This is a genomic window from Nocardioides sp. (genome assembly GCF_036267815.1).
GTDB lineage: Bacteria > Actinomycetota > Actinomycetes > Propionibacteriales > Nocardioidaceae > Nocardioides.
Genome location: NZ_DATAVI010000039.1, coordinates 170,714 through 267,881, shown reverse-complemented (window position 1 = coordinate 267,881; position 97,168 = coordinate 170,714). Strand labels below are relative to the sequence as shown.

At 69.9% G+C, this 97,168-nt stretch carries 89 protein-coding genes, 1 tRNA gene and 1 pseudogene (1 of these 91 only partly in view); 61 read left to right on the top strand and 30 right to left on the bottom strand.

Annotation, left to right across the window (positions count from 1 at the left end; all coding sequences use genetic code 11):
* Both treS and VHW64_RS08960 read right to left on the bottom strand, forming a co-directional pair.
* Positions 1 to 1,412 (bottom strand): maltose alpha-D-glucosyltransferase (gene treS, locus VHW64_RS08965; protein WP_329650181.1); only part of this gene is annotated, 1,412 nt, incomplete at its 3' end.
* Positions 1,409 to 3,400 (bottom strand): alpha-1,4-glucan--maltose-1-phosphate maltosyltransferase, encoded by a 1,992-nt coding sequence (locus VHW64_RS08960; protein ID WP_329650180.1) that lies wholly within the window; start codon positions 3,398 to 3,400, stop codon positions 1,409 to 1,411. The genes treS and VHW64_RS08960, both read right to left, overlap by 4 nt.
* Positions 3,401 to 4,058: 658 nt before the next feature.
* Between VHW64_RS08960 and glgP the strand changes: the two genes are divergently transcribed.
* Positions 4,059 to 6,638 (top strand): alpha-glucan family phosphorylase, encoded by a 2,580-nt coding sequence (glgP, locus tag VHW64_RS08955; RefSeq protein WP_329650179.1) that lies wholly within the window; start codon positions 4,059 to 4,061, stop codon positions 6,636 to 6,638.
* Positions 6,639 to 6,870: 232 nt separating this feature from the next.
* Here glgP and glgX read toward each other — a convergent pair whose 3' ends face one another.
* Positions 6,871 to 9,036 (bottom strand): glycogen debranching protein GlgX, encoded by a 2,166-nt coding sequence (gene glgX / locus VHW64_RS08950; RefSeq protein ID WP_414690471.1) that lies wholly within the window; start codon positions 9,034 to 9,036, stop codon positions 6,871 to 6,873.
* 91 nt (positions 9,037 to 9,127) lie between these two features.
* On the opposite strand from glgX, the gene VHW64_RS08945 reads away from it, so the two are divergent.
* The 14 genes from VHW64_RS08945 (at position 9,128) to VHW64_RS08885 (ending at position 18,566) form a co-directional block, all read left to right on the top strand.
* Positions 9,128 to 9,907, top strand: coding sequence for an enoyl-CoA hydratase/isomerase family protein (locus VHW64_RS08945; protein ID WP_329650177.1), 780 nt, complete (start codon positions 9,128 to 9,130; stop codon positions 9,905 to 9,907).
* A gap of 83 nt (positions 9,908 to 9,990) precedes the next feature.
* Positions 9,991 to 10,413, top strand: a complete 423-nt coding sequence (locus VHW64_RS08940; protein WP_329650176.1) for a hypothetical protein — start codon at positions 9,991 to 9,993, stop codon at positions 10,411 to 10,413.
* Positions 10,414 to 10,635: 222 nt separating this feature from the next.
* The gene (locus VHW64_RS08935; protein ID WP_329650175.1) at positions 10,636 to 11,469 is read left to right on the top strand and encodes an Ig-like domain repeat protein; all 834 of its coding nucleotides are present in this window, start codon (positions 10,636 to 10,638) and stop codon (positions 11,467 to 11,469) included.
* A gap of 277 nt (positions 11,470 to 11,746) precedes the next feature.
* Positions 11,747 to 12,550, top strand: a complete 804-nt coding sequence (locus VHW64_RS08930) for an electron transfer flavoprotein subunit beta/FixA family protein (protein ID WP_329650174.1) — start codon at positions 11,747 to 11,749, stop codon at positions 12,548 to 12,550.
* 16 nt (positions 12,551 to 12,566) lie between these two features.
* The gene (locus VHW64_RS08925; RefSeq protein WP_329650173.1) at positions 12,567 to 13,538 is read left to right on the top strand and encodes an electron transfer flavoprotein subunit alpha/FixB family protein; all 972 of its coding nucleotides are present in this window, start codon (positions 12,567 to 12,569) and stop codon (positions 13,536 to 13,538) included.
* A 72-nt stretch (positions 13,539 to 13,610) separates the two neighbouring features.
* Complete coding sequence (locus tag VHW64_RS08920; protein WP_329650172.1) at positions 13,611 to 13,997, top strand: hypothetical protein; 387 nt, start codon at positions 13,611 to 13,613, stop codon at positions 13,995 to 13,997.
* Positions 13,998 to 14,241: 244 nt separating this feature from the next.
* Entirely contained in the window at positions 14,242 to 14,394 is a 153-nt protein-coding gene (locus VHW64_RS08915; RefSeq protein ID WP_329650171.1) for a hypothetical protein, read from the top strand.
* A 44-nt stretch (positions 14,395 to 14,438) separates the two neighbouring features.
* Positions 14,439 to 15,683, top strand: a complete 1,245-nt coding sequence (locus VHW64_RS08910) for a glutamate-5-semialdehyde dehydrogenase (protein ID WP_329650170.1) — start codon at positions 14,439 to 14,441, stop codon at positions 15,681 to 15,683.
* A 165-nt stretch (positions 15,684 to 15,848) separates the two neighbouring features.
* Positions 15,849 to 16,493, top strand: coding sequence for a nicotinate-nucleotide adenylyltransferase (nadD, locus tag VHW64_RS08905; RefSeq protein ID WP_329650169.1), 645 nt, complete (start codon positions 15,849 to 15,851; stop codon positions 16,491 to 16,493).
* Positions 16,490 to 16,870 (top strand): ribosome silencing factor, encoded by a 381-nt coding sequence (rsfS, locus tag VHW64_RS08900; RefSeq protein ID WP_329650168.1) that lies wholly within the window; start codon positions 16,490 to 16,492, stop codon positions 16,868 to 16,870. Before nadD ends, rsfS begins: the two co-directional genes overlap by 4 nt.
* On the top strand, positions 16,863 to 17,558 hold the full coding sequence (locus VHW64_RS08895) for a histidine phosphatase family protein (RefSeq protein WP_329650193.1): 696 nt from the start codon (positions 16,863 to 16,865) through the stop codon (positions 17,556 to 17,558). The genes rsfS and VHW64_RS08895 overlap by 8 nt, the downstream gene beginning before the upstream one ends.
* Positions 17,559 to 17,594: 36 nt before the next feature.
* A tRNA-Ala gene (locus VHW64_RS08890) sits at positions 17,595 to 17,667 on the top strand.
* Between the two features lie 157 nt (positions 17,668 to 17,824).
* Positions 17,825 to 18,082: a helix-turn-helix transcriptional regulator gene (locus tag VHW64_RS20295; protein ID WP_414690469.1), complete on the top strand. Its 258-nt coding sequence runs from the start codon at positions 17,825 to 17,827 to the stop codon at positions 18,080 to 18,082.
* Positions 18,069 to 18,566, top strand: a complete 498-nt coding sequence (locus tag VHW64_RS08885; protein ID WP_329650167.1) for a hypothetical protein — start codon at positions 18,069 to 18,071, stop codon at positions 18,564 to 18,566. Before VHW64_RS20295 ends, VHW64_RS08885 begins: the two co-directional genes overlap by 14 nt.
* A 184-nt stretch (positions 18,567 to 18,750) precedes the next feature.
* Here VHW64_RS08885 and VHW64_RS08880 read toward each other — a convergent pair whose 3' ends face one another.
* Positions 18,751 to 19,995, bottom strand: coding sequence for an FAD-binding protein (locus tag VHW64_RS08880; protein WP_329650166.1), 1,245 nt, complete (start codon positions 19,993 to 19,995; stop codon positions 18,751 to 18,753).
* 179 nt (positions 19,996 to 20,174) lie between these two features.
* Between VHW64_RS08880 and araB the strand changes: the two genes are divergently transcribed.
* The 9 genes from araB to VHW64_RS08835 all read left to right on the top strand — a co-directional run bounded on the left by araB (position 20,175) and on the right by VHW64_RS08835 (position 29,341).
* Positions 20,175 to 21,869, top strand: a complete 1,695-nt coding sequence (gene araB / locus VHW64_RS08875; protein ID WP_329650165.1) for a ribulokinase — start codon at positions 20,175 to 20,177, stop codon at positions 21,867 to 21,869.
* Positions 21,866 to 22,543: an L-ribulose-5-phosphate 4-epimerase gene (locus tag VHW64_RS08870; protein ID WP_329650164.1), complete on the top strand. Its 678-nt coding sequence runs from the start codon at positions 21,866 to 21,868 to the stop codon at positions 22,541 to 22,543. Before araB ends, VHW64_RS08870 begins: the two co-directional genes overlap by 4 nt.
* Before the next feature lie 64 nt (positions 22,544 to 22,607).
* Positions 22,608 to 24,110, top strand: a complete 1,503-nt coding sequence (araA, locus tag VHW64_RS08865; RefSeq protein ID WP_329650163.1) for an L-arabinose isomerase — start codon at positions 22,608 to 22,610, stop codon at positions 24,108 to 24,110.
* A gap of 141 nt (positions 24,111 to 24,251) precedes the next feature.
* The gene (locus VHW64_RS08860) at positions 24,252 to 25,367 is read left to right on the top strand and encodes a sugar ABC transporter substrate-binding protein (RefSeq protein ID WP_329650162.1); all 1,116 of its coding nucleotides are present in this window, start codon (positions 24,252 to 24,254) and stop codon (positions 25,365 to 25,367) included.
* Between the two features lie 98 nt (positions 25,368 to 25,465).
* Positions 25,466 to 26,497: an ABC transporter permease gene (locus tag VHW64_RS08855; protein WP_329650161.1), complete on the top strand. Its 1,032-nt coding sequence runs from the start codon at positions 25,466 to 25,468 to the stop codon at positions 26,495 to 26,497.
* On the top strand, positions 26,490 to 27,284 hold the full coding sequence (locus VHW64_RS08850) for an ATP-binding cassette domain-containing protein (protein WP_329650160.1): 795 nt from the start codon (positions 26,490 to 26,492) through the stop codon (positions 27,282 to 27,284). Before VHW64_RS08855 ends, VHW64_RS08850 begins: the two co-directional genes overlap by 8 nt.
* Before the next feature lie 10 nt (positions 27,285 to 27,294).
* Complete coding sequence (locus VHW64_RS08845) at positions 27,295 to 28,311, top strand: LacI family DNA-binding transcriptional regulator (protein ID WP_329650159.1); 1,017 nt, start codon at positions 27,295 to 27,297, stop codon at positions 28,309 to 28,311.
* Positions 28,312 to 28,409: 98 nt separating this feature from the next.
* Positions 28,410 to 28,634 carry a hypothetical protein gene (locus VHW64_RS08840; protein WP_329650158.1) on the top strand — a complete coding sequence of 75 codons (225 nt, stop codon included), beginning with the start codon at positions 28,410 to 28,412 and terminating at the stop codon, positions 28,632 to 28,634.
* Positions 28,635 to 28,735: 101 nt separating this feature from the next.
* The gene (locus tag VHW64_RS08835; RefSeq protein WP_329650157.1) at positions 28,736 to 29,341 is read left to right on the top strand and encodes a hypothetical protein; all 606 of its coding nucleotides are present in this window, start codon (positions 28,736 to 28,738) and stop codon (positions 29,339 to 29,341) included.
* A gap of 23 nt (positions 29,342 to 29,364) precedes the next feature.
* Here VHW64_RS08835 and VHW64_RS08830 read toward each other — a convergent pair whose 3' ends face one another.
* From VHW64_RS08830 to VHW64_RS08775, 13 genes and pseudogenes are all read right to left on the bottom strand, one after another.
* A complete protein-coding gene (locus tag VHW64_RS08830) occupies positions 29,365 to 30,285 on the bottom strand; it encodes a fumarylacetoacetate hydrolase family protein (protein ID WP_329650156.1) in 921 nt (306 codons plus the stop codon).
* A 59-nt stretch (positions 30,286 to 30,344) separates the two neighbouring features.
* Positions 30,345 to 31,331 carry an MBL fold metallo-hydrolase gene (locus tag VHW64_RS08825; RefSeq protein WP_329650155.1) on the bottom strand — a complete coding sequence of 329 codons (987 nt, stop codon included), beginning with the start codon at positions 31,329 to 31,331 and terminating at the stop codon, positions 30,345 to 30,347.
* A 93-nt stretch (positions 31,332 to 31,424) separates the two neighbouring features.
* Positions 31,425 to 32,438: a PDR/VanB family oxidoreductase gene (locus tag VHW64_RS08820; protein ID WP_329650154.1), complete on the bottom strand. Its 1,014-nt coding sequence runs from the start codon at positions 32,436 to 32,438 to the stop codon at positions 31,425 to 31,427.
* Positions 32,435 to 33,595, bottom strand: a complete 1,161-nt coding sequence (locus tag VHW64_RS08815; protein ID WP_329650153.1) for an aromatic ring-hydroxylating dioxygenase subunit alpha — start codon at positions 33,593 to 33,595, stop codon at positions 32,435 to 32,437. The genes VHW64_RS08820 and VHW64_RS08815 overlap by 4 nt, the downstream gene beginning before the upstream one ends.
* Positions 33,596 to 33,643: 48 nt before the next feature.
* A complete protein-coding gene (locus tag VHW64_RS08810) occupies positions 33,644 to 34,204 on the bottom strand; it encodes an IclR family transcriptional regulator (RefSeq protein ID WP_329650152.1) in 561 nt (186 codons plus the stop codon).
* A 42-nt stretch (positions 34,205 to 34,246) separates the two neighbouring features.
* A pseudogene (locus tag VHW64_RS20290) lies at positions 34,247 to 34,417 on the bottom strand (helix-turn-helix domain-containing protein); the annotation flags it as partial.
* Complete coding sequence (locus tag VHW64_RS08805; RefSeq protein WP_329650151.1) at positions 34,414 to 36,114, bottom strand: MFS transporter; 1,701 nt, start codon at positions 36,112 to 36,114, stop codon at positions 34,414 to 34,416. The gene VHW64_RS08805 and the pseudogene VHW64_RS20290, both read right to left, overlap by 4 nt.
* A 63-nt stretch (positions 36,115 to 36,177) precedes the next feature.
* Complete coding sequence (locus VHW64_RS08800; RefSeq protein ID WP_329650150.1) at positions 36,178 to 36,666, bottom strand: MarR family winged helix-turn-helix transcriptional regulator; 489 nt, start codon at positions 36,664 to 36,666, stop codon at positions 36,178 to 36,180.
* Between the two features lie 41 nt (positions 36,667 to 36,707).
* Positions 36,708 to 37,574 (bottom strand): amidohydrolase family protein, encoded by an 867-nt coding sequence (locus VHW64_RS08795; protein WP_329650192.1) that lies wholly within the window; start codon positions 37,572 to 37,574, stop codon positions 36,708 to 36,710.
* A gap of 17 nt (positions 37,575 to 37,591) precedes the next feature.
* On the bottom strand, positions 37,592 to 39,094 hold the full coding sequence (locus tag VHW64_RS08790) for a long-chain fatty acid--CoA ligase (RefSeq protein ID WP_329650149.1): 1,503 nt from the start codon (positions 39,092 to 39,094) through the stop codon (positions 37,592 to 37,594).
* Complete coding sequence (locus VHW64_RS08785) at positions 39,091 to 40,056, bottom strand: 3-hydroxyacyl-CoA dehydrogenase NAD-binding domain-containing protein (protein WP_329650148.1); 966 nt, start codon at positions 40,054 to 40,056, stop codon at positions 39,091 to 39,093. Before VHW64_RS08785 ends, VHW64_RS08790 begins: the two co-directional genes overlap by 4 nt.
* Positions 40,053 to 42,044, bottom strand: coding sequence for an acetoacetate--CoA ligase (locus VHW64_RS08780; protein WP_329650147.1), 1,992 nt, complete (start codon positions 42,042 to 42,044; stop codon positions 40,053 to 40,055). The genes VHW64_RS08785 and VHW64_RS08780 overlap by 4 nt, the downstream gene beginning before the upstream one ends.
* Positions 42,041 to 42,817 (bottom strand): crotonase/enoyl-CoA hydratase family protein, encoded by a 777-nt coding sequence (locus VHW64_RS08775; protein ID WP_329650191.1) that lies wholly within the window; start codon positions 42,815 to 42,817, stop codon positions 42,041 to 42,043. Before VHW64_RS08775 ends, VHW64_RS08780 begins: the two co-directional genes overlap by 4 nt.
* A gap of 242 nt (positions 42,818 to 43,059) precedes the next feature.
* Between VHW64_RS08775 and VHW64_RS08770 the strand changes: the two genes are divergently transcribed.
* From VHW64_RS08770 to VHW64_RS08730, 9 genes are all read left to right on the top strand, one after another.
* A complete protein-coding gene (locus tag VHW64_RS08770) occupies positions 43,060 to 43,773 on the top strand; it encodes an IclR family transcriptional regulator (protein ID WP_329650146.1) in 714 nt (237 codons plus the stop codon).
* A 63-nt stretch (positions 43,774 to 43,836) separates the two neighbouring features.
* Positions 43,837 to 45,009: a 4-hydroxybenzoate 3-monooxygenase gene (locus tag VHW64_RS08765; protein ID WP_329650145.1), complete on the top strand. Its 1,173-nt coding sequence runs from the start codon at positions 43,837 to 43,839 to the stop codon at positions 45,007 to 45,009.
* A gap of 74 nt (positions 45,010 to 45,083) precedes the next feature.
* Positions 45,084 to 45,878, top strand: a complete 795-nt coding sequence (gene pcaH, locus VHW64_RS08760; protein WP_329650144.1) for a protocatechuate 3,4-dioxygenase subunit beta — start codon at positions 45,084 to 45,086, stop codon at positions 45,876 to 45,878.
* Positions 45,875 to 46,417: a protocatechuate 3,4-dioxygenase subunit alpha gene (gene pcaG / locus VHW64_RS08755; protein WP_329650143.1), complete on the top strand. Its 543-nt coding sequence runs from the start codon at positions 45,875 to 45,877 to the stop codon at positions 46,415 to 46,417. The genes pcaH and pcaG overlap by 4 nt, the downstream gene beginning before the upstream one ends.
* A 2-nt stretch (positions 46,418 to 46,419) precedes the next feature.
* Complete coding sequence (locus VHW64_RS08750; protein ID WP_329650142.1) at positions 46,420 to 47,628, top strand: lyase family protein; 1,209 nt, start codon at positions 46,420 to 46,422, stop codon at positions 47,626 to 47,628.
* A complete protein-coding gene (locus VHW64_RS08745) occupies positions 47,625 to 48,803 on the top strand; it encodes an alpha/beta fold hydrolase (protein ID WP_329650141.1) in 1,179 nt (392 codons plus the stop codon). The genes VHW64_RS08750 and VHW64_RS08745 overlap by 4 nt, the downstream gene beginning before the upstream one ends.
* 16 nt (positions 48,804 to 48,819) lie before the next feature.
* Entirely contained in the window at positions 48,820 to 50,004 is a 1,185-nt protein-coding gene (locus tag VHW64_RS08740) for a thiolase family protein (protein WP_329650140.1), read from the top strand.
* Positions 50,001 to 50,660 (top strand): 3-oxoacid CoA-transferase subunit A, encoded by a 660-nt coding sequence (locus VHW64_RS08735; protein ID WP_329650139.1) that lies wholly within the window; start codon positions 50,001 to 50,003, stop codon positions 50,658 to 50,660. The genes VHW64_RS08740 and VHW64_RS08735 overlap by 4 nt, the downstream gene beginning before the upstream one ends.
* On the top strand, positions 50,657 to 51,289 hold the full coding sequence (locus VHW64_RS08730; protein ID WP_329650138.1) for a 3-oxoacid CoA-transferase subunit B: 633 nt from the start codon (positions 50,657 to 50,659) through the stop codon (positions 51,287 to 51,289). The genes VHW64_RS08735 and VHW64_RS08730 overlap by 4 nt, the downstream gene beginning before the upstream one ends.
* A 216-nt stretch (positions 51,290 to 51,505) precedes the next feature.
* Here the strand turns inward: VHW64_RS08730 and VHW64_RS08725 are convergent, their stop codons facing one another.
* Positions 51,506 to 52,507 carry an SIS domain-containing protein gene (locus VHW64_RS08725; protein WP_329650137.1) on the bottom strand — a complete coding sequence of 334 codons (1,002 nt, stop codon included), beginning with the start codon at positions 52,505 to 52,507 and terminating at the stop codon, positions 51,506 to 51,508.
* A gap of 151 nt (positions 52,508 to 52,658) precedes the next feature.
* Here VHW64_RS08725 and VHW64_RS08720 point away from each other — a divergent pair, with 151 nt between their 5' ends.
* From VHW64_RS08720 to VHW64_RS08665, 12 genes are all read left to right on the top strand, one after another.
* Positions 52,659 to 54,014 (top strand): glutamate-1-semialdehyde 2,1-aminomutase, encoded by a 1,356-nt coding sequence (locus tag VHW64_RS08720; protein WP_329650136.1) that lies wholly within the window; start codon positions 52,659 to 52,661, stop codon positions 54,012 to 54,014.
* 43 nt (positions 54,015 to 54,057) lie between these two features.
* On the top strand, positions 54,058 to 54,954 hold the full coding sequence (locus VHW64_RS08715; RefSeq protein ID WP_329650135.1) for a GntR family transcriptional regulator: 897 nt from the start codon (positions 54,058 to 54,060) through the stop codon (positions 54,952 to 54,954).
* Complete coding sequence (locus tag VHW64_RS08710; RefSeq protein WP_329650134.1) at positions 54,951 to 56,447, top strand: xylulokinase; 1,497 nt, start codon at positions 54,951 to 54,953, stop codon at positions 56,445 to 56,447. Before VHW64_RS08715 ends, VHW64_RS08710 begins: the two co-directional genes overlap by 4 nt.
* A gap of 95 nt (positions 56,448 to 56,542) precedes the next feature.
* Positions 56,543 to 58,195 (top strand): ABC transporter substrate-binding protein, encoded by a 1,653-nt coding sequence (locus tag VHW64_RS08705; protein ID WP_329650133.1) that lies wholly within the window; start codon positions 56,543 to 56,545, stop codon positions 58,193 to 58,195.
* A 35-nt stretch (positions 58,196 to 58,230) separates the two neighbouring features.
* Positions 58,231 to 59,199: an ABC transporter permease gene (locus VHW64_RS08700; RefSeq protein WP_329650132.1), complete on the top strand. Its 969-nt coding sequence runs from the start codon at positions 58,231 to 58,233 to the stop codon at positions 59,197 to 59,199.
* Positions 59,196 to 60,119 carry an ABC transporter permease gene (locus VHW64_RS08695; RefSeq protein WP_329650131.1) on the top strand — a complete coding sequence of 308 codons (924 nt, stop codon included), beginning with the start codon at positions 59,196 to 59,198 and terminating at the stop codon, positions 60,117 to 60,119. Before VHW64_RS08700 ends, VHW64_RS08695 begins: the two co-directional genes overlap by 4 nt.
* Positions 60,116 to 61,093, top strand: coding sequence for an ABC transporter ATP-binding protein (locus VHW64_RS08690; RefSeq protein WP_329650130.1), 978 nt, complete (start codon positions 60,116 to 60,118; stop codon positions 61,091 to 61,093). Before VHW64_RS08695 ends, VHW64_RS08690 begins: the two co-directional genes overlap by 4 nt.
* The gene (locus tag VHW64_RS08685; protein WP_329650129.1) at positions 61,090 to 62,094 is read left to right on the top strand and encodes an ABC transporter ATP-binding protein; all 1,005 of its coding nucleotides are present in this window, start codon (positions 61,090 to 61,092) and stop codon (positions 62,092 to 62,094) included. Before VHW64_RS08690 ends, VHW64_RS08685 begins: the two co-directional genes overlap by 4 nt.
* Positions 62,091 to 63,242, top strand: coding sequence for a M20/M25/M40 family metallo-hydrolase (locus tag VHW64_RS08680; RefSeq protein WP_329650128.1), 1,152 nt, complete (start codon positions 62,091 to 62,093; stop codon positions 63,240 to 63,242). The genes VHW64_RS08685 and VHW64_RS08680 overlap by 4 nt, the downstream gene beginning before the upstream one ends.
* 54 nt (positions 63,243 to 63,296) lie before the next feature.
* Positions 63,297 to 64,580, top strand: coding sequence for a diaminopimelate decarboxylase (gene lysA, locus VHW64_RS08675; RefSeq protein WP_329650127.1), 1,284 nt, complete (start codon positions 63,297 to 63,299; stop codon positions 64,578 to 64,580).
* Positions 64,581 to 66,293, top strand: a complete 1,713-nt coding sequence (locus VHW64_RS08670) for a serine hydrolase domain-containing protein (RefSeq protein ID WP_329650126.1) — start codon at positions 64,581 to 64,583, stop codon at positions 66,291 to 66,293.
* A gap of 835 nt (positions 66,294 to 67,128) precedes the next feature.
* Positions 67,129 to 67,749, top strand: coding sequence for a GAF and ANTAR domain-containing protein (locus tag VHW64_RS08665; RefSeq protein WP_329650125.1), 621 nt, complete (start codon positions 67,129 to 67,131; stop codon positions 67,747 to 67,749).
* Positions 67,750 to 68,285: 536 nt separating this feature from the next.
* Here the strand turns inward: VHW64_RS08665 and VHW64_RS08660 are convergent.
* Positions 68,286 to 68,990, bottom strand: a complete 705-nt coding sequence (locus tag VHW64_RS08660) for a GAF and ANTAR domain-containing protein (RefSeq protein WP_329650124.1) — start codon at positions 68,988 to 68,990, stop codon at positions 68,286 to 68,288.
* Positions 68,991 to 69,716: 726 nt separating this feature from the next.
* Here VHW64_RS08660 and VHW64_RS08655 point away from each other — a divergent pair.
* The gene (locus VHW64_RS08655) at positions 69,717 to 71,675 is read left to right on the top strand and encodes an aconitate hydratase (RefSeq protein WP_329650123.1); all 1,959 of its coding nucleotides are present in this window, start codon (positions 69,717 to 69,719) and stop codon (positions 71,673 to 71,675) included.
* 399 nt (positions 71,676 to 72,074) lie between these two features.
* On the opposite strand, the gene VHW64_RS08650 is transcribed toward VHW64_RS08655, so the two are convergent.
* Positions 72,075 to 73,583, bottom strand: coding sequence for an MFS transporter (locus VHW64_RS08650; RefSeq protein WP_329650122.1), 1,509 nt, complete (start codon positions 73,581 to 73,583; stop codon positions 72,075 to 72,077).
* 1,521 nt (positions 73,584 to 75,104) lie between these two features.
* Between VHW64_RS08650 and VHW64_RS08645 the strand changes: the two genes are divergently transcribed.
* Positions 75,105 to 75,761: a DUF6766 family protein gene (locus VHW64_RS08645; RefSeq protein ID WP_329650121.1), complete on the top strand. Its 657-nt coding sequence runs from the start codon at positions 75,105 to 75,107 to the stop codon at positions 75,759 to 75,761.
* Positions 75,762 to 76,588: 827 nt separating this feature from the next.
* Here VHW64_RS08645 and VHW64_RS08640 read toward each other — a convergent pair.
* Both VHW64_RS08640 and VHW64_RS08635 read right to left on the bottom strand, forming a co-directional pair.
* Entirely contained in the window at positions 76,589 to 77,200 is a 612-nt protein-coding gene (locus tag VHW64_RS08640; protein ID WP_329650120.1) for a hypothetical protein, read from the bottom strand.
* A gap of 231 nt (positions 77,201 to 77,431) precedes the next feature.
* Positions 77,432 to 78,379 carry an aminoglycoside phosphotransferase family protein gene (locus tag VHW64_RS08635; RefSeq protein WP_329650119.1) on the bottom strand — a complete coding sequence of 316 codons (948 nt, stop codon included), beginning with the start codon at positions 78,377 to 78,379 and terminating at the stop codon, positions 77,432 to 77,434.
* Between the two features lie 496 nt (positions 78,380 to 78,875).
* Here VHW64_RS08635 and VHW64_RS08630 point away from each other — a divergent pair, with 496 nt between their 5' ends.
* The 7 genes from VHW64_RS08630 (at position 78,876) to VHW64_RS08600 (ending at position 83,343) form a co-directional block, all read left to right on the top strand.
* The gene (locus VHW64_RS08630) at positions 78,876 to 79,862 is read left to right on the top strand and encodes a hypothetical protein (protein ID WP_329650118.1); all 987 of its coding nucleotides are present in this window, start codon (positions 78,876 to 78,878) and stop codon (positions 79,860 to 79,862) included.
* 76 nt (positions 79,863 to 79,938) lie between these two features.
* A complete protein-coding gene (locus tag VHW64_RS08625) occupies positions 79,939 to 80,808 on the top strand; it encodes a cation diffusion facilitator family transporter (RefSeq protein WP_329650190.1) in 870 nt (289 codons plus the stop codon).
* A gap of 31 nt (positions 80,809 to 80,839) precedes the next feature.
* Complete coding sequence (locus VHW64_RS08620) at positions 80,840 to 81,181, top strand: metalloregulator ArsR/SmtB family transcription factor (protein ID WP_329650117.1); 342 nt, start codon at positions 80,840 to 80,842, stop codon at positions 81,179 to 81,181.
* Positions 81,178 to 81,660: an SRPBCC domain-containing protein gene (locus VHW64_RS08615; protein WP_329650116.1), complete on the top strand. Its 483-nt coding sequence runs from the start codon at positions 81,178 to 81,180 to the stop codon at positions 81,658 to 81,660. The genes VHW64_RS08620 and VHW64_RS08615 overlap by 4 nt, the downstream gene beginning before the upstream one ends.
* Positions 81,661 to 81,816: 156 nt before the next feature.
* Positions 81,817 to 82,311: an Lrp/AsnC family transcriptional regulator gene (locus tag VHW64_RS08610; protein WP_329650115.1), complete on the top strand. Its 495-nt coding sequence runs from the start codon at positions 81,817 to 81,819 to the stop codon at positions 82,309 to 82,311.
* 11 nt (positions 82,312 to 82,322) lie between these two features.
* A complete protein-coding gene (locus VHW64_RS08605; protein WP_329650189.1) occupies positions 82,323 to 83,120 on the top strand; it encodes a hypothetical protein in 798 nt (265 codons plus the stop codon).
* Positions 83,121 to 83,124: 4 nt separating this feature from the next.
* Positions 83,125 to 83,343 (top strand): hypothetical protein, encoded by a 219-nt coding sequence (locus VHW64_RS08600; RefSeq protein ID WP_329650114.1) that lies wholly within the window; start codon positions 83,125 to 83,127, stop codon positions 83,341 to 83,343.
* A gap of 36 nt (positions 83,344 to 83,379) precedes the next feature.
* On the opposite strand, the gene VHW64_RS08595 is transcribed toward VHW64_RS08600, so the two are convergent.
* Positions 83,380 to 83,736, bottom strand: a complete 357-nt coding sequence (locus VHW64_RS08595) for a hypothetical protein (protein WP_329650113.1) — start codon at positions 83,734 to 83,736, stop codon at positions 83,380 to 83,382.
* Positions 83,737 to 83,788: 52 nt separating this feature from the next.
* On the opposite strand from VHW64_RS08595, the gene VHW64_RS08590 reads away from it, so the two are divergent.
* Positions 83,789 to 83,938, top strand: coding sequence for a hypothetical protein (locus tag VHW64_RS08590; protein WP_329650112.1), 150 nt, complete (start codon positions 83,789 to 83,791; stop codon positions 83,936 to 83,938).
* Positions 83,939 to 83,973: 35 nt separating this feature from the next.
* On the opposite strand, the gene VHW64_RS08585 is transcribed toward VHW64_RS08590, so the two are convergent.
* Entirely contained in the window at positions 83,974 to 84,735 is a 762-nt protein-coding gene (locus VHW64_RS08585; RefSeq protein WP_329650111.1) for a glucose 1-dehydrogenase, read from the bottom strand.
* A 146-nt stretch (positions 84,736 to 84,881) separates the two neighbouring features.
* Here VHW64_RS08585 and VHW64_RS08580 point away from each other — a divergent pair, with 146 nt between their 5' ends.
* Positions 84,882 to 86,576: a sodium:solute symporter family protein gene (locus VHW64_RS08580; RefSeq protein ID WP_329650110.1), complete on the top strand. Its 1,695-nt coding sequence runs from the start codon at positions 84,882 to 84,884 to the stop codon at positions 86,574 to 86,576.
* 12 nt (positions 86,577 to 86,588) lie between these two features.
* Entirely contained in the window at positions 86,589 to 86,891 is a 303-nt protein-coding gene (locus VHW64_RS08575) for a hypothetical protein (protein WP_329650109.1), read from the top strand.
* Positions 86,892 to 87,265: 374 nt separating this feature from the next.
* On the opposite strand, the gene VHW64_RS08570 is transcribed toward VHW64_RS08575, so the two are convergent.
* Complete coding sequence (locus VHW64_RS08570; RefSeq protein ID WP_329650108.1) at positions 87,266 to 88,057, bottom strand: hypothetical protein; 792 nt, start codon at positions 88,055 to 88,057, stop codon at positions 87,266 to 87,268.
* 364 nt (positions 88,058 to 88,421) lie between these two features.
* Here VHW64_RS08570 and VHW64_RS08565 point away from each other — a divergent pair, with 364 nt between their 5' ends.
* The 3 genes from VHW64_RS08565 to VHW64_RS08555 all read left to right on the top strand — a co-directional run bounded on the left by VHW64_RS08565 (position 88,422) and on the right by VHW64_RS08555 (position 92,888).
* Positions 88,422 to 89,306, top strand: a complete 885-nt coding sequence (locus VHW64_RS08565; RefSeq protein ID WP_329650107.1) for a DegV family protein — start codon at positions 88,422 to 88,424, stop codon at positions 89,304 to 89,306.
* Between the two features lie 186 nt (positions 89,307 to 89,492).
* Positions 89,493 to 90,560 carry a ComEA family DNA-binding protein gene (locus tag VHW64_RS08560; protein ID WP_329650106.1) on the top strand — a complete coding sequence of 356 codons (1,068 nt, stop codon included), beginning with the start codon at positions 89,493 to 89,495 and terminating at the stop codon, positions 90,558 to 90,560.
* A complete protein-coding gene (locus tag VHW64_RS08555) occupies positions 90,561 to 92,888 on the top strand; it encodes a ComEC/Rec2 family competence protein (protein WP_329650105.1) in 2,328 nt (775 codons plus the stop codon).
* A gap of 129 nt (positions 92,889 to 93,017) precedes the next feature.
* On the opposite strand, the gene VHW64_RS08550 is transcribed toward VHW64_RS08555, so the two are convergent.
* Both VHW64_RS08550 and VHW64_RS08545 read right to left on the bottom strand, forming a co-directional pair.
* Entirely contained in the window at positions 93,018 to 94,322 is a 1,305-nt protein-coding gene (locus VHW64_RS08550) for an NAD(P)/FAD-dependent oxidoreductase (protein WP_329650188.1), read from the bottom strand.
* Between the two features lie 3 nt (positions 94,323 to 94,325).
* Positions 94,326 to 94,535 carry a hypothetical protein gene (locus VHW64_RS08545; protein ID WP_329650104.1) on the bottom strand — a complete coding sequence of 70 codons (210 nt, stop codon included), beginning with the start codon at positions 94,533 to 94,535 and terminating at the stop codon, positions 94,326 to 94,328.
* A gap of 112 nt (positions 94,536 to 94,647) precedes the next feature.
* Here VHW64_RS08545 and holA point away from each other — a divergent pair, with 112 nt between their 5' ends.
* Positions 94,648 to 95,631 (top strand): DNA polymerase III subunit delta, encoded by a 984-nt coding sequence (gene holA, locus VHW64_RS08540; protein WP_329650103.1) that lies wholly within the window; start codon positions 94,648 to 94,650, stop codon positions 95,629 to 95,631.
* Positions 95,632 to 95,699: 68 nt separating this feature from the next.
* Here holA and rpsT read toward each other — a convergent pair whose 3' ends face one another.
* The 3 genes from rpsT to VHW64_RS08525 form a co-directional block, all read right to left on the bottom strand.
* The gene (rpsT, locus tag VHW64_RS08535; RefSeq protein WP_329650102.1) at positions 95,700 to 95,960 is read right to left on the bottom strand and encodes a 30S ribosomal protein S20; all 261 of its coding nucleotides are present in this window, start codon (positions 95,958 to 95,960) and stop codon (positions 95,700 to 95,702) included.
* A gap of 152 nt (positions 95,961 to 96,112) precedes the next feature.
* Positions 96,113 to 97,075: a hypothetical protein gene (locus tag VHW64_RS08530; protein ID WP_329650101.1), complete on the bottom strand. Its 963-nt coding sequence runs from the start codon at positions 97,073 to 97,075 to the stop codon at positions 96,113 to 96,115.
* Positions 97,072 to 97,168, bottom strand: partial view of a phosphotransferase gene (locus VHW64_RS08525; protein WP_329650100.1) — the 3' portion only. 845 nt of this gene lie beyond the right edge of the window; the window shows 97 of its 942 coding nt (coding positions 846-942); its start codon lies off the right edge, out of view; it ends in the stop codon at positions 97,072 to 97,074. The genes VHW64_RS08530 and VHW64_RS08525 overlap by 4 nt, the downstream gene beginning before the upstream one ends.

Genomic DNA, 97,168 nt, shown 5'->3' with positions numbered 1-97,168 from the left:
ATGCGCTTCATCCAGTGCAACTGCGAGCTGGGGTCGCGCATTTGCGCTTCCACGTTGACCGACTGGTAGCCGTACACCGGATCCATGAGCGGGGGCAGGTAGAGCTGGGCGAAGTCGGCCTGGCTGAAGCCGGCGTCGCGGTCCGGGGACCACTGCATCGGGGTGCGCACCCCGTCGCGGTCACCGAGGTAGATGTTGTCGCCCATGCCGATCTCGTCGCCGTAGTAGAGAACCGGCGACCCCGGGAAGCTGAACAGCATGGCGTGGAGCAGCTCGGCCACCCGGCGGTCATTGTCCACCAGCGGCGCCAGGCGTCGACTGATCCCGATGTTGCTCTTCATCCGGGGGTCCTTGGCGTACTCCTCCCACATGTAGTCGCGTTCCTCAGCGGTGACCATCTCCAGGGTCAGCTCGTCGTGGTTGCGCAGGAAGATGCCCCACTGGCACCCGTCGGGGATGGCCGGGGTCCGGGACAGGATCTCCGTGAGCGGGTGGCGCTGCTCGCGGCGGACGGCCATGAAGATGCGCGGCATCACCGGGAAGTGGAAGCACATGTGGCACTCGTCGCCGTCGCCGGCGTACTCACCGGTCTCCGGGTCGCGCTTGCCGCCGAAGTAGTCGACGACGTCGGCGGGCCACTGGTTGGCCTCGGCGAGGATCACCCGACCCGGGTAGTTCTCGTCGACGAACCTGCGCACCTTGCGGAGCATCTCGTGGGTCTCGGGGAGGTTCTCGCCGTTGGTGCCCGGGCGCTCGTAGAGGTAGGGCACCGCATCGAGCCGGAACCCGTCCAGACCCATCTCCAGCCAGAAGGACATCGCCTCGAGCATGGCCTCGTGCACCTTCGGGTTGTCGAAGTTCAGGTCCGGCTGGTGGGAGAAGAACCGGTGCCAGAAGTACTGCTGGCGAACGGGGTCCCAGGTCCAGTTCGACGGCTCGGTGTCGACGAAGATGATGCGCGCCTCGTCGTAGAGCTCGTCGGTGTCGGACCAGACGTAGAAGTCGCCGAAGGGCCCGTCCGGGTCGCTGCGCGAGGCCTGGAACCACGGGTGGGCGTCACTGGTGTGGTTCATGACGAAGTCGATGATCACCCGGATGCCGCGCTCGTGCGCCGCGGCGACGAAGTCGCGGAAGTCGTCGACGGTCCCGCACTCGGGGAGGATCGAGGTGTAGTCGGCCACGTCGTACCCGCCGTCGCGCAGCGGGGAGGTGAAGAACGGCGGCACCCACAGGCAGTCGACGCCCAGCCAGTGCAGGTAGTCGAGCTTCTCGACCAGCCCGCGGAAGTCACCGGTCCCGTCGGCGTTGGAGTCGCGGAAGGAGCGGACCAGCACCTCGTAGAAGACGGCCGTCTTGAACCAGTCGGGCGTCTCGGGGGTCACGGGAGCCTCGGCGCCCACGTCGGCGCTCACGAGGTCCTCCGCACGGTCAGGAGATGGGCGGGCTCGACGTAGGGGTCGAGTCGGACGTAGTTGTGCTGGCCCCAGTGCCAGTCCTGGCCGGTGACCTCGTCGTGGACCGCGAGGCTGTCGTGCCAGTCGAGCCCGAGCGCCGGCAGGTCGAGGTGGACCATCGTCTCGCGCGCGGCGTGCGGGTCGAGGTTGACCACGACGATCACCAGGTCCTCGACAGCCTCGTCGCCGCTCGTCTCGACACTGCTCTTGCTGAAGCAGAGGACGTTCTCGTCGTCGCTGGAGTGGACGACGAGATGACGCAGCTGCTGAAGCGCGGGATGGTCGCGTCGTGCCTTGTTGAGCATCGTGAGGTACGGCGCGAGCGTGCGCTCCTCCTTCGCGGCGGCGGCCCAGTCGCGCACCCGGATCTGGTACTTCTCGGAGTCGAGGTACTCCTCGCTGCCGGGTCGCACGGCGACGTGCTCGTACAGCTCGTAGCCGGCGTACACGCCCCAGCTCGGCGAGCCGGTGGCGGCCAGCAGCGCGCGGATCTTGAACGCCGGCGGCCCGCCGTACTGAAGGAACGCGTGCAGGATGTCGGGGGTGTTGACGAAGAAGTTCGGCCGCACCAGGTGGTCGGTCTGCGACGACACCTCGCGGAGGTAGTCCTCCAGCTCCCACTTGGCGGTGCGCCAGGTGAAGTAGGTGTAGCTCTGCTGGAAGCCGACTGCGCCGAGCCCCGACATCATGGCCGGCCGGGTGAAGGCCTCCGCGAGGAAGAGCACGTCGGGGTCGGTGCGGCGCACCTCGCGCAGCAGCCACTCCCAGAACGCCACCGGCTTGGTGTGGGGGTTGTCGACCCGGAAGATGCGGACCCCGTGCGACATCCAGAGCCGGACGACGCGCAGCACCTCCTTGCAGATGCCCTTCGGGTCGTTGTCGAAGTTGACGGGGTAGATGTCCTGGTACTTCTTCGGCGGGTTCTCGGCGTAGGCGATCGTCCCGTCGGCCTGCGTGGTGAACCACTCGGGATGCCGGGTCACCCAGGGGTGGTCCGGCGCGCACTGGAGGGCGAGGTCGAGGGCGACCTCGAGCCCCAGCGACTCGGCGCGGGCGACGAAGGCGTCGAAGTCCTCGAAGGTGCCGAGAGCTGGATGGATCGCGTCGTGCCCGCCGTCCTTGCTGCCGATGGCCCACGGCGACCCGGGGTCGTCGGGACCGGGGTCGAGGGTGTTGTTCGGGCCCTTGCGGTTGACCTCGCCGATGGGGTGGACGGGCGGGAGGTAGATCACGTCGAAGCCCATCGCCGCGACGTAGTCGAGGCGCTCCGCGGCCGTGCGCAGGGTGCCGCTGACCGTCGTGCCCGACTTCTCGTCGTACGTCGCGCCCTCCGACCGCGGGAAGAACTCATACCAGCTCCCGAACAGCGCCCGGGGTCGGTCGGCGTAGAGCGGGTAGGGGCCCTCGACCGTCGCGAGCCGGCGGACCGGGTGCGCGGCGAGCAGCGCGGCGAGCTCGGGCGACTGGAGGGCGGCCAGCCTCGCCTCGACCGGGCGGTCGGTGTCGCGAGCGGCGGAGGCGGCGCCGGCCACCACCTCGGTCTCGCGGGCGTCGAGGTCGCCGCCGCCGGCGACCTCGTCGAGCAGCAGCGCCCCCTCGGTGAACATCAGCTCCACGTCCACACCGGCCGGGATCTTCAGGCCCGCGGCGTGCTCCCAGGTGGCGAGGGGATCGGACCACGCGTGCACCTCGAAGGCCCACGCGCCCTCGACGTCGGGCGTCACCCACGCGGTGTAGCGGTCGGGGACGTCGGTCACCGTCATGCGCAGCGGGGCCCGCCGGCTCCCGTCGGGAGCGACCAGCACGACCTCGGCCCCGAGCTTGTCGTGGCCCTCGCGGAAGACGGTCGCCGAGACCGGCAGAGACTCCCCGGCGGTGGCCTTGGCGGGCAGGCGTCCGAGGTCGACGACGGGCGCGACGTCCATGACGGGGATACGTCCGACCATGCCGGCCACCCTTCCGAATCGGCACCCACCGTGCAAGACGGCGAGTCCGCCGAGGGTGGCACCGCGAGCGACGTACCCAGCGGTGCTGGGGCTACTCGGGGGCGAGTAGGCGTGGATCGACACGCTGCCGGGGTCGCGGCCGGCCATCCGGTGGGTGTGGTCGGGACCGAGGCGGTTTGAGCGTCCGGCCGGGCCGTCGGTGCGGATGCTGCTCCGCTCGATCGCCACGTTGTGCTCGGTGACGCAGCCCTCGCCGACGGCGACCGCTCCCGAGGAGATGTCGTGGTCGTGCCAGCCCGTGTCGTGTGCCGGGGTCCGACACGGGACACGTCGACGTGGGAGTCGCGGTGCAGCGAGACGTCGTGGCGGGATCGGCGTGCCGGTCAGCCACGCTCGCCCGGGCGCGGAACGGCGCGGGCGGGGGCCGCACGCCGGCGTACCACGCGTCCAGCGGCGTCGGCGCAGCTCATCGAGGAATGCTGGTGGCCAGAGGTGCTGGTGCACGTCGACGGAGCCTGGGGAAGCGGTCACGGTCAACATTACTAAGTCGGCTGAAGTACTTGACTGAGATAGTCGACTCACCCAACTCTGGGGAACTTGCCGCGCCGTCGTGGGCGATCGCTTGGAACGATCCAAGGAAGTCGGCTAACGTCGGCGGGTGCGCGCCATCCGTCGGTTCACCGTCCGCCCGGTCCTCCCTCCGGCCCTCTCGGCTCTGTCCGACCTCGCCGGCAACCTGCGGTGGTCGTGGCACCCGCCGACCCAGGACGTCTTCACCGAGGTCGACGCGGAGGTCTGGGAGGCGACCAAGCACGACCCGGTGCGGATGCTGGGCGCCGTGGACGCCGAGCGGCTCGAGCAGCTCGCCGGCGACCAGGGCTTCCTCGACCGCCTCGGCGCGGCCAAGGCCGACCTCGACGCCTATCTGGGCGGGGAGCGGTGGTACGCCCGGCGGGCCGGCGACGACGCACCCACGCGGATCGCCTACTTCTCACCCGAGTTCGGGATCACCGCGGTGCTGCCGCAGTACTCCGGTGGCCTCGGCATCCTGGCCGGAGACCACCTCAAGGCCGCCAGCGACCTCGGTGTGCCGCTGGTCGGCGTCGGCCTGCTCTACCACGCCGGCTACTTCAAGCAGTCGCTCTCGCGCGAGGGCTGGCAGCTGGAGACCTACCCGGTGCTCGACCCCGACGAGCTGCCGATCACCCTGCTGCGCGACCAGGACGGCGTGCGCGCGACGGTCTCGGTGGCGCTGCCCGGCGGCGTGGACCTGCTGGCCAAGATCTGGGTGGCCCAGGTCGGGCGGGTGCCGCTGCTGCTCCTCGACTCCGACGTCGAGGGCAACCCCGACCACTACCGTGACGTCACCGACCGGCTCTACGGCGGCTCGTCGGAGCATCGCCTGCGCCAGGAGATCCTGCTCGGCATCGGCGGGGTCCGGGCGCTCCGCGTCCACGCGCAGCTCACCGGGGCGCCCGAGCCGGAGGTCTACCACACCAACGAGGGCCATGCCGGCTTCCTCGGCCTGGAGCGCATCCGCGAGCTCACCGTCGAGGAGGGGGGCCCGAAGCTCGACTTCGCCACCGCCCTGGAGGTCTCCCGCGCCTCGACCGTCTTCACGACGCACACGCCGGTCCCGGCGGGCATCGACCGCTTCTCCCGGGAGCTGGTCGAGCAGTACTTCGGGACGGCGGGTCCCCTCGCCGGCGTGCCTCTCGACCGGATCCTCGCGCTCGGCGCGGAGGACTATGCCGGGGGCGACCCGACCGTGTTCAACATGGCCGTGATGGGCTTCCGCCTCGCGCAGCGGGCCAACGGCGTTTCGCAGCTGCACGGGCACGTGAGCCGGGAGATGTTCCACGGTCTGTGGCCGGCCTTCGACGAGGCGGAGGTTCCGATCACCTCGATCACCAACGGCGTCCACGCGCCGACCTGGGTGGGTCGCGAGGTCTTCGACCTCGCCGAGCGGCACGGCGCGAACGGCGACTCCGACGCCGTCGACTCGTTCTGGGAGGCGGTCGACCGCACGCCGTCCGCCGACATCTGGGCGGTCAAGCGCCAGCTCCGCGAGCATCTCGTGCTCGACGCACGCCAGCGGCTGCTCAAGTCGTGCCTCAAGCGCGGCTACCCCAAGGCCGAGTGCGCGTGGGTGGACGAGGCTCTCGACCCCGACGTCCTCACGATCGGCTTCGCGCGCCGGGTGCCGTCGTACAAGCGACTGACGCTGATGCTGCGTGACCCCGAGCGGCTCCGCCGTCTGCTGCTGCACCCCGAGCGGCCGGTCCAGCTGATCATCGCCGGCAAGTCCCACCCCGCCGACGACGGCGGCAAGCGCCTGATCCAGGAGCTGGTGCGCTTCGCGGACGACCCCGAGGTCCGCCACCGCATCGTGTTCCTGCCCAACTACGACATCGCCATGGCCCAGCCGCTCTACCCCGGCTGCGACGTCTGGCTCAACAACCCGCTGCGCCCCTACGAGGCGTGCGGGACCTCCGGCATGAAGGCCGCCCTCAACGGTGGTCTCAACCTGTCGATTCTCGACGGCTGGTGGGATGAGTGGTACGACGGCTCGAACGGCTGGGCGATCCCGTCGGCCGACGGCGTCGACGACGTCGAGCGCCGTGACGACCTCGAGGCATCCGCCCTCTACGACCTGATCGAGCGCGACATCGCGCCGCGCTTCTACGACGTCGACCACGACGGCGTCCCAGGCCGCTGGATCGAGATGGTCCGGCACACCTTGAAGTCGCTGGGCCCGAAGGTGCTCGCGACCCGCATGGTGCGCGACTACGTCCGCCAGCTCTACACCCCGTCAGCGGTCACCGGCCGTGCGCTGAACTCCGACTACAAGGGCGCCACCGAGCTCGCCGCCTGGAAGAAGGAGGTGCGCGCAGGCTGGGCCGACGTCCGGGTCGAGCACGTCGAGAGCCACGGCGTGGGCGACAACCCCGAGGTCGGCTCGGTGCTGACCGTGCGCGCGTTCGTCGCGCTGGGGTCACTCACGCCCGACGACGTCGCGGTCGAGGTGCTGCACGGCGTCATCGACGGCGAGGACGACCTGGTCGACACCACCGTCACCGCCCTCGTGCTCGCCGACACCTACGACGGCGGGCGCTACCGCTTCGACGGCGAGGTCCAGCTCAGGCGCGGCGGTGCCTTCGGCTACACCGTGCGGATCGTCCCCCGCCACAGCGTCCTCGCGACCGTCTCCGAGATGGGCCTGGTCGCGGTCCCCTAACCGCGAGGTGGGAGGAGTGGCACGCCACTCCTCCCACCTCGCGGTTAGGGGTGCTCGAGGCGCAGCACGAGCACGGCGCGCTCAGCGTGGGGGTTTCGGGGTCCGGGGGGGCCGCTGGCGTGGCAAGGTCGCGGGCCGCCACCAGCGCGGCGTACCCCTCGGCTCGTGCCTGCGACACCGTCACCCCTCCAAGAACGTCCGGAGCGAGGCGAACGCTGCACCGAGGGCGGGCTCAGACCTCGCGGACGACCACCACGGTCCGGCCGTCCAAGGTCATGGACTCGCCGGGGGACACGGTGGTTCCCACCGGGTGGTCCGGGCACGTCGAGACCACGACCTCACCCTCGCGCACCCAGGTGTCGGAGGGCATCGTCACCTTGACCGCGTCGGCCTCGGCGTTGAGCCAGATCAGGAACGAGCTGTCCCACTGCTGCTCACCGCGCGGCCCGGGGGAGCGCAGCGGGTCGCCGGTGACCAGCATGCCGACCACCGCGAGCTCGTTGTCGGCCCAGTCGTCGCCGGTCATCTCGCGGCCCTCGGGATGCACCCAGGCCAGGTCCTTCCGGCCGTCCACGATGGTCGGCCGTCCCTCGAACCAGTGGCGCTGCCGGAGCGCCGGGTGCTCGCGGCGCAGGCGCAGGGCGGCCTTGGTGATCTCGTAGACGTCGAGCCAGGCGTCGTCCGAGCGCCAGTCGACCCAGGAGACGTCGTTGTCCTGCACGTAGGGGTTGTTGTTGCCCCGCTGGGTGCGACCGCGCTCGTCGCCGGCGGTGAGCATCGGGACGCCGTTCGACAGGCACAGGGTCACCAGCAGGTTGGCCGCGGTACGTCGGCGCAGCGCCGTGACCTCGGGATCGTCGCTCTCGCCCTCGGTGCCGAAGCTCTGGGACCGGTTGTCGTCGGACCCGTCGCGGCCGCCGTCGCCGTTGGCGGCGTTGTGCTTGACGTCGTAGGAGACCAGGTCGCGCAGCGTGAAGCCGTCGTGCGCGGTCACGAAGTTCACCGAGGCGTACGGCGAGCGCCCGTCGTCGGCGTACAGGTCGGACGAGCCGGCGAGCCGGGTGGCGACGGTCCGGATGCCGCTGGACCGTCCGCGCCAGAAGTCTCGGACGGTGTCGCGGTACTGGTCGTTCCACTCCACCCAGCCCGACGGGAACTCCCCGACCCGGTAGCCCTCCGCGGAGGCGTCCCACGGCTCGGCGACCAGCTTCACGTGGCGCAGCGTCGGGTCCTGCCCGATCGCGAGCATCAGCGGCGCGGCCATGTCGACCTCCTGCCCGCCCCGCGCGAGCGCCGAGGCCAGGTCGAAGCGGAAGCCGTCGACGCGCATCTGGGAGGCCCAGTAGCGCAGCGAGTCGAGCACGAGCCGCAGCGCGAACGGGTCGGAGGAGTTGACGGTGTTGCCGCACCCGGTGATGTCCCAGTAGGTGTCGACGTAGGGATCTCCGGGCAACCGGTCGTCGACGCGGTGGTAGAAGCCGCGGTCGTCGAGGCCGCGGAACGACAGGGTCGGCCCGCCGGCCTCGCCCTCGGCGGTGTGGTTGTAGACGACGTCGAGGATCACCTCGAGCCCGGCGGCGTGGAACGCCCGCACCATCTCCTTGAACTCCCGCACCTGACCGCCGCGGTCGCCCGCAGCGGAGTACGCCGCGTGCGGGGCGAAGAAGCCCAGGGTGTTGTAGCCCCAGTAGTTCGACATCCCTCGCCGCAACAGCCGCGGCTCGCTGACGAACTGCTGCACGGGCAGCAGCTCGACCGCGGTCACTCCGAGGTCGCGCAGGTAGTCGAGCACCGGGGGCGTCGCCAGCCCGGCGTACGTGCCCCGCAGCGACGCGGGCACCCGGTCGTGCAGGGCGGTCATGCCCTTGACGTGCAGCTCGTAGATCACGGTGTCGCGCCATCGGGTGTAGGGCCGCCGGTCGTCGCCCCAGTCGAAGCCGGGGTCGTGCACGACGACGCCGCGCGGGACGTACGGCGCGGAGTCGAGCGTGCTGCGCCGCTGCGGTGTCGACACGTCGTAGCCGTAGATCGCGGGGTCCTCCCTCAGCTCCCCGCTCACCGCGCGCGCGTAGGGATCCAACAGCAGCTTGTCGGGGTTGAAGCGCAGACCCAGCTCGGGCGCCCACGGCCCGTCTGCCCGGAACCCGTAGCGGTCACCGACGGCGACGTCCGGGATCTCGCCGTGCCAGATCCCCAGCGACACCTCGGTGAGGGCGTGCCGGGTCTCGTGACCCTCGTCGTCGAAGAGGCAGACCCACAGGCGGGTGGCCTCGGGAGCCCGGACGGCGAAGTTCGTGGCCTCGGGGGAGTACGACGCTCCCAGCGGCCAGGTGCGCCCGGGCCAGACCGGCGCGGACTCGCCGGGTCGGCGCCAGGTTCCGGGGGTCACCCGCGACATTGTGTCCGATAGCGTCGACCGGGCAGCCCGGCTGGTCGAGCCTCGGCCGGTCGCGGCTGGCCAGACCCCCATCGCGTCGGAAAGGCATCCCATGGCGGAGTTCGTGCGACTCGAGGTCGCCGAGGGAGTCGGCACGGTCCGGCTCGACCGGCCGAAGATGAACGCCCTCAACGTCCAGGTCCAGGAGGAGATCCGCGCGGCGGCTGCCGAGGCGAGCGCGCGTGAGGACGTCAAGGCGGTCGTGCTCTACGGCGGCGAGCGGGTCTTCGCCGCCGGGGCCGACGTCAAGGAGATGGCCGAGATGTCCTACATCGACATGGTCAACCGCTCCGGGGCGCTTCAGTCGTCGTTCACCGCGGTCGCCCGGATCCCGAAGCCGGTCGTCGCCGCGATCACCGGGTACGCGCTGGGCGGCGGGTGCGAGCTGGCGCTGTGCGCCGACGTGCGCTTCGCCGCCGACGACGCCCAGCTCGGACAGCCCGAGGTGCTGCTCGGCGTCATTCCCGGCGCCGGGGGGACCCAACGGCTCACCAGGCTGGTCGGGCCGAGCCGGGCCAAGGACATCATCTTCACCGGGCGCTTCGTCCGCGCCGACGAGGCCCTGGCGATCGGCCTGGTCGACCGCGTCGTCGCCGCCGACCAGGTCTACGACGAGGCCGTGGCGTGGGCTGGGCAGTTCCGCGACGCCGCGACGTACGCGCTTCGGGCGGCCAAGGAGGCGATCGACGCCGGGAGCGAGGTCGACCTGGACACCGGGCTGGTCCTGGAGCGTCAGCAGTTCGCCGCGCTCTTCGCCACCGAGGACCGCCGCATCGGGATGACGTCGTTCGTCGAGAAGGGGCCCGGGAAGGCCGAGTTCGAGGGCCGCTGACGCCCTCTGGCCCGTCAGAAGGGGGCCGGCGCGGTCGCCTCGAGTTCCTGCGACACGCCGTAGCGCTGTGCCATCCTCGGACCATGACTCGGCACGCGACGCACGCCGGCGAGAGCGCCGACGAGCAGGCCGACGGCACGTCGACCGACCGCACCGCGCAGGCCAAGGCCGCGGCGAACGCCGTCCGGGCCCGGGTCGCGCAGGTCGCCTGGATCTTGTGCGCGCTGGCCGCGCTCGTGCTCGCCGCCGGCGCGCTCTGCATCGCCCTGAGGGCCAACTCCGACAACAGCCTGGTGAAGTTCTGCGTCGACAACGCCGACCGGCTCGACCTGGGCGTCTTCTCCCGCGTGGACGGCGTCGCGCACTGGAAGGGCCACTCGCACGCCGCCCTGACCAAGAACGCGTTGGCCAACTGGGGTCTGGCGGCGGTCATCTGGCTGGTCGCCGGCCGCGTCGTCGAGCGGATCATCCGACCACGGCCCTCCGCACCGGCCAAGAAGGGCTGAGGCCACGCGCGGCCGCCACTCCGCGGTTGTCCACAACGCCGGTCGGCGGCAGGCGGCCTCGGTCTCGGGCCCGTCTCGGCAGGAGTGACTCGCGAGTAACAAATCACACGAATCGTGTCGTGTGGCTCTGGTGTTTGCCCCCTTGCGTGTGATGGGGTGCCAGGGCGCGGGGCCAGGACAAGGGCCTCGCCCACCACAGATCCCCTGGGAGGGCTTCACCACATGACTGTTCGCTCCAAGAACCTCAAGCTCGTCGGCGCCCTGGGCGCCGCAGCGCTCACCGTCGGCACCCTCGGCGCCGTCTCGCCGGCGCTCGCCGCGGGCCACGACCTGACCTACACCTGCACGGGCAACCCGATCCCGCTCGGTGCGGTGGACTCGACCCTGAACCCTGGCACCATCCCGGCGAAGTTGGCGGCCGGGCAGGCGCTCACGCAGCACATGTCTCTGGTCGTTCACCTGAACCAGACGCAGACCGGCATCGCGCAGGCCGCCGGCGACTCGGTGGACGGCAAGATCGTCGCCAAGGGTCCCCTGGCGTTCAAGCTGAACATCCCGACCACCGCGATCGACCAGACCCTGGGCGCGACCCAGGACGTGCGGGCAGCCGGCAAGGGCACGATCACCGCGAGCAAGGTCGGGTCGTTCACGGTCAACGCGGGCGGCATCAACGCCACCCTCAACCTGACCAAGGGTGGGACCACCACTCAGGTCACGCAGTCCTGCACCGCGCCCACAGACGGCACCCAGACCATGGGCACCATCAAGGTGACCAAGGACAAGACCAAGTCCAAGGTCTCGGCGAAGGTCAAGGGCAGCAAGGCGACGGTCAGCGACAAGGTCAAGTCGCACTTCGGTCTCAAGGCGACCGGCAAGGTCTCCTTCACCCTGAAGAAGGGCAGCAAGACCATCAAGGCGACCGCCAAGATCAAGAAGGGCGTGGCCAAGTTCACCACCAAGTCGCTGGCGAAGGGCAAGTACTCCATCGTTGCGAAGTACGCGGGCACCAAGAACCTCAAGGGCTCGACCGGCAAGGGCAAGGTCACCATCAAGTGACCCACCCGGCCTGACTCAGGCCCCAGCAGGGCCCCGGCGCGAGCAGCGCCGGGGCCCTGTGCCGTCTCTGGTGTCATTCTCCGGGCCAGTTCCCGCCATGCCCCAGCCTCGGCGGCCTGCGGCGAGCCCGCGGAGGGAGCGGGCGACCGTGACAGCAGCACTGTGAGGGATGCCACCGCGACCTCGGTACCGGCGCCGGCGGGTGCTTGGGTAGCGTGACCGGCACATCACGTTGTCGGACATTGCCGATGCTGGACACAGGAGGGCCGTCCCGGCCATGAAGATCGCTGTCTGTGTGAAGTACGTGCCGGATGCCACCGGCGACCGCCACTTCGAGGACGACAAGACCGTCGACCGGGTCGGCGTCGACGGGCTGCTCTCCGAGCTCGACGAGTACGCCGTGGAGCAGGCGCTCCAGATCAAGGAGAAGGCGGAGAGCCCCGACGACGTCGAGGTGACCGCGCTCTGCGTCGGCCCCGAGAAGGCCGTCGACGCAATTCGCAAGGCCCTCCAGATGGGCGCCGACAAGGGCGTCCACGTGGTCGACGACGCGGTCGCCGGCTCCGACGCGATCGCCACCTCGCTGGTGCTGGCCAAGGCCGTCGAGAAGGGCAGCGACGGCACGCCGTACGACCTGGTGATGTGCGGCATGGCATCCACCGACGGCTCGATGAGCGTCGTGCCGGCCATGCTGGCCGAGCGGCTCTCGCTCCCGCAGCTGACGCTGGCCTCGAAGGTCGAGACCCAGGGCGACCAGGTCCGCATCCAGCGCGACGGAGATGTCGCGACCGAGGTGATCGGCGGCCGGATGCCGATGGTGGTCTCGGTGACCGACCAGTCCGGCGAGGCCCGCTATCCGTCGTTCAAGGGGATCATGGCGGCCAAGAAGAAGCCGCTGGAGACGCTCTCGCTCTCCGACCTCGGGGTCGACGCCGGTGACGTCGGGCTCTCGGTCGCGTGGACCGAGGTGACCCAGACCACCGCTCGCCCGCCGCGCGAGGCGGGCGAGATCGTCAAGGACGAGGACGGCTCGGGCGCCACGGCGCTCGCGGAGTTCCTCGCTGCCAAGAAGTTCGTCTAAGAGGAGCGGGTCCCAGATGTCCGAGATCCTGGTGGTCGTCGACCACGCCGACGGCGCGGTCAAGAAGCCGACCTACGAGATGCTCACCCTGGCCGCACGCCTGGGCGAGCCGTCCGCGGTCTTCCTCGGCCCGGCCGACATGGGCTCCGAGGTCGCCGACGCGGTGAAGAAGTACGGCGCGGCCAAGGTCTACGTCGTCGATGACGCCGATCTCAGGGGCTACCTCGTCGCCCCGAAGGCCGAGGCGCTCCAGCAGCTGGTGGAGAAGACCTCGCCGGGTGCGGTGCTGATCGCCTCGTCGGCCGAGGGCAAGGAGATCGCCGGCCGGCTCGCGGTCAAGACCGGGTCCGGCCTGATCACCGACGCCGTCGACGTCGAGGCGGGCGACGGCGCCGATGGGGGTCCGGTCACCACGCAGTCGGTGTTCGCCGGGTCCTACACCGTCAGGGCGAAGGTCACCCGAGGCACCCCGATCATCACCGTGAAGCCGAACTCCGCGGCGCCGCAGGAGGTCGACGGCGCCGGCGAGGTCGAGCAGGTGTCGGTCACCGTCTCCGAGGCCGCGAAGGGTGCTCAGATCGTGGCCTCCCAGCCGCGTACGGCGACCGGACGCCCGGAGCTGACCGAGGCCGCGATCGTGGTCTCCGGGGGGCGCGGCACGGGTGGGAGGTTCGAGCCGGTCGAGGACCTCGCCGACGCGCTCGGCGCGGCCGTGGGCGCCTCGCGGGCCGCGGTCGACTCCGGCTGGAAGCCGCACAGCTACCAGGTCGGCCAGACCGGCAAGACCGTCTCGCCGCAGCTCTACATCGCCGCCGGCATCTCCGGCGCCATCCAGCACCGGGCCGGCATGCAGACCTCCAAGACGATCGTCGCGGTCAACAAGGACGAGGAGGCGCCGATCTTCGAGCTCGTCGACTTCGGGGTGGTCGGCGACCTGCACACGGTGCTGCCGGCGGTGACCGAGGAGGTCAAGCGCCGCAAGGGCTGACCGCTCCGCGAGCACCCACGTGGTGTTCCGCGCCGAACAGACCCCTTGGGTCTGGTCGAGCAGGCTGCGGTCATGAGGACAACCCTGATCCGCGCCGCCGCTGTCGCCGGTGTCACCGCTCTGCTCGGCACCGCAGGTGCGCTCACGACGTTCGACACGGCGAACGCCGTCGCCGTGACCGGGGACGCGGACATGCAGAGGATCGTGATCCACCTCGATCACGACGAGACCGTCGCGGCCGCGACGAGCTGGGCAGGCGCCTCGCCGTACTGCGACAGTGCGATCGCGCAGGCCGGCGACGCGGGCCAGTACTTCTCGCAGGCTGCGAAGAACAACTGCAAGAACTCCCTGTGGCAGTGCGCCCAGTGGGCGAGCAGCTACGGCTACGACTATGTCGGCGTGAAGTTCGAGGGCGACACGGGGGTTCCGCAGTGTCTGCGCCCGGCGGACCTGTCGTAGCCGGCTCGGCTCGGCCACGTGTCACCGACGTGACGGTCGCGGGCGCCAGGTCTGGAGAGGCTCGCCCCGTGACGCCCACCTTTCGCCGCACCCTGGCCAGCACCGGCACCGTCAGCTGGGTCCCGTGGAACGCCAGTACCCAGTTCGACCTCAGCCTCTCCGCGGTGCGGAGCGCAAGCTCTGCGGGAAAACCAGCCCGCTGTGCGGGGAAGGCACCAACGGGGCCATCGCTGCGGGTCATCCGATGCCGGATGCGGCTCGCAGCGTGTGCCTCCAGGCCCTGATGACGTGTACCAAGGAAGCGGTCGGCAAGGGCAACGCCCTGAGCGGCACGCAGTTCTACAGCGGACTCGACGGCACGCACAAGGCGGGGGAGTACCGCTGCGTCACGCGATGACCTGCTGCTCGAGGGGCGATCCGTGCCACTCTACGATCGGGGACATGAGCAGCGAGGTCGAGCAGCTGGCGGTGCGGGCGCGCGGGGCCTCCCGCGCGCTGGGCCTGGCCACGCGGGCCACCAAGGACGCCGCCCTGCACGCGATGGCGGATGCGCTGGACGCCTCGGCAGACCGGATCCTCGAGGCCAACGCCGACGACGTGAACCGGGCCGAGGCAGCCGGCCCGGATCAGCACCTGGTCGACCGGCTCCGGCTCACCCCCGAGCGCGTGGCCTCGATGGCGCAGGGGCTGCGCGACCTGGCCGGGCTGCCCGACCCGGTGGGCGAGGTGGTTCGCGGCAGCACACTGGCCAACGGGCTGGAGCTGCGGCAGGTGCGGGTGCCCTTCGGTGTCGTCGCGATGATCTACGAGGGCCGTCCCAACGTCACGGTCGACGCCGCGGGGATCTGCCTGAAGTCCGGCAACGCCGCGCTCCTGCGTGGCAGCAGCAGCGCCGCCAGCAGCAACGCGCGGTTGGTCCAGATCCTTCGCGACGCGGTCTGCGAGGCCGGCCTGCCGGCCGACTGCGTCCAGCTCGTCCCCGCGGACTCCCGCGAGACGGTCAAGGAGCTGATGCGCGCCCGCGGGCTGGTCGACGTGCTCGTGCCGCGCGGGGGAGCGGGCCTGATCCGCTCGGTCGTCGAGGAGTCCACGGTGCCCGTCATCGAGACCGGCGTCGGCAACTGTCACGTCTACGTCGATGCCCGAGCCGACCTCGACATGGCGCTGGCCGTCGTCGTCAACTCCAAGACCGACCGCACCAGTGTCTGCAACGCCGCGGAGTCGCTGCTCGTCCACGGTGACGTCGCGGCGACGTTCCTGCCCCGCGTCGTGGGGGCCCTCCAGGACGCCGGGGTGACGATCCACGGCGACGCCGACTTCGCGGCGTACGACGGGGTGGTGGCGGCGACCGCGGACGACTACGACCGCGAGTACCTCAGCCTGGACATCTCGGCGGCCGTGGTTCCCGACCTCGACGCGGCACTGGAGCACATCCGTCGACACTCCACCGGTCACACCGAGGCGATCGTCACCGGAGACCAGGCGGCCGCTCGCCGCTTCGTGGCCGAGGTGGACGCCGCCGCGGTGCTGGTCAACGCCTCGACCCGCTTCACCGACGGTGGCGAGTTCGGCTTCGGCGCCGAGATCGGGATCAGCACCCAGAAGCTGCACGCGCGCGGACCCATGGGTCTGCCGGAGATGACCTCGACGAAGTACGTCGTGACCGGCGAAGGCCAGGTCCGGTGACGGCGGCCACGTCCGATATCGTTCCCCCCGTGACTCCGCTCATCATCAACCACTGGCTGGTCGGCGGCACCGTCCTGGTCATCCTGCTCCTGCTGATGCTCGGCCTCCTCGCCTTCGGCGCCGGCCGCGAGCACAGCTGAGCGCTCCGCGTCCGAGGCCTGCGCGATGACGAGCCGTGCCCGCCGGGTCGGGGTGATGGGCGGCACCTTCGACCCCATCCACCACGGGCACCTCGTGGCCGCCTCCGAGGTGCAGTCCTGGTTCGACCTGGACGAGGTCGTGTTCGTGCCGACCGGCGCGCCCTGGCAGAAGGCCGACCGGCAGGTCGCAGCCGCCGAGGACCGCTATCTGATGACCGTCATCGCGACCGCCTCGAACCCGAGGTTCTGGGTGTCGCGGGCCGACATCGACCGCGGCGGTCCGACGTACACCGTCGACACCCTGCGCGACCTCAGCTCGGCGCTGCCGGGCTCGGAGCTCTACTTCATCACCGGCGCCGACGCCTTGGCCGACATCTTCACCTGGCGTGACGCCGAGGAGCTTTTCGAGATGGCGCAGTTCGTCGGGTGCACCCGTCCCGGCTTCGTGATGGACGCCGAGACCCTCGGCAAGATCCCCGCCGACCGGGTGACCATGGTCGAGGTGCCGGCGCTGGCGATCAGCTCGACCGACGTGCGCCGTCGTACGATGCGGGGCGAGCCCGTGTGGTACCTCGTGCCCGACGGCGTCGTCCAGTACATCGCCAAGCACCAGCTGTACCCACGCACCGAGGCTCGTGCCCCTCTCGCCAGCACCGAAAGCTCTGCATGACTGCAACCGACCACGCCGTGTCCGTCGTCCACACCGCCGCCCGCGCCGCCTCCGACAAGCTGGCGCGACACATCATGGCCTTCGACGTCAGCGACCAGCTGGCGATCACCGACGCGTTCGTGCTGGCCTCGGCCGGCAACGACCGTCAGGTCAAGGCGATCGTGGACGAGATCGAGGACAAGCTCCGCGACCTCGGTGTGAAGCCGATCAGACGCGAGGGCGAGCGCGACGGCCGCTGGGTGCTGATCGACTACGGCGATGTCGTCGTCCACGTGCAGCACGAGGAGGAGCGACAGTTCTACGCCCTGGAGCGGCTGTGGCGGGACTGCCCCCTGATCGCCCTGCCGGCCGACGTCACCGGGGCGACCACTGGGTGACGAGGGCGCCCCGCGCCCGTCGTCCACCCGCCCACGCACGCTGGTCCTGCTGCGGCACGGTGAGACCGACTGGAACGTCGAGGAGCGCGCCCAGGGCCACGCCGACGTCCCGCTCAACGCGGTCGGTCACGCCCAGGCCGAGGCCGTGGCCCAGGCGCTCGCGGGCATCGGCGCGGTCCGCCTGTGGTCGAGCGACCTGATGCGGGCCATGCAGACCGCCGAGCGGGTCGCCGCGACGACCGGGCTCGCCATCGAGCCCGACCCCCGGCTGCGGGAGTACGACGTGGGCCGGCGCTCCGGGCTCACGCTGCCGGAGTTCGCGGCCACCTATCCCGAGGCGTTCTCCTCGTGGCGACGCGGCGACGGTCGGCGGCTGGTCCGCGGGGAGGAGAGCACCGAGCAGGTTCGCAGCCGGATCGTGCCCGCGCTGCACGACTGCCTGGGGGCGCTGTCGGCGGGTCAGACCGGCATCGCGGTGCTTCACGGCGGATGCCTGAAGGTCGGGCTGATGGGACTGCTGGGCTGGCCCGGTGAGCTGTCGCGGTCGCTCCAGGGCATGGAGAACTGCGGCTACAGCATGCTCTCCGACTCCGGCCCCCAGGGCGAGGTCCGGCTCACGTCGTACAACGAGAAGGCGGGCGGGCTGCGCCACGGGCCCGATTTCGCCGCCGACGCCCCCGTTGGCTAAGATTCCGCGAGTTGCCGCCGGTCGGCGGGATCGAATGGGGCTGTGGCGCAGCTGGTAGCGCATCTGCATGGCATGCAGAGGGTCAGGGGTTCGAGTCCCCTCAGCTCCACCGAACACGCAGGTCAGGGCCATGTTCTGAACCCTCACGGAGGGAACGGCGTGGCCAGGTCACACAAAGGGAACACTTATCGGTCCGATCTCGACCGGAGGTGGGGCCGTCTCGGGAGATTTGGGTCCGCGCTCGGCTCGCCTCGCGCACCTCGCTCATGGAGCCAACCAACGGTGTTGAAAGCAACGCAACCGTCGTCCACGGGGCCCTCGAACAGGCCTGGTCTCTCAAAGAGCCCGCCAAGAGACTGCAGGTCAGCTGCCAGACCATCTACGACCTGCGCAGCCAGGGCCGCGGACCGAGGAACTTCCGCGTTGGCCGGGAGCTCAGGTTCCGCGCCAGCGAGGTCGGGGCCTGGCTCGCGCGTCTCGAAGCCGAGGACGCCGACCGACACCGCGCTGTTGACCGACGATGACCGCCGGACGGCCCAGGACCGCACCTACGGCGCGATCAACGTACGCCGCAAGGGTGCCGACCGCCGTTACGTCGCCGCGACCCGGTTCCGCGACCTGGACGGTCAACTGCGGCAGGTCGGGGCCACCGGCTCGTCGCGCAGCGCGGCCACGTCGCTTCTGAGAGACCGGCTCCTGCGCCGGCCCGGTTACGGCAGCGGTGGCCTACTGAACGTTTCCAGCCGCTTCACGGACCTCGCCGAGCTGTGGCTGGCGGACCTGGAGCTGCGCGACATCTCCGAGGGCACCAAGGAGAACTATCGCGACGACCTGCGCGCACACGTCATGCCGCACTTCGACAACTACACGCTGGGTGAGATCACCACTGGGCGGGTCGAAATCCTTCTCAAGGCACAGGCGGCTTTCTCGTACTCTCGCGCCAAGCACTCCCGCACACTCTTGCACCAACTGTCCGCCTACGCACTACGCCACGACGCACTGGCCTGAACCGCCCCGGCGAGTCCGGAGCCTCCGGACATGCCGGGACGGTTCAGGTCGACCGCTCCACCAGCGTGGAGACCGGGGTTCATCCGACTGCCCCCGGCCGCTGACTCCGAATCCTGGTGCATCCGCACCGCGCAACACGCAACACGCAACACGCAACGACAGTGGTTTGCCGGGGGGTCAGCACTCAGCGGATCCCGAGATCCTCCACGAAGGTGTTCACGAACCGTCGTTCGGGGTCCAGACGTTCGGCGAGCTCGCGGTACTTCGGCGTTTCGGGATAGGTGCTCGCCACCCAGTCCTTGTCGAAGTCGAGGAACACCTTCCCCCAGTGAGGCCGCGGTTCGAAGGGCCTCAAGACGTCTTCGAGCCGCTGGAGCGCCGGCCGGACCGAGTCGAAGTCCGACGTCCAGGTGGCATGAACCGCCAAGGTCTCTCGTCCTTGAAACGGGCTCAGCCACATCTCGTCGGATGCGATGGTGCGGATCTCCATGGTCCGCAGCGCTGCTGCGAACTCCCCCGATCGGCCCGAGAGAGCCGGTAGGACCTCGGAGGCAGCGTCTCGAGGGACGAAGAACTCTGACTGGAGCTCGTCGCCGGCGCTCGGAGTGAACGAAGGCTTGAAGTGCGGGAGACGCTCGAACCAAGGGCCGGAGGATCCGAGCTGGTTGGTGGCCGCGTGCGGATCGAGGCCGACGATGGGGTGCACCTGGATGTCAGCCCGTCGGCCACCCCACAGACCCTCCAACGGAACGCCGTCGGTACCTCGTTGCTTGAACCACATCGAGTCGACGACCGCCGGGTCTCGGAAGGACAGGAACAGGCTCACGCTGTACGCCGCAGCCAGGATGCTCTGGATCTCGCGCGCCACCGACGTCAGTGGCACGTCCAGCACGACCTCCTGACCCACCGTGTACGACGGTTCCACCGCGACGGCCAACCTGGTGGTGACTCCCCAGGAACCGAGCGAGAGCACCAGCCCGCCGAAGTCCGGGTCGCCGGCGCCGCCGGTGACCAGCTCGCCGGTTCCGGCCACGGCCTCGACCCCGACGACCCGCGAGGCAAGGCAGCCATTGCCGACACCTGAGCCATGGGTCCCGGTCGCGCACGCTCCGGCCACGGAGATGTGCGGAAGCGAGGCCATGTTGTGCAGAGCCCATCCGGCGCCCTCGAGGACGGGTGCGACCTGGGCGTAGGTCGCGGCCGCCGGGACCCAGGCGAGCTCCCGGGCCTCGTCGATCTCGACTGCGCGACCCAGGCGCGTCGTGCTCACCAAGACGCCGCTCGTGTCGACCACCCCAGAGAACGAGTGTCTCGTTCCGGTCGCGCGGACCCTCGGGGAGGTGCTGACGAGCTCCTGGAGCTCTTCGACCGTCGCCGGGGTCCGAAGGTCTGCACTGGAGTAGTCGACGTTGCCAGCCCAGTTCCTCATTCCATTGATGTTAGCGGTCACATGACACCGCAGCACTCGGAGTCGCCCGCCACGCGAGGCATCCGGATCGCCAGCAACTTCGAGACCTCCGCCTTCGGGTCGAGACCGGCCGCTCCTTGACCGCACTCCAGGCGGCAGCCACAATTGTGACCGCTAACATTCGTCAGGAAGGCCCACCAGTGCCCAACCGTTCCGCCGAACAGTACGTCGTCGGTGTCGACTTCGGGACTCTGTCCGGCCGCGCTGTCGTGGTGCGGGTGTCCGACGGCGAGGAACTGGCCGTGGCCGTCGCCGACTACCCGCATGGGGTGATGGACCGTCGGCTCCCTTCGGGCCGCGCACTGCCGTCTGACTGGGCGCTCCAGGTGCCTGCGGACTACTGCGCCGTTCTCTCAGATGCCGTGCCGGCCGCGCTCGCCTCGGCCGGCATCGACCCGGCGGACGTGATCGGTCTGGCGACCGACTTCACCGCATGCACGATGATTCCCGTGCTGGACGACGGCACACCCCTGAACGAGGTCCCCAGCTACGCCGACCGTCCCCATGCATACGTGAAGCTATGGAAGCACCACTCGGCACAGGCCCAGGCCGACCGGATCAACCAGCTGGCCGAGCAACGGCGCGAGCCGTGGCTACCGCGGTACGGCGGCTTCATCTCCTCGGAGTGGGAGTTCGCGAAAGCCCTCGAAATGTATGAGGAGGACCGCCAGGTCTACGACGCCATGGACGCCTGGGTCGAGGCGGCCGACTGGATCGTGTGGCAGCTGACCGGGACCTATCAGCGCAACGCCTGCGCGGCCGGCTACAAGGGTATCTTCCAGGACGGCGAGTACCCCTCACCGGACTACCTCGAGGCATTGGCGCCCGGATTCGGGAGGTTCGTGCGCGACAAGCTCCGCCACGACCTGGTCGCCCTCGGCTCCCGGGCCGGCTCCCTGACCGACGAGGCCGCGACGTGGACAGGCCTGCCCGCTGGGATCGCAGTCGCCGCAGGCAACGTGGACGCCCACGTCACCGCACCGGCCGCGCAGGCTGTCCGGCCCGGTCAGATGGTTGCCATCATGGGGACCTCCACCTGCCACGTGATGAGCTCCGATCGGCTCACGGAGGTCCCGGGCATGTGCGGTGTCGTCGATGGCGGCATCGTCGAGGGTCTCTACGGCTACGAAGCGGGCCAGAGCGGCGTCGGTGACATCTTCGGCTGGTTCGTCGACACCCAGGTGCCCGCCTCCTATGCGGACGCCGCACGGCGGGACGGCGTGTCACTTCATGACCACCTCACCGCTCTCGCGGCTCGCCAGGAGGTCGGAGAACACGGGCTCGTCGTCCTCGACTGGCACAGTGGCAACCGGTCGGTGCTGGTCGATCACGAGTTGTCAGGGCTGGTGGTCGGCCTGACTCTGGCGACGAGTCCGGAGCACCAGTACCGTGCCCTCCTCGAGGCGACGGCGTTCGGCACCCGGGTCATCGTCGAGGCGTTCCGCGATGCTGGCGTTCCGGTCGAGGAGTTCATCGTCGCCGGAGGGCTGCTCAAGAACGTCTTGCTGATGCAGATCTGCTCCGACGTGCTGGGAATGCCCCTCAGCGTCATGACCAGCGACCATGGCTCGGCCCTCGGGTCCGCGATCCACGCCGCCGTCGCGGCGGGCGCCTACCCGGACGTCGCCGGGGCCAGCGACGCGATGGGTCGCCGACAGGTCGCCGCCTACCAGCCTGATGCCCGACGATCGAAGCGATACGACGAGATGTTCGTCGACTACCTCGAGGTGCACGACCACTTCGGGCGCGACAGCCAGCTGATGCGCCGCCTACGCGGGAGGCGACGCCATGCGCTGGCAGCGGCGCAGAGCGTTGCAGACGGGGACCGCCCATGAGTGTCACGGCCGACGTCGCCGCCAGCGTGTGGCGTCTTCGTCTGGAGGTCGCGCGCCTTCACGGGCACCTCACCAGGTATCAGCTCGTGGTGTGGACGGCGGGGAACGTGTCGGCGCGCGTCCCTGGCCACGACTTGCTCGTCATCAAGCCGTCCGGCGTCGACTACGACGAGCTCACCCCCGAGAACATGGTGGTCTGCGATCTCCACGGACGCGTCATCGAAGGTGAGCACGCACCGTCGTCGGATACCGAGGCGCAGGCCTATGTCTACAGGCACATGCCTCAGGTCGGTGGTGTGGTGCACACCCACTCCACGTACGCGACCGCTTGGGCCGCCCGCGGTGAGCCGATCCCCTGTGTGCTGACCATGGTCGCCGACGAGTTCGGCGGTGAGATCCCGGTCGGACCCTTCGCCGTCATCGGTGACGACTCCGTCGGCAAGGGCATCGTCGAGACCCTGACCGGCCACCGGTCACGAGCAGTCCTGATGCAGAACCATGGCGTGTTCGCCATCGGCGAGGACGCGCGCACTGCGGTCAAGGCCGCGGTCATGTGCGAGGACGTCGCCCGAACGGTCCATATCGCCCGACAGCTCGGAGCGCCGGTCGACATCGACTCCAGTGCGGTAGACGCCTTGTTCGAGCGCTACCAGAACGTCTACGGCCAACCGTGACCGGGCTGGGCCGGGCCGCGCTCGTGCGTGCGCCGGCAGGACGTAAGCCGAAAGGGGCCCCCGCGTGACCACCTCAGACCCTGAAGTCTGGTTCCTGACCGGCAGCCAAGACCTCTATGGACCCGAGACCCTCGAGCAGGTCGCCGGTCAATCCACCATGGTGGCTACCAGGCTCCAGGCCTCCGGCGACCTCCCGGTCACCGTCAGGTGGAAGCCGGTCCTCCTGGACGCCGAGGCGATCCGCCACGTCATGCTCGAAGCGAACGCCGACGACAGCTGTGTGGGCGTCATGGCGTGGATGCACACGTTCTCGCCGGCGAAGATGTGGATCCTCGGCCTCGAGGCCCTCAGCAAGCCGCTCCTCCATCTGCATACCCAGGCCAACGTGGAGCTCCCGTGGGGCACCATCGACATGGACTTCATGAACCTGAACCAGGCTGCGCACGGCGACCGGGAGTTCGGCCACATCCAGTCTCGTGTCGACATCCGCCGCCACACGATCGCCGGCCACGTCGGCGACCCTCGCGTCCGGGGCCGGGTCGCAAACTGGTGCCGCGCCGCCCTTGGCACAGCCGATCTGCACGGCCTGCGACTCGCCCGGTTCGGCGACAACATGCGTGATGTCGCCGTCAGCGAGGGCGACAAGGTCGCGGCGCAGATCCAATTCGGCGTCTCCGTCAACACCTATGGGGTCAACGACCTCGTCGCGAGTGTCGACGCTGCTGATCCGAAGGGCGTCGGCGAGATCGTCAGCGAGTGCCTCGACCTCTACGACGTCGCCAGTGAGCTTCTTCCCGACGGGGACCGTCACGACTCCTTGGTCGACGGGGCACGCATCGAGCGCGGCTTGCGCGACTTTCTCCAAGCGGGGGGCTTCCACGCGTTCACCACCAACTTCGAGGACCTCGGTGGCCTGAAGCAGCTGCCCGGACTCGCGGTTCAACGACTGATGGCCGACGGCTACGGCTTCGGCGGCGAAGGTGACTGGAAGACGGCAGCCCTGGTCCGCACCTGCAAGACGATGGCGCACGGAATTCTCGGTGGCACTTCGTTCATGGAGGACTACACCTACCACCTGGTTCCCGGCGAGGAGAAGATCCTGGGAGCCCACATGCTCGAGGTGTGCCCCACCCTCACCGCGAGCAGACCGTCGCTGGAGGTCCACCCGCTGGCGATCGGTGGCCGTGAGGACTCGGTGCGCCTGAGGTTCTCCGCCGATCCAGGTCCAGGCCTCGTGGTCGGCCTCTCCGATCTCGGCGACCGCTTCCGGCTGACCGCGAACGTGATCGAGGTCGTCGATCCCGACGAGCCGCTCCCGAACCTGCCCGTGGCACGCGCGGTGTGGAAGCCGGAGCCATCGCTGCACACGTCGGCCGAAGCCTGGATCACGGCTGGCGCTCCACACCACACGGTGCTGTCGACCGCACTGGAGAGAGAGGTCCTGGAGGACTTCGGCGAGATGGTAGCCACCGAGCTGGTCTGTATCGACATGAACACCACCATCCGGTCGCTCCAGCAGGAGCTCCGGTGGAACGCCGCCTACTACCGGCTCGCGGGCCGTTTGTGACGCGGCAAGCCGCCGCTCGCGGCCCGAGTGTGACGATTGACACACCTCAGATGTGAGCGATAACATCCGACGCTTGACGAGGAAAGCGCTTCGAGCGAAGCATCCGCCAGTCCGAGGAGAAGACTCATGCAGGATGAGAATGTGAACGCTGACATTGCTGAGGCCGCTCTCGACCGCTTGGAGTGGCAGGACGGGCGCCGCTCCACGCCGGATCGCAGTCCACGGTTCCACGTGGCGCGCCGCGCCGCGCTGGCCGGCGGTGGTGGAGCCTTGGTGACCGCGCTGCTCGCGGCGTGTGGTTCCAAGGCGGATTCGAGCAGCTCCGGGTCGAGCGGCGGGATCTTCGGAAGCTCGCAGAAGCTCAAGTTCGTCTTCGTGAACCATGTGACGACCAACCCGTTCTTCGTCCCCACCCGCTACGGCGCGCAAGACGCCTGCGACCTTCTTGGCTGCTCCTACCAGTGGACCGGGTCGGAGAACAGCAACGTCAACGAGATGGTCAACGCGACGAACACCGCGATCACCGGCGGAGCCGACGGAATCGCCATCGCTCTGGTGGACGACCGAGCCTTCAACGCCCCGACCGACACGGCACTGAAGGCGGACATCCCGGTCGTGGGGTACAACGCCGACGCGAGCGGCAACGGGCGTCTCGCCTACATCGGCCAGGACCTGTATGCGTCGGGCCAGGAGATGGGCAACCGCATCGTCGACCTCGTCGGCTCCGGTCCTGTCGCGATATTCATCGCGACGCCGGGTTCGTCCAACCTGCAGCCCCGCATCGACGGCGCGCTCTCGGTGCTCAAGGCTCACTCGTCGATCACGACCTCGACCGTCGCCACAGGTGCGGCCGTCCCGGCAGAGCTCTCGACCATCGACTCGTACGTCACGGGCCACTCGGACGTCAAGGGACTCTTCGCCGTCGATGCCGGTAGCACCCAGAGCGTTGCCCAGACCATGCAGAAGCACTCGTTGCGCTCCAAGGGGGTCAAGGCGGGGGGCTACGACCTCACGCCGATCACCCAGAACCTGCTGGCTCAGGACCAGCTGGACTTCACCATCGACCAGCAGCCGTACCTACAGGGCTTCCTACCGGTCCTGGAGCTCTACCTCTACTCGGTGTCGAAGACGCTGAGCGGGATGGCTGACGTCAACACCGGCCTCAAGTTCCTCGACAAGACCACCGTGGTCCCCTACAACGGCACCAAGTCGCGTTTCGAGGGTACGTCGAAGTCGGTGGGGGTGAGCTCGAGCTGATGAGCTCCTCGGGCGTGGACTCACCTACGGCAGGAGGCAGCCCGACGCCCTCGGCACAGCCTGGGAGAGGAGGCGGGACCAGCAGAGGTGAGTCGACCGTGCGACGGTTGCTCACCCTGCGCGAGGGCAGCATCGTCGTGGTGACTGTCCTCGCCATCGCCTACTTCTCGGTCGTCAACGACCGGTTCCTCACGACGGCGAACATGCAGACGCTGTTGCCGTACTTCGCCCCGTTCGCGATCCTCGCAGTCGGCGAGGTCATGCTGATGGTGGCCGGTGAGATCGACCTGTCGATCGGATCGGTCTACCTGTTCACCCCCTTCATGTTCTACGAGTTCCACCAGGCCGGTCTGCCGCTCTGGGCGGACCTGCTCCTGTCGCTGGTCTGCGCCGCCCTGATAGGCGCGTTGAACGGGTTCTTGACGGTGTTCGCCGGGATCTCGTCGTTCATCGTCACCCTCGGCACGCTCCTCGGCGTCGGCGGCTTGACCCTGATCATCTCCGGCGCGGCACCGGTCGCCATGCCCGGCGCCGAGGTCCGAACCACGACCGAGACCGTGACGAAGGTGGTCAACGGCCACCACATCTCGCTGCAGGAGCAGGTCAACCACGTGGGCGGGTTTGCCAGGTTGTTCGGTGCCGGAACCTACTCCGAGCTGATCTGGGCCTTGGTCGCAGTGGCCTGCCTGCACACCGTTCTCACCTCGACGCGGTGGGGCATGTACACCGTGGCGGTGGGCGGCAACCGACACGGAGCGGCCGAGGCCGGGATCAAGGTGCGCGCCATCGTCATCCGGAACTTCGTGCTGTGTGCGTTCCTGGCGGGGTTCGTGGGCGTCCTTGAGGCCGTCCGCGCCAGCTCGGTGACGCCGGACACGGCGGGAGCGGCGGAGACGATGTTCCGTGCCGTGTCCGCCGCGGTGATCGGTGGCTCGCTGCTGACCGGTGGTGAAGGCACGATCGTAGGCGCGCTGTTGGGCGCCCTGTTCCTCGGGATCCTGCGCGACGGCCTCGTCTTGGAGGGCGTCGACGCCGACTATCTCGACTTCATCCTCGGGCTGGCCATCCTGGTCGCGATGTGCATCAACACCTACGTCGGGCGAGTGCGAAAGGGCAGTGGCTATGCCTGAGGCCGCCGAGCATCGCGAAGACGTTCTCCGGGTCGAACACGTCTCCAAGCGGTTCGGGCCGGTAACGGCGCTGCGCGACATCAACCTGCGTCTGGGCAAAGGGGAGGTGCTCGGGCTGCTCGGCGACAACGGCGCCGGCAAGTCGACCCTGATGAAGATCCTGGCCGGCTTCCAGAAGCCCGACGAGGGGCGTGTGGTGGTCAAGGGCGAGGAGGTCGTGTTCCGCGATGTCGGGCACGCGCGGTCGCTCGGCATCGACTGCGTCTATCAGGACCTAGCGCTCGTCAACGAGCTCGACGTCGTGCAGAACATGTTTCTCAAGCGCGAGAAGGTCCGTCGGCCCCTTGCTCTCCTGGCCAAGCGAGAGATGCGGGCGGCGACGCGCGAGGCGCTCGACGAGATCGGGATCAACATTCCTCGGCTCGACGTTCCCGTCGCACGGCTCTCGGGCGGCCAGAGGCAGGCGATCGCGGTCGCCCGCACCGTGACCTCGGACGCGGACATCGTCCTGCTCGACGAGCCGTTGGCAGCGATGGGCGCCAAGGAAGGGGCGATGATCCTGGACCTGGTGCAGCACCTGCGCGAAGAGGGCCGTGTGTCGATCATCATGATCGCGCACAACTACGTTCACGTGCTGCAGTCCTGTGACCGGGTGAATCTCATCCAGGCCGGCGAGATCACCTTCGACAAGCCGACTGCTGACACCTCGGTCGAGGAGCTCAACGAGATCGTCGTCGAGGAGTACCGACGGGCCCGTCGCGCGGCGCTGGGTCCGACGGGGAACTAGCATCGTCCCCGTGGAGCGACCAGATCGCGGTCGGGCACCCGCGATGACCGATGTCGCTCGCGCCGCAGGAGTGTCGCATCAGACGGTCTCGCGGGTGCTCAACGGACACGCGAGCGTCCGCCAGAGCACACGCCTGCGCGTGCAGGCGGCCATGGCGGAGCTGGGCTATCGCCCCAACAACGCTGCGCGGGCCCTGGTCACCGGCGCGACGTGGACCATCGGCGTGGTGAGCCAGGCGACCCCGCTGTACGGACCGTCGCGGCTGCGGATCGCGCTCGAACTGGCGGCAGCAGATGCCGGGTTCAGTGTCTCGACCGCCAGCGTTCGCGAGGTGGACCGCGCCTCTGTGGCCCAAGCGGTGGAGCGGCATCTGGACCAGCGCGTCGACGGCATCGTGGTCATCGTTCCCGTGCCCACTGCCCAGGAGGCCTTGGACTCCTTGCGCCTCGACGTCCCCATCGTGGCGATCGACGGTGACCCTTCTCGTCGCTCCGGACTGGTGACGGTCGACCAGGCCGAGGGCGCCCGGCTCGCCACGCAACACCTCCTCGACGCCGGCCACCGGTCCGTCTGGCACGTGTCCGGGCCGGCCGAGTGGTTCGACAGCGCCGGCCGGATCAAGGGCTGGCGCAGCACCCTGGAGGCGGCGGGCGTCGAGCCGCCCCCGGTCATCGCCGCCGACTGGACTCCGGAGTCCGGCTATCGTGCCGGGCAGATGCTGGCCGGGATGCCGGACGTCACGGCGGTCTTCGCGGCCAACGACCACCTCGCCCTCGGGATCACCAAAGCGCTCCAGGACCGCGGACTCACCGTGCCGGGACGCCTCAGCATCGTCGGGTTCGACGACATTCCCGAGGCCCCCTACCTCTCGCCACCCCTCACGACGGTCAGGCCCGACTTCGCAGCCGTGGCCGAACACGCGATCAAGGCGATCCTCACGTGGCGTCTCGAGGGAACCATGTCGCAGGTGGCTCCGCTCGCTCCCGAGCTCGTCGTTCGCGCCAGCGTGGGAAGACCGCGGTCCTGACAGCGCCGCGCCCGGTCGGAGAGACTGTAGGTGGCCATGTGCCCAACGCTCCAGGTGGTCACCGTCCCAGGGCCCGGCGACCTCGCACAATGCCCCAGATGCTGCTCGCTGAGAAGTCGGAGGCGTTCCGTTCGGACCCTCACGTGCTTGAGGCGATGGCCCATTCGGGAGTCCTGGACCCGGCACAACCCACCCTGGCCGACGGCGAGTCGGTCGCGGACCTCCTGGCGACCGACGACGGCTTCGACCCCGAGCAGGCAGCCGAGCTCGACTACGGCTTTGTCCGACTCCAACAGCTCGCGGTCGAGCACCTCATCGGCTGAGCCGACGCCGGTGACCCACGATCCTCGGTGATGGGTTCAACTATCCTCGCCAGCACGCGAGCGACGCGCAGACGCCGAAGCTGACCATCCCGTCGCCGAGCATGGTCCACTACCGGGGTGGCCGCGCGGCGGTCGACACGGACGTCTACGCCGACCTCGAGCAGTTCTGGGCCGACCTGACGAGGGCATATGCGCAGGATGAGCCGGAGCACCAACACGAGCTCTACATCCGCAACATCAACGCCGCTCCGAGCCGCCGGCCGGACGGGATACGAGTCACCACCCACATGTGCCGGGGAGACTTCCGCTCCTCGGGCACGGCCGAGGTTGGCTGCGACTTCGTCGCCGAGGCACTGTTCAGCGAGCTCGAGGTCGACGGCCTCTTCCTCGAGTACGACGACGAGCGCTCGGGCGGGTTTGCCTCGCTGCGGTTCGTGCCGGCGGGCGAGCAGGTAGCTCCTGGACTCGTGACGACCAAGAACGGTGTGCTGGAGGACAAGCGCCAGCTGAAGCGTCGGATCGACGAGGCATCAGAGTACGTGTCACTGGACCAGCTCTGCCTGTCACCACGGTGCGGCTTCTCCTCGACAGTCGAGGGCATTGCGCTCACCTACGAGGAAGAGATCGCGAAGCTGAGGCTGATCGTCGAGACCGCCGAGGAGGTCTGGGGCTGGTTCGACCTTGCGGCCGCCCATCGTCACGCGTGACGAGGCCAGCTGGTCCAGCGTCCTCACGACCCGGCCGGCGCCCGGCGGTCGCGCAGGGGGGCGCGCAGGTGTGCGGCGGGAAGGACCAGGCTCGACTGCCAGCCCAGGGGCCCGCCGTCCAGGGTGACCCGCTGGCCGGGCTGCAGAGATGGGAAGCTGTCGCGACCCGACCGACCCCACCGCTCGGCAATGCAGCCGCCGCCGCAGGTGCCCGAGCCGATCAGGTCGCCGGCTTGGAGCTGGGTGCCGCGCGATGCGTAGGAGACGATCTCGGCAAAGCTCCACGCCATGCGGTCCAACGAGTCGCCACCGAACTGAGCGCCGTCGACCGATGCCACCAGGGTCGGACCACCTGGCTGGCCCTCGGCGAGCCCGGGCAGCTCCTCAGCGGTGATCAGCCACGGGCCAAGGCTGATCGCGGAGTCCTTGCCCTTGCAAGGGCCGAGGGGCCCCTCCATCTCGACTGCCTGGAGGTCGCGCGCGGACCAGTCGTTCATGAGCGCGTAGCCGACGATGCAGTGTGCCGCCTCCGTCACGGTCAGGTCGGCGAGCCGTGGGACACCGGGCGCCGGGCCGACCACCGCCGCGACCTCGAGCTCGAAGTCGAAGACCTGACAGCCGGGCGGCGTGGTGACGTCATCATGCGGACCGAGTAGGCCGGCCGGGTTGGAGAAGTAGAAGAGCGGCTGTCGGTACCAGATCTCGGGCACTGACGGCGTCGCGCCGACGAGTCGGCCCATGCCTTCGACATGACGCTCGAAGGCCATGAAGTCGCGGACTGATGGCGGCGTCTCGATCGGCGGTGCCAGCCAGGCCTCGGCGAGCGGCACGATCTCCTGGGGTGCGCCGAGGAGACGGGCTCCCACGTCACGTAGGGAGCCCGAGGCGACCAGCTCGAGCACGGACAGACCGGGCCCTCCGCCATGGACGGCATCCCCGACCACGACCCCGACCCGAGGGCGTTCTCCCGCTGTGGCCGATCGGTGACGGTAGCGGACCCACCTCATCGCTGGGGCGCCTCGGTCGCCTTGTCGGCCCCGTTGCGAAGGGCGTCCCAGTGATCGCGCAGGCTCGCCATGCACCCGAACATCACGGGTCCCGGTGTGGGCGGAGTCGGGCTCGATGAGAGCTCCCGGTAGATCGTCGCCACATTGGCGGCAAGGCGCTCCGCCTCGGGCCATCTCGTGAACGACCCGAGGTCGATGTCGCGCGCCGCCTGGTCGATCGACATCCCCAAGGCGTGGCGTCGAGCCGCCTGCTCGCGGACGAGCTCCAGGTAGTCCGACATCTCGCGCAGCCGGCTCATCGGTGAGATCGGGCCGTGACCCGGCACCAGGTAGCGCGCACCGAGCTCGCGAATGCGCGCACACGCGCGAAGCCAGTTCTCGGTGGGGCCCTCCCACATGATGGGAGTGCCTGCGGCGAAGACGATGTCGCCGGTGAACACGACACCGTCACGCTCGCAGTACACGATCGTGTCCGCCGAGGTGTGGGCCGGACCGACGTCGACCAGCAGCAGGTCGACGCCGCGCAGGGACACGTGATGCTCGACCTCGTAGGTCTCGGTCGGATAGCGCGGCCGGATGGAGGCGAACTCGAAGGCGCCGAAGATCCGTCGGCCGAAGGCGCCGACCTGCCCCGGAGTCTGCAGCAGTCGGGCCACGGTGTCCGGTCCCACCGCGCGCATGTCGTCGAGCGTGCCGGAGGCGGCGACGATCCGGGTCTGGTCGTCGAGCAGGGCATTGCCGAACCAGTGGTCACCGTTGCCGTGCGTGTTCACGACGGTGCGGATCGGGGTCCCGGCCGTGAGTGGGCCGAGCTGGGACATCATCGTGCGCGTGTGGGGCAGGTCGAAGAGCGTGTCGACCAGCACGGCCTCGTCCTCGCCCACGACCACCCCGGCGTTGCTCAGGCCCCACCCCCCATCACCCTGGAGCCAGGCGTAGCTGCCTCCCGCCACGTGGCGCAGGCCGGTCCGGTCGGCGTTCAACGGTCCCCCCGAATATAAACAGGTTTCCTGATTAGTAGACCAGGACGTCGAGCCGATTGGCAAGCATCCACAGGGTCGCCGCGAGCCCCCGGATCAGGCGAAGGCGAGCGTGACGCGGGCAGGACCGGCGCCGGCGTTCGCCACGACCCGGGCGACGCAGACACAGACCTGACGACCGCCCTGCTGCTGAGCGTCACTGAGGAACACGTCACGATGGTCGAGCCTGCCTGTCAGGTCGGTCACGCTCATCAGGCACAGGCCGCACTCGCCCTTGCGACAGTCCCACATCACGTCGGCGCCTGCGGCGGAGAGTGCCTCGAGCATGGTCTGATCGGGTGCGACGACCGCCTCGACCCCCTGCTCGGGGAGGCACACCTCGAACGGTTCGGCGTCGTACCAGCCGCTGTTGCCGAAGGTCTCGAAGCGCAGGTCGACGGGTGAGAGGTCCGCGCTCTGCCAGGCCCGGCGGACGGCATCCATCAGCCGCACCGGTCCACACATGAGGAGCTCGCGACGGCCCGGTGCACCCGCGACCTCGTGGACCAGTGCTTCGACGTCGAGCGCCGTGCCCTCGTCGTCGACGTGCAGCTCGAGCCGTGGCCCGTGCTCGGCCTGGAGCAGGTCGACGTAGGCCATCGACGCGCGGGACCGTCCGACGTAGACGAGACGGTAGTCGGTCTCGAGCCGGGCCAGCGCGCGCGCGGCGCCGACCAGGGCGGTCACCCCGATGCCTCCGGCCAGGAGGACGTAGCCATCGGCGCCGGCCAGGAGCGGGAAGTCCTGCAGCGGCCTGGTTGCCTCGACAGTGTCGCCGACCCGCAGGCTGTGCAGATGCGCCGAGCCGCCTCGGCTGTGCTCGGCCAGCTGCACGGTGAGGGTGAGCAGGGTGCCGGTCGGGTCCGACTCGACCACGGAGTACGACCGGATGTCAGTGGCCGCAAGGGGCCCCTCGCCCAGGCGGACCCGGACATCGACATGGGACCCGGGCGCCGCTGGGCGACCCAGCGGAACCGGTCGCTCCAGGGTGATCCGGCGAGCGCGTGGGGTGACCGTCCGGCTCTCCACCACGCGGCAGGTGCGCCAGTCCCGGAGAGCGGTGTTGGTCATCGGAGGACCGGGGGCGCGGGTTCGCCGGTGAGTGCTCGCGCGTCCGGCGGCGCGGCCGGCCGCGGGGTGTCAAGGGCCCCCTCGGCCGCCAGCATCCGGTCGAGGATGCGGCGCACCCACATGCCGCCGGCGTCGATGTTGAGGCTGTAGAACGCGTAGTCGGGGTTCGCGTCGATGGCCTGCTGCTGCGCCTGCAGCATCACCTCGTCCTCACCGAACACGCCCTTGACGCCGTTGCGCAGCTCGGTGGTGATCTGCTGGCTGCTGAGGCGGTAGTTGCGCATGAAGGCCCAGAAGTAGTGCGAGCTTCGCTCGGTCTCCGGCGTGATCGTGTTCATCACGTAGCCGTTGACACCCTGGCTGCGGTCGCCCTCGGGAGCACCGGTCCCGGTCGGGGCGACGCCGACGTCGATGCAGATCGTGCTGGGAGCGTAGTAGTGGATGATCTGCCATCGATCCACGCGCCCCGAGAAGTCCGGGAACCGGTCACGGATGTTCTTGGCCCAGAACGAGGGCGGAGCGACGTCGATCATCCACCGGGTGACGCTGACGTGGTCGTCGCTCTCCAGGCGGGTGCTGAACTCCGACTGACTCAGCTCGTCCTGCCCCAGGGTCGAGCCGTGCACGAACTCCTCGTGGGTGAGGTCCATCAGGTTGTCCAAGATGAGCTGGTAGTTGCAGCGCGCCTCGATGGTCAGGCCGTCGCCCGCCCACGCCGGGTCGTCCATCTGGTGCATGTCCGGGATGGCTGCCGGATCGGCCCTCGCCGGCTCGCCTGGCCACACCCAGAGGTACCGGTGGCGCTCGACGATCGGGTAGGACGGCACCGAGGCACTGGGGTTCAAGGTCTCCTGCGCCGGGAGCCGGGTGCAGCGGCCTGACGGGTTGTACCGCAGGCCGTGGTAAGGGCACTGGATCTCGTCCGCACCGACCAGCTTGCCCATCGACAGCGGTGCGAGCCGGTGCCAGCACGCATCGGCGAGCGCGACGGGTCGCCCGGCCTCGGTGCGGTACAGCGCCATCGGCCGTCCCGCGACCGTCCGGGCCAGGATGCCGCGGTGCGTGACCTCGTGGTCCCATGCCACGGCGTACCACGTGTCCAGCGGGTGGGGGAAGATCTTGGCGTTCACGCGCTCGCGGAGGGCATCGTCGCTCATGACTCCAGGGTTCGCCGGGGGATGTGGCGCCCGCCACATCGTTTGCATTCACTGCAAGCCGGATCCACCGGCCCTGGCGTAGGCCCGCGAGATGCCGCGCGCCGCCGTGCGGACAACCGGGACCAGGGCGGCGGGCCGAGCGCCCTCGGCGGCGACCACCAGCGAGACCGCGGCGGCCACTCCTCCGCGGCCGTCGAGGATCGGGGCGGCCACCGAGAGTGCGTCCTCGGTCACCGCGCGGCGGCTGACGGCGTATCCGTCACGGCGCACGCCGGCCAGGACCCGGCGCAGCCGGCCCGGGTCCACGATCGTGGCCGACGTGTAGCGGGTCAGCTCCCCGTCGAGGACCCGCTCGAGCACCTCGAGTGGAGCGTGCGCGAGCAGCACCAGACCCACGCCCGTGGCGTGGAGTGCGAAGCGACCGCCCACCCGGGTCAACACCGGGATGGCCGAACGGCCGGTGATCCGCTCCACGAAGACCACCTCGGCCCCCTCCCGCACGGCGAGCTGGACGTTCTCGCGGGTCACCAGGTAGAGGTCCTCCAAGAACGGCAGGGCCACCTCACGCAGCGGTGTCCCGCGCGGGGCGAGCGAACCGACCTCCCACAACCGGAGCCCGACGCGGTAGCGACCGGATTCCGTGCGCTCCAGAGCGCCCCAGTCGACCAGCTCGGCCGCCCTGCGCTGGGCGGTCGACAGGGTCAGTCCGGCACGTGTGGCCAGCTCGGTGAGGTTGAGCTCGCGGTGGGTCGCGTCGAAGGCGCCCAGCAGGGCGAGTACCTTCGCCGTGACCGAGGACCTCCTCCCGGCGAGCTGGCTCAGTGGGTCTTCGCCATCTCGGCGTTCTCCACGAACGTCTGGGTGTGCTTCCGTCCGCCGAGCATGACCGCAGCGATGAGCGCGGCGGTCAGAGCGGCGATCCCGCAGACCAGGTACCCGATGCCGTAGGCATGCGACAGGGCGTGGAAGGCGACGTCCTTGAGCGGGTTGAACGGCTGCATCGTGCCGTTGGGCCCAGGTACCTGGGCCGGCACAGCGTTCTGGCCGAGCGGACCGGACTTCACGGCGCCGACCGCGCCCTCGACGGCCGCCCTCTGCGCCGGCGGCACGTGTGCCGGCGCCGCGTAGAAGGCGTCCAGGCCCTTCTGCAGAGTGGGTGATGCGGCGATCTTGGCGTTGATGGCGTTCGCGGCGTTGGTCAGGGCGATCGAGCCGACGATGGCCGGGCCGAGGGTGAGGCCGAAGTCGCGCAGCATGCTGGTCGCCCCGCTGGCCATGCCGGCTTTCGCGGTGGGCACGCTGTTGACCGCGACCACGGTGATCGCAGTGACGGCGGTCTTGAAGCCGGCACCGACGACCAGCAGCGGCACGGCCACGGCCGCGATCGACAGGTGGGTGGCCGGGATGGCCGAGAGGGCGATGTCGCCGACGCCGATCAGGCCCATCCCGGCGGCCAGCACCCAGCCGGGGTTGTAGCGCACGAGCATCCTGGTGCTCACCGGGAAGAGGACGACGCCCATGACGTTGAGGAGTACGAAGCCGACCGAGGTCTTGAGGGGCGAGTAGTCCTGGATCGCCGAGAGCCGGATGCTGGTCGCGTACGCCGTCCCGAGGTAGGCGAACATCCCGAGCACGGTGACGATCGCCGAGACGGTGAACATCCGGTTGCTGAACAGCTCCAGCTGGATCAGGGGCTTGTCGACGCGACGTTCGACGAGCACGAAGGCCACCAGGAACACGACCGCGACCACGAAGCTCCCGATCACCTTGCCGCTGCCCCAGCCGTCCTCGGCGCCCTGGATGACGCCGTACAGCAGGGCGAAGAGGGCGATGGCGACCGTGACCTGGCCGGGCCAGTCGAGAGAGCGGCCCTGGGGGGACGAGGAGTTCTGCGCGGCAACGAGCGTGACGATCGTGCTGATCGTGGCGAGCGCGGCCATCGCCAGGAAGGCGTAGCGCCAGCTCGCGTAGTCACCGCCCGAGTGGTGGATGCGGGCCAGGACGCCGCCGATGAGCGGCGACATGAACCCGCCTGCGGTGAGCGCGGCGGCCCAGATCGAGATGGCGTGCGCGCGCTCTCCCACGGTGTGGGTGCCGGCTGCCAGCATGGCCACCGAGGTCGGGAAGATTGCCGCTGCGCCGATGCCGGCGATCACCTGCCCGGTGAGCAGCATCCCGACCCCGCCCGACGGGGTGAGGAAGCCGATGATGCCGCCGATGATCATCAAGGCGGACCCGATCGAGAGCAGGCGCTTGCGTCCGAAGAGGTCACCGACGACCCCGAACGAGAGCTCGAACAGGGTCACCGGCACCAAGAAGGCGTCGGAGACCCAGGTCAGCTGGGTCGACGTGGTGCCGAGGTCCTGGTTGATGAAGCCGTTGATGACGGCCGGGATGCTGAGGCCGATCTGGGCGACGAAGACCGCCCCGATGGCGGCGACGAGGGTTCCGGTGGTCAGCTTCTGGACGGTTGCGGCGGCGTCCGATGCGGCGCCCGATGTGGCGGCGGTCTCACTCATGACTGTGAAGCAAACCACAACGGAAACCTGATGTACAGGTTTCCTGATGATTAATTTCGAGGGTCAGCGAGTGGTCTGATCGGCGGTCCGCTCGGGATGCAGGAGCGCGGTCCGGCACTGGTCCAGCGAGTGCCGGAGGCGGGCTGCCTCGTCCTCGGAGAGCAGAGTGAGCATCCTGGTCTCCAGTGCAGCCACCTGCGGGCGCAGCTGGGCGAGGAGACGTCCGCCATCCGGGGTCAGCGCGATCACCAGCCGGCGCCGGTCCGCCGGGTCACGGTGCCGGTCGATGAGGTGTCGGTCGAGCAGGGTGGTGACCATGTCGGCCATGCTCTGGGCGGTCACGAACGAGTGCCGGGCCAGATGTGCCGACGTCAGGTCCGGGTGTCGCTCGAGAACGGTGAGGGCGGTGTACTGCAGCGCCGTCAGACCCACCGGCCGGGTCAGCTCGTCGAGCTCGGCGCGGACGGCGAGCTCGACCTGCTTCATCAGGTAGAGCAAGGTGGGCGGGGTCGGCCTCTCCTCGCGGCCACCATCACCGGTGGTGCCTGTCATCCGCGTTCTCCTCGCCCGGGGAAGGCTCATGCTAGGAGCACTCAGTGGAGCCCGAGGACGCGGGCGGCGTTGTGCTTGAGGATCCCGGGCAGGTGTGCCGGATCGATACCCAGCGCTTCGAAGTCCTCCAGCCAGCGCTCGGGGGTGATCAGCGGGTAGTCGCTGCCGAAGAGGACCTTCTCGCGCAAGATCCCCCCGGCAGCCCGGACCAGCTCCGGGGGGAAGTACTTGGGGCGCCAGCCCGACAGGTCGATGAACACGTTGGCCTTGTGGGTGGCCATCGAGATCGCCTCGGCCTGCCACGGCACGGACGGGTGTGCCAGGACCACGGTCAGTCGGGGGAAGTCCGCGGCGACGTCGTCGAGCAGCATGGGGTCGGAGTACCGCAGCTTGATCCCGCGTCCACCCGGAAGCCCGGCGCCGATGCCGTTCTGGCCGGTGTGGAAGAGCGCCGGCACGCCGAGCTCCTCGAGGGTGGCCCACAGCGGAGCGAAGGTCGGGTCACCGGGGGAGAAGGCCTGGAGGCTGGGGTGGAACTTGAAGCCCCGGACCCCGTGGTCCTCGACGAGGGCGTGGGCGCGCTCGATCGCCGCGACGCCCTGGCGAGGATCGACCGAGCCGAAGGGGATCAGCACATCGGCGTGCTCGGCGGCCTCCTCGGCGATCTCCTCGCTCCGCAGGGCGGCGTGGCCGGTCGCGGTGGTGGCGTCGACGGTGAAGATGACTGCCGCCATGCCGGCGGCGCGGTAACGGGTGGCGAGGTCCGCGACCGTCGGCGTACGGCCCTCGGTGGCCTTGAAGTACGCCGCCGACGCCGTCAGCAGCTCCTCGTCGAGAGCGAAGTGGCCGTGACCGTCTGCCTCGACGTGGACATGGACGTCGAGCGCAGTGATCGCGTCGAGATCGATGCGGGGCTCATAGCGGGTCACGGGAGCACCTCCGCGAGGCGGGCCTTGAGCAGCTTGCCGGATGCGTTGTGCGGGAGCTCGGGAAGGAACACGACCGACTTGGGCAGCTTGTAGCGGGCCACGCGCTCGGCCAGATGCGCGAGCAGAGCCTCCGGATCCGGCGCCGCACCCTCGTGCAGGACGACGAACGCGCGGCCGACCTCTCCCCAGCTCTCGTCCGGCACCCCGATCACCGCGCACTCGGCGACCGCCGGGTGCGCGTACAGGGCACGCTCGACCTCGGCGGGGTAGACGTTCTCGCCACCGGAGATGTACATGTCCTTGAGTCTGTCGACGACACGGAGATAGCCCTCATGGTCACGCACCGCGATGTCACCGGTGTGCAGCCAGTCGCCGGTGAACGCGCGTGCCGTGGCATCCTCGTCGTCCCAGTAGCCAGGAGTGACGTTCGGACCGGACACCAGCACCTCCCCGGGCTCGTCGACGTCCACGTCCTGATCGCCCTGGACGATCCGCACGTCGCTGAAGAAGCACGACGTTCCGGCTGAGCCGAGCTTGCGGACCCCGTCCGCTGTCCGCAGCATGGTCGTCCCCGGAGATGCCTCGGTCAGGCCGTAGCCCTGGACGATCATCAGTCCGCGGTCGAGCCACGTGCGCAGCAGTGACTCGGGAATCGAGGCTCCGCCGCTCAGCGCCAGGTGCAGGCTGTCCAGGTCCGCTTCGGCGAAGCGCGGTGCGGCCGCCAGGGCAAGGTACATCGAGGTGACACCGAACAGCAGGGTCACTCGTTCGGCCTCGATCAGGTCGATCGCGCGCACCGGATCGAACTTCGCCTCGACGAGCGCCGTACCACCCTTGAGGATCGTCGGGAACAGCACCTGGTTGAGGGCCGCGGTGTGGAACAGCGGCGCGGTCACCAGCGCAATCTCCTCGCTGCCGAGGTCGATGTCGACCAGCAGGTTGTAGACGTTCCAGATCACGTTGCCGTGGGTGAGCATCACCCCCTTGGGCTGGCCGCTGGTGCCCGAGGTGTACTGGATCATGAAGAGGTCGTCCAGGGCGATGTCCTCGTCGAGGTCTGTCTCGTCTGTCTGCGCCAGGGCTGCCAAGCCGGTGCCAGCGCGCCGAGTGAAAGGGACGGTGTCGATCTCCAGGCTCGCCACGGGCCCGGTGGAGGTCGGTGCGGCCAGGGCGTGCTCGACCACGAGGAGCCGCGCACCGCTGTGGTCGAGCGCGTGGGCCAGCTCCGGGCCCGCCAGGCGCGTGTTCAGCGGGACGAAGACGCCACCGAGCTTGGCGGTCGCGAACATCGCGACGACCATCTCGATCGAGTTGAAGCCGAAGAAGGCGACTCGGTCGCCGCGACGGATGCCGCGACGGCGCAGTCCGTGAGCCAGACGGGTGGCGCCCCGGTGCAGCTCGGCGTACGACGTCGGGACTCCATCCTGGACCAGGGCCGCCTTTGCCGGGGTCATCCGGGCACGCCGACGTGTCCAGGAGCCGAGGCCGTGGTCCTTCATCGTGCGACCCCCTCCGCTTGGGGGTCCAGGGAGCCCAGGCCGTGGCGGTCCTTGAGGTCGAGGAGCTCGACCAGCGCCCGGTCGCGCCGGGCCAGGATGTCGGGCTCGCGGCCGCCCAGCTCGTTCGTGACGCCCTCGACGAGCTCGGTGACCAGCTCCGGGGTGAGCGCCGGGTCGCCCAGATCGGACCACCACTCGACCATCGGTGGACCGAGGTGCGCGAGCACGTGGGCCAGGCCCTCGGGACCGCCGGAGAGGTGCTGGGTCGCGATCGGTCCGAGCAGCGCCCAGCGCAGCCCCGGGCCGGAGGACACCGCGAGATCGAGCTCCGCGACGGAGATGGCGCCTCGCCGGACCAGGTCGTAGGCCTCGCGCCACAGCGCGGCCTGGAGGCGGTTGACGACGTGGCCGGGCAGCTCCGCGCGGACCCGGACCGGACGCCGGTGCAGGAGCGTCATCGCCGACATGGTCGCCGCGACGGTCTCCTCCGAGGTCAGCCGTCCGCCGACCACCTCGACCAGCGGCACCAGGTGAGGCGGGTTGAACGGGTGGGCGACGACGACCCTCTCCGGATGCCGGCACGCGTCCTGGAAGGTGCTGGGCCCGAAGCCGGAGGAGCTGCTGGCCAGCACGACGTCGGGGTCCGTGGCCCCATCGAGCGCCGCGAAGAGAGTGCGTTTGAGATCCACGCGCTCGGGACCCGCCTCCAGGACCAGGTCGGCGTGAGCCACTGCTCGGGTCATATCGGTGTGGACCCGCAGCCGGTCCATGGCTTCGGGTCCGCTCCCGAGGTCGCCCAGGTGAGCGGGGAGCGTGACGCGCAGGCGCTCCTCGACGCCGAACGCCGGGTCGGCGACGTGGACGGTCAGGCCGTACGCCAGGGCGAGTGCCGCCCAGCTGCCGCCGATCGAGCCTGCTCCGACGACCGCAACGGTGGCCGGATGGTCCCGCATCGTTGTCATCGCGTCACCGTCGTTGCCGAAGCTGCCCGCGCGCGCTCGTCGGCAAGGGCGACGAACACGTCCAGCGAGGTCGGGTCGGCCAGCGCGTCGCGACTGACGACCTGGGCCGCGGGCGTGCCCTGGAGGATCCGCTTGACCGGAAGCTCGAGCTTCTTACCGGTCAGGTTGCGGGGGATCGTCGGCACGCCCACGATGCGGTCGGGGACGTGTCGCGGTGAGAGCGCCGAGCGGAGCGCTCGGCGGATCGTGTCCGCCAAGGCTTCGTCGACCTCGACCGCCGGCCCGGCGACGAAGAGGATCAGCTCGCCGTTGCCGCCGGCCGGGTCCTCGAGGTGCACCACGAGGCTGTCCTCGACGTGGGGGAGCTCCTCGACGACGCGGTAGAACTCGGCGGTGCCCAGGCGGACACCTCCTCGGTTGAGGGTGGCGTCGCTGCGGCCGGTGACCACGCAGCTGCCGTCGGCCTCGAAGACGATCCAGTCGCCGTGGCGCCAGATCCCCGGGTAGCGGTCGAAGTAGGTCTCCCGCAACCGCGAGCCGTCCTCGTCGCCCCAGAGACCGATCGGCATCGAGGGCATCGGAGCGGTCACCACCAGCTCGCCGGGCTCGCCGATCACCTCGTGACCACTCTCGTCGTAGGCGTGCACGTCCACGCCGAGGGCTCGCCCGGAGATCCTCCCGGAGCGCACCGGGAGCAGCGGGTTGTTCTGCACCAGCCCGCTGCAGACGTCTGTTCCGCCACTGCCGACGTTGAGCTGCACGCCCGGCCCGAGCTGGTCGCGGATCCAGACGTAGCCTTCGGCCGGCAGGGGAGCACCGGCCGAACCGACCACCCGGATCCGCAGGTCGAGGCCGGAGAGCTCGATGCCGGCCGCTCGGCAGGCCATCACGAAGCCGGGGCTGGCGCCCATCAGGGTCGCCCGGGTCTCCTCGGCCAGGCGCCACTGCCAGCCCAGGTCCGGGTACGTCGGGTCGCCGTCGATCAGGACGATCGCCGAGCCGACCAGGAGACCCGACACCAGCGCGTTCCACATCATCCACGCGGTGGTGGAGTACCAGAGCAGCACGTCTCCTGGACCGAGGTCCCACGACAGTGCGTGGTTCTTGAGGTGCTCGACCACGATCCCGCCGTGACCGTGCACGATGGCCTTCGGCCGGCCGGTGGTTCCCGACGAGAACAGCACGACGAGGGGGTGGTCGAAGGCCACCGGTGTGGTCCGCGCCTCGGGATCGGTGACGTTCGCGAGCGACCGCGGCCACGACCGGGCCCCGTCGACCCGCCACTGGCCGTACTCGACGTCCAAGACGTGGCGCACGCTGGGGAGTCCTGCCACGATCTCGGCGATCGCGGCCCGGCGGTCGACGTCCTTGCGGCCGTAGCGGTAGCCGCCGGCCACGACCAGGACCAGCGGCTCGACCTGGCCGAACCTGTCGATCACGCTGCGGGGCCCGAACTCGATCGCACAGCTGGTCCAGACCGCTCCTAGTCCGGCAGCGGCCAGGAAGGCCACCAGGGTCTCGGCCGTGTTCGGCAGATAGCCCGCAACCCGGTCACCGGGTCCGACCCCCAGCTCGATCAGGACCCGGCGCGCGCGCGCGACCTGGTCGCGCAGCTCACCCCACGTCAAGGAGAGGTCCGCCCGCGACTGCGAGCGGGCGAGGACCGCGACCGCGGCGTCATCGGCTCCGGCCCCGCGCATCGCGTGCTCGGCATAGTTGAGCAGGGAGCCGGTGAACCAGCGCGCCCCCGGCATCCCGCGTTGCGCGAGCACCGCGGTGCGGGAGCCGTGGTCGGTGACCTCGAAGTACTCCCAGATCGCCGACCAGAACCCCTCCAGGTCCTCGACCGACCACTGCCACAGGGAGTCGTGGTCGCGCAGGTCCAGCCCGCGGCTCTCCCGCACCCAGCTCAGGAAGTGGCCCACCTGGGTGGTCTCCAAGACGTCCGGCGGCGGACGCCAGAGCACTGTCCCGGGGACCTCGCTCACCGGTCCGTCACCTTCTCGGCGCGCCCGTCGAGGAACGCCTGCATCCGGTCCTTCGCATCGTCGGTGCCTTGGGCGATGGCGGCCATCATCGCCTCCATGAAGTAGCCCTCCCGCGGATTGGCCTCGGCGATCCGGGGCAGCGCCTGGATGATCGCGAAGTTGGTCTGCGCAGCGTTCTCCGCGATCCGGGCGGCGAGGTCGAGGGCGACCTTCACGCCGGTGCCGTCGTCGACGAGGTAGTGCGACAGTCCGATCGCCGCGCCCTCCTCGGCGTCGTACCGGCGGCCGGTGAGCATCAGGTCGGCCATCCGCGCGACCCCGATGAGCCGTGGCACTCGCACAGAGGCGCCGCCACCGACGAAGATGCCACGCATGCCCTCGGGCAGTGCGTAGAACGTAGAGCGCTCGGCGACCCGGAGATGGGTGGCCGCGGCCAGCTCCAGTCCGCCGCCGACCACGGCACCCTTGAGCGCCGAGACCACCGGCACGGGACCGAACTCGACCTGCTCGAAGACCCGGTGCCACATCCGTGAGTGCCGAACGCCGTCGAGAGTGTCCCGCCCCGACATCTCCGAGAGGTCCAGTCCGGAGCAGAAGTGCTCACCCTCAGCGGCGATCACCACGCACGCGACGTCGGCGGGCAGGTGGGTGAAGAACCGCTCCATCCCCAGCATCGTCTCGTCGTTCAGTGCGTTGCGCTTCGCCACGCGGTCAAGGGTGAGCAGCGCGATCTTCCCCGAGCGTGTGGCGCGCAGCGAGGGTGGAAGATCCACGTCCACCGTGGCCGCATCTTCGGGCTCGTCTGGCACGGCTGCCTCCCTTAAAGAACAGGTTTCCTGATTATTAGACCAGATGCTCACGCCCCTCACAAGGTTGTCGAGCGACTCGTCCACGGCGGCGCCCGGAGGTGGCCGAGGACAGGACTCCTCGCGCGCCTATGCTTCCACTCAGTGGAACTTGACCCGGACAGGAGGCTCGAGCGGTGGCTGGTGGGACGTCGGCACCCGGAGTGAGCGTGGCCTCACGCGTCCTGGGGCTGCTGGGTGCCTTCGACCCCGACCACCGCGCCCTGCGGCTGACCGAGCTGGCTGCGCGGGCAGAGCTTCCCGTCCCCACAGCCCATCGCCTGGTCGCCGACCTGGTGGCCTGGGGCGGGTTGAGTCGGCGGCCGGACGGCTGCTACGTCGTGGGCCGGCGGCTGTGGGACGTCGGCATGCTCGCCGCGGTCCAGGCAGACCTGCGCGAGGTCTCCTCCCCGTTCCTGCACGACCTCTACGGCGCCACCCTCGCGACCGTGCACCTGGCGGTCCGCGACGATGACCGCGCGCTGTACCTGGACCGCCTGTCGGGGCACGCCTCGGTGCCGGTCGTGAGCAACGTCGGGTCCCGGCTGCCGTTGCACGCCACCGGCGTGGGCAAGGTGCTCCTGGCCTACGCCCCCGAGCAGGTGCGCATGCGGGTGCTCGCGGACCTCACTCGGGTCACTCCGCACACCATCACCCAGCCGGGCCGGCTCCTGCGCGACCTGTCCCGGGTCCGACGCGAGGGTTACGCGGTCACCCAGGAGGAGATGAGTCTCGGCGCGTGCTCGGTGGCGGTACCGGTGACCGACAGTCGCGACCGGGTGGTCGCCGCGCTCGGGATCGTCGTGCCGCGACTGGGTCGTGACCGGGCCAGGCTGGTCGCGGCGCTCGAGGTAGCGGCCCAAGGCATCCGACGCCACCTGTGAGGCCTTCCGCTGGACGGAACGACGGGCGTGACCGGAGCGCCTTGCAGCAGCCACACTGCGCTCATGCGAACCCAGGTCGCGATCGTCGGCGCCGGTCCCGCGGGTCTGCTGCTCTCGCAGCTGCTCGCCGCGCGCGGGGTCGAGTCGGTGGTCGTCGAGACGCGGTCCCAGGACTACGTCCTGGCCCGCATCCGCGCCGGCATCCTGGAGCAGTCCTCGGTCGAGGCTCTCCGAGCCGCCGGGGTGGCTGCGCGTCTGGAGGTCGAGGCGCTCCCGCACCGTGGCATCTACCTGCAGTGGCCCGGGGAGCGACACCACCTCGACTTCGTCGACCTCGTCGGGCGGCGCGTCTTCGTCTACGGGCAGACCGAGGTGACCAAGGACCTGGTGAGCGCGCGTGAGCAGGCCGGGCAGGAGCTCCACTACGAGGTCCACGACACCGCGGTGCACGACATCGAGACCGACCACCCGAGCGTGACCTTCACCGACGTCGCGGGAGCTGTCCGGCGCATCGGGGCCCGCGCCGTCGTGGGCTGCGACGGGTCCTTCGGTCCGTGCCGACAGGCGGTCCCCGACCGCATCCGGCGTACCTGGGAGCGGACGTATCCCTACGCCTGGCTGGGCGTGCTCGCCGACGTCGCTCCGTCCACAGACGAGCTGATCTATGCCTGGCACCCGGAGGGGTTCGCCATGCACTCCATGCGATCGGAGCAGGTGAGCCGGTTCTACCTCCAGGTTCCGGCCGACGAGGAGCTCGCCGAGTGGCCCGATGACAGGATCTGGGAGGCACTGTCGACCCGGTTGGGCGAGGGGGTGGACTGGTCGCTGACCAGCGGCCCGGTGACCGAGAAGAGTGTCCTGCCGATGCGCAGCCGGGTGACCAGCCCGATGCGCCACGGTTCGCTGTTCCTGGCCGGGGACGCGGCCCACATCGTGCCGCCGACCGGTGCGAAGGGACTGAACCTGGCGATCGCGGACGTCGCGCTGCTCGCGCCGGCACTCGCCGACCTGGTGCTGTCCGGGGACTCCCGGCGCGCGGACGACTACTCACCCACCGCGCTTCGCCGGGTGTGGCGGTGCACGCACTTCAGCTGGTGGATGACCACGATGCTGCACCAGTCGGGAGATGACTTCGACGCGGAGCTCCAGCGTTCCCAGCTCCGCTGGGTCGCGGACAGCCGGGCGGGCGCGGCCGGGCTCGCCGAGAACTACACCGGCCTCCCGCTGCCCCTGTGAACTAGTGGGCCGGCTCTTCCGTCCAGTGGAAGGCCGTCCTCGTCACGCGAGGCGCGCCCACCTAGCGTGTGGGCGTGAGCACACCCGAAGTCGAGGAGCCGGCCGCGTCGTCCGACAGCGCCGTCAGCACGCAGGCGGAGATCAGCGCCGAGATCGCCCAGGTCGAGTCGGCACGCCAGCGCGACGGCGCCACCCGAGCTCAGCCGGCGATCGACTACCCGCCGTACCGGTCGAGCATCCTGAGGCACCCGACCAAGGATCTGCACCACGCGGACCCGGAGACGATCGAGCTCTGGTCACCCTGCTTCGGGCACTCCGACATCGGGGACGCCGAGGCGGACCTCACCATCCAGCACACGGGCGAGCCGATCGGGGAGCGGATGACCGTGACCGGGCGGGTCACCGACGGTGAGGGCCGTCCGGTCACCGGCCAGCTGGTCGAGATCTGGCAGGCCAACGCGGGCGGGCGCTACGTGCACAAGCGCGACCAGCATCCGGCGCCGCTCGATCCGAACTTCACCGGGGTCGGGCGATGTCTGACCGGGCCCGACGGCAGCTACTTCTTCCGCACCATCAAGCCGGGGCCCTACCCGTGGCGCAACCACCTCAACGCCTGGCGCCCTGCCCACATCCACTTCTCGATCTTCGGCAACGCCTTCACCCAGCGGCTGGTCACGCAGATGTACTTCCCGGGCGATCCGCTGTTCGCCCTCGACCCCATCTACCAGGCCATCACCGACCAGAAGGCACGTCACGCGCTGGTCGCCACCTACGATCACACGCAGACACAGCCCGAGCTCAGCCTCGGCTATCGCTGGGACGTCGTGCTGACCGGCCCAGCGGCCACCTGGACGGAGGAGGACCGATGAGTCTCGCGACGCCCGGTCAGACAATCGGTCCGTTCTTCGGGTACGCCCTGCCCTATGAGCGGGACAACGAGCTGGTCCCGCCGACCTGCGAGGGTGCGGTCCGCCTGCACGGCCGGGTGCTCGACGGACACGGGAAGCCGATCCCCGACGCGCTGGTCGAGATCTGGCAAGCCGATCCGCAGGGCCGGGTCGTCCAGGTGCCGAGCTCGCTGCGACGCGACGGCTGGACCTTCTCGGGATTCGGCCGCGCGTCCACCGACGCGGACGGCCACTACTGGTTCACCACCCTGTCGCCGGCGTCCACAGAGCCGGACCGCGCGGCGTTCTTCGCCGTCGCCGTGTTTGCTCGCGGGCTGCTCGACCGCCTCTTCACCCGCGCGTACCTCCCCGAGGAGGCCCTGGACGCCGACCCGCTCCTCGCTTCCCTGCCCGCAGACAGGAGACGGACCCTGGTACTGACCCCTGACCCTCACGGCTACGTCTTCGACATCAGGTTGCAGGGTGCCGACGAGACGGTCTTCCTGCGATACCGGACCTGACCGTGACCGAGCTCCTGTGGCCCGGCGACGAGCGGGCCGGCGAGATCTGCTCGACCGCCTCGGTGCTGCGTGCCCTGGTGCGGGTCGAGGAGGCGTGGCTGGGGATCCTCGTCGAGTTCGCGATCGCGCCGGCGGCTGCTGCCGGGTCGCTGACCGGCCTCGTGGGGCCCGACGACCTCCCCTCCGTGGCCGCCGCCGCAGAGGCCGGCGGCAATCCGGTGATCCCCCTGGTGGCTCTTCTCCGAGAGCGCCTCGGGGAGGAGGCCGCCTTGTGGCTGCACCGGGGGCTGACCTCCCAGGACGTCCTCGACACGGCCCTGGTCTGTTGCCTCGCCGAGGCTTCGGACCACGTCGAGGACCTGGTGGCCGCACAGGCCCGCTGCGTGGCCGGGCTCGCGCGCGAGCATCGCGACTCCGTGATGGCCGCGAGGACTCTCACCCAGTACGCCGTGCCGTCGACGTTCGGGCTGAAGGCGGTCAGCTGGCTCGACGGGCTCGCCTCCGCGACCACGCGTCTGCGCACTGCTCGCTCCGCGATGGCCGTGCAGGTCGGCGGCGCCGCTGGCACCCTCTCCGCCCTCGCCGCCCTGGCCGGCCCGGACCGTTCCCCGCTGGCGATCGGCGAGGCCCTGGCCGACCGGCTCGGCCTGCTCCCGGCCCGTCCGTGGCACACCGACCGGGGCACGCTCACGACCCTGGCGGATGCGCTGGTCGCCCACGGCGATGCCTGGGGACGGATCGCGGGTGACGTGGCCCTGCTCTCGCGTCCCGAGATCGCCGAGGTCGCCGAAGAGGTGGGCGGGGGCTCCTCGACGATGCCGAACAAGGCCAACCCGGTGCTCTCGATCCTGGTCCGCCGCCACGCGATGTGGGCTCCGCACATCGGTGCGCTGCTGCACTCCGCGGCCGGGATGTACGTCGACGAACGACCGGACGGGGCTTGGCACGTCGAGTGGGACGCGTTGCGTCTCCTGGGCCGACGCACCGTCGTGGCGGCGTCTCAGGCCGCCGACCTGCTGGGCGGACTCAGGGTCGACGCCGAACGCATGGCGGCGAGGGCTCGTGAGGCGTCCTCCGACCTGCTCGCCGAGCAACGGAGCGTCTCGTCACTGCTCCCGGCTGGTGCCGACGGCTCCTATCTCGGCGTGTCCGGCGAGCTGGTCGACCAGGGTCTGATGCGCGCGGCCGACGTGTGGGAGGAGCTGCGATGACGTCCCCGGAGATCACCCTGGTCCGGCTGGGAGGCGGTGCGGACCGGCCGCTACTGGTGGTGGGCCCATCCCTCGGGACCTCGGTCACGGCCCTCTGGGGCGCCGCTGCCGCAGAGCTGGAGGACGCGTTCCACGTCGTCGGCTGGGAGCTGCCGGGACACGGCCGCGGAGCCCCCGCACGGTTCTCCTTCACCGTGGCCGAGCTCGCCGGCGGTGTCCTCGCCTCGGTGCGGCGCGTTCTCACCGAGTGCGGCCAGGACTCGTTCGTCGTTGCCGGAGACTCTCTCGGTGGGGCGGTTGCCCTCCAGGTCGCCCTCGACGCCCCGGAACAGGTCACCGGATCACTGGTCATGTGCACGGGCGCCCGGATCGGTAGGCCGGTGGAGTGGCGGGAACGCGCTGCCCAGGTGCGGGCCACCGGGACTGCCTCGCTGGTGGAGCCGTCGGCCGAGCGTTGGTTCGCGCCCGGGTTCATCGACCGGCAACCCGCGCGGGCCGGCGCCTTGTTGCATTCGCTGCGCGACACCGATGCCGAGAGCTACGCGCTGGCGTGCGAGGCCTTGGCCGGGCTGGATCTCGGCGGCCGGCTGGCAGAGATGCGGGTGCCGGTCGTGGCGATCGCCGGCGCTCTCGACGAGGTGACACCGGTCCGCGACCTTCAGGAGATCTCGGACGGAGTCCCGTGTGGCGCCTGCGTCGAGCTTCCCGGGGTCGGGCACCTGGCGGCTGTGGAGTCCCCGGGCGCGGTCGCTGACCTGATCCGTGGGCTCGCCCCCGGCACCGGTGAGGCGTCGTACGTCCGGGGGCTGCGCATGCGCGTCGACGTGCTCGGACGCGAGCACGTCGGCCGGGCAGCCTCCGCGACGAGCGATCTCACGCGGGACTTCCAGACGTTCATCACCCGCTACGCGTGGGACGGCATCTGGAACCGACCCAAGCTCGACCGTCGCAGCCGCTCGGTCGGGGTGCTCACCGCCCTGGTCTGCGGCGGCCACTTCGAGGAGCTCGCCTTCCACCTGCGTGCCGCCCGGACCAACGGGCTGACGCGTGACGAGATCGTGGAGGTGCTCCTGCAGTCGGCAGTCTATGCCGGAGTTCCGGCAGCCAACCGGGCCTTCGCCGTGGCCAACGAGGCTCTGGCCGACGACACGGCGACTGGAGAGGTCGACCTATGAACGCGAGGGCCGTGCCATGACGTCGGCCTTCGTCTACGCCGCCGTCCGCACGCCGTTCGGTCGGTTCGGCGGCGCGCTGGCCGGTGTGCGTCCCGACGACCTGGCGGCCGTCGCCATCCAGGGGATCCTCTCCCGGGTGCCGGCGCTGGACCCGAGCTCGCTCGGCGACGTGATGTGGGGGTGTGCCAACCAGGCCGGTGAGGACAACCGGAACGTCGGCCGGATGGGCGTCCTTCTGGCTGGGCTCCCGGTGTCGGTGCCGGCGACCACGGTGAACCGGCTCTGCGGCTCGTCCCTCGACGCGGCCATGATCGGCTCACGGGTCATCGAGTCTGGCGACGCCGACCTCGTGCTCACCGGGGGCGTGGAGTCGATGACCCGCGCTCCCTGGGTGCTGCCGAAGCCGTCGCGTGCCTATCCGGCAGAAGACCTGGCCGCCGTGTCCACCGCGCTCGGCTGGAGACTGGTCAACGAGAGGATGCCACCCGAGTGGACCGTCTCGCTCGGCGCAGCCAACGAGCTGCTCAGTGAGAGGTTCGCGATCTCGCGCGAACGCCAGGACGAGTTCGCCGCCCGGTCACACAACCTTGCCGACGCGGCATGGGCGGCGGGGTTCTACGCCCCCTGGGTGGTGTCGGTCCCCGGCGTCGAGCTGGCTCGTGACGAGGGCGTCCGCCCAGGGTCCACTCCGGAGAAGTTGGCTGCGCTCACGCCGTCCTTCGCGTCCGAGGCCGAGGGGGGCACCATCACCGCCGGCAACGCCTCGCCGCTCAGCGACGGTGCCTCCGCCGTACTCCTCGGGTCGGAGAGGGCGCTCGTGGGCCTCGACCCCCTGGCACGCATCGCGGGCCGTGGAGTGGCGGCGGTCGAGCCGCAGCTGTTCGGCTACGCGCCCGTCGACGCGGCCGGCCGCGCCCTGGCGCGGGCCGGTATCTCCTGGAGCGATGTGGGGGCGATCGAGTTGAACGAGGCGTTCGCCGTGCAGTCACTGGCGTGCCTCGACGCGTGGAAGGTCGACCCGGAGATCGTCAACACCAAGGGCGGCGCCATCGCGATCGGACACCCGCTGGGGGCGTCCGGAGGGCGGATCCTCGGCACCCTCGTCGCCCGGCTTCGCGAGTCGGGGGAGCGGTACGGCGTCGCCGCGATCTGCATCGGGGTCGGCCAAGCGCTCGCCGTCGTGCTCGAGAACGCCTCATGACGGCACGGATCTGTGCGTCGGTCGAGGAGGCGGTCGCGGGGATCGAGGACGGCTCGACCGTGCTGGTCGGTGGCTTCGGGATGGCCGGAATGCCTGTGCACCTGATCGAAGGCCTCGTCGACCAGGGTGCGAAGGACCTGACGGTGGTCTCCAACAACGCCGGAAACGGCGAGACCGGACTGGCCGCGCTGCTGGCCGCCGGCCGGGTCGCGAAGATGGTGTGCTCGTTCCCGCGTCAGGCGGACTCCTGGGTGTTCGACGATCTCTACCGCGCGGGAAGGATCGAGCTCGAACTCGTGCCGCAAGGCAACCTGGCGGAGCGGATGCGAGCGGCCGGGGCCGGGATCGGAGCCTTCTTCTGCCCGACCGCGGTCGGCACCCCGCTCGCGGAGGGCCGGGAGATCCGGCAGATCGACGGCCGGGCATATGTGCTGGAGTACCCCATCAAGGGTGATGTGGCCCTGATCGGTGCCCACCGGTCGGACCGCATGGGCAACCTGGTCTACCGCAAGACCGGTCGCAACTTCGGACCCGTGATGGCGACCGCAGCCACCACCGTCGTGGCTCAGGTGTCGAGCGTGGTCGAGATCGGGCAGCTGGACCCGGAAGCCGTCGTGACCCCGTCCATCTACGTCGACCGTGTGGTTGCCGTATGAGCCTGTCCAAGGCCGAGATGGCCTCGATGGTGGCTCGCGACATCCCACCCGGCTCGTTCGTGAACCTCGGAATCGGTCAGCCCACGTTGGTCGCCGACCATCTGCCAGCAGGAGCCGGGGTCGTCCTGCACACCGAGAACGGCATGCTCAACATGGGACCGGCCGCGGGCACTGACGAGATCGACCCCGATCTTGTCAACGCCGGGAAGGTCCCGGTGACCGAGCTTCCGGGGGCGTCGTACTTCCATCACGCCGACTCGTTCGCGATGATGCGGGGCGGCCATCTGGACGTCTGCGTGCTGGGGGCCTTCCAGGTATCGGCCCGGGGGGATCTCGCCAACTGGCACACAGGTGCTCCCGACGCCATCCCGGCTGTCGGCGGCGCCATGGACCTCGCCGTCGGAGCCAGGCAGGTCTTCGTGATGATGACGCTGTTCACCAGGCAGGGTGAGCCGAAGCTGGTCCGCGACTGCTCCTACCCGCTCACCGGCGTCGCCTGCGTCGACCGCGTCTACACCGATCTGGCGACCTTCGCGGTCGAGCCCGACGGCGTCAGCGTGTGCGAGACCTTCGGCATCTCGGTCGACGAACTTGTCGAGCGGCTCGACATGGAGCTACGACTCGCCTGACAGCCTCTCGCCGAGGTCTCTGGAGCCGGCCAGCGTTGCTGAGAGTGGCGCGAGTCGCGGCACCGGCAAGGCGACAGTCTCAGGCCCGGATCGGATCGAGTGGTGCCCAACCCGAGGTGGCGACAGGGCGTTGGGCCGTCTGTCGGGTGCTGATCGGTCCCGGCTGTCAGTCGAGGCGTCGCGGGCGGCTTGTCGTTCGCCCACACGGTCGAGTCGTCACATGGTCAGGGTGACCTTGGTCAGTCCGCGGGGGTGGTCGACGTCCGCGGCGCGGGCCTCTCCGAGGCGCAGTGCCGCGACCTGGCCGTGGACCACGGCCACGGCATCGAACAGCCAGGCAGGCATGCCTCGAGGCAACTCGATGCGGACAGGAGCAGTGATCTCGACCTGGCCGGCCTCGTGCAGGGCGACGACCCTGACGCCGGATGCGGCGAGGGTGGCGGCCATCTCGCTCCAGTAGCCCGGGGGCCGTCCGGGGGAGCAGACGACCCACGCCGCGCTGCCGGGCCCGTTGGCGGCCACCGGTCCGTGCAGGAGGTCGGGGACGGAGTAGCTTTCGGCCCGAATCCCTGCGATCTCCCGGATCTTCAGAGCCGTCTCGGCCGCGGTCGCGAAGCCCGTGCCTCGACCCACTGCCGTCAGCGGTGTGGCCAGACTCGAGCCCGATGATCCCGAGAGGTCTGGGGCTGGCCGGCCAAGGGCATCGCTGACGGTCGCGTGGAGGAGGTCCGGCATCCGGACCAGGTCCTCGACCAGGTCGGGGGCGCCGAGTGCCACGGCCAACTGGCCCAGGGCGTGCAGGGTCGCGGTGTAGGTCTTGGTCGCCGCGAGGCTCCGCTCTTGACCGGCCAGCAACGGCACCACGACGTCCGCCTGGTCCGCAAGGGGTGAGCTCGGGTCGTTGGTGATCGCGATGGTGGGTCTGCCCTGGTCGCGAGCGACGCTCAGAACCCGCACGATGTCGGGAGACTGCCCGGACTGCGACACAGCGAGCACGGCCGCGCCAGTCATGACCGGGGGTCGGCCCTCGGCGTACAGCGAGGGAGCGGCAAGGTAGGTAGCCATGCCGAGATGACGGCCCCAGAGATACTGCGCGAACCGGGCGGCGTTGTCGGACGAGCCTCGGGCGGCTATCGCCCAGTGGGACACGTCGCTCCCGTGCACGAGCGCGGCGGCCTCGACCGCGGCCCGAAGGCCCTCGTGTGCGCGCGCCGCCACCACCGCAGGCTGCTCCCTGATCTCAGCCTCGAGCATGCTGCCTGGCACGGCTTCCTCCACCCTTGACACGACGATCGGGCCTAGGAAGCATACCCATTATGATGAGTAGGAGTAGTGGTCTCGTGTGGCGACGGGAGACCCTTCCGTGGGGATGACGTTCGAGGACGCCTACCTGGCCAGGACTCCGGGTTCGCGAGAGCTCTTCGAGCGAGCCAGCAAGACGATCCCGGCGGGGGCCGGGAGCAGTGCTCGCACGGTCGGCTTCGGATGGGCGCCGTATCCACCCTTCATGCACGACGGCCGGGGCTCGCGGATTCGCGACGTCGACGGCAACGAGTACGTCGACTACCTGCTCGGTCTGGGCCCGATGATCCTCGGGCATCGGCACCCCACAGTGACCCGAGCAGTTGCCGACGCCGTCTCCGAGTACGGCACCTGCTTCGGTCTCCCGTACCGACTGGAGGTCGAGGCGGCGGAGAAGGTGGTCGAGGCCGTGCCGGGGATCGAGCAGGTCCGGTTCACCAATTCCGGCAGCGAAGCGGTCGGGACAGCGGTGCGACTGGCACGAGCAACGACCGGACGACGCCTGGTGATCCGCTTCGAAGGTCACTACCACGGGTGGCAGGACACGGTGTACTGGAGCAACCACGTAGACCCCGAGCTGGCCGGACCGAGCGACCGGCCGCGTCCCGTAGCTGCCGGCCCCGGCGTTCCACTCGAGCTGGCCGACACCTTGGTCGTCCTGACCTGGAACGATCCCGACAGCTTCCGGCGGGTGATGGACGAGCGTGGAGACGAAGTTGCCGCCGTGATCACCGAGGCCGCGGTCTTCAACACCGGCTGCATCCTGCCCGAGCCCGGCTACCTCGAGCTCCTGCGCGAGCTGACGACCCGCCACGGGGCGATGCTGATCTTCGACGAGGTGATCACCGGGTTCCGCTTCTGCCGGGGTGGAGCACAGGAGTGGTTCGGGGTGACGCCGGACCTGACCACCCTGGCGAAGGGTCTGGGAGGCGGGTTCCCCGTCGCCGCGATCGGGGGCAGCCGGGACGCCATGTCGATGGTCGCCGAGGGCCGCTACTCGCACTCCGGCACCTACAACGCCAACGTCGTGCAGTGCGCGGCGGTCGCAGCCACGATGGATGTGCTGGCCGAGCCGGGGCTCTACGAGCGGCAGCGAGCTCTCGGGGAACGTCTCTCCGGAGGCCTGGTCGAGCTGGCCCGGCAGGCCGGTCTGCCGGCCAGTGCGGAGGGGCTAGGCACGGTCTTCCAGCTGTGGTTCAGCGAGGAGCGCATCCGCAACTGGCGGGAAGCCGACGCGTACGCCGACCATGCGCTCTTCACGCGCTGGTACCAGGAGATGCTCCTGAGGGGCGTGCTGTTCCACCCGCTCCAGTTCGAGAACCTGTTCGTCTCCCTGGTCCACGACGACGAGGACATCGACCTCACACTTGACGCCGCGACGCAGGCGTTCGAGGTCCTCGCCGCCGACCGCGCAGTAGGTTAGGGCGCCACGAGCCTCGACCTTTCGCACGGAGCAAGGAGCCTCGATGACGACGATCCCGCTCGGAGGCCCTCCCGCACGGCCGGGGCGGTCGCGCGGTGCCGGCCGTAGCCGCCTGTTGTACGAGGAGGTCATCGACCGGATCGAGCGGCTCATCGTCGAGCAGGACCTGGGAGCGGGAGACAAGCTGCCGAGCCAGGAGGAGCTGTCGCGACTGTCCGGGGTCAGCCTGATCACGGTGCGGCGGGCTCTGGAGGAGCTCGAGCGAGCGGGTCGGCTACGTCGCCACCAGGGGCTCGGCACCTTCCTTGCCGGCCCGAAGATCCTCAGCGACCTGGGGTTGAGCGGCGGCCTCGGGGAGGCGCTCGGAGAGGCGGTGGAGTCCGACGATGTCGGCACCAGGCTGCTCAGTGTGACCCGCTGCCGGCCGTCTGCCGACCTGGCACGGGCCCTCCAGATCGCCGAGCGAGACCTGGTCTGGCGCGTGCACCGGCAACGACTGATCGCCGAGAAGCCGATGATCCTCGAGACCGCCACGATCCCCGTAGCGCTGGCTACCGATCTCGACATGGTCTATCGAGGGGGCTCTCTCTACGCGACCTTGGCGGAGAGCTACGGATTGGATGACGACTACGAGGAGCAGTTCCTCGACGTGGTCCACCCCGATCCGGAGTCCCGGTCGCTGCTCCGCCTGAGGTCCCGTGACCTGATCGTCCGAATCCGGGGGATCACCCGCCACACCAGCGGGGTGCCGTTCGACGTCTTCGACCAGCAGTACCCAGCGGCGGAGTTCGCGTTCGTCATCGCCGGCCGGGCCGACCGGCGGCTCCATCACGGAGACCTGATCCGAGATTGGTCTGCCACGCCGGTCGACCCCTCGGCACCCGCCGAACGGGCGCCGCGCGGGCGCACGGGGCGGGCGACCCGATTGCGCCCTGAATGAGCGACGACCGGTCGGTCTACGTCGGCCTCGACCTCGGAACCTCGGGGCTCAAGGCCGTGGCCTGCACGACGGACGGGGACGTGGTGGCGCGGGCTGCGGCGGGGTACCCGACGCAGCGACCCGAGGCAGGCGCCGCCGAGCAGGAGACCGCCGACTGGCTCGCCGCGATGCGAGACGTGCTCTCCGACCTGGCTGCCCAGGAGGATCCAACGACCTGGCGCTGCCTGGGCCTGTCCGCGATGATCCCCACAATGGTCACGGCCGACGACTGGGGGTATGCCACTGGCCCGGCAGTCACCTGGGAGGACGCCCGCAGCGAGTCGGAGGCGGAGGAGTTCCACCTGCGGGTCGGCGATCTGTACGCCGTGACCGGCCAACGGCTCGACGGCCGGTACCTGATGCCGATGCTCGCTCGCCTGGGCCGGGTCGACGCGGAGCGCGTAGGGGGATCGACCTGGCTCTTGGGCGCGAAGGACTTCCTCCACTGGTGGCTGACCGGCGAGCCGGCTACCGATCCGAGCACGGCCGCCGGATTCGGGGCCCACGAACTGGTGACCGGCTCCTGGAATGAGTCGATGTCGCAGGCTCTCTCGTCGCTCCTGATGGGGCTCGCGCCCCGCCTGCCCCCCGTGCGTCCATCGGTCAGCAGAACGACCTTGCGGCCGGAGCTCGCAGCGGAGCTCGGACTCCCCGTGGGGCTCGAGGTCTGCCTTGGCGCCGCCGACTCCGTCGCCGGCGCGGAAGGGATGGGTGTGCTGGACCCTGGGACGGTTGCCTACGTCGCCGGAACCAGCACGGTGATCCTCGGCGCGTCGGACCGGCCACGGCTCGACCCACGCCGTCGGTACCTCGTCACGCCGATGGCGCGCCCCGACATCTGGGGCTTGGAGATGGATCTGCTCACGACCGGCGCCGCCCTGCACTGGCTCGCTGGCCTGTCCGGCTCCTCAGAGGGAGAGCTGGTAGAGGCGGCGTACGGGCGGGATGCCCTGTCGGCTCCGACGTTCCTGCCCTTCTTGAGTCCCGGCGAGCAGGGCGCCCTCTGGGATCCCCACGTCTCCGGCACCGTGCTCGGGCTCACCTTGGGTCACGACGTCGCAGACGTCGCCCGCGGCCTGATCACGGGGGTGCTGGTCGAGAGCCGTCGCTGCCTGGCGGTGCTCGCCGAGACGACGGCCACGCCGGGTCCTGTGCACGTCAGTGGTGGCGGCATGGCCTCACGCGGCATGGCCCAGGAGCTAGCGGACGCTTCGGGGCGCACCGTCGTCTGGTCGGCGGAGACCCACGATCACTCCGCCCTTGGGGCGGCCCGGCTCGCGGCGGCGTCCTGCGGTGCCACCTTCGGGGTCGGGGGATCCCGAGGCAGGTCTGTAACGCTCGTTCCGGATACCTCCGCGGCTGAGCGCTGGGCCGCGCTCTCGCGCCGCCACGATTCGCTGCTCGCGAGCGTCGCCCCCGACGCCGTGGTGGTCGCTCGGGCCGTTGACACGTGATACGTCGACTTCATACTCTCTATACAGAGTGTGTGGTCTCAGGGGGCTCGGCCCCGTGGCAGTCTCGAAAGGAGTCGGCTGTGGACGAGAGCCGCATGACCCAGCTTTCCCGTAGGCGGGTGCTCAGTCTGGCCGCGTTGGCCGGCGGCCTCACGGCCGCGCCGTTCACCTTGGAGGCGTGTTCGCCGTCCGGCGTCAAGAAGTCGACGAGCACCGCGCTCCTGCGGGTCGGCTGGACCTCCGAGCCGGACACCCTCAACCCGTTCACCTTCGCCAGCTCGGCGTCGAACGAGATCCTGCAGCTGGTCTACGACTACCTCATGGTCTACGACCTCGACCTGCACCCGGCCCCGGGCCTTGCCTCCTCCAGTGAGTACAGCTCCGACGGTACGTCGATCACCTACCGGCTCCGAGAGGGCGTCACCTGGCACGATGGCACGCCCTTCACGGCCGAGGACGTGAAGTTCACCTGGGACGTCACCAAGAAGCACAACCTCGGTCAGGCCGCCCAGTACCTGCCCGACCTGACCAGCTTCGACATCCAGGACGCCTCGACCGTCGTCGCCCACTTCCGCCGTCCGCAGGCCTTCGACCCCGCCCTGATCATCCCGATCGTGCCGAAGCACATCTGGGGGTCGATGTCGAGCAACGAGATCGCCAAGTTCCAGAACTCGAAACCGGTCGGCACGGGGCCGTTCACGTTCGACAAGTGGGCGCACGGCCAGTACGCGCAGGTCAGGCGGAACGACTCCTGGTGGGGGCCGAGGCCCGCCGCCTCGTCGATCATCTGGCAACACTTCGACAGTCCGGACGTGATGACGCAGAACCTCATCTCCGGTCAGGTCGACGTACTGAGCGAGGTTCCCCCGACGCTGTGGGACAACCTCGCATCCAAGAGCGACGTGAAGGCCGTGGAGATGCCCTCGTGGTCGTTCCACCACATCGGCATCAACGTCTCCGGCAACCCGAAGTCGGGCGGGAATCCGCTGTTGCTCGACAGGCCGGTGCGCCAGGCGCTGAGCCTTGCCCTCGACCGCGAGCAACTGGTCTCGCTCGCCCTGCGAGGCCGCGGGAAGCCGGGCAGTGTGCTGCTGCCGTCCGCGTTCGGCGACTGGCAGTATGACGTGCCGACCGGGCAGCGGCTGGACGCCAACCCCGAGCGCGCCAAGCAACTGCTCGACGAGGCGGGCTACCACGTTGGCGACAAGGGGATCCGGGCGGATGCATCCGGAAAGCCACTGAGCTTCCGGCTGATCGCGATCCAGGCCACCGACGTCGACGTCCGCGCGGCGCAGCTCTTCGTCGCCGATGCCGCCAAGGTCGGGATCGAGCTGAAGCTGCAGACCCTGGACGAGACGACCCTGGGCAACATCGTGTACAACGACTCGGCCCCCAACTGGGATCTTTTCGTGTGGGGATGGGACTCCGGGACCCCCGACCCCGACTATCTGCTGGGCGTCCCGCTCACCAGCCAGATCGGCAACAACAACGACGTCTACTACGCCAACCCCCGCTATGACGCGCTTTACGAGCAGCAGGCAACCACGCTGGACGAGGGCAAGCGGCGCGATGTCGTGCACGAGATGCAGCGGACTTACTACGAGGACTGCGCGTACCTCGTGATGTGGTACCAGAGCAAGCTCCAGGCCTACCGGACCGACACCTGGTCGGGCTGGCAGCCGACGCCTGGCGGGATGGTCTTCAACTTCACCCGTGACAGCTACCTCGACGTCAAGCCCATCTCCTAGGGCCGTGGGAGACGTCCGAGAGTCCGGCGAGTGAGGTGACCGCGGGATACCTGGCGCGCAAGGTGGGCTCGCTCGTGGTGACGCTGTTCGCCGTCCTGACCTTCAACTTCCTGCTCTTCCACGTCCTGCCGGGCGACCCCGTGCGGCTGTTGGCTCGGTCGGGACACCTGGACCCGCAGGAGGCCGCGCAGCTGCGTTCGCTGTTCGGTCTCGACCACTCGCTCCCGGTCCAGTTCCTCATCTACCTCAAGGACGTCGCGCATGGGAACCTGGGCTACTCCTTCGCCTACCGTGCGCCCGTCACCTCGGTGATCGGTCCGGCTCTGCGCAACACCATCCTGCTCCTCGGGGTTGCGACGGTCGTGACCGTTGCCGTGGGCGTCCTCGTCGGTGTGGTCGCGGGTGCCCGGGCGCACAGCAGGATCGACTCGTCGACCGTGACGGTGAGCCTGGCGCTGTGGAGCCTGCCGACGTTCTGGACCGGGATGATCCTGCTGATCCTCGGCGGCGTCTGGCTCGGCGTGCTGCCGGTCTCCGGCATCGCGACCGCTGGCTACGAGTTCACCACCTGGGGCAAGGTCGAGGACACCGCCCAGCACCTGGTGCTCCCGGCCCTGACCCTGGTGCTGGTGAACGTCGCCGAGTTCGTGCTCATCACTCGAAGTTCGCTGGTCGAAGTGATGTCGGAGGACTACATGGTCACGGCACGGGCGAAGGGCCTGCGTCGCCGGGTGATCGTGTGGCGCCACGGCGTTCGCAACGCCCTGTTGCCCGTGACGACGGCGACCGCGCTGTATATCGGGATGGTGCTCGGCGGCGCGATCGAGGTGGAGACCGTGTTCTCCTGGCCCGGGATGGGCCTGCTCACGTACAACTCGGTGCTGCAGCGCGACTACCCCGTGCTGGAGGCATCGTTCCTCATCTTCACCATCGGGGTGATCGTCACCAACTTCATCGCCGATCTGCTCTACCACCTCCTCGACCCGCGAGTGAGGCAGGCATGAGCAGTCCGGTGCCGGGAACGCCGTCGGTCCCCGAGGGGTCGGCGTACGACCTGAGTGAGCCGGTGCGAATGAGAGCTCGGTGGCTGCGCGCACTCTGGGCCGACCGACTGGGACGCAGTGGGCTGCTCCTGCTCGGCATCGTGCTGATGCTGGTGTTGGTCGGCCCGATCCTGTTCCCCTTCCACCCCACGTCCTTCGGGGCGTCCTCGGCGTCGATCCTGCAGGGTCCTTCGTCCAGGCACTGGCTGGGCACCGACGAGCTCGGCCGTGACATCCTTCGACAGACGCTCGTGGGCGGTCGGATCTCGCTGCTGGTCGGGGTGTCGGCGACTCTGATCGCGATCGTTCTCGGCGCGGGGCTCGGTCTGGCATCCGGCTACTTCGCGGGCTGGCGAGACGCGGTGATCATGCGGGTGACGGACTTCTTCCTCGTGCTGCCCACCCTGCCGTTGATCGTCGCCCTGGCGGCTCTGTTCGGCCAGAGCCTGGTGATCACCAGCCTGGTGATCGGCCTGACCAGCTGGCCTCAGACGGCCCGCATCGTGCGGTCGCAGGTGCTCTCCCTCCGTGAGCGGCCCCTGGTGCAACGGGTCCGCTCCCTAGGAGCCACGGATGCGCGGATCATCGGCAGCCACCTGCTGCCGAACCTGCTTCCACTTATCTTCGCCAACCTCGTGCTGGTGCTGGCTGGTGCGGTCCTGGCCGAGGCCAGCCTGTCCTTCCTCGGCCTGGGCGACCCGGTCCACGTGTCCTGGGGAACGATGCTCCACTTCGCCTTCTCCTCCGGGGCCATGGGAGTCGGCGCCTGGTGGTACGTGCTGCCTCCCGGCCTCGGGATCGTGGCTCTGGTGATGGGCTTCTCGCTGCTCGGGCACAGCCTGGAACGGATCCTCAGCCCTCGGTCCCGGGAGGCATCATGAGCCTGCTCGAGATCGACGACCTCGCGGTCACGTACACGCGGGGCGAGTCCTCGGTCGCTGCCGTCGACGGCGTGAGCCTGCAGGTGGACGCAGGTGAGGCGCTCGGGGTCGTGGGCGAGTCGGGCTGCGGGAAGACCACGCTGGGTCTGGCCGTGCCCGGGCTGCTACCCGGCAATGCGAGGGTCTCGGGGGGACAGGTGAGGCTCGACGGTCGCGACCTCGTCGGTCTCGGCGAACGGGAGCTCAACGCCGTTCGGTGGACCACCGCCGCGTTCGTCTTCCAGGGTGCGATGAACTCCCTGAACCCCGTGCACCGCGTGGAGCGGCAGATCGCGGAGCCGATCCTCGCCCACGAGCCCGGTACGTCGCGCGCCGAGGCCCTGGACAGGGTTCGCTCGCTGCTCGAGCAGGTCGGCGTCGCGCCCGCCCGTTCGCGCAGCTACCCCCACGAGTTCTCCGGTGGCATGCGACAACGGGTGATGATCGCGATGGCCCTGGCCTGCCGTCCCAAGCTGCTGATCGCCGACGAGCCCACCACCGCGCTGGACGTCGTCAGTCAGGCACAGGTGCTGGACGTGTTCGACACGTTGCGCCGCCGGCATCGCCAGGCCCTGGTGCTCATCTCCCACGACCTCGCGGCCATCGCCCGCACCTGCGAACGAGTCGTGGTGATGTACGCCGGAGTCGTCGTCGAGTCCGGCCCGACCGCGATCCTGACTCCAGGCCTCGGTGAGGCCTCGCATCCCTACACCCGGGCGCTGATCCGTTCCCGCCCCAGCCTGCGGGGCCCTCGGATCCTGGCGGATGCGCTGCCCGGTCACCCGCCGGACCTCGCCCTGCCGATGGTGGGGTGTCGGTTCGCGGACCGGTGCCCTGTCGCCATCGACATCTGTCGCACCGTCGTCCCGCCGACGGTGACGATCGCGGAGGGACACTCCGCCGCCTGTCACCTGGTCTCGGAGGCGGTCTCGTGACCGCGGCCGACAAGGTCTTGGAGGTGCGCTCCCTGCACGTCGAGTTCCCCGTGCGCGGCTCCCACCACCCCCGTCGGGTGGTGCGGGCCGTCGACGGGGTGAGCTTCGACGTGGCGCGCAGCGAGATCCTCGCGCTCGTCGGAGAGTCTGGGTGTGGCAAGACGACCATTGCCCAGGCAGTGATGCGACTGGTCGAGATCACCTCGGGCCAGATCGTCTCCTCCGGAAGCGACCTCGCCTCGCTGAAAGGGCGCGAGCTGCGGCGGGCCCGCCGTCAGTTCCAGATGATCTTCCAGGACCCGTTCTCCTCACTCGACCCGCGAAAGACCGTCTACGACACGGTCGTCGAGCCCTTGGTGATCCACGGGGTGGGTGCCGATGAAGCGGATCGCCGACGCCGGGTGCTGGAGGCCCTCGACTTCGCCCACCTGCGTCCGGCCGAGCGGTTGGCCGATCGGTATCCGCACGAGCTGTCCGGAGGGCAGCGCCAACGCGTCGCGATCGCGTGCGCGGTGGTGCTGGAGCCGGCCCTGGTGGTCGCCGACGAGCCGGTGTCGATGCTGGACGTCTCGGCCCAGGCCGGCATCCTGCGTCTGATGCTTGACCTGCGGGACCGGCTCGGGGTGTCCTACCTGTTCATCACCCACGACCTGTCGGTGGCGTGGGTGCTGGCCGATCGGATCGCGGTGGTCTACTTGGGCCGGATCGTCGAGATCGGGCCAGTGGCAGACCTCGTCTCGGCCCCGGCGCATCCCTACACCCGGGCCCTCCTGGCCGCCGCGGACGAGGCGTCGGCCGCGTCGCGCTCGGCGCGAACCCTACGGGGTGAGACCCCGTCGGCGGTTGACATCCCGGCCGGGTGTCGGTTCCGACCTCGGTGTCCGCTGTACAGCGAGCTCGGAGAACCCGAGGTCTGCCAGACCGACGACCCTGCACTGTCCTCGGTGGCCGCGCAGAGCGGGCGACAGGTGGCCTGTCATTTCAGTGAGGAGAACCCATGACCGTCACCTCCGACGACGTGGTCGCGCTGGTCAGCGACCTCGTGCGGATCGAGTCCGTCACCCCGTGGCTGGTTCCGGGCGGCGCGGGAGAGGCCGAGGTCGCTCGGTACCTCGCCGACTGGCTGTCGGATCTTCCGGTCGACGTGGTCGTGGACGAGATAGCGCCGGGGCGGACCAACCTCGTGGCCACACTGCGGGGGACCGGAGGCGGGCCCACGCTGTGTCTGAACGCGCACGCGGACACGGTGGGCTTCGAGGGCTGGCCGGACGATGCGCTCCAGCCGCGTGTCGACGGCGATCGCCTCTACGGCCTCGGTGCAGCGGACGACAAGGGGTGCTGCGCGGCGGCTCTGCTGGCGATGCGGGAGCTGGCCGGTACGCCCTTGCGGGGGGACCTCGTCGTGGCCTGTGTCGCGGACGAGGAAGGTGTCTCCATCGGAACTGAGCGGCTCGTACAGCAGCTCCGTGCGGATGCCGCGGTCGTCCTCGAACCCGACGCCCTGCCGCGGCTGGTGGTGGAGCACCAGGGGTTTGGCTGGATCGACGTCGTCGTCCACGGGCGTGCAGCCCATGGCTCGGCCCCCGACGACGGGATCGACGCGATCGTCGCGATGGCCGACATCGTGACCCGGCTGCACCGCCAGGACGTCGAGGTGTTCGCGGCGCACCCGGATCCGCTCAACGGACGCACGGTGTTCCACACCGGGACGGTCCGCGGCGGCACTGACTACGCGACGTACCCGAGCCTGTGCACGCTCGGGATCGAGATCGGAACCCAGACAGGAGAGCGTCTCGACGACCGCGTGGCCGAGATCGAGGCGATGATCGACGACGTCCGGCGCGACGTGCCCGAGCTCGCGGCGGAGGTCGTGGTGCGGCTCGAGCGCGAGCCGTTCGTGGCGCGAGGGCACGAGCCGCTGCTGGCCTGCCTGGATCGAGCGGCGGAGCGGACCCTTGGCGGCCGGCTGACCCCTTCCGGACTCAACGCCTGGACCGATGCCGCACTCATGCAGAACGCCGGGATTCCCACGCTTCTTCTCGGTCCACTCGGGGGCAACTTCCACGCGCCCGACGAGTGGCTGTCCATCTCCGAGACGGTCTCGGTCGTGGACCTCCTGGTGGTGGCGGCCCGGGAGTACCTCGGCTGAGGGAGTAGAGCCCGACGGACCAGACCAGACCAGACCAGACCGAGGAGGTCATCCATGACGAACCCGAGCATCGCGACGCAGATCGACCTGACGCTGTACCCCGACGGGACCCGCCTCGATGCCGACGAGAGCTTGGTCATCGGCGGCTGCCGGGTGGCACAGCTCGCGGAGCAGTACGGGACTCCGGCGTACCTCATCGACGAGGGGGCGCTGCGGGCACGAGCCCGTCGGTACATCGACTCCTTCGCCGACCTGCATCCCGACAGTGCGGTGCTGTTCGCCTCGAAGTCGTTCCCCGCGGCGTCGATCGTCCAGGTGCTGGCCGACGAGGGCTGTGGGGTGGACGTCGCCGCCGCCGGGGAGCTGGCGATCGCGCTGGCCGCGGGGGCCGACCCCGCCACGATGGTGCTGCACGGGAATGCGAAGACCGACGAGGACATCGCCGCCGGGCTCGACGCGGGAGTCGGCCACGTCGTGATAGACGGTCCGGACGACATCGACCGGCTCGTGCGGATGGCCTCCGGCCCGGTCCCCGTTCTACTGCGGGTCAGCCCAGCCCTGGACGCCGCGACCCACGAGAAGATGATGACCGGCCACGACAACTCCAAGTTCGGGATCCCGACCGACATGGTTCCCGAGGTCATCGCTCGGATCCGGCGCGAGCCGATGTTGGACCTTCAGGGCCTGCACGCACATATCGGCTCGCAGATCCTGCAGGTGGAGCAGTTCGAGGCGGAGGTCGCCGCGCTGGCGAAGTTCGAGCGGTTCGGCGTCTACGACCTCGGTGGAGGGCTCGGCGTGCGCTATGTGCACACGGACCGGGCGCCCGAGGTCGAGGAGTACGCCGAGCGGATGGTCGGGGCCGTGCACCGCTATCTGGGCAGCGACGTCCGGCTGATGGTGGAGCCGGGGCGGTCGATGATCGCGCGCAACGGCGTCACCGTGTACCGCGTGGTCACCGTCAAGCACGGCCCACGCGTCCACGTGGCGGTGGACGGCGGCATGGGAGACAACCTCGAGGTGGCCCTCTACGACCAGCCTTTCGAGCCCGCCATCATCGACAAGGGCGGCGACCCGGTCACCTGTGACGTCGTCGGCCGGCACTGTGAGTCGGGGGACACCTTCGTGCGCGACCACGTGCTGGCCGACCCGAAGGTCGGAGACCTGCTGACGATCCCTGTCACTGGAGCGTACTGCTACACGATGAGCAACAATTACAACGGAAACTGCCGCCCTCCTGTGATCCTGTGCCGTGACGGCGCCGCTCGGGTCGCCGTACGCCGCGAGACCGTGGCCGACCTGCTGGGCCGCGACGTGCTCGCCGCTGCGGCCCGTTGAATGGACCTCCAGCGACGGGCCCGAGCCCTCTGCGACGACCTCATCGCGCACGCCGACGTGATCGCCCGCTTCACGCCGACCCCGGGTGGAGTCGTGGTGGTGGCGGACGCCGCAGGCGTGTTGGCAGAGCGCTCCTTCGGGTATGCCGACCTGGAGCGGGGTACACCCATGTCGTCGGACCGCGCGTTCGAGATCGGGTCGATCAGCAAGGTCTTCACGGGACTGCTGATGAACCAGCTCGTCGACGAGGGCGTGACGACCTTTGACACCAGCGTCGAGGACATCCTTCCCTGGATCCGGCTCGGCCCTCACTCGCCTGACATCACCTTGCGCCACCTGCTCAACCACAGCGCAGGGCTCGTCGCGGGCATCGACGCGCTGACCGACGACGTCGACCAGGCCTGGACGCTCCGCGACCTTGCCGCACGTGAACCCGGACAGGCGTTCCACTACTCCAACGCCGGATACGTCGTCCTCGGGCTGGCCGCCTCGGCCATCACCGGCCAAGACCTGACCTCGCTGCTGTCGACTCGGCTGCTGACGCCGATGGGGATGTCGTCGTCGGTCGCCGCCGTCCGTCACGCCGACCGGTCACGGCTGGCCGTGGGCTACCAGCCGGCTGTCGACGACCTCCCCTGGATCCCAGGTGACCCCCTCGCTCGTGCGCCATGGTTCGAGGTCGCAGCCGCCGACGGAAATATCGCGTCGACCGCCGCGGACCTGGCCCGGCTCGTCATGCTCCTGCTGGGCGAGGGCGAGGTGGACGGCCGGCGGGTGCTCAGCACTGACGGAGTCGCACGCATGGTCCAGACGCTGTCGCCCGGAGGGGAGCCGGTGACGGATCCACCCGGATGCCCTCCCGTCGAGTCCAGCCGGTACGGGCTCGGGATCAACGTCGAGTCGATCGGGGGTCACTGCTGCCTGACCCATGGCGGAGGCATGGTCGGCTACTCGACCTTCGTGCTGGTGGACGTCGCCGCGGGCTTCGGCGCTGCGGTTCTGACCAACGCAAACGGCGACGGCCTGACCGCACAGCGCCTCACCCGCTGGCTGCACGCCCGTCTGGCGGGAGCGGGCCTGGCCCCGGCCCCGCCGTTCCCGGTAGGGGATCCGGTGGTGCGTGGCGGGACGCCGGCGACAGCGTCGGTGCCGCTGGGTCGGTTGGTCGGTGACCGGCCCGCCGCGGGCACCCTGGAGGTGTCGTTCGAGCCCTCCGACCGGCGCGTCCGGGTCGACCTCGACGGCGTCTCCGCAACCCTCCACCACGCCGAGGGCGGGCGCTTCGTCACCGATCACCCCCGGCTGCGGCGCTTCCACCTCGACCCCGCGGTCGTCGACGGCGTCCCTGGGTGGGTCTACGGGCCGATCACCTTCCTGCCGGCCGGCTCGCGGAGCGATCTGGCGACCTCGGATGAGTCGGAGCGCGCAGTGCCGGCCCTGTGGCACGCCTTGGAAGGGCACTACCGGACCTTCTCGCCGTGGTGCCCGCACCTGCGCGTGTACCCGCGCTCGGGCCGGCTCTGGCTGGCGGCCCCAGGTGGCGTCGAGGCACCGAGCGAGCCCGAGGAACTCATACCGCTCGGCGAGGACACCTTCCGCATCGGCGCCGATCCCGGACTACCGGAGCGGCTCTTGACAGGTCCGGTCGTAGACGGCCGCGTCGTCCACGTCGTACGCGACGGATGTCGGTACTCACGGGCCTTCACGGACTGACTTCCCGTCGCCGCGATCGGGGTCGTGCCGCCAACGGACCAGACCGAGAACCACCCTCAACCTGCCGACAGCAGGTCAGGGCCGTTCGAGGATCCTCCGCCCGGAGAACCCGACCGTCTACCAGATCGAGACCTGGTAGTCGGGACGTTGCTCGGACGAACATCCCTTGAGGAGTGAAGCGACAAGCCGGCCGCGTCGTGGATCGTCACTGACAGCAGACAGCGAGCGTCTGAGGCAATCGGCGGGGACCGGGCCAGAAGTCACCAGTCCGTCGTCACGGGGGATGGAACCACAAGGAGTGGTCAAGGCCGGTCACCAGCTCTCCGGGCGTGACCCGAGCGACGAAGCACGCCGCGCTGTCGCTCGAGGCGACGGCCGGTGGCCGAGTCCGTCAGCTCACGCTGCCGCGCGAACCAAAGCGACCCACTACCCAACGTGGATGCCAGCCAACACACAGCACCCAGGACAACATGCGAGTGAAGTCCCAACTCGGCGCCAGTCTCGGTCATCGGCCGTATGCAGAGGCCGCCCCCGAGATCAACTCCGATGACCCGGACGGAGGCCCCAGGCTGGACCGGTGCGTGACACGGGGATGCAGCCTGTTGCGCTCCGAGTACCCGGTGCCGAGTGTGCAAACCCCAGTGAGCCATTAGGTGAGCCCGGGCTACCCGGAGTACGGTCGTGGTGACGCTGCTCAAACGCGGCAACGTCGACTACCAGCAACAGGCGTATCTCCGTTAGCGAGATTCCCGGCAAGCGAGGTCGGGCGGCGGCCTTGACGCTTTGGATCGAGCTAGCCGTGCCTCCGCAAGCCCAGTCGGCCCAAGAGCGCCGTGTGCGCGACGCAGCCTTGGAGAGCCTTACCATCTCCGCGGTCGCCAACATCCCCGGCGTGGACTTCGCGAGCGTCACGCTGCGCCACGCGGACCAGTCTATCGAGACGATCGCGGCAACCGATGCGCTGGCCGAGCAGACCGACAGCATCCAGTACAAGTTGCGCGAGGGACCGTGCTACGCCGCGGTGACCACCGATCGCCTGGTGCTGGTCAACGACGTTGCAACCTCACCTGACTTCCCGCGCTACGGGCCAAGCGCCGCGGGTCTGGGGGTGGGATCGCAGGTCGCGATCCAGCTCCTTCACGACGGGGAGCAAGCAGGACTCAACCTGTACGCCTACCAAACCGATGTCTTCGACCGGTCCACGATCCAGTTGGCCGAGCTGTTCGCCACCCAGGCCGGAGCTGTCCTGGAGTACGCCGTTCAGGTCGAGCAGCTCAGCGAGGCGCTTCACACCCGCACCGACATCGGCATCTCGATAGGCATCCTGATGGAGCGCTATGGCATCGACCGCAACCAAGCCTTCGCGTTCCTGGTCCGCAGCTCCCAGGACCGGAACATCAAGATCAGAGTGCTGGCCCATCAACTCATCGACGGGACGTTCGCGTCACTGAGCTGATCGCGTACTCGGATCGACGTGCCGGGCCTGGCCGTCTGGGTTCGAGCCACACCCGGGGGGTTGGGCTGGGACCCGCCGCACCCATGGGCCAACGCTGGGCGAGTCGGGGGAGGCGAGCACATGCCGCGCCGACATCTCCGAGGAACTCTGGGCAGGGCACGAACTGGCGAAGCACTGGCCGCGCCCGCGATGACCGACCAGCGCACACCCGAGCGAGAACTCCGACGTACCGACGAGGCGGACGTCGACACCACGCCTCACTGCTCTGGGTTGGTTGTCCGCCCCGTATCGCTTCGAGCGAGACCCACGTGAGAGCTCGTGCCTCGACGGGGTCCCTGCCCGACCGGCGATTCAATACTCGGCGACCCTCGTCCTTACCAGCGGCCCCGTGATGTGTAACGTTCTAGGGAGCCGCCTTCCCGGCCATGGACGGGTCGGGCGGCGAGGTGCTTCGGCTCAAGTAGCCGGTCCGAAGTGCCGGGGGCGGCTCTGCTCGGCTTGACCGGGTGGGGTCGTTTCTTTGCCGAAGATCGGGGTCAGTCGTCGATGTCGGGTCTGGGTCCGTTGATCTGGTCGACGAGCCTTTGGGCAATGTCGCGGACCTTGATGTTGTCGGCCTGCGAGGCGCGAACGAGGAACTGGAAGGCGTTGTCCTCGGGAATGTCGTAGCGTTCCATCAGGATCCCGATGCCCTGCCCGATGACCTTGCGGGTGTGCATGGCCCGGTTGAGCTGGTCGACCTCGGTGACCCTTCCCAGCTTCGTGGCGGCGTGGATGGCGAAGAGCTCGGCGATCGACTCGGCCTCGGGCTCGATGTCGTCGCTGATGGTGGAGTAGAGGTTGATGCCACCCAGGGTCCCGTTCTCGTCGAGGCCGAGCTTGACCGCCAACTGTGACCGGAGCCCCATCTGCACCACTCGGGGGATGTAGCGTGACCACCGCTCTTCCTGACGTAGGCGGGGCACCGAAACCACGTGTGCCGCGCCGAGGGCGTCCAGGCAAGGTCCTTCGCCGAGGCAGTACTGGACGTTGTCGAACTCCAAGACTCGGGCATCGGTGACCGCCCGGGTCGAGACGTTCCCGTAGGCATCGACAGTTGAGATGCCCACAAGGTCGAAGCCGGGGATGGACTCCCGAGCTGCGAACGCGATCGCCTCTAGGGTTGCTTCCACAGACGAGTCGGCGTCGTTGAGCCTGCGAGCCGCCGACGCGATCGCAGCCGTCACTGTGTCGAACGACATGAAGGATCCGTTCAAGTTGGCCAGACGGTGCGCAGTAACGCGGGCCACTTCTTGACCGACATCGCCGACTCTGAGGGAACGGTACTCGACTCCTCACGGGCGCCAAACCCCGCCTGGTCGGAGGGCCAGTCACGATCCGCGTGCACGCCCCCTCCGCCATGGCGCGTCCGTGCCGTGACCGGGGCCTTACGAGGGGCCCGAGTTCGGCAGGTTAGTGGTCAAGGGCTCGCTGGTCTGCTCCTACTTCGGCTGAACGCTGTCGGTTGCCATCGTGGCCAACCAGCACAGACGTGTCTTCGTCATCGATGCGCAGCAGGCCGGATCGGCGGCAGCTTGGTGGTGCCGAGAAGAGCACCTCGGACGGATCCGCCCCTGATCGGCCGTGAACGCAGCTGACCGAGATGGCGTTCGATGGCTGACCCGGTCATGATCAATGCAGCACAGAGAGCACACGAGCGACCGTAGGCTGAGACTGACACGCTCGGGCACGATGGCACGCGCTCGTCGGTCGAGGTCTGCCAGCACTTCTCAGAGATCGCTTTCGTCCGGATCCATGAGCTCCCGAGAGCCTCCTCGGTCTCCGGCACCGGTTCCCATGCACGACCCCCTGATACCTGAGGGCCGATCCTCACTCCCTGCGGCGTACCCGGTCGGAGACCGGTCATGTCATCGAAATCCGGGTACGACCTGGAAGAACAGGCACGCCGGAGGACACGAGGAGAGGCGATGGCCCGCAACGTCGCGCAGAAGCTGATCGAGGCCCACCTGGTGGAGGGGGAGCCGGAACCCGGCACCGAGATCGGGATCCGGATCGACCAGACCCTCACCCAGGATGCGACGGGCACGATGGTGATGCTGGAGTTGGAGGCGATGGAGCTCGACCGAGCCAAGACCGAGGTTTCCGTGCAGTACGTCGACCACAACCTGGTGCAGTCGGGCAGCCGTAACGCCGAGGACCACGAGTTCCTGCGTTCGGCGTGCCGGAGGTTCGGACTGTGGTTCTCCAAACCTGGAAATGGCGTCTCACACCCGACGCACATGGAGCGGTTCGGCCAACCGGGCAAGACTCTGGTCGGCAGCGACAGCCACACCCCTGCCGCCGGCTCCGTGGGAATGCTCGCGATCGGGGTCGGGGGGATCGAGGTCGCCCGGGCCATCGCCGGTGAGCCCGTCTACGTGCGGATGCCGGAGATCTGGGGGGTGCGCCTCACCCACCAGCTGCCTGCCTGGGTCAGCGCCAAGGACGTGATCTTGGAGATGCTGCGCCGCCACGGCGTGAAGGGCGGGGTCAACCGGGTGATCGAGTACTACGGTCCCGGCGTCGAGACGCTCACTGCGATGGATCGACACGTCATCGCCAACATGGGAGCCGAGCTCGGCGCGACCAGTACTGTCTTCCCCTCCGACCAGCAGGTTAGAGAGTTCCTGCGCTCGCAGGGGCGAGCCGACGACTTCGTCGACCTGGTGGCCGACCAGGGCGCGGAGTACGACGTGCACGACGTGATCGACCTGGCGGCAGTGGAGCCGCTGATCGCGACGCCGAGCTCGCCGGGAAACGTCGTTGCGGTGGCCGAGATCGCCGGCACGGAGATCGAACAGGTCGTGATCGGCTCGTCGGCGAACCCCGGGCTGCGCGACTTCGCGATGGCGGCGGCGATCGTAGGAGGCCAGCAGACCGACCCGAGGGTGTCGTTCGACGTGAATCCCACCTCGCGTCAGATCCTGCAAGATCTGACCCGGATGGGGGCGACGTTCGACCTCGTCGCGGCCGGGGCGCGACTGCACCAGTCGGGCTGCCTGGGCTGCATCGGGATGGGTCAGTCTCCGACCAGCAGCGGCAACAGCCTGCGCACGATGCCGCGCAACTTTCCCGGACGATCGGGCACTGCCGACGACCACGTCTACCTGTGTTCCCCGGAGACCGCGGCGGCCTCGGCCCTGACCGGCGTGATCACCGATCCGCGAACTCTTCCCGAGACGCTCGGGATCGCCTTCCCAGCTCTTGACCTGCCAGCAGACTCGAGCGTCAACACGGCCATGTTGGAGCCCCCTCTCCCGGCGTCCGAGGCGGCGGGGGTCGTGCTGGTCAAGGGTTCGAACATCGGTGAGCTGCCTGAGCTCGACCCGTTCCCCGACCAGGTCGAGGCACCGGTGCTGGTCAAGGTGGACGACGACGTCTCGACCGACACGATCATGCCGGCCGGCGCCGAGGCGCTCCCGTTCCGCAGCAACATCCCCAAGCTGGCTGAGTTCGCGTTCCGAGACATCGACCCGCACTACCCAGCGCAGGCTATGAAGGCCCAGGCCACCGGGCACGTGATCGTCGCCGGCTCGAACTACGGGCAGGGGTCCTCACGGGAACATGCTGCGATCGCGCCTCGCCATCTCGGACTGCGAGTCGTGCTTGCCGGGTCCTACGCGCGCATCCACTGGCAGAACCTGGTGAACTTCGGGATCCTGCCGCTGGAGTTCGTCGACAAGACCGATCATGACGCGATCCAGGTCGGCGACGTCCTGTCGGTGTCGGGCATCCAGGAAGCCCTCGGCTCGAGCGAGGCCAGGCTGACGGTGCGGAACGTCAGCCAGGAGACCGAGGTTCGGGTGCGACACCGACTGTCACCGCGGCAGGCCGATGTGCTGCTCGCCGGTGGACTCGTCCCCTGGTTGGCGAAGCACCGCCAGTAGCGGGCGAAGCCGGGAGCTGTGCGAATGGAGGTGGTCAATCCGCAGGCCCAGGCGGTCGGTCACCACGAGGGGCGTGACCGCGGGCCGTGCTGACCGGCATTCCCGGCAGCCGGATCCTGTCGGGCGCTTGCGCAACAGCACTGCGGCCAGTGCCGCCGCAATCCCCGGCGGATATCGCGCCGTCACGACGGGCAGCGCCCGTTGGTCAGGCATGGGAGGACGCCGCGAACGACGACTGGCCGACACCGATGCGGGTCATCGCTCGCCGCCGATGCCTCACTCCCGATCGTGTCGAGACAGATGACCCGAATCCCACCCTGCCCCCGACCACCTGCCGATGAGCCACCTCGTGCTCCCCGGTGGCGCCGACGAGGCGCGCTGAACGCCCGCCCGGGACTGTCACCTGCGCCGGCGCCGCAACACCGACGGCACGAGATGGTGTGCCTCCGCATCCTCCGTCCCCGGGCGCAGGTGGACAGCAGTCACCGGGGAGGCCAATGCGCGCTCGCCGCGCTCTAGCCACCCCTCGAGGTCCGGCGTGTGCGGCCGGGCACCCGATACCGCCGGCACGACCAAGGACGCGAGCAGGCCGCCCACGCTCAGCGCGAGGGTGACCCAGATGCCGATTCGCACTCCGTCGTACGGCGCCGATTGGCGCTGTGAGAGGTACAGCACGACCGGTCCTACGGAGTACGTCGCGACGAGCCGAAGCAGCTGAACGAGCGCGAAGGCTCGCCCCAGGAGCTGTGAACTGACTCCCAAGCCAGCTAGGAACAGCCCAGGGGCCACGGTGGCTCCAGCCCCGAAGCCCAGCAGAGCCGCCGCCCAGGGCACCACCGTTGTCGTACCAGAAGCGCTCAGGAGGAGCAGCGCGGCGCACCCTCCGACCAAGGCCAGCAGGCCAAGGTTCACCAGGTAGGGGAGGTAGCGAGTCGTGAAGAGAACGCCGAACAGTACGGCTGCCGGTACCAGCCCAACGGGCATCGACCAGAACAGCGCGCCGGCCGAAGAGGGCGACGAACCGGCCACGTCGGCCAGATACAGCTGTACGAGCTCGACCGCCGTGACGAAAGTCGCGCCCGCCACCATGGCCACCAAGGTGCCGGTGACGGGAAGCTGCGTCGACAGCGGTCCCACCGGCATGAGCGCTCCGGGGCGCCGTCTCTGGTGCACGACTAGAGCTGCCAGGGTCCCGAGCCCGAGGACGAAAGGAGCCCAGAACCTCCACGACGACCACGAGGTCGAGCTCAGCCACGACGTCGAGAGGAAGACCAGGACGGCTGCCGTGGCGGTGAGTGCCAGCGCGGAGCCGTCCAGCTGGACATCACGGTCGACCGGGTCCAGCTCCGGGTAGCCGGCGTACGCCGTGACCAGAGTGAGGGCGCCGAGGGCCGCGATGGCCCACATCAGCGCGCGCCAGGACCAAGGGCCCGCGGCGATCCCGCCCACGAGCGGCCCGAGAGTGGTGGCGCCGAAGAGCCCGATGTCGACGATGCCTGCGGTCAACGCCAGCCGTCCTACGCCGAACTGGGTGATCAGCGGCGGCAGGGCCGAGATCATCATCATTCCGGTCGCACCGCCCTGGAGTACGCGGCCGACCAGGAACGGTGCTGTTGACCAAGCAGCCGCTGCGAGCACCGAGCCACCCATGAACGTCGCGGCGTACCCCAGGAAGAGCGGCCGCTGGCGGTGGCGCTGGGCCAACTGCGCGGCCACCACGACTCCGACCGCGAACGCCGCGTTGCTGAGGCCGTTGGCGACCTGCAACCAGGCGAGCGAGGCCCCCAGGGCTCCGCTGAGCACCGTGCTCAGTGGCAGGAACGACGTACTCAGCACGAGGTCTGGGCACAGCCCGAGCAAGACGATGAGGACCGCGAGCGCATAGCTGCCGCGAAGCCGGGTGCTCACACCGCCGCCCGTACCCGCTCCGGCCGCTGGCAATCCGCGTGGCGGGGCGGTTCCGTCGAGCTGGCCGGGTTGATGGGCGAAGACGCATCCGTGGAGTCGGACGTGGTCGGCGACGTAGCCGCCACGAGGTCACGTGCCTCGGTGGCTGCTGGGGGCTGCGCACCCGGCATGCCACTGGCTCGGCAGGCTACCGGCGTTCCCTGCTTCGAGTCGGACCCGGCTGACGGCCTCGAGCAAGACGCTGGATGCGTCCGGGCACGGACGGCAGGCTTCGGAGCATCCTGGACTGCACCGGGGGCACGTGCTGGTGTGAGCCGAGTGCAGCAGGACGTGCAGGCACCTCCGCTGTGGGTGGTGGGTGCGATGCGGACGCCGGGTGGACGTAGCGTGGCCCGACCCCGTGGCCAGGCTCCGCCACTCCATGGGTGTCTGGCCGCTGGTCATCGACGATGCGACCGAGGTCGTCGAGTCCGCGGTCGGCCGGATGATGCGGCTGCGTGCCAGAGCCTGGGCTGATGGTGCCACGACCCCTTCGCTCGCTGGGAGATGCTCGGGGAGGCTGTAGCGCCGATCCGACAGCTCCGGACGGGCGAGGTCGTGTCCTGGGAGGGCAAGCACCACCGCGTCGACCACGCCCGGATCCACGACCTCCTCGCCACACCGCCCGAGATCTACGTCTGGGGCTTCGGGCCGAAGGCGATCGACGCGGCGGCCGGAGCTGCGACCGCTACCTCAACACGGGCCCGGATGCCGACATGGTCCGAGGGTTCCGGGACGCACCAGGCGGCAAGCCGGCAGACGCCGGCGCGAAGGTCGCCTTCGCGGCTACCGCGGATGAGGGCTGGAAGCACGCACACCGGCTCTGGTCGAAACTCCGGCCTCCCCGGCGAGCCGGCCCCGGTGCTGCCGACGCCGGCGACGACATGCTGTCGGTCGCGAACATGGGTCCGCACCACCAAGAGATGACCCGCTTCTAGGGCGAGCAGATCCTGCCAGCGGTGTGCGAAGGCGCGACGCCGACGGCCGCCGTCCAGAGTCCCTGACGGCGGGCCTTGCATCAGGACTGTAAGGCGAAGTAGCGAAAGTGCGACTTCGCTGGAGCGCTGCTGCCGAGCTTTGCGCCCTGCCTCACCACCGGCGCGGGGGCGCGGCTGTCAGGCGGGCGCTATCGCGGGGGCTGCCCCCCGAGGTCAAGTCCGGTGATCCGGAGGGCAGCCCCTCAGGCTGGACCGGTGCGTGACACGGAGAGGCAGCCTGGTGACCGCTGGGTACCCGCCGCGGGTTGTAGCAAACCTGCCTCGAGCGATTCGGGTACTTGGAGCAACCGCTTCGGCAGGCACGCCGGGTCGATCACGGGCCGCGGCCACGGCCGTTGCCACCGAGCGCGCTTGGATGGCGCCGATGCGCGGCGGTGTGAGGTACCCCGTGGGTTGAAGGTCGGGTAGCCGGTGGGACGAGTTCCGATGTGTAAGCCGGGATGGGGTGGGTACGTGGCAGGTTGCCCATCTGGGATGGTCTCCTATGTCGTCGATTGCTCGGATCGTGCGTGACAACAGCATGTCGATCCTGTTTGGGCTCCTCTTCGTGGCCGCGCTCGCGGGCCAGGCGGTTACCGGCTACCACGAGGCGAACCAGCAGCTCGCCGCTCGAGGGCGGGCTGCGATGAGCGTCGGTAGCTGGCTGACCTCGGGCGGTTTCGTCAACGCCATGGCCGTCAACTGGCAGGCGGCCATCCTTCAGTTGGCGACGCTCGTCCTTGCCGGTGCCGTGCTGTATCAGCGGGGCGCCTCCCATTCCCGTGATCCCGACAAGGAGAAGCATGAGGATGCCGAAGACAGGCAGCGTGAGGCCGACGAGGAACGGCGGTTCACCTGGGTACGCCGGCATTCTCTGTCCCTGGCGCTCTTCGCCTTCTTCCTGCTCGCCTTCACGGCTCACCTCTTCGTGGGGGCCGCCGCCTACAACGAGCAGCGCAGCCTGGCGGGGCAAGGGCCGTTGACGCCGACGGCCTACGCCGCTTCCGCACAGTTCTGGTTCGAGAACTTCCAGACGTGGGAGGCGGAGTTCGCGGTGATCCTCGTCTTCGTCGTCCTCACCATCTTCCTTCGCGAGGAGAGGTCGGCGGAGTCCAAACCGCTGGGCGCCAGCGAGGCCACCACCGGCGAGACAAACGACTGACCGACGGCTCCGGGGGCCCCTGGGTCGGCCACGGAAGCCGTGGGCTCTTTGGAGGTGCGGATCGCTTCTATGCGGCGGCGCACGCATGCCAGGAGAATTTCTGCGCAGCGTGATCACGCTGCACCAACGAAGCAATGACGGTGTTACGTCACGAGCGCGACTGTGAGGGCTGCGGTGAGCGTTCCGACCCCTGGGTGGGACTCCACCCCTCGGCCAGGCGAAGGCGAGCCATCAGCGCGGTTCCGGCGGGCTCACCCGGACCGGTTGGCAGAGATCGTCCGCACGGACTGGTCGGGGGTCATCTCGGACAACCGACGTCGGATCATCACGGCCGCGAGGTCAAGCACTGGATCACGGTGCCACGCACGTGGACGACCATGCCGTTGCTCCCGTCTGAAGATGTCCACGGGACGCGGGCCCAGGACCTCGCCCGGCCTCATCTCGGTGCCTGCCATGACCCCGACGATGTGGCGGACCTTGTCGTCCGGCTTCGACCCCACCCGGTCGCGGCTCGCGCCTCCAGAGGGCTGCCGCCGCTCTGATCGCCTGGACCTTGCGTCGGACCTTCCGGGAGTTCCTCTGGCAGGTCTGGCGGACTCCGGGATCAGCCGAGGTGGCACCGGGGTACCGGCGCAGCCGTGCTGGCCCGCGGGCTCGGCATCGACGCGGCAGCGACCCACCTGGGCCACACCTCGACCGTGATCACCTGGCACCACTACATCGAGCCCGACCCGGTCCGTCGACTTCGGCGCGGCCGAGGTCCTCCAGGTGACCCTCCGACCGGTAGGTCCCTTTCACGGTGGTGCGTCGTCATCCGGATCAGGTCTTCATCTGCTCGGCGTGATCTGGGTTTGGACCGAGCAGCTGGTGCCGTAGGCGAACAGCGCGAACGTGAGGGTGAGGGTGTGCCCTGACTGGATGATGACAAGGTTGCCGGTCACGCCCGCGTCGTTGACCAAACGGAAGTCCGACGATAGCTGCGTGGATGCAGCGAAGCTGATCAGTCCTGCTCCGTCTTGCCCCACGCCGTTCGGAAAGCTGAAGCTTCCGCTGCTGTTCGTGACCAGAACGTCGTTGCCCTGTACGACGTAGCGCCTGGGGCTGGTCAATTGCAGCACCGCGTGCTGGCCGCCCATGTCGTTGAAGCAGGATGCGGTGAAGGTGAAGTTGCCGACCGTCGCGTGCTTCTTGGCGCTCGTCGCGCTCACCGCCAGCGGGGTGGGGGCGACAGCGAGCTTGATGGATGAGTAACCCTTGGGACAGGCACCGGAGCTGACCAGGCGCAGCTTGTGGTGGGTGTTCGCGCAGGCCGCCGCGTAGGTGTCGGACGGTTTCGACTTCGCAGCAGTGGCGGCGTAGGTGATGGCGCCGGTAGCAGCCATCAGAGCAGCGACGCAGGCAGCGACGCAGACGCTTCGAACGCGGCGGGACAGGTGCATCGAGGTCTCCTGACGAGCGGCGCAGGACGGGTGAAAGCACAGCGAACCACGGCGAGCAATCGGAAGCCAGGAGTCAAGGCGCGGTCAGTGCTCCGTGACCGTCAGGGGCGCGCACAGGCCACCACTGCTCGGCATGGCCAAGCCCCACACATCGGCATGCTCGCCCGCTCATCGGCGGAGTCGCGCACACAGTGACGTGCGGTCGTCGGGTTCAGGTCGCTTGTGGCTTGGTCAGGTGGAGGTGCCGTGGTCTTCGAGGATTGCCTCGACGATCAGACGCGCCTCAGCTTCCGACCGTTCGTCTCGGTCCTCCACGGCGTTGGCGAGGTTGCGCAACGTCTTCCACAGAGCCCACCCGCGCCCTCTCGCCCAGGTCGAGGCGTCGACGGCGAGACGCTCGCGTAGGAGCTGGCGGCCAGGGAGGTCGAGCAGTGTCCAAGCAACAGCGAGGTCGCAGGACGGGTCGCCAACGCCGCAGGTTCCGAAGTCGATGACCGCGGCAAGCCTGCCTCGTTCGACAAGCAGATTTCCTGGCGCAAGGTCGCCGTGAAACCACACATCCACCCCGTTCCAGCGTGCTTCCAGGGCGTCGTCCCACGCGGCAGCGGCCAAGTCGACGTCGATGTGCTCTTCGAGCTCAGCCAGGGCACCGCGAGCCGTCGCGTCGTAGGTACGCAAGGTTCCGCCGCGGAACCAGTTGTGGACTCCGGGCTGCGGACCGCCCGTCGCATCGACGCGCCGCAAGGCTTCGACGAAGTCGCCCACGTCCTCGGCGATCCCGATCGGGTCGGCGAGCGCAGACCGCGCAGCAGGTTCGCCGGGGAGCCATCCGAAGATCGACCAGTGGAACGGGTACCCGGCCCCGGGCAGGCCCCGGGCCAGCGGTGCGGGTATCAGTGTGGGGAGGTGCCTGGCCAGTTCGGGGAGCCAGCGTTGCTCCTTCTCGACTGCCAGTGCGTACTCCGCGGCGCTGGGTAGCCGCACGAGCATCTCGTCTGCGAGACGGAAGGTGACGTTGTCCCACCCGGGGGTACGAGTCGGCGTGAGGGACAGGTGGGCCCACTGGGGGAACTGGTCTGCGACTAGGCGCCTCACGGTCTCGACATCGACGGCCAGCCTCTGTGGTACTGGGCCGAGGTCCGGCACCTCCTCCGATGGCTCACCGCTCTCAAGGCTCATGGCCAGGCAGGCTACCCAGGAGCAGCACGGCCACGCGCAGCGTTTCTCCCCTCGGGGCATGTCCGCTCATCGGCTACGAGCGTGCACCGGACAGCGGCTATGAGCGTGGGTCTGATGGGTTCCGCTACCACGTCTTCGGCGAGCCCCTTGGAGCTCAAGTCGAGGCAGAGGGGGACGTCGATGGTTCCGGAGAACGAAGCGGTCGTGCGTCGCTTCATGGCGGAGTTGTGGAGCGAGGGCAAGCCCAGTGTGGCCGACGAGCTCGTTGGCCCTGATCATGTTCACCACCTCGGCGATGACACGCTGAGGGCGGTGTCGAGCTGGACGCGGTGGCCGGCCCTGACAGGTGCGGATCGGCCTCGGCCCAGTCATCACCCAGGTACAGCACCCGTCCTCCTCGATCGATCACGAAACCGGATCGTCGCGAAGAGGCTCGCAGGCGACCGACACCGCTCTGGCCGAAAACCGGGCGATGCACCCCTATTAGGCTCGGGATGTGCTCGGCTTCTGGCCCTCCGACGCGGTCCTGCTCCTGACGCAGGCCGCTCTCGTGTGCGGGCCGCGGCCGCGGCTGCCGCACGCCGTCCAGCGGCTCCGGGGCGGGATCTGGGCGTGGGTGATGCCGGTGTCGCTGGGGGGCACGATCGCGGTGCTGGCGGCGGACCCGGGGCTGGCGCACGCCTACTCCTGGGTGGCCGTGATCGGCATCCCCCTGCTCGCCGTGGCGTCGATCGTCGCGCTGCTGGAGGGGCGCCGCGATGGAGCCGGGATGGGTCGGCCGAGCGCCTGGCTGGCCGGTCTGGTCATCGCCGCAGCTCTGCTCGGCTACTCGTGGGGGGTCCACTCGGGGCTCGCGGCCCAAGCCGCGGCGACCGCGCTGACCGCCCTGAGCGCGACCACCCTCGCGGCGTACCTCGCGACGGTGACGCCCGCGGGGTGGCTCAAGGTCGGCATCGTGACCATGGCGACCCTCGACGCCATCCTCGTCTCTGCCCAGCTCCTCCAGGGCCCCAACGACACTCTGAACGCCGCGACGCCGGGGGCGCACCTGCCACACCTCCAGGTCGTGGTGTTCGGCTCCGCCGTGATCGGCTACGGCGACGTGTTCATCGCCGCTGTTCTCGGCACGGTCCTGGTCGCAGACCTGCGGCTCTCCCGCACGGTCCGCCCCTGGCAGGGCGCCCTGGTCGTGCTGCTGTGTGCGGCGGCGTTCGACGCGCTGTTCCTCGTGGTCGACGTCCTCCCGGCGACGGTTCCGGTGGCCGTCGCCCTGCTCCTGCTGGAGCTGTGGGTACGCCGCTCAGCAGCCGGTGCACGGCCAGTTGGTGTCGTACGCCGGTGCGTGGGCTCGGGCCTGGGCGGGCGCGTCGACGACGAGACCGACGACGACGGCGGTGGACAGGGCGGCGAGCAGCAGGGCGAGTCTTGGGCGCATGGGAGTCACTTACCCGGCGCGAGCACTCCTCACACCTCTCAGCACTAGGCTCCTCGACGTGTCCGATCTCGAGGGCTCGAAGGGTCACCACCATGCGATCGCCGCCGACGCCGACCGCCGCTCCTTGGCGTGCGCATTGCTGCTGCTGGCCGCCTTCATGGTCGGCGAGATCGTCGCGGCCGTGCTGGCCAACTCGCTGGCCCTGCTCTCGGACGCCGGCCACATGCTCTCCGACGCCGGCGCGATCGGCGCGGCGCTGTGGGCCATGCGCCTGGCCGCCCGCCCCGAGAGCTCGCGCTGGACCTTCGGGCTCAAGCGCGCCGAGATCCTGTCGGCCGCGGCCAACGGCGTGACGCTGCTGGTGGTCTCCGGCGTCGTGCTGGTCGAGGCCGTTCGGCGGCTGCTGAGCCCGCATCCGGACGTCTCCGGCGGCCCGGTGATCGTGGTGGCACTGGTGGGGTGTGCCGTCAACGTCCTCGCCGCCTGGCTGATCGCCCGCGCCGACCGGTCCAGCCTGAACGTCAAGGGCGCCTACCGCCACATCCTGACCGACCTGTACGGCTTCATCGGCACGGTCGTCGCCGGCGTCGTGATCGTGACCACCGGCTGGGCGAAGGCGGATGCCGTCGCCTCCCTCGTGGTCGTCGCGCTGATGGTCCAGGCCTCGTGGGGATTGCTGCGCGACTCGGGGCACATCCTGCTCGAAGGGGCCCCAGAGGGCGTCGACCTCGCCGGGGTGCGCGCCCACCTCCTCGGCGTCGACCACATCCGCGGCGTCCACGACCTGCACGCGTGGAGCATCACCTCCGGCCTGCCGACCCTGTCGGCCCACCTCGTGGTCGACGACGACTGCTTCACCGACGGCCACACGCCGGCGCTGCTCGACGCCGTGCAGACGTGTCTGGCCGCGCACTTCGACGTCGAGCACTCGACGTTCCAGTTCGAGCCGGCGAGCCACCTCGACCACGAGTCCACCCACGAGCCCGCCCATTGACATATTCCTGTATGGGAATATGATGGCCCCCATGCCTCGCTCCGCGACGACCTCGGACGTCTTCAACGCCATCGCGGAGTCCCGCCGTCGCGAGATCCTGGACGCGCTGATCCTCGGGGAGAAGGCCGTCGGGACCCTGGTCGACGACCTGGCGATGCCCCAGCCGCAGGTCTCCAAGCATCTCCGCGTGCTCAGCGAGGTGGGCCTGGTCCGGTGTCGGCAGGCCGGCCGGCACCGGCTGTACCGCCTCGAGCCGGCCCGGCTGCGTCCGTTCCACGACTGGCTGGCGAAGTACGAGCATGCGCTGGACGCTCGGTTCGACCGCGTCGCGGACTATCTCATGGACCTACAACAGCAAGGAGACGACCAGTGACAACGCATCCGAACCGGTCGGTCATGGAGTTCCCCCACGACCTCGAGATCGTCCACAAGCGTGACTTCGAGGCTCCGATCGGCCTCGTCTTCGACGTGTTCACCCAGGAGGAGCACGTCCGCCAGACCTTCGCGCCGTTCGACGAGACCGTCACGGTCTGCGAGATCGACCTGCGGGTGGGAGGCGCGTACCACTTCGTCTTCGTGACCCCCGACGGGGTCGAGTGCTCCTTCCGCGGCACCTACCTCGAGCTGGATCCCCCGACGCGGCTCGTCGCGACGTGGCACTTCGACGGGTGGCCGGACGCCGACGCCGTCGAGACGGTCGAGCTCAGCGAGGTCGACGGCCGCACGGCCCTGAGCTACCGGCTCCGGTTCACCGACCAGACCGGCCGCAACCGGATGACGAAGTACGACGGGCTGGAGTCCAACTTCGACAACATCGCGGACTACCTGGGGACGCTCACCGCCCAGGCCTGAGCCGGCCTCGGACTCGCGCGGCGTCCAGCACGCCGACCCGAAGGCTCGTAGGGTGGGTGGACCGTACCTGACACCCCACCCCCTGCCCGAGACCTGCCCGAGACCTAGTCGACCACCGGAGCGACCCATGCCCCACGAGCTTGCGCGCGGCCACGCATGAGCCAGCCGGTGGCTCAGCCCGGTCGAGGCGACCACATCGCCTCGAGCACCCGGATCGACGAGCTCGACAAGTCGATCATCGCCATCTTGCAGAACGACGGGCGTTGCCCCTACTCCACCATCTCCGACCAGGTCGGGATCTCCGATGCCGCCGTCCGCGTCCGCGTGGGGCGGCTGCGGCGCGACGGCGTGATCCAGATCGTCGCCGTGACCGACCCGCTCCAGCTGGGGTTCTCCCACGAGGCACTGGTCGCCATCCGCACCGTCGAACGGCCCGGGCCGGTCGCGGACGCCCTGGCGGAGATCCCGGAGGTCGACTTCGTCGTCCTGGTCGCCGGGGCCTTCGACATCATGCTGGAGATCGTGGCCGACAGCGACGAGCACTTCCTCGCCCTGATCGGCCGCATCCGCGAGCTGGTCGGAGGCGGGACCGTGCAGGTCATGCCCTACCTCGAGACCCGGCTTCAGCAGTACGCCTGGGGAGTGCGCTGAGCGAGGTGACCATGGGATCGAGCGCGGTCTGGAGCCTCGCGGCCGCGACGTTCGCAGCGGCCCTCGTCGAGATGGTCGAGGCGCTGACGATCGTCCTGGCGATGGGGATGACCCGCAGCTGGCGCTCGGCGCTGTGGGGTGTCGTCGCCGCTCTGGTGTGCCTCGCCGGGTTCACCGCCGTCGCCGGCTACGCACTCACGACCTGGCTGCCCCGGGCGGCGCTCCAGCTCGTGATCGGCAGCCTGCTGCTGGTCTTCGGCCTCCAATGGCTGCGCAAGGCCGTCCTGCGCTCCGCGGGACGCAAGGCGATGCACGACGAGTCGGCGATCTTCGCCGCGCAGGAGGCGCAGGCACGAGGGGCCGCGTCCGAGGCCCGGCTGGGCCTGGACTGGTTCTCCTTCGTGGTGAGCTTCAAGGGGGTCTTCCTCGAGGGCGTCGAGGTGGTGTTCATCGTGATCACCTTCGGCGTGAACGCCGGCCACGTGCCGGTGGCGGTGGCCGGCGCCGCGGCAGCGCTCGTCGTCGTCCTGGCTCTCGCACTGGTGGTCCGCACGCCGCTGACCAAGGTGCCCGAGAACTCCCTGAAGTACGGCGTCGGGCTGCTCCTGGCGACATACGGGACCTTCTGGGCGATCGCCGGCCTGGGCATCTTCAGTCGCAGCGGTGACAGCCTGTCGTGGCCGGGACACGACCTCGCTCTCCTGGTCATCCTCGCCGGCTGGTTCGCCCTCACCCGATGCCTGGTCCGGGCGCTGCGGAGCCCCACCCGGGGAGCGGGCGCCGTTCCGCTGGCGGGCTCGCAGGGGTAGGCCGATGCGCGTGCTGAGGGGCTTCGGCAGGTTCTGGTACGACTTCCTGGTCGGTGACGACTGGAAGATCGCGGTCGCCGTCGCGACCGTCCTGCTGGTCGGGGCGGGGTTCGTCGTCGCGGGTGGCTACGACGCACCGGTGCTGACAGCGCTGCTGGGGCTGGGGGTCGGGACCGCCTTCGTCGTGGCCCTGCTCCTCGACGTGCGGTCCTCGGGGCGCTGAGACCCGACCTGCCCTCCCTCCCCGCGGTGGCGACCGTCAGCGGGACCGGCGTACGGCGAGCCAGGCGACCGCCAGGAAGGCCGTGGCGACGGCGGCGGCGACCGCCGTCGCCGTGGGCTCGAGCGACCCGTCGTCGCGGCGGGTCATCAGACCGTTCGTGCTCTGCCACGAGAGCACGGAGCCGTCCGACTGTCCGGACAGGATCGAGGTCCCGGCCTGGTAGGAGCCGAAGCTCAGCCGCGACATCGCCGATGCCCCGGAGCCGACGGACGCGAACGACGCGACGGAGCCGACCGAGAGCACCGAGCCGGCCGATCCGATCGACAGGACCGAGTCGGTCGAGGCGATCGAGAGCAGCGAGCGGCGGGAGCGGATCGACAGACGAGAGCGCATGACGGCATCCTCCCCGACGCGCGCGCGTCGACCGGCCGGTAGCCTATGGCCCGTGGAGCTTCCCTCTGGTCGCGCGGTCATCGGCGGCGTTCTGGTGCTGGCCACCGCCGCCGGGTTCGAGCTCGAGTACGTCTGGCTGTTCCTGGGTGGGCTCGTCCTGTTCGTGGCCTGGTGCGGCTACCTGCTGATGGCCACCGACTAGGACGGTCGCGGGGTCGCCCGCGCGGGTCGACCGCGTCAGGTGATCGTCATGCCCCCGTCGACAGCCAGGGTCTGCCCGGTGATGTAGCCGGCTGCGTCGGAGGCCAGGAACACCACGGTCGCGGCGAGCTCGGCGGCGTCTCCGCCTCGCCCGGCGGGCACCCGGTGGAGCATCGCGTCCAGGTAGCCGTCGGGATACCGGTCGGTCATCTCCGAGGCGAAGAACCCGGGCGCGACGGCGTTGACGCGGATGCCCTTGCGTCCCGTCCACTGCTGGGCCAGGTCGCGGGTCATCCCGATCAGGCCGGCCTTCGACGAGGCGTACGCCGCCTGGGGAAGGCCGGCGGTCGTGAGCCCGAGCACGGACGAGACGTTGACGATCGCCGAGCCCGGCAGCATCACCCGGCCGCACGCCTGCGCCATCCAGTAGCACCCGTTGAGGTTGACGTCGATCACCGACCGGAACTGCTCCGGCGTCTCGTGCGTCGCGGGTACGGCGGTCCCGACGCCCGCGTTGTTCACGAGCACGTCGACCCGCCCGAAGGACGCCATCGCAGCCTCGACGAGGGCGCTGCACGCGGCCGGGTCGGACACGTCGGTGCGGACCGCGAGTGCCCGTCGTCCGGCGCCTTCGACCAGGTCGGCCGTGCTGGCGAGCCGCTCTGCCCGGCGCGCTCCGAGAACGACGTCCGCGCCGGCCTCGGCCAGGGCCTGGGCGAACGCGACACCCAGACCTGAGGAGGCGCCGGTCACGATCGCGACGCGGCCGTCGAGGCCGAACAGGTCCAAGGAGGGCATGGCGGCATCGTAGGGGCGCCCGCGGTTTCGGCCCGCCCGGTCTGGGGTACTACGACACGTGGGCTCGGCGTCCCCGTCCGCCCCGTGGGCGGGGAGCAGCGTGCGGCGCGTCCACGGATGACTTCAGGAGGTCTGCCTTGGAAGCCATGGCGTCGTCGATCCTGCGGATGGACGCGAACTGGGTCGACTACCTCCTGATCGCGCTGTACTTCGTCTTCGTGCTGGGCATCGGTCTCACCGCGCGAGCCTCGGTCTCGAGCAGCATCGACTTCTTCCTGTCGGGGCGCTCGCTGCCGGCGTGGGTGACCGGGCTCGCCTTCATCAGCGCGAACCTCGGCGCGGTCGAGATCATGGGCATGTCCGCCAACGGCGCCGAGTACGGCATGCCGACGTTCCACTACTACTGGATCGGCGCGATCCCGGCGATGCTCTTCCTCGCCGTGGTGATGATGCCGTTCTACTACGGCTCCAAGGTGCGCTCGGTGCCGGAGTACATGCTCCGACGCTTCGGTCCCGCGGCACACCTGGTCAACAGCATCAGCTTCGCGCTGGCGCAGGTGCTGATCGCGGGGGTCAACCTCTACCTGCTCGCCACGATCGTCAACGCGCTGCTGGGTTGGAGCATCTGGGTCTCCACGGTGGCCGCCGCGATCATCGTGCTCTCCTACATCACCCTCGGCGGGCTGTCGGCGGCGATCTACAACGAGGTGCTCCAGTTCTTCGTGATCGTCGCGGCGTTGCTGCCGCTGACCTACATCGCCCTGCACAAGATCGGCGGCTGGAACGGGCTCACCGACGCGATGGACAAGGCCGGCACGGGAGCCCAGACCAAGTCCTGGCCCGGCACCGACCTCACGGCCTTCACCTCGTCGTTCTGGTCGGTGGTCGGGATCGTGTTCGGCCTCGGCTTCGTCCTGTCCTTCGGCTACTGGACGACGAACTTCGTCGAGGTGCAGCGGGCGATGGCATCCAAGAACATGAACTCGGCCCGCCGGGCGCCGATCATCGGCTCGTTCCCCAAGATGTTGCTCCCGTTCATCATCATCGTCCCCGGCATGCTCGCCGCCGTGCTCGTCACGCCGCTGGCGCAGATGAAGCACGAGGGCAAGACGACCGGGGCCGGGGGCATCACCTACAACGACTCGTTGCTGCTGCTGATGAAGCAGCTGCTGCCCAACGGCCTGCTGGGCGTGGCGATCGCCGGCATGCTGGCAGCGTTCATGGCGGGGATGGCGGCCAACATCTCGGCGTTCAACACCGTGATGAGCTACGACATCTGGCAGACCTACATCCAGCGCGACAAGCCCGACCACTGGTACACGTCGTTCGGCCGCTGGGCCACCCTCGCCGCCACCGCGCTCGCGATCGGCACGTCGTACTTCGCCAGCCAGTTCCCGAACATGATGAACTACCTCCAGACCCTGTTCGGGTTCTTCAACGCGCCGTTGTTCGCGACGTTCATCCTGGGCATGTTCTGGAAGCGGATGTCGTCGGCGGCCGGCTGGACCGGGCTCGTCTCGGGCACGGTGGCCGCCGTGGTCGTCGCGATCCTCTCCGAGGGCACGCTCGGCTCGGTGAGCACCGGCACGATCCACCTCAGCGGGCAGGGTGCCAGCTTCGTGGCGGCCGGGGCGGCGTTCGTCGTCGACATCGCCGTCAGCGTCGTGGTGACCATGGCGACCCAGCCGAAGGAGGAGTCGCAGCTGCGCGGGCTCGTCTACTCCCTCACGCCCAAGGAAGACCTGCTCGACGACCACGCGGGTCACTGGTACACGTCCCCGACCAAGCTCGCCGGCGTCTCGCTGGTGATGGTCATCATCCTCAACCTGCTCTTCCGCTAGGAGGGAGGCGAGATGAAGAAGACCAGCCTGTTCGACGTCCGCACCATCATCGGCGCGTTGATGTTCCTGTACGGCGTGATCCTGGTCCTGGCGTCGTTCGCCACCTCCGACGCCGACAAGGCGAAGTCCGACGGCATCAACGCCAACCTCTGGGTGGGCCTGGTCCTGCTCGTCTTCGGAGCGCTGATGATCGTGTGGGCGGTGACCCGCCCGATCGTCGTCGACGAAGCGGAGCTGGAGTCCGACAAGCGCGCCGTCGACGAGGCAGCGGGACGCGGCACGGACGACGGCGGAGGGGCCGGTGGCGTCGACTGAGCGCCGACCCGGCCCAGAAGTACGTCGAAATCACGCCGACCCGGCGCAGAAGTACGTCGAAATCACGCCGAGTCGTCATGTGACGACTCGGCGGAAGGGCTGGGGCGGTGCTAGGGCTAGGCCACCGTGGATCCGGACGGCCTGCGCGGCACCTCCGCCGAGGGCACCCGGGACGAGGTCTGGTGCGGAGGCACCATCGCCGGCGGCAAGCACGTGCTGCACCAGGTGTGAGGTCGTCACCGTCCGCCGACGTTGACCTCGGCGAGTCGGCACATAAGTACGTCGAGATCACGCCGAGTCGTCATATGACGACTCGGTGACGGGTGGGGTGGATGCTTCCGGTCGGACAACCTCGGGTACGGAGGACGTCCGGATCAGACGGTGAGCCCTTCCAGGCCCGGGAGCAGCTCGGCGAGCAGCTGGTCCTGCCAGGCGAACGTCGCGTCGGAGCGCGCGTGGAGGTCGTCGCCGCTGAGGAGGGCGGCGACGCGATCGGCGTACCCCGGTGGCAGGTCGGTGCGCAGGTAGCGCAGGCCGAAGTCGTGTCGCGCGGGGCAGTGTCGGATGCGCAGCAGCCGCACCAGAGGCGTGACGCCGTAGCCGAAGTGGAACGCGTTCGCCTCGACGGCGTCGCCGCGGGCGATCGCGCGGTTGACCAGCCACTGGGCGGTCGGCCGGCGCTGGGCGGCTTGCTCGACGGCCTCGTGCCGTGCCCTGGACATCGCCTCCTCGTCGTCGTGGCGCAGTCCGACCAGACCCTCGGGGTCGTGGATGAGGTACGGCGTGCCGTGGCGGCGCTCGTCGACCAGCCGGTGCTGGTCGGCGAGGTCGGAGACGTGCAGGTCGATGATCCTGGTCGGCCGCGACATGTCACCGGCGTCGGGGGTGAGGTTGAGGAAGGCCTGCCGGCCGTCGGGGTACGTCGCCTCGGGCAGCTCCCAGACCTGGTGCACCTCGAAGTCGCGCCGCGCGGCGACGAGGAGCCTGCGGTAGACGGCGACGGCCTCGCCGGGAGTCGCCAGCACCTCGACGTCGAGGTCGGAGTGCACGTCGTAGCCACCGGTCACGGCGGAGCCCGCCACGAACACCGCGCGCACGTCGGGATCGCTCTCGCCGGTCGATCGCAGCCAGGCCAGCCAGTCGTCGTACCTGCTCAGGTCGGTCACCCCGGTGAACCTAGAGCGCCGTCAGCTCCTCGGCCAACCGGGCCTCGACGTCGGTCTTGAGCGCTTTGGCCACCTCGGACTGCGGGAGGTCGTCCATGCCAGCACGACGTTGGCGGCCTTGACCGAGCCGATGCGCTCCCCGACGACGGCGACGACTCGCTCGTCGCACTTGTCGTCGGGCTGACACCGACGCATTGTTCGACGCCGCTGTTGGCAAGGTCCTGCCTCCTATCTCTCCGGTGACCCGACGGCCCTCTCCGGTGACCCGACGGCGCTCGACGACCTGCGGCCCGAGCGCTGGCCGTGGTCGAGAGCATCGTCCGACCAGCCGGGACCCACCGCCCGCGACGGGTAGTCTTCGGCCATGTCGGGCCGGGCTGTGGTCGTCACCGACTCGACGGCGTCCCTGCCTCCCGAGGTGGCTCGGGCACGGGGGATCGTCGTCGTCCCCCTCCAGGTCGTGATCGGCGCCAGCGTGTACGACGAGGGGCCGCAGGGGGCGACCCCGGAAATGGTTGCCGAGGCGCTCAAGGGGTTCCGCCCGGTCAGCACCTCGCGTCCGGCACCGGCGCACCTCGCCGGGGTGTACGCCACGATCGCGGCGCAGGGAGCCTCGGAGATCCTGTCCGTGCATCTCTCGGCCGAGATGAGCGGCACCTACGAGTCCGCGCTGCTCGCGGCTCGCGAGTCTCCGGTGCCGGTGACCGTGGTCGACTCTCGTCAGGTCGGGATCGCGACGGGCTACTGCGCGCTCAGCGCGGTCGACGTCCTGGACGCCGGGGGAGACGTCGCCGCGGCGGCCCAGGCCGCCCGCCGGCGGGCCGAGCTGGCCACCACCCTCTTCTACGTCGACACCCTCGAGTACCTCCGGCGGGGCGGTCGGATCGGCGCTGCCGCCGCCATCCTCGGCGGTGCGCTCTCGGTCAAGCCCCTGCTGCGCATCGACGAGGGACGGGTCGTCAACCTCGACCGGGTCCGGACCTCCGCGCGTGCGCTGAGCCGGATGGAGGACCTCGTCGTCGAGACCGCGGGCAGCCGGGCGGTGGACCTCTGCGTCTCCCACCTGGCCAACCCGGACCGCGCCGGCGCCCTGGCTGGGCGGCTCGCCGAACGCCTTGCTGCCAACCTCGATGGCCGGGACGTGTGGTGTGGAGAGCTGGGCGCGGTCCTCGGCGCGCACGTCGGACCCGGCATGGTCGCGGTCTGCCTCGCGCCCTTGCTCGGGGGCGCGCCGAGCGCCCAGGAGTGACCCAGCCCCGCTGCTGGTGTCTGGGGCCCGACCCGGGTGGGTTCCCTCGACACGGTCGTGGCACGAGCTTCTCGGCCACCCGAGGCTGGCCCGCTTGCCGTCCACAGGTCTCCCGTACCGCTCGTCGTCCACAGGCGGCGCCTTGCCCGCACGAGGGTGCCTCGTCCGGCTCCTAGCGTCTCTGGCATGCGAAGCCGATCCCTTGCCGCTCAGCACGAGGCCGCCGTGTCTCGTCGGCTGGAGCTGCTCACCACCGAGCTCGCGGGGGTGCGTGCGGCCACGGCGCCCGGCGACGTGCGGCCGCGGCGAGCCGGCATCCGAGCCGTGCCCGACCTCGGTCGCCCGACCCAGGTGCGGGCCGACGACGACCTGGTGCACGAGGAGGGGGACGAGGAGGCGCTCGACGACGTAGCCGGGCCGGGGAGGGGGGCCGGCCCGGCCACGTCGGTCGTCCGGCTCCCCGGGCGTCACGCGTCGCGGCGCCGGTCCGGGTCGTGGTCCGACGTCGTTCCCGAGGGCCTGCGCGGAAGGGTGGCCTTCGGCTCCGGCCAGGTGGCAGTGGTCGCGATCTTGGTGGCAGTCGGCCTGGCGCTGACCTGCTGGTGGCTGGTGCGCAGCGGTGGGCACACCGTGCCCGCGCCCACGGCCCTGGAGACGCCGCAGGATCCGCAGGCGGACCTGACAGCTCCGGTGGAGCCGGCGGCCTCCTCGGGCGGAGGCGGGCCTGCGGCGACATCGCCCTCCAGCGCCGCGGCGCCGGTCAAGGTCGTGGTCGACGTGACGGGCAAGGTTCGCCATCCGGGCATCGCGGTGCTGCGGGCGGGTGCGCGGATCGTCGACGCCCTCCGGGCCGTCGGCGGCGCCCGACCCGGTGTCGACCTGGCCGGTCTCAACCTCGCCCAAGTGCTCACCGACGGCGAGCTGGTGGTGGTCGGTGGCCCGGCACCGGCTGCGGCGGGCTCTGCGGCGGGCGCTTCGGGCGGCACCGCGGGCGGAACCCCAGCCGGCACCCCAGCCGGCACCCCAGCCGGCACCGCAGCCGGCACCGCAGCCGGTGCAGGGGTCCCGGTGGACATCAACACAGCGGACGAGACCACCCTGGAGTCCCTTCCCGAGGTCGGTCCGGTGACCGCGGCAGCGATCATCGCCTGGCGCGGTCAGCACGGCGGGTTCGCCTCGGTCAACCAGCTCCTCGACGTCGACGGCATCGGCGACGCCACCTTGGCCAAGCTCGCGCCGTTGGTGACGATCTGAGTGCCTGCCCGCCGTGACCATCGTCCCCGCCTCCCCGATCTGCGCACGGTCTGGCTGGCCGTCGCCGCCTGGGCCGGGGCGCTGGCTGGTGCTGGCCACGGCTGGAGCCTTCCCGTCGCGGGCGGGGTCGGGCTCGCGACGGGCGCCGCGCTCGTCTGGCGGCGCCACCGCAGCGGGGCCGGCCTTGCTCTCGCGGCCGGCCTGCTGGTCTATTCGGCGGCGGCGACTGTGGCCGCGTCGCACTCCCTCCACACCAAGCACAACCCGCTCTCCCTGCTCGCCCGCCAGCGCGAGTCGGTCACCGTCACCGGCACGGTGCGCGACGACCCGCGACGCATCCGGGGACGTTTCGGTGAGGAGGTGCTGGTCAGCGTCCAGAGCCAGGTGGTCCTCGTGGCCGGCCGGGCGATCGGACTGCGGGAGCCGCTGCTGGTGTTCGCGCCCCCGTCGTGGCAGACGGTGGCGCTGGGCTCCACCGTACGGGCCTCCGGCCATCTCGCGGTCGCCTCCGGTGACGACGTCGCTGCTGTGCTGTCGACCGAGGAGCCGCCGGACATCCGGGCCGGGCCCGGGCCGTGGTGGCGGGCGTCCGCCCAGGTCAGGGCCGCGCTGCGCGCGTCGGTGTCCGAGCTACCGCCCGACCGCAGAGCCCTGGTGCCGGCCCTGGTCGACGGTGACGACGCGGGACTCGACCCGGATCTGACCGATGACTTCCGCACCACCGGGCTGACCCACCTCCTGGCAGTGTCCGGGACCAACCTCACGCTCGTCGTGGGGTTCGCCGTGATGGTCGCCCGCTGGCTGGGCGTACGCGGTCGCTGGCTCTACGTCGTGGGTGCTGCCGGCATCGCGGGGTTCGTGCTGGTGGCCCGGGCCGAGCCCAGCGTCCTGCGAGCCGCGGCGATGGGTGCCGTGGCGCTCCTGGGCATGGCATCCGGCGGTGCCGACAGGGGCACCCGTGCGCTCGGGGTGGCCACGGTCGCGCTCCTGCTCCTCGACCCGGCACTCGCCACCGCCGTCGGGTTCGGGCTGTCGGTGCTGGCCACCGCCGGGATCCTTCTGCTGGCCCCGGTCTGGCGCGACGCGCTGGCCCGCTGGCTGCCGCGTGCGGTGGCCGAGGCCGTGGCGGTCCCGGCCGCGGCCCAGCTGGCCTGCACGCCGTTGGTCGCCGCGATCTCCGGTCAGGTCAGCCTCGTGGCCGTGGCAGCCAACCTCCTGGCGGCCCCGGCGGTGGGCCCGGCCACGGTGCTGGGACTGGCCGGCGGGATCGTCACCCTGGCGTGGGCGCCGGCGGGCCGGGTCCTCGGCTGGGCGGCCGGCTGGTGCGTGGCCTGGGTGATCTGGGTCGCCGAGCGCGGAGCCGGTCTGCCGTCTGCGGCCGTCGCCTGGGGCACCGGTCCGCTCGCGCTGATCGTGCTGTCGGCGACGTGCGTGGCCCTCGCCGTGGCCGCCCCCCACCTTCTGGGGCGGCGGTCCACGGGGGTCGCGTGCTGCGGGTTGCTGGTCGTGGCCGCGTTGGTGCGGGTGCCGACTCCCGGATGGCCGCCCGACGGCTGGCTCATGGTTGCCTGCGATGTCGGGCAGGGCGACGGACTCGTGCTCAACACCGGTGTCGGCCATGACGCGGTGGTGGTCGACGCCGGGCCAGACCCGAGACCGATGAAGGCATGCCTCGACGGGCTCGACATCCGCACCGTCGCCCTGGTGGTGCTGACCCACTTCCACGCCGACCACGTCGACGGCCTCCCCGGCGTGCTTGCGGGTCGACGGGTCGGGCGGGTGTGGGTGACCCGGCTCCAGGACCCTCCCGAGGGGGTCTCCCTGGTACGGCGCGCCCTCGCGGCGGCCGGTGTGCCGGTGTCGGTGGCGCCCTACGCCCAGACCTGTCGGGTCGGTGACATCACCCTGGAGCCGGTCTGGCCGCTGCCGAGCTCGCCGACCGTCGGACCCGGAGACGGCAGCACCGCCAACAATGCCAGCGTCGTCCTGGTGGCGCGGATCGCCGGGGTGCGCTTCTTGTTGAGCGGCGACATCGAGCCCGAGGGTCAGGAGCAGATCGCCGCCGCGCTGCCCGGGCTCCGGGTCGACGTGCTCAAGGTGCCCCACCACGGGAGCCGCTACCAGGACCTGCCGTTCCTGCGCTCCCTGCACGCGCGCCTTGCCCTGATCTCGGTCGGAGCCGGCAACGACTACGGCCAGCCCGCCGCGGAGACGGTCGCAGGCCTCGCCGCCACCGGAGCCCGGGTGCTGCGCACCGACCAGGAGGGGAGCATCGCGGTGGTCGAGCGAGACGGTCGGCTCGCGACCGTGACGAGAGGCGGCAGCTGACCCCGGCGACCCAGAGCCCGGAGGTCAGAGGTCGGAGCCCAGAGGTCGGAGCCCGGAGCCCGGAGCCCGGAGGTCGGAGCCCAGAGCCCAGAGCCCAGAGCCCGGAGCCCGGAGCCCAGAGCACAGGGGTCAGAGCTTGGCCCGCACCTCGCGGGCGGCCCGCCCTCCGCTGACGACAGCCCCGTCCAGGTACCCCAGAGCGGCCATCGCAGTGTGCTCTCCGGCGAAGTGCACGTGATGCTCGGGTGCGCCCACGAACCCCCACCACCGGGTGAACTGGCCAGGTCGGAACGCGGCGTACGAGCCATGGCTGTACGGGTCGTGCACCCAGGCGTCGACCCAGGCCCGGCCGGCGTAGCCGTTCTCCAGACCGGGAACGGCCCGCGAGATCTCGGCGAGCGCCTGCCTGGCGATGTGTCGAGGGGCGGGTCCGTGGGCGCGAGCCACGTCATAGGACGCGCCGACCGTGCCGCCGGAGTAGACCGTCAGGAGGCTGGTCCGACCGCGCTCGGCCAGCGACGACGCCCAGGTGTCGATGCGGGCGTCGTCGTACTCACCGGACCAGCGAGAGGCGGCGGTCGGGCCGAAGTGGGAGACGTGGTGGTCGAGCTGGAGCAGGACTTTGGCGTTGGTGCCCATGCCGAGGTGCTCGATGCAGTCCAGCTTGCGCCGGCTCAGGTCCGCGCCGCCCAGGTCGACGTGCCGCAGGGCCGAGAACGGCGTGCACAGCACGACCACGTCGGCCACCTGGGCGGGCTCGCCTCGAAAGCCGAGCCGGTAGCGCCCGTCGGCGCGACGCCGTAGCGAGGTCAGCCGCGAGTCGCGGAGCACCGTCCCCCGGGGCAGCCGAGCAGCGAGGCCGGCGACGATCTGGTCGTTCCCGCCACGCACGTGGAACCGCTCGTCCGACGGCACGCCTCCGCTGGCGAACTCCAGGACCATGTTGATCGCGCTGAGGTGCTGCGGGTCGAGGCCGTACTCCTCGGCCATGTACTGCGTGGTCTCCACGGCCAGCAGGGGATGTCTGCTCCCGAGCGCCTCGTGGAGCCACTCCGCGGCGGTGCGCTCGTCGAGCTCACGCGCGGCCCGACCGGCCCGGTCGAAGCGGTAGGACCCGATCCGCCGGGCATCTCGGTCTGCGGCCGCGCGCAGCAGGTGGTAGCCGTCGTAGACCGCACCCTCGCCCCTGCGCGCTCCACGCAGGAAGAAGCGGTCCCGCGCCGGTGGCCGGCCAGCGGGCAGGGGAGCCAGGTCGTCGAGCTCGAGTCCCAGCTCTGCCACGAGCTTGCGGATCGAGTGGTGGACGGTGTCGATGAACTCGCCGCCGTGCTCGGCAGTCTGCCCGTGGGCCCAGCCGCGTGATGTCCAGCACCGGCCTCCCAGCCGATGCGGGTGCGCCTCGTAGACGGTGCAGGGCACCCCGTGCCGGGCCAGCTCCTAGGCACAGGTCAGGCCGGCCAGGCCCGCTCCGACCACGGCGACCGTAGGAACGACGCGACCCCTCCTGGCCGCGGCACCTGTGGCCGGCCACGGGCTCCACGTCGTCGTCGCGAGGCCGGCGACACCGGCGGCACCGGCGGCACCGGTGACCAGCCGGCGGCGAGAGACTGCGGACGACGACGGCGGGTTGGCGGAGACCGCGGGCACCTGGTCAGGCTAGCGCCGTACGCACGAGGTCGATGAGCGGTCGCGCGACGCCATGGCCCGCACCCACGCCACCAGGGCCTCGGGTGTCGGCGGGGTGTGCCAGGCTTCCCCCATGCGAGGTCCGAGCGCCGCCGACGTGCTCGGCCGAGTGACGCTGGTGACCGGCAAGGAGGAGTTCCTCTCGGAGCGGACGGTCACCGGGGTCCGCGAGGCAGTGCGTCGCCATGATGTCGAGGCGGAGGTCAGCGAGACCCAGGCGCTCGGCCTGACCGGCGGGGCGTTGGGAGACCTGGCGGCGCCGTCGCTGTTCTCGACCACCCGGTGCGTCGTCGTCCGCGGCCTGGAGAACCTCCCCGAGGAGTCGGTCGACGGTCTGCTCGCCTACGCCGCCGAGCCTGTCGACGACGTGGCCGTGGTGCTCGTGCACGGCGGTGGGCAGAAGGGCTCGGGCGTTCTGACCAAGCTGCGCAAGCTCCCCGAGGTCACCGAGGTGAAGTCCGAGGAGCTGCGCGCCTCGGAGTTCCCCGGCTTCGTCGTGGCCGAGGTCCGGGGGCACGGGGCATCGATCGAGCCGGAGGCCGCAGCCGCGTTGGTCCAGGCAGTCGGGCAGGACCTGCGCTCCCTGTCGGCCGCCGCGGGCCAGCTGGCCGGTGACTTCCCCGGCGAGGTGCTGACCGAGGAGAAGGTGAAGCGCTACTTCGGTGGCCGGGCGGAGGCGAAGTCGTTCGCCGTGGCCGACGCGGCCTTCTGGGGGAGGCGACGTCCAGCGCTCGAGGAGCTCAGATGGGCGCTGGACGGCGGGACGGCGCCGGTGCTGGTCACGTCCGCGTTCGCGGGCTCGGCACGCGGCATCGCCAGATATCTCTGCGCCCCGCGGGGCCTGCGCGAGGCCGACCTGGCCCGCGAGGTCGGGGTGCCGCCGTGGAAGGTGCGCACGATCCGCGACCAGTCACGCGGCTGGAGCGAGGCGGCGATCGCGCGCGCCATCCGCACGATCGCCCAGGCCGACGCGGACATCAAGGGAGCCGCCGGCGACGCGCCGTACACCCTGGAGCGACTGGTGCTCACGATCACCGGCCTGCGCGAGCGCTCCTGACAGGGCCTGGAGACGACAAAGGCGCCGACCCGTGGGTCGGCGCCGTCGGAGTCAGGCAGGGTGGCGGCTCAGAGAGAGGAGGCGCGCTTCATGATCGCCGACTTGCGGTTGGCCGCCTGGTTCTTGTGGATGACGCCCTTGGAGACGGCCTTGTCCAGCTTGCGCCCGGCCACGCGGCTGGCCTCGACGGCTGCGTCGTTGTCGCCGGCGTCCGCGGCCTCGCGGAACTTGCGCACCAGGGTCTTCAGCTCGGACTTCACAGCCTTGTTGCGCTGATGACGCTTCTCGTTCTGCTTGTTCCGCTTGATCTGGGACTTGATGTTCGCCACTGACAAAGGCCTTCGGTCGATGGATGCAGGGTCGTTCTCGCAGGTGGTGCAGAGTCTGGGCATACGGGGTCGCAGCGACCTCACACGCGAGGGACAAAGTTACCAGCGGCCCGTCACGCCGCCCAAATCCGGCAGCCGGCGCTCCGGTCGGCTCAGCCCAGGCGGCGCGCGGCGCCGACCAGGGCCCGTCGAGCCTGGGTACGGCGGAACTCGTTGAGCGTGGGCAGCCCGACGTCGGCCGGCGGGCGCGTCGACTGCCAGGCCAGCGCCAATCCGAAGGCGACCAGGAACCCCGTCACCAGGTCGTCTCCGGCGGCGGCCAGAGTCGGCGAGCGCTGCACCGAGGAGTCGAACCAGGCCTCCTCGACGCGCTCGAACCGGGCCAGGAGGGGATCGCACCACGCCGGTGCGAGCGCCCCGGAGCCCCAGTCCACGAACACGATCCGCCCCGGCGCGGGGCGCAGCAGGTTGTCGACCCGGATGTCCCAGTGGGAGAGCTGGGTCTCGTCGTCCTCCAGCAGGGAGACCAGCCGACGCAGCCTCGCCGGTGACCGTCGAAGAGCGGTAGGGACCAGGTCGTCCGGGATCTCGTCGAGATGGTCGAGCGCGGTCGACCACGCGCGAAAGCGAGCCTGGGCGTCGACCAGGCCCGGCTGGCCGAGGTTGGTGGCCCGCGGCCCCGCCGGCACCGTGACCTGGCCGAGGACCTCAACCAGACGGTCGGTGGCGACGAGCAGCGCCTCCATCTCGGCGTCGTCGTCGAGGTCGGGGTGGCCCCCCGAGACGTCCTCGAGCAGCAGGGCGACCCACTGACCGTCGTCGTAGGACGCCACGAGATCCGCCCACAGCGCATGCGAGCCGATCGCGTGGAGCACCTCGATCTCGCGCCGGAACAGGGTGGGGGAGGCCGAGTTGAGCTCGGCGCCGACGGCCTTGACGAACGCCCGTCGGCCGTCGTGCCCGACCAGGCGGGTGGCGCAGCCGGGCGACATGCCGCCGATCTGGTCGGACCATCGCGCGACCGGCGAGCCGAGGGTTGCGTCGACCCAGGCACGCACGCGCGGCGGCACCTCGACGTACGACCGGCGCACGCCCACGGCTCCCACCCCGGTCACCGCCAGCCTCGGCGTTCGGTCAGCCAGTCCCAGCAGACCTCGCCCTGCCAGCGCTGTGCCTGGCGGATGTACGGCGACGTCGACGGCACCGGC

Coding starts and splice junctions, on each gene's coding strand:
- VHW64_RS08635 (WP_329650119.1), bottom strand. CDS start 78,379: ATGAGCCTTGAGAGCGGTGAGCCATCGGAGGAGGTGCCGGACCTCGGC.
- VHW64_RS08765 (WP_329650145.1), top strand. CDS start 43,837: ATGCGAACCCAGGTCGCGATCGTCGGCGCCGGTCCCGCGGGTCTGCTG.
- VHW64_RS08945 (WP_329650177.1), top strand. CDS start 9,128: ATGGCGGAGTTCGTGCGACTCGAGGTCGCCGAGGGAGTCGGCACGGTC.
- VHW64_RS08575 (WP_329650109.1), top strand. CDS start 86,589: ATGAAGAAGACCAGCCTGTTCGACGTCCGCACCATCATCGGCGCGTTG.
- VHW64_RS08960 (WP_329650180.1), bottom strand. CDS start 3,400: ATGGTCGGACGTATCCCCGTCATGGACGTCGCGCCCGTCGTCGACCTC.
- VHW64_RS08915 (WP_329650171.1), top strand. CDS start 14,242: ATGCCGGATGCGGCTCGCAGCGTGTGCCTCCAGGCCCTGATGACGTGT.
- VHW64_RS08735 (WP_329650139.1), top strand. CDS start 50,001: ATGACGGCACGGATCTGTGCGTCGGTCGAGGAGGCGGTCGCGGGGATC.
- VHW64_RS08745 (WP_329650141.1), top strand. CDS start 47,625: ATGACGTCCCCGGAGATCACCCTGGTCCGGCTGGGAGGCGGTGCGGAC.
- VHW64_RS08920 (WP_329650172.1), top strand. CDS start 13,611: ATGAGGACAACCCTGATCCGCGCCGCCGCTGTCGCCGGTGTCACCGCT.
- pcaG (WP_329650143.1), top strand. CDS start 45,875: ATGAGTCTCGCGACGCCCGGTCAGACAATCGGTCCGTTCTTCGGGTAC.
- VHW64_RS08655 (WP_329650123.1), top strand. CDS start 69,717: ATGGCCCGCAACGTCGCGCAGAAGCTGATCGAGGCCCACCTGGTGGAG.
- VHW64_RS08585 (WP_329650111.1), bottom strand. CDS start 84,735: ATGCCCTCCTTGGACCTGTTCGGCCTCGACGGCCGCGTCGCGATCGTG.
- VHW64_RS08680 (WP_329650128.1), top strand. CDS start 62,091: ATGACCGTCACCTCCGACGACGTGGTCGCGCTGGTCAGCGACCTCGTG.
- VHW64_RS08815 (WP_329650153.1), bottom strand. CDS start 33,595: ATGAGCGACGATGCCCTCCGCGAGCGCGTGAACGCCAAGATCTTCCCC.
- VHW64_RS08620 (WP_329650117.1), top strand. CDS start 80,840: ATGCCTCGCTCCGCGACGACCTCGGACGTCTTCAACGCCATCGCGGAG.
- VHW64_RS08710 (WP_329650134.1), top strand. CDS start 54,951: ATGAGCGACGACCGGTCGGTCTACGTCGGCCTCGACCTCGGAACCTCG.
- VHW64_RS08720 (WP_329650136.1), top strand. CDS start 52,659: ATGACGTTCGAGGACGCCTACCTGGCCAGGACTCCGGGTTCGCGAGAG.
- VHW64_RS08805 (WP_329650151.1), bottom strand. CDS start 36,114: ATGAGTGAGACCGCCGCCACATCGGGCGCCGCATCGGACGCCGCCGCA.
- VHW64_RS08695 (WP_329650131.1), top strand. CDS start 59,196: ATGAGCAGTCCGGTGCCGGGAACGCCGTCGGTCCCCGAGGGGTCGGCG.
- VHW64_RS08785 (WP_329650148.1), bottom strand. CDS start 40,056: ATGACAACGATGCGGGACCATCCGGCCACCGTTGCGGTCGTCGGAGCA.
- VHW64_RS08835 (WP_329650157.1), top strand. CDS start 28,736: ATGGTCCACTACCGGGGTGGCCGCGCGGCGGTCGACACGGACGTCTAC.
- VHW64_RS08910 (WP_329650170.1), top strand. CDS start 14,439: ATGAGCAGCGAGGTCGAGCAGCTGGCGGTGCGGGCGCGCGGGGCCTCC.
- VHW64_RS08840 (WP_329650158.1), top strand. CDS start 28,410: ATGCTGCTCGCTGAGAAGTCGGAGGCGTTCCGTTCGGACCCTCACGTG.
- VHW64_RS08940 (WP_329650176.1), top strand. CDS start 9,991: ATGACTCGGCACGCGACGCACGCCGGCGAGAGCGCCGACGAGCAGGCC.
- VHW64_RS08560 (WP_329650106.1), top strand. CDS start 89,493: ATGCGAAGCCGATCCCTTGCCGCTCAGCACGAGGCCGCCGTGTCTCGT.
- VHW64_RS08740 (WP_329650140.1), top strand. CDS start 48,820: ATGACGTCGGCCTTCGTCTACGCCGCCGTCCGCACGCCGTTCGGTCGG.
- VHW64_RS08580 (WP_329650110.1), top strand. CDS start 84,882: ATGGCGTCGTCGATCCTGCGGATGGACGCGAACTGGGTCGACTACCTC.
- VHW64_RS08850 (WP_329650160.1), top strand. CDS start 26,490: ATGCCTGAGGCCGCCGAGCATCGCGAAGACGTTCTCCGGGTCGAACAC.
- VHW64_RS08930 (WP_329650174.1), top strand. CDS start 11,747: ATGAAGATCGCTGTCTGTGTGAAGTACGTGCCGGATGCCACCGGCGAC.
- VHW64_RS08790 (WP_329650149.1), bottom strand. CDS start 39,094: ATGAAGGACCACGGCCTCGGCTCCTGGACACGTCGGCGTGCCCGGATG.
- VHW64_RS08595 (WP_329650113.1), bottom strand. CDS start 83,736: ATGCGCTCTCGTCTGTCGATCCGCTCCCGCCGCTCGCTGCTCTCGATC.
- VHW64_RS08935 (WP_329650175.1), top strand. CDS start 10,636: ATGACTGTTCGCTCCAAGAACCTCAAGCTCGTCGGCGCCCTGGGCGCC.
- VHW64_RS08800 (WP_329650150.1), bottom strand. CDS start 36,666: ATGACAGGCACCACCGGTGATGGTGGCCGCGAGGAGAGGCCGACCCCG.
- VHW64_RS08640 (WP_329650120.1), bottom strand. CDS start 77,200: ATGCACCTGTCCCGCCGCGTTCGAAGCGTCTGCGTCGCTGCCTGCGTC.
- VHW64_RS08730 (WP_329650138.1), top strand. CDS start 50,657: ATGAGCCTGTCCAAGGCCGAGATGGCCTCGATGGTGGCTCGCGACATC.
- VHW64_RS08565 (WP_329650107.1), top strand. CDS start 88,422: ATGTCGGGCCGGGCTGTGGTCGTCACCGACTCGACGGCGTCCCTGCCT.
- VHW64_RS08610 (WP_329650115.1), top strand. CDS start 81,817: ATGAGCCAGCCGGTGGCTCAGCCCGGTCGAGGCGACCACATCGCCTCG.
- nadD (WP_329650169.1), top strand. CDS start 15,849: ATGACGAGCCGTGCCCGCCGGGTCGGGGTGATGGGCGGCACCTTCGAC.
- VHW64_RS08605 (WP_329650189.1), top strand. CDS start 82,323: ATGGGATCGAGCGCGGTCTGGAGCCTCGCGGCCGCGACGTTCGCAGCG.
- VHW64_RS08870 (WP_329650164.1), top strand. CDS start 21,866: ATGAGTGTCACGGCCGACGTCGCCGCCAGCGTGTGGCGTCTTCGTCTG.
- VHW64_RS08670 (WP_329650126.1), top strand. CDS start 64,581: ATGGACCTCCAGCGACGGGCCCGAGCCCTCTGCGACGACCTCATCGCG.
- VHW64_RS20295 (WP_414690469.1), top strand. CDS start 17,825: ATGGAGCCAACCAACGGTGTTGAAAGCAACGCAACCGTCGTCCACGGG.
- VHW64_RS08820 (WP_329650154.1), bottom strand. CDS start 32,438: ATGACCAACACCGCTCTCCGGGACTGGCGCACCTGCCGCGTGGTGGAG.
- holA (WP_329650103.1), top strand. CDS start 94,648: ATGCGAGGTCCGAGCGCCGCCGACGTGCTCGGCCGAGTGACGCTGGTG.
- VHW64_RS08600 (WP_329650114.1), top strand. CDS start 83,125: ATGCGCGTGCTGAGGGGCTTCGGCAGGTTCTGGTACGACTTCCTGGTC.
- VHW64_RS08690 (WP_329650130.1), top strand. CDS start 60,116: ATGAGCCTGCTCGAGATCGACGACCTCGCGGTCACGTACACGCGGGGC.
- VHW64_RS08660 (WP_329650124.1), bottom strand. CDS start 68,990: ATGTCGTTCGACACAGTGACGGCTGCGATCGCGTCGGCGGCTCGCAGG.
- VHW64_RS08880 (WP_329650166.1), bottom strand. CDS start 19,995: ATGAGGAACTGGGCTGGCAACGTCGACTACTCCAGTGCAGACCTTCGG.
- glgX (WP_414690471.1), bottom strand. CDS start 9,036: ATGTCGCGGGTGACCCCCGGAACCTGGCGCCGACCCGGCGAGTCCGCG.
- VHW64_RS08715 (WP_329650135.1), top strand. CDS start 54,058: ATGACGACGATCCCGCTCGGAGGCCCTCCCGCACGGCCGGGGCGGTCG.
- VHW64_RS08645 (WP_329650121.1), top strand. CDS start 75,105: ATGTCGTCGATTGCTCGGATCGTGCGTGACAACAGCATGTCGATCCTG.
- VHW64_RS08705 (WP_329650133.1), top strand. CDS start 56,543: ATGACCCAGCTTTCCCGTAGGCGGGTGCTCAGTCTGGCCGCGTTGGCC.
- rsfS (WP_329650168.1), top strand. CDS start 16,490: ATGACTGCAACCGACCACGCCGTGTCCGTCGTCCACACCGCCGCCCGC.
- VHW64_RS08925 (WP_329650173.1), top strand. CDS start 12,567: ATGTCCGAGATCCTGGTGGTCGTCGACCACGCCGACGGCGCGGTCAAG.
- lysA (WP_329650127.1), top strand. CDS start 63,297: ATGACGAACCCGAGCATCGCGACGCAGATCGACCTGACGCTGTACCCC.